Annotated in this window: 109 protein-coding genes, 1 tRNA gene, 1 other RNA gene, 6 pseudogenes and 1 riboswitch (1 of these 118 only partly in view); of the genes and pseudogenes, 49 read left to right on the top strand and 68 right to left on the bottom strand. The window is 60.6% G+C overall.

Going from position 1 to position 112,695, the window contains the following annotated elements:
- The 8 genes from ASC90_RS21355 to ASC90_RS21390 form a co-directional block, all read left to right on the top strand.
- Nucleotides 1-267 (top strand): TolC family protein (locus ASC90_RS21355; RefSeq protein WP_162246989.1); only part of this gene is annotated, 267 nt, incomplete at its 5' end.
- 160 nt (nt 268-427) lie between these two features.
- Nucleotides 428-1,471 carry a LacI family DNA-binding transcriptional regulator gene (locus tag ASC90_RS21360; protein ID WP_056545022.1) on the top strand — a complete coding sequence of 348 codons (1,044 nt, stop codon included), beginning with the start codon at nt 428-430 and terminating at the stop codon, nt 1,469-1,471.
- Nucleotide 1,472: 1 nt separating this feature from the next.
- The gene (locus tag ASC90_RS21365) at nt 1,473-2,495 is read left to right on the top strand and encodes an ABC transporter substrate-binding protein (protein ID WP_056545025.1); all 1,023 of its coding nucleotides are present in this window, start codon (nt 1,473-1,475) and stop codon (nt 2,493-2,495) included.
- A 63-nt stretch (nt 2,496-2,558) separates the two neighbouring features.
- A complete protein-coding gene (locus ASC90_RS21370) occupies nt 2,559-3,386 on the top strand; it encodes an ABC transporter permease (RefSeq protein WP_056545028.1) in 828 nt (275 codons plus the stop codon).
- Nucleotides 3,383-4,162 (top strand): ABC transporter permease, encoded by a 780-nt coding sequence (locus tag ASC90_RS21375; protein ID WP_056545032.1) that lies wholly within the window; start codon nt 3,383-3,385, stop codon nt 4,160-4,162. The genes ASC90_RS21370 and ASC90_RS21375 overlap by 4 nt, the downstream gene beginning before the upstream one ends.
- A complete protein-coding gene (locus ASC90_RS21380) occupies nt 4,155-5,180 on the top strand; it encodes an ABC transporter ATP-binding protein (RefSeq protein WP_056545035.1) in 1,026 nt (341 codons plus the stop codon). The genes ASC90_RS21375 and ASC90_RS21380 overlap by 8 nt, the downstream gene beginning before the upstream one ends.
- Before the next feature lie 4 nt (nt 5,181-5,184).
- Nucleotides 5,185-6,105 carry a nucleoside hydrolase gene (locus ASC90_RS21385; protein ID WP_056545037.1) on the top strand — a complete coding sequence of 307 codons (921 nt, stop codon included), beginning with the start codon at nt 5,185-5,187 and terminating at the stop codon, nt 6,103-6,105.
- Nucleotides 6,102-7,880: an adenine deaminase gene (locus ASC90_RS21390; RefSeq protein ID WP_056545040.1), complete on the top strand. Its 1,779-nt coding sequence runs from the start codon at nt 6,102-6,104 to the stop codon at nt 7,878-7,880. Before ASC90_RS21385 ends, ASC90_RS21390 begins: the two co-directional genes overlap by 4 nt.
- A gap of 30 nt (nt 7,881-7,910) precedes the next feature.
- On the opposite strand, the gene ASC90_RS21395 is transcribed toward ASC90_RS21390, so the two are convergent.
- Nucleotides 7,911-9,080, bottom strand: a complete 1,170-nt coding sequence (locus ASC90_RS21395) for a M20 aminoacylase family protein (RefSeq protein WP_056545042.1) — start codon at nt 9,078-9,080, stop codon at nt 7,911-7,913.
- Between the two features lie 296 nt (nt 9,081-9,376).
- Between ASC90_RS21395 and ASC90_RS21400 the strand changes: the two genes are divergently transcribed.
- Entirely contained in the window at nt 9,377-10,039 is a 663-nt protein-coding gene (locus ASC90_RS21400; protein ID WP_056545046.1) for a sulfite oxidase-like oxidoreductase, read from the top strand.
- Between the two features lie 255 nt (nt 10,040-10,294).
- Nucleotides 10,295-10,984: a helix-turn-helix transcriptional regulator gene (locus tag ASC90_RS21405; protein ID WP_056545048.1), complete on the top strand. Its 690-nt coding sequence runs from the start codon at nt 10,295-10,297 to the stop codon at nt 10,982-10,984.
- Here ASC90_RS21405 and ASC90_RS21410 read toward each other — a convergent pair.
- Genes ASC90_RS21410 through ASC90_RS21420 form a run of 3 tightly spaced genes read right to left on the bottom strand, consistent with a single transcriptional unit; the run spans nt 10,981 to nt 12,606 of the window.
- Entirely contained in the window at nt 10,981-11,595 is a 615-nt protein-coding gene (locus ASC90_RS21410) for a hypothetical protein (protein WP_056545051.1), read from the bottom strand. The two genes, ASC90_RS21405 and ASC90_RS21410, sit on opposite strands and share 4 nt — an antisense overlap.
- 42 nt (nt 11,596-11,637) lie before the next feature.
- The gene (locus tag ASC90_RS21415) at nt 11,638-12,384 is read right to left on the bottom strand and encodes a CbtA family protein (protein WP_056545053.1); all 747 of its coding nucleotides are present in this window, start codon (nt 12,382-12,384) and stop codon (nt 11,638-11,640) included.
- Nucleotides 12,385-12,396: 12 nt separating this feature from the next.
- The gene (locus tag ASC90_RS21420) at nt 12,397-12,606 is read right to left on the bottom strand and encodes a CbtB domain-containing protein (RefSeq protein WP_056545056.1); all 210 of its coding nucleotides are present in this window, start codon (nt 12,604-12,606) and stop codon (nt 12,397-12,399) included.
- 25 nt (nt 12,607-12,631) lie between these two features.
- A riboswitch (cobalamin riboswitch) is annotated at nt 12,632-12,778 on the bottom strand.
- A 46-nt stretch (nt 12,779-12,824) separates the two neighbouring features.
- Between ASC90_RS21420 and ASC90_RS21425 the strand changes: the two genes are divergently transcribed.
- From ASC90_RS21425 to ASC90_RS21435, 3 genes are all read left to right on the top strand, one after another.
- On the top strand, nt 12,825-13,391 hold the full coding sequence (locus tag ASC90_RS21425) for a histidine phosphatase family protein (protein ID WP_200950933.1): 567 nt from the start codon (nt 12,825-12,827) through the stop codon (nt 13,389-13,391).
- A 379-nt stretch (nt 13,392-13,770) separates the two neighbouring features.
- The gene (locus tag ASC90_RS21430) at nt 13,771-15,336 is read left to right on the top strand and encodes an EAL domain-containing protein (RefSeq protein WP_056545062.1); all 1,566 of its coding nucleotides are present in this window, start codon (nt 13,771-13,773) and stop codon (nt 15,334-15,336) included.
- Nucleotides 15,337-15,549: 213 nt separating this feature from the next.
- Nucleotides 15,550-16,173: an outer membrane protein gene (locus tag ASC90_RS21435; protein WP_056545065.1), complete on the top strand. Its 624-nt coding sequence runs from the start codon at nt 15,550-15,552 to the stop codon at nt 16,171-16,173.
- Nucleotides 16,174-16,273: 100 nt separating this feature from the next.
- On the opposite strand, the gene ASC90_RS28975 is transcribed toward ASC90_RS21435, so the two are convergent.
- Complete coding sequence (locus tag ASC90_RS28975) at nt 16,274-17,590, bottom strand: hypothetical protein (protein ID WP_156393076.1); 1,317 nt, start codon at nt 17,588-17,590, stop codon at nt 16,274-16,276.
- A 192-nt stretch (nt 17,591-17,782) separates the two neighbouring features.
- Here ASC90_RS28975 and ASC90_RS21450 point away from each other — a divergent pair, with 192 nt between their 5' ends.
- Nucleotides 17,783-18,370: a transglutaminase-like cysteine peptidase gene (locus ASC90_RS21450; RefSeq protein WP_056545075.1), complete on the top strand. Its 588-nt coding sequence runs from the start codon at nt 17,783-17,785 to the stop codon at nt 18,368-18,370.
- Nucleotides 18,371-18,475: 105 nt separating this feature from the next.
- Here the strand turns inward: ASC90_RS21450 and ASC90_RS21455 are convergent, their stop codons facing one another.
- The 10 genes and pseudogenes from ASC90_RS21455 to ASC90_RS21500 all read right to left on the bottom strand — a co-directional run bounded on the left by ASC90_RS21455 (nt 18,476) and on the right by ASC90_RS21500 (nt 27,556).
- Nucleotides 18,476-18,736 (bottom strand): hypothetical protein, encoded by a 261-nt coding sequence (locus tag ASC90_RS21455; protein WP_056545078.1) that lies wholly within the window; start codon nt 18,734-18,736, stop codon nt 18,476-18,478.
- An 804-nt stretch (nt 18,737-19,540) separates the two neighbouring features.
- Entirely contained in the window at nt 19,541-19,918 is a 378-nt protein-coding gene (locus ASC90_RS21460; RefSeq protein WP_056545080.1) for a hypothetical protein, read from the bottom strand.
- A 93-nt stretch (nt 19,919-20,011) separates the two neighbouring features.
- Nucleotides 20,012-20,113, bottom strand: a pseudogene (locus ASC90_RS30090) (LysR family transcriptional regulator); the annotation flags it as partial.
- A 242-nt stretch (nt 20,114-20,355) separates the two neighbouring features.
- Nucleotides 20,356-21,570, bottom strand: a complete 1,215-nt coding sequence (gene hmpA, locus ASC90_RS21470) for an NO-inducible flavohemoprotein (protein WP_056545086.1) — start codon at nt 21,568-21,570, stop codon at nt 20,356-20,358.
- A 25-nt stretch (nt 21,571-21,595) separates the two neighbouring features.
- Nucleotides 21,596-22,264, bottom strand: a complete 669-nt coding sequence (locus ASC90_RS28470) for a DUF1971 domain-containing protein (RefSeq protein ID WP_244480429.1) — start codon at nt 22,262-22,264, stop codon at nt 21,596-21,598.
- 335 nt (nt 22,265-22,599) lie between these two features.
- Nucleotides 22,600-23,334, bottom strand: coding sequence for a class I SAM-dependent methyltransferase (locus ASC90_RS21480; RefSeq protein ID WP_056545088.1), 735 nt, complete (start codon nt 23,332-23,334; stop codon nt 22,600-22,602).
- 27 nt (nt 23,335-23,361) lie between these two features.
- Complete coding sequence (locus ASC90_RS21485; RefSeq protein ID WP_244480430.1) at nt 23,362-24,261, bottom strand: 2-dehydropantoate 2-reductase; 900 nt, start codon at nt 24,259-24,261, stop codon at nt 23,362-23,364.
- A 453-nt stretch (nt 24,262-24,714) separates the two neighbouring features.
- Nucleotides 24,715-24,791 (bottom strand) — tRNA-Met (locus ASC90_RS21490).
- 108 nt (nt 24,792-24,899) lie between these two features.
- Entirely contained in the window at nt 24,900-26,099 is a 1,200-nt protein-coding gene (gene mnmA, locus ASC90_RS21495; protein WP_056545746.1) for a tRNA 2-thiouridine(34) synthase MnmA, read from the bottom strand.
- A gap of 329 nt (nt 26,100-26,428) precedes the next feature.
- Nucleotides 26,429-27,556 carry a TDT family transporter gene (locus ASC90_RS21500; RefSeq protein ID WP_056545093.1) on the bottom strand — a complete coding sequence of 376 codons (1,128 nt, stop codon included), beginning with the start codon at nt 27,554-27,556 and terminating at the stop codon, nt 26,429-26,431.
- Nucleotides 27,557-27,665: 109 nt separating this feature from the next.
- On the opposite strand from ASC90_RS21500, the gene ASC90_RS21505 reads away from it, so the two are divergent.
- On the top strand, nt 27,666-28,553 hold the full coding sequence (locus tag ASC90_RS21505; protein WP_056545097.1) for a LysR family transcriptional regulator: 888 nt from the start codon (nt 27,666-27,668) through the stop codon (nt 28,551-28,553).
- On the opposite strand, the pseudogene ASC90_RS21510 reads toward ASC90_RS21505, so the two are convergent.
- Together ASC90_RS21510 and ASC90_RS21515 are read right to left on the bottom strand one after the other, a co-directional pair.
- Nucleotides 28,536-30,626, bottom strand: a pseudogene (locus ASC90_RS21510) (EAL domain-containing protein). The gene ASC90_RS21505 and the pseudogene ASC90_RS21510 overlap by 18 nt on opposite strands.
- Before the next feature lie 186 nt (nt 30,627-30,812).
- Entirely contained in the window at nt 30,813-31,235 is a 423-nt protein-coding gene (locus ASC90_RS21515) for a helix-turn-helix domain-containing protein (RefSeq protein ID WP_056545101.1), read from the bottom strand.
- Nucleotides 31,236-31,306: 71 nt separating this feature from the next.
- Here ASC90_RS21515 and ASC90_RS21520 point away from each other — a divergent pair, with 71 nt between their 5' ends.
- Nucleotides 31,307-33,562, top strand: coding sequence for a heavy metal translocating P-type ATPase (locus ASC90_RS21520; protein WP_056545104.1), 2,256 nt, complete (start codon nt 31,307-31,309; stop codon nt 33,560-33,562).
- Between the two features lie 58 nt (nt 33,563-33,620).
- Here ASC90_RS21520 and ASC90_RS21525 read toward each other — a convergent pair whose 3' ends face one another.
- The 18 genes from ASC90_RS21525 to ybgC form a co-directional block, all read right to left on the bottom strand.
- On the bottom strand, nt 33,621-34,832 hold the full coding sequence (locus tag ASC90_RS21525) for a transporter substrate-binding domain-containing protein (RefSeq protein ID WP_244480431.1): 1,212 nt from the start codon (nt 34,830-34,832) through the stop codon (nt 33,621-33,623).
- An 87-nt stretch (nt 34,833-34,919) separates the two neighbouring features.
- Nucleotides 34,920-35,090, bottom strand: a complete 171-nt coding sequence (locus ASC90_RS28980) for a hypothetical protein (RefSeq protein ID WP_156393078.1) — start codon at nt 35,088-35,090, stop codon at nt 34,920-34,922.
- 333 nt (nt 35,091-35,423) lie between these two features.
- Entirely contained in the window at nt 35,424-35,609 is a 186-nt protein-coding gene (locus ASC90_RS21530; protein WP_056545106.1) for a hypothetical protein, read from the bottom strand.
- 102 nt (nt 35,610-35,711) lie between these two features.
- The gene (locus ASC90_RS21535) at nt 35,712-35,864 is read right to left on the bottom strand and encodes a hypothetical protein (protein ID WP_056545750.1); all 153 of its coding nucleotides are present in this window, start codon (nt 35,862-35,864) and stop codon (nt 35,712-35,714) included.
- A gap of 152 nt (nt 35,865-36,016) precedes the next feature.
- Nucleotides 36,017-37,612: a phosphoglycerate dehydrogenase gene (gene serA / locus ASC90_RS21540; protein ID WP_056545108.1), complete on the bottom strand. Its 1,596-nt coding sequence runs from the start codon at nt 37,610-37,612 to the stop codon at nt 36,017-36,019.
- Nucleotides 37,613-37,697: 85 nt separating this feature from the next.
- Nucleotides 37,698-38,876, bottom strand: a complete 1,179-nt coding sequence (locus ASC90_RS21545) for a phosphoserine transaminase (RefSeq protein ID WP_056545110.1) — start codon at nt 38,874-38,876, stop codon at nt 37,698-37,700.
- Nucleotides 38,877-39,025: 149 nt separating this feature from the next.
- Nucleotides 39,026-39,838, bottom strand: coding sequence for an outer membrane protein (locus tag ASC90_RS21550; protein WP_056545112.1), 813 nt, complete (start codon nt 39,836-39,838; stop codon nt 39,026-39,028).
- A gap of 180 nt (nt 39,839-40,018) precedes the next feature.
- Nucleotides 40,019-40,789 carry an outer membrane protein gene (locus ASC90_RS21555; protein ID WP_056545114.1) on the bottom strand — a complete coding sequence of 257 codons (771 nt, stop codon included), beginning with the start codon at nt 40,787-40,789 and terminating at the stop codon, nt 40,019-40,021.
- 181 nt (nt 40,790-40,970) lie between these two features.
- On the bottom strand, nt 40,971-42,323 hold the full coding sequence (glmM, locus tag ASC90_RS21560; RefSeq protein ID WP_056545116.1) for a phosphoglucosamine mutase: 1,353 nt from the start codon (nt 42,321-42,323) through the stop codon (nt 40,971-40,973).
- A 239-nt stretch (nt 42,324-42,562) separates the two neighbouring features.
- Nucleotides 42,563-44,494, bottom strand: coding sequence for an ATP-dependent zinc metalloprotease FtsH (gene ftsH / locus ASC90_RS21565; protein WP_056545118.1), 1,932 nt, complete (start codon nt 44,492-44,494; stop codon nt 42,563-42,565).
- Between the two features lie 98 nt (nt 44,495-44,592).
- Nucleotides 44,593-45,921 (bottom strand): tRNA lysidine(34) synthetase TilS, encoded by a 1,329-nt coding sequence (gene tilS, locus ASC90_RS21570; protein WP_056545120.1) that lies wholly within the window; start codon nt 45,919-45,921, stop codon nt 44,593-44,595.
- A gap of 12 nt (nt 45,922-45,933) precedes the next feature.
- On the bottom strand, nt 45,934-46,935 hold the full coding sequence (gene ybgF / locus ASC90_RS21575; protein ID WP_056545122.1) for a tol-pal system protein YbgF: 1,002 nt from the start codon (nt 46,933-46,935) through the stop codon (nt 45,934-45,936).
- A 214-nt stretch (nt 46,936-47,149) separates the two neighbouring features.
- On the bottom strand, nt 47,150-47,674 hold the full coding sequence (pal, locus tag ASC90_RS21580) for a peptidoglycan-associated lipoprotein Pal (RefSeq protein WP_056545126.1): 525 nt from the start codon (nt 47,672-47,674) through the stop codon (nt 47,150-47,152).
- Nucleotides 47,675-47,830: 156 nt separating this feature from the next.
- Nucleotides 47,831-49,141 (bottom strand): Tol-Pal system beta propeller repeat protein TolB, encoded by a 1,311-nt coding sequence (gene tolB / locus ASC90_RS21585; protein WP_056545128.1) that lies wholly within the window; start codon nt 49,139-49,141, stop codon nt 47,831-47,833.
- A gap of 22 nt (nt 49,142-49,163) precedes the next feature.
- Complete coding sequence (locus ASC90_RS21590) at nt 49,164-50,300, bottom strand: hypothetical protein (protein WP_056545130.1); 1,137 nt, start codon at nt 50,298-50,300, stop codon at nt 49,164-49,166.
- A gap of 8 nt (nt 50,301-50,308) precedes the next feature.
- A complete protein-coding gene (tolR, locus tag ASC90_RS21595) occupies nt 50,309-50,761 on the bottom strand; it encodes a protein TolR (RefSeq protein ID WP_056545131.1) in 453 nt (150 codons plus the stop codon).
- Between the two features lie 29 nt (nt 50,762-50,790).
- Nucleotides 50,791-51,510 (bottom strand): protein TolQ, encoded by a 720-nt coding sequence (gene tolQ / locus ASC90_RS21600; protein WP_056545133.1) that lies wholly within the window; start codon nt 51,508-51,510, stop codon nt 50,791-50,793.
- 388 nt (nt 51,511-51,898) lie between these two features.
- A complete protein-coding gene (ybgC, locus tag ASC90_RS21605; RefSeq protein WP_056545135.1) occupies nt 51,899-52,354 on the bottom strand; it encodes a tol-pal system-associated acyl-CoA thioesterase in 456 nt (151 codons plus the stop codon).
- Nucleotides 52,355-52,473: 119 nt separating this feature from the next.
- Between ybgC and ASC90_RS21610 the strand changes: the two genes are divergently transcribed.
- The 7 genes from ASC90_RS21610 (at nt 52,474) to ASC90_RS21640 (ending at nt 58,673) form a co-directional block, all read left to right on the top strand.
- Nucleotides 52,474-53,694, top strand: coding sequence for an NAD-dependent epimerase/dehydratase family protein (locus tag ASC90_RS21610; protein ID WP_056545137.1), 1,221 nt, complete (start codon nt 52,474-52,476; stop codon nt 53,692-53,694).
- On the top strand, nt 53,691-54,518 hold the full coding sequence (locus ASC90_RS21615; protein ID WP_156393080.1) for a glycosyltransferase: 828 nt from the start codon (nt 53,691-53,693) through the stop codon (nt 54,516-54,518). Before ASC90_RS21610 ends, ASC90_RS21615 begins: the two co-directional genes overlap by 4 nt.
- Entirely contained in the window at nt 54,515-55,426 is a 912-nt protein-coding gene (locus ASC90_RS21620; protein ID WP_056545139.1) for an NAD(P)-dependent oxidoreductase, read from the top strand. The genes ASC90_RS21615 and ASC90_RS21620 overlap by 4 nt, the downstream gene beginning before the upstream one ends.
- A 40-nt stretch (nt 55,427-55,466) precedes the next feature.
- On the top strand, nt 55,467-56,210 hold the full coding sequence (locus tag ASC90_RS21625; protein WP_056545140.1) for a hypothetical protein: 744 nt from the start codon (nt 55,467-55,469) through the stop codon (nt 56,208-56,210).
- 93 nt (nt 56,211-56,303) lie between these two features.
- Nucleotides 56,304-56,891 (top strand): 5-formyltetrahydrofolate cyclo-ligase, encoded by a 588-nt coding sequence (locus tag ASC90_RS21630; protein ID WP_056545755.1) that lies wholly within the window; start codon nt 56,304-56,306, stop codon nt 56,889-56,891.
- Nucleotides 56,892-56,893: 2 nt separating this feature from the next.
- Nucleotides 56,894-57,718 (top strand): TIGR00282 family metallophosphoesterase, encoded by an 825-nt coding sequence (locus tag ASC90_RS21635; RefSeq protein ID WP_056545142.1) that lies wholly within the window; start codon nt 56,894-56,896, stop codon nt 57,716-57,718.
- Between the two features lie 118 nt (nt 57,719-57,836).
- Entirely contained in the window at nt 57,837-58,673 is an 837-nt protein-coding gene (locus tag ASC90_RS21640) for an MBL fold metallo-hydrolase (RefSeq protein ID WP_056545145.1), read from the top strand.
- A gap of 33 nt (nt 58,674-58,706) precedes the next feature.
- Here ASC90_RS21640 and ASC90_RS21645 read toward each other — a convergent pair whose 3' ends face one another.
- Nucleotides 58,707-59,210, bottom strand: a complete 504-nt coding sequence (locus ASC90_RS21645) for a pyridoxamine 5'-phosphate oxidase family protein (RefSeq protein WP_056545147.1) — start codon at nt 59,208-59,210, stop codon at nt 58,707-58,709.
- Between the two features lie 112 nt (nt 59,211-59,322).
- Here ASC90_RS21645 and ASC90_RS21650 point away from each other — a divergent pair, with 112 nt between their 5' ends.
- The 3 genes from ASC90_RS21650 (at nt 59,323) to ASC90_RS21660 (ending at nt 61,350) form a co-directional block, all read left to right on the top strand.
- A complete protein-coding gene (locus ASC90_RS21650; RefSeq protein WP_056545149.1) occupies nt 59,323-59,754 on the top strand; it encodes a hypothetical protein in 432 nt (143 codons plus the stop codon).
- A 111-nt stretch (nt 59,755-59,865) separates the two neighbouring features.
- Nucleotides 59,866-60,612, top strand: coding sequence for a YebC/PmpR family DNA-binding transcriptional regulator (locus ASC90_RS21655; RefSeq protein WP_056545150.1), 747 nt, complete (start codon nt 59,866-59,868; stop codon nt 60,610-60,612).
- Nucleotides 60,613-60,843: 231 nt separating this feature from the next.
- Complete coding sequence (locus ASC90_RS21660; RefSeq protein ID WP_056545152.1) at nt 60,844-61,350, top strand: invasion associated locus B family protein; 507 nt, start codon at nt 60,844-60,846, stop codon at nt 61,348-61,350.
- 121 nt (nt 61,351-61,471) lie between these two features.
- On the opposite strand, the gene ASC90_RS21665 is transcribed toward ASC90_RS21660, so the two are convergent.
- The 8 genes from ASC90_RS21665 to ASC90_RS21700 form a co-directional block, all read right to left on the bottom strand.
- Nucleotides 61,472-61,804: a cytochrome C oxidase subunit IV family protein gene (locus ASC90_RS21665; protein ID WP_056545154.1), complete on the bottom strand. Its 333-nt coding sequence runs from the start codon at nt 61,802-61,804 to the stop codon at nt 61,472-61,474.
- Nucleotides 61,805-61,813: 9 nt separating this feature from the next.
- Complete coding sequence (locus ASC90_RS21670) at nt 61,814-62,539, bottom strand: heme-copper oxidase subunit III family protein (protein ID WP_056545156.1); 726 nt, start codon at nt 62,537-62,539, stop codon at nt 61,814-61,816.
- Between the two features lie 10 nt (nt 62,540-62,549).
- Nucleotides 62,550-63,260: a cytochrome c oxidase subunit 3 gene (locus tag ASC90_RS21675; protein ID WP_056545158.1), complete on the bottom strand. Its 711-nt coding sequence runs from the start codon at nt 63,258-63,260 to the stop codon at nt 62,550-62,552.
- A complete protein-coding gene (locus tag ASC90_RS21680) occupies nt 63,257-65,032 on the bottom strand; it encodes a cbb3-type cytochrome c oxidase subunit I (protein ID WP_056545160.1) in 1,776 nt (591 codons plus the stop codon). The genes ASC90_RS21675 and ASC90_RS21680 overlap by 4 nt, the downstream gene beginning before the upstream one ends.
- Before the next feature lie 51 nt (nt 65,033-65,083).
- Nucleotides 65,084-65,893 (bottom strand): cytochrome c oxidase subunit II, encoded by an 810-nt coding sequence (locus ASC90_RS21685; RefSeq protein ID WP_056545162.1) that lies wholly within the window; start codon nt 65,891-65,893, stop codon nt 65,084-65,086.
- A 115-nt stretch (nt 65,894-66,008) separates the two neighbouring features.
- On the bottom strand, nt 66,009-66,395 hold the full coding sequence (locus tag ASC90_RS21690) for a cytochrome c family protein (RefSeq protein ID WP_056545165.1): 387 nt from the start codon (nt 66,393-66,395) through the stop codon (nt 66,009-66,011).
- Nucleotides 66,396-66,594: 199 nt separating this feature from the next.
- Nucleotides 66,595-67,596 carry an LLM class flavin-dependent oxidoreductase gene (locus ASC90_RS21695; RefSeq protein ID WP_056545167.1) on the bottom strand — a complete coding sequence of 334 codons (1,002 nt, stop codon included), beginning with the start codon at nt 67,594-67,596 and terminating at the stop codon, nt 66,595-66,597.
- 125 nt (nt 67,597-67,721) lie between these two features.
- The gene (locus ASC90_RS21700) at nt 67,722-70,037 is read right to left on the bottom strand and encodes a methyl-accepting chemotaxis protein (RefSeq protein WP_056545168.1); all 2,316 of its coding nucleotides are present in this window, start codon (nt 70,035-70,037) and stop codon (nt 67,722-67,724) included.
- 244 nt (nt 70,038-70,281) lie between these two features.
- On the opposite strand from ASC90_RS21700, the gene ruvC reads away from it, so the two are divergent.
- The 4 genes from ruvC (at nt 70,282) to ASC90_RS21720 (ending at nt 73,177) form a co-directional block, all read left to right on the top strand.
- Nucleotides 70,282-70,797 (top strand): crossover junction endodeoxyribonuclease RuvC, encoded by a 516-nt coding sequence (gene ruvC, locus ASC90_RS21705; protein WP_056545170.1) that lies wholly within the window; start codon nt 70,282-70,284, stop codon nt 70,795-70,797.
- A gap of 41 nt (nt 70,798-70,838) precedes the next feature.
- Complete coding sequence (gene ruvA, locus ASC90_RS21710; protein ID WP_056545172.1) at nt 70,839-71,456, top strand: Holliday junction branch migration protein RuvA; 618 nt, start codon at nt 70,839-70,841, stop codon at nt 71,454-71,456.
- A 79-nt stretch (nt 71,457-71,535) separates the two neighbouring features.
- Nucleotides 71,536-72,576 carry a Holliday junction branch migration DNA helicase RuvB gene (ruvB, locus tag ASC90_RS21715; protein WP_056545174.1) on the top strand — a complete coding sequence of 347 codons (1,041 nt, stop codon included), beginning with the start codon at nt 71,536-71,538 and terminating at the stop codon, nt 72,574-72,576.
- Between the two features lie 37 nt (nt 72,577-72,613).
- Nucleotides 72,614-73,177 carry a DinB family protein gene (locus tag ASC90_RS21720; RefSeq protein WP_056545176.1) on the top strand — a complete coding sequence of 188 codons (564 nt, stop codon included), beginning with the start codon at nt 72,614-72,616 and terminating at the stop codon, nt 73,175-73,177.
- Here ASC90_RS21720 and ASC90_RS21725 read toward each other — a convergent pair.
- Nucleotides 73,174-74,556 carry an AcvB/VirJ family lysyl-phosphatidylglycerol hydrolase gene (locus tag ASC90_RS21725; protein WP_056545178.1) on the bottom strand — a complete coding sequence of 461 codons (1,383 nt, stop codon included), beginning with the start codon at nt 74,554-74,556 and terminating at the stop codon, nt 73,174-73,176. The genes ASC90_RS21720 and ASC90_RS21725 overlap by 4 nt on opposite strands.
- Nucleotides 74,553-77,156 (bottom strand): bifunctional lysylphosphatidylglycerol flippase/synthetase MprF, encoded by a 2,604-nt coding sequence (gene mprF / locus ASC90_RS21730; protein ID WP_056545180.1) that lies wholly within the window; start codon nt 77,154-77,156, stop codon nt 74,553-74,555. The genes ASC90_RS21725 and mprF overlap by 4 nt, the downstream gene beginning before the upstream one ends.
- Nucleotides 77,157-77,374: 218 nt before the next feature.
- Between mprF and ASC90_RS21735 the strand changes: the two genes are divergently transcribed.
- Nucleotides 77,375-77,752 (top strand): DoxX family protein, encoded by a 378-nt coding sequence (locus ASC90_RS21735; RefSeq protein WP_056545182.1) that lies wholly within the window; start codon nt 77,375-77,377, stop codon nt 77,750-77,752.
- Between the two features lie 33 nt (nt 77,753-77,785).
- Here ASC90_RS21735 and ASC90_RS21740 read toward each other — a convergent pair whose 3' ends face one another.
- The 6 genes from ASC90_RS21740 to ASC90_RS21755 form a co-directional block, all read right to left on the bottom strand.
- Nucleotides 77,786-79,900: a mechanosensitive ion channel family protein gene (locus ASC90_RS21740; RefSeq protein WP_056545184.1), complete on the bottom strand. Its 2,115-nt coding sequence runs from the start codon at nt 79,898-79,900 to the stop codon at nt 77,786-77,788.
- A gap of 106 nt (nt 79,901-80,006) precedes the next feature.
- Nucleotides 80,007-81,026, bottom strand: a complete 1,020-nt coding sequence (gene gnd / locus ASC90_RS21745; RefSeq protein WP_056545185.1) for a phosphogluconate dehydrogenase (NAD(+)-dependent, decarboxylating) — start codon at nt 81,024-81,026, stop codon at nt 80,007-80,009.
- A gap of 286 nt (nt 81,027-81,312) precedes the next feature.
- A complete protein-coding gene (locus ASC90_RS28475; protein ID WP_082520015.1) occupies nt 81,313-81,459 on the bottom strand; it encodes a DUF1127 domain-containing protein in 147 nt (48 codons plus the stop codon).
- A 439-nt stretch (nt 81,460-81,898) separates the two neighbouring features.
- Nucleotides 81,899-82,057: non-coding RNA, 6S RNA (ssrS, locus tag ASC90_RS28480), on the bottom strand.
- Between the two features lie 58 nt (nt 82,058-82,115).
- The gene (locus ASC90_RS21750; protein ID WP_056545187.1) at nt 82,116-82,493 is read right to left on the bottom strand and encodes a cell division protein ZapA; all 378 of its coding nucleotides are present in this window, start codon (nt 82,491-82,493) and stop codon (nt 82,116-82,118) included.
- 15 nt (nt 82,494-82,508) lie between these two features.
- Nucleotides 82,509-82,784, bottom strand: a complete 276-nt coding sequence (locus ASC90_RS21755; protein WP_056545189.1) for a DUF4164 domain-containing protein — start codon at nt 82,782-82,784, stop codon at nt 82,509-82,511.
- A 333-nt stretch (nt 82,785-83,117) separates the two neighbouring features.
- On the opposite strand from ASC90_RS21755, the gene tkt reads away from it, so the two are divergent.
- The 8 genes from tkt to ASC90_RS21795 all read left to right on the top strand — a co-directional run bounded on the left by tkt (nt 83,118) and on the right by ASC90_RS21795 (nt 92,705).
- A complete protein-coding gene (tkt, locus tag ASC90_RS21760; protein WP_056545191.1) occupies nt 83,118-85,091 on the top strand; it encodes a transketolase in 1,974 nt (657 codons plus the stop codon).
- 61 nt (nt 85,092-85,152) lie between these two features.
- Nucleotides 85,153-86,163, top strand: a complete 1,011-nt coding sequence (gene gap / locus ASC90_RS21765; RefSeq protein WP_056545192.1) for a type I glyceraldehyde-3-phosphate dehydrogenase — start codon at nt 85,153-85,155, stop codon at nt 86,161-86,163.
- Nucleotides 86,164-86,319: 156 nt separating this feature from the next.
- Complete coding sequence (locus ASC90_RS28985; protein WP_156393084.1) at nt 86,320-86,460, top strand: hypothetical protein; 141 nt, start codon at nt 86,320-86,322, stop codon at nt 86,458-86,460.
- 105 nt (nt 86,461-86,565) lie between these two features.
- Nucleotides 86,566-86,880: a hypothetical protein gene (locus ASC90_RS21770; RefSeq protein WP_056545194.1), complete on the top strand. Its 315-nt coding sequence runs from the start codon at nt 86,566-86,568 to the stop codon at nt 86,878-86,880.
- Nucleotides 86,881-87,273: 393 nt separating this feature from the next.
- Nucleotides 87,274-89,124: a potassium/proton antiporter gene (locus tag ASC90_RS21780; protein ID WP_056545199.1), complete on the top strand. Its 1,851-nt coding sequence runs from the start codon at nt 87,274-87,276 to the stop codon at nt 89,122-89,124.
- A gap of 73 nt (nt 89,125-89,197) precedes the next feature.
- Complete coding sequence (locus ASC90_RS21785; RefSeq protein ID WP_056545201.1) at nt 89,198-90,400, top strand: phosphoglycerate kinase; 1,203 nt, start codon at nt 89,198-89,200, stop codon at nt 90,398-90,400.
- Between the two features lie 223 nt (nt 90,401-90,623).
- On the top strand, nt 90,624-91,649 hold the full coding sequence (locus ASC90_RS21790; RefSeq protein ID WP_056545202.1) for a class I fructose-bisphosphate aldolase: 1,026 nt from the start codon (nt 90,624-90,626) through the stop codon (nt 91,647-91,649).
- Between the two features lie 138 nt (nt 91,650-91,787).
- A complete protein-coding gene (locus ASC90_RS21795; protein ID WP_056545204.1) occupies nt 91,788-92,705 on the top strand; it encodes a PhzF family phenazine biosynthesis protein in 918 nt (305 codons plus the stop codon).
- On the opposite strand, the gene ASC90_RS29480 is transcribed toward ASC90_RS21795, so the two are convergent.
- The gene (locus ASC90_RS29480) at nt 92,702-92,866 is read right to left on the bottom strand and encodes a hypothetical protein (RefSeq protein WP_200950934.1); all 165 of its coding nucleotides are present in this window, start codon (nt 92,864-92,866) and stop codon (nt 92,702-92,704) included. The genes ASC90_RS21795 and ASC90_RS29480 overlap by 4 nt on opposite strands.
- Nucleotides 92,867-93,039: 173 nt before the next feature.
- Between ASC90_RS29480 and ASC90_RS21800 the strand changes: the two genes are divergently transcribed.
- The 3 genes from ASC90_RS21800 to ASC90_RS21810 all read left to right on the top strand — a co-directional run bounded on the left by ASC90_RS21800 (nt 93,040) and on the right by ASC90_RS21810 (nt 95,425).
- Complete coding sequence (locus tag ASC90_RS21800) at nt 93,040-94,320, top strand: MFS transporter (protein WP_056545206.1); 1,281 nt, start codon at nt 93,040-93,042, stop codon at nt 94,318-94,320.
- A 20-nt stretch (nt 94,321-94,340) separates the two neighbouring features.
- Nucleotides 94,341-94,532 carry a DUF1192 domain-containing protein gene (locus tag ASC90_RS21805; protein ID WP_056545208.1) on the top strand — a complete coding sequence of 64 codons (192 nt, stop codon included), beginning with the start codon at nt 94,341-94,343 and terminating at the stop codon, nt 94,530-94,532.
- A 377-nt stretch (nt 94,533-94,909) separates the two neighbouring features.
- Nucleotides 94,910-95,425 carry a DUF1465 family protein gene (locus tag ASC90_RS21810; RefSeq protein ID WP_056545210.1) on the top strand — a complete coding sequence of 172 codons (516 nt, stop codon included), beginning with the start codon at nt 94,910-94,912 and terminating at the stop codon, nt 95,423-95,425.
- A 140-nt stretch (nt 95,426-95,565) separates the two neighbouring features.
- On the opposite strand, the gene rpmE is transcribed toward ASC90_RS21810, so the two are convergent.
- Entirely contained in the window at nt 95,566-95,787 is a 222-nt protein-coding gene (gene rpmE, locus ASC90_RS21815) for a 50S ribosomal protein L31 (RefSeq protein ID WP_056545212.1), read from the bottom strand.
- A 107-nt stretch (nt 95,788-95,894) separates the two neighbouring features.
- On the opposite strand from rpmE, the gene ASC90_RS21820 reads away from it, so the two are divergent.
- The 3 genes from ASC90_RS21820 to ASC90_RS21830 all read left to right on the top strand — a co-directional run bounded on the left by ASC90_RS21820 (nt 95,895) and on the right by ASC90_RS21830 (nt 98,715).
- Complete coding sequence (locus ASC90_RS21820) at nt 95,895-97,781, top strand: ABC transporter transmembrane domain-containing protein (protein ID WP_200950935.1); 1,887 nt, start codon at nt 95,895-95,897, stop codon at nt 97,779-97,781.
- A gap of 147 nt (nt 97,782-97,928) precedes the next feature.
- A complete protein-coding gene (locus ASC90_RS21825) occupies nt 97,929-98,372 on the top strand; it encodes a hypothetical protein (protein WP_056545218.1) in 444 nt (147 codons plus the stop codon).
- A gap of 154 nt (nt 98,373-98,526) precedes the next feature.
- On the top strand, nt 98,527-98,715 hold the full coding sequence (locus ASC90_RS21830) for a YegP family protein (RefSeq protein ID WP_056545219.1): 189 nt from the start codon (nt 98,527-98,529) through the stop codon (nt 98,713-98,715).
- Between the two features lie 26 nt (nt 98,716-98,741).
- Here the strand turns inward: ASC90_RS21830 and ASC90_RS30095 are convergent.
- Nucleotides 98,742-98,927: pseudogene (locus ASC90_RS30095) on the bottom strand (FAD-binding protein); the annotation flags it as partial.
- Nucleotides 98,928-99,207: 280 nt separating this feature from the next.
- Here ASC90_RS30095 and ASC90_RS21835 point away from each other — a divergent pair.
- Complete coding sequence (locus ASC90_RS21835) at nt 99,208-99,546, top strand: YciI family protein (protein ID WP_056545222.1); 339 nt, start codon at nt 99,208-99,210, stop codon at nt 99,544-99,546.
- 7 nt (nt 99,547-99,553) lie between these two features.
- The gene (locus ASC90_RS21840) at nt 99,554-100,804 is read left to right on the top strand and encodes a DUF6596 domain-containing protein (protein WP_056545224.1); all 1,251 of its coding nucleotides are present in this window, start codon (nt 99,554-99,556) and stop codon (nt 100,802-100,804) included.
- 3 nt (nt 100,805-100,807) lie between these two features.
- Here ASC90_RS21840 and ASC90_RS21845 read toward each other — a convergent pair whose 3' ends face one another.
- The 3 genes from ASC90_RS21845 to ASC90_RS21855 all read right to left on the bottom strand — a co-directional run bounded on the left by ASC90_RS21845 (nt 100,808) and on the right by ASC90_RS21855 (nt 103,842).
- Nucleotides 100,808-101,839, bottom strand: a complete 1,032-nt coding sequence (locus ASC90_RS21845; protein ID WP_056545226.1) for a peptidoglycan -binding protein — start codon at nt 101,837-101,839, stop codon at nt 100,808-100,810.
- Nucleotides 101,840-101,842: 3 nt separating this feature from the next.
- The gene (locus ASC90_RS21850; protein WP_056545228.1) at nt 101,843-102,940 is read right to left on the bottom strand and encodes a hypothetical protein; all 1,098 of its coding nucleotides are present in this window, start codon (nt 102,938-102,940) and stop codon (nt 101,843-101,845) included.
- Between the two features lie 101 nt (nt 102,941-103,041).
- Nucleotides 103,042-103,842: an inositol monophosphatase family protein gene (locus tag ASC90_RS21855; protein WP_056545230.1), complete on the bottom strand. Its 801-nt coding sequence runs from the start codon at nt 103,840-103,842 to the stop codon at nt 103,042-103,044.
- Nucleotides 103,843-104,053: 211 nt separating this feature from the next.
- Here ASC90_RS21855 and ASC90_RS21860 point away from each other — a divergent pair, with 211 nt between their 5' ends.
- Nucleotides 104,054-104,632 carry a TetR/AcrR family transcriptional regulator gene (locus tag ASC90_RS21860; RefSeq protein ID WP_056545231.1) on the top strand — a complete coding sequence of 193 codons (579 nt, stop codon included), beginning with the start codon at nt 104,054-104,056 and terminating at the stop codon, nt 104,630-104,632.
- Nucleotides 104,633-104,704: 72 nt separating this feature from the next.
- Nucleotides 104,705-105,445: a 3-oxoacyl-ACP reductase family protein gene (locus ASC90_RS21865; protein ID WP_056545233.1), complete on the top strand. Its 741-nt coding sequence runs from the start codon at nt 104,705-104,707 to the stop codon at nt 105,443-105,445.
- Nucleotides 105,446-105,486: 41 nt separating this feature from the next.
- Here the strand turns inward: ASC90_RS21865 and ASC90_RS21870 are convergent, their stop codons facing one another.
- The 10 genes and pseudogenes from ASC90_RS21870 to ASC90_RS21900 all read right to left on the bottom strand — a co-directional run.
- On the bottom strand, nt 105,487-106,581 hold the full coding sequence (locus ASC90_RS21870; RefSeq protein WP_056545235.1) for a chemotaxis response regulator protein-glutamate methylesterase: 1,095 nt from the start codon (nt 106,579-106,581) through the stop codon (nt 105,487-105,489).
- 11 nt (nt 106,582-106,592) lie between these two features.
- Entirely contained in the window at nt 106,593-107,447 is an 855-nt protein-coding gene (locus ASC90_RS21875) for a CheR family methyltransferase (protein WP_056545238.1), read from the bottom strand.
- A 26-nt stretch (nt 107,448-107,473) separates the two neighbouring features.
- Nucleotides 107,474-107,950 (bottom strand): chemotaxis protein CheW, encoded by a 477-nt coding sequence (locus ASC90_RS21880; RefSeq protein WP_056545240.1) that lies wholly within the window; start codon nt 107,948-107,950, stop codon nt 107,474-107,476.
- Nucleotide 107,951: 1 nt separating this feature from the next.
- The coding region (locus tag ASC90_RS30100; RefSeq protein WP_244480432.1) for a methyl-accepting chemotaxis protein at nt 107,952-108,647 on the bottom strand (696 nt) is incomplete at its 5' end.
- Nucleotide 108,648: 1 nt separating this feature from the next.
- A pseudogene (locus ASC90_RS30105) lies at nt 108,649-109,730 on the bottom strand (methyl-accepting chemotaxis protein); the annotation flags it as partial.
- Between the two features lie 207 nt (nt 109,731-109,937).
- Nucleotides 109,938-110,652 (bottom strand): methyl-accepting chemotaxis protein (locus ASC90_RS30110; protein WP_244480433.1); only part of this gene is annotated, 715 nt, incomplete at its 5' end.
- A gap of 1 nt (nt 110,653) precedes the next feature.
- Nucleotides 110,654-110,886 (bottom strand): annotated as a pseudogene (locus tag ASC90_RS30115) (methyl-accepting chemotaxis protein); the annotation flags it as partial.
- Between the two features lie 62 nt (nt 110,887-110,948).
- A pseudogene (locus ASC90_RS30120) lies at nt 110,949-111,914 on the bottom strand (HAMP domain-containing protein); the annotation flags it as partial.
- Between the two features lie 26 nt (nt 111,915-111,940).
- Nucleotides 111,941-112,444, bottom strand: coding sequence for a chemotaxis protein CheW (locus ASC90_RS21895; protein ID WP_056545246.1), 504 nt, complete (start codon nt 112,442-112,444; stop codon nt 111,941-111,943).
- Nucleotides 112,441-112,695, bottom strand: the 3' end of a protein-coding gene (locus ASC90_RS21900; protein WP_056545248.1) for a chemotaxis protein CheA. 1,803 nt of this gene lie beyond the right edge of the window; the window shows 255 of its 2,058 coding nt (coding positions 1,804-2,058); its start codon lies beyond the right edge, outside the window; its stop codon occupies nt 112,441-112,443. Before ASC90_RS21900 ends, ASC90_RS21895 begins: the two co-directional genes overlap by 4 nt.

Here is a 112,695-nt window from a genome sequence, read left to right on the forward strand (position 1 = left end):
CGCCGCGACGCGCAGACGGTGCAAGCCCTGCGCGCCCAGGTCAAGACGACCCAGGAAACGCTCGAGCTGTCGACCGCCAGCTACAAGGACGGCGCCTCCTCGCTGCTCGACGTGCTCGACGCCCAGCGCCAGGTGTCGCTTGCCCAGGCAAGCCTGGCCGCCGCCGTCCAGCAGGTGGCAAAGGACTACGTCTCGCTCAATGTCGCCATCGGAGGCGGCTACAATCCCGGCGGAAAACCAACCGTCGCGCCGCCAAAGGAAACCTGAAGACATTAACGGCAAAAAGCCCCGCGATTGCGGGGCTTTTTATTTCGTTCCCCGCGCATGGAGAGCGAATATATTGCGCGAAGAGACAAATTGGATTCGACAAGCGCAATAGCCTACTGTACGCAATGATTAAACGATTAATCTGCGCACGTCGGAAACCATGCCCTCAACGCGACCGGGTCCAAACCTCAGCAGGATAGCAACGTCACTCGGCGTCTCCGTCGCAACGGTCTCCAATGCACTCTCGGGAAAGGGCCGCGTTTCCGAACAGCTGGCGGAGAAGATCAAGGCGCATGCCACTGACCTCGGCTACATTCCCAGTCAGGCTGGACGGGCACTCAGGACAGGCCGAAGCGGCGTCCTCGGCCTTGTGCTTCCCGATATCGCCAACCCACTTTTCCCCAAACTAGCACAGGCCATCGAATTCGCCGCCACGGCAGCCGGCTACGGTGTGCTGATCGCGGATTCTCGCGGCGACGTCGCCGCCCAGACCGAAGCGATAAACCGCCTGATCGAACGAGGTGTCGAAGGCATGGTCATCGTGCCGCGTCGCGCCACGCGTATTTCCGCCGCAAGCTGCCCGGTCGCCGTCATCGACACGGCATCCACCCCAGGCAACACCGTCGCAGCGGACCACATGCAGGGCGGCTGGGCGATTGCCGACCATCTGGCCGAACTGGGACACAAGCGCATCCTCATCATCGGCAACAATCCCGGCTCGAACGTCCAGAACGATCGCGCGGGCGGTATACGCTCTGGCTTGCGTCCGGGAATGACCTCGACAACGCTCTGGATCGAACGGCTGGAACGAGATCTCGGTAGTGGCTGCCGTCTCGGCCTTGCGGAAAAGGTCCACCAAGGATTCACTGCTTTCGCGGCGCTCTCGGACTTGCAGGCCCTGAGGGCGCTTACCGAACTCCAGCGCGACGGCATCGATGTTCCCGCCATGGCAAGCGTCACAGGCTTCGACGACCTGATCTGGTCGCCGGTGATCACTCCATCGCTGACGACCGTTGCCATGGACATGGTCACGATCGCCGAGATTGCCATCTCGTCCCTGCTTAGAACCATACAGACAAGCGGAAGCCGTGAAGGCACGCTCGTCACCGCGGAGACCGATCGTGTACCGATGCAACTTGTCGTCCGCCAATCCTCGGGTCCTGTAGATCCAACGCAAAACACCTCTCAGACGGAGAACTCCTGATATGAAAAAGGCTCTCATCGCCACGGCGGCGCTACTGGCGATTTCCCCTCTTGCTGCTAGAGCTGAGGAACGCACATTGACGATCTCCGTTTATGCCTTTGCTCAGGACGATTTCAAGTCGATCGTCTACGACCCCTTCGAAGCGAAATGCGGCTGCAAGCTGGTTGTCGAAACCGGCAACAGCGTCGAGCGTCTGGCCAAGATGGAAGCCAACAAGGCCAATCCTGTCGTCGACATGGCCGTCGTCTCGATGGCGGACGCGCTTTCCGCATCGCGCAAGGGCCTGATCGACAAGATCGATACATCGAAGCTCGGCAATTTCGCCAAGCTCTACGACATTGCCAGGGATCCGAACGGCGATGGCATGAGTGTCGGCTACACCTTCTACGCCACCTCGATCGCCTATCGCTCCGACAAGATGAAGATCGAGTCCTGGGCTGATCTGCTGAAGCCGGAATATATCGGCCACGTCGCTTTCCCGAACGTCACCACCAACCAGGGCCCGCCGGCGCTCTATATGCTGGGCCTGGCGCTCGGGAACGACACGCCGGACCTCAAGGCGCCGATCGAGGCGCTCGGCGAGAAGAAGGACGACATCGTCACCTTCTATGAAAAATCCTCGCAGCTTGTGCAGCTGATGCAGCAGGAGGAGATCTGGGCAGCCCCGATCGGTCGCTTCTCCTGGGCCGGCTTCACCAAGCTCGACGTTCCCGTTGCCTGGGCGACGCCTAGGGAAGGCCAGACTGGCGGCATGAACGTCATGGTCATGACCAAGGGCTCGAAGAACCAGGATCTAGCAGCACAGTTCATGGATTTCTGGCTCTCCACCGACATCCAGACCAAGCTTGCGGAAAAGCTGGTCGACAGCCCGGCCAACAAGGAGGTCAAGCTCTCCGACGCCGCCGCCAACAACCTGACCTATGGCGAAGATACCGCCAAGAGCCTGAAGCTCATCCCTTCTGCCGCAGCGCTCGACAACCGCGCAGACTGGCTGAAGGAATGGAACGACAAGGTCGGCCAGTAATCATTCAAGACTGCCCCGGCCCCAGCCGGGGCCGCTTCATCGGATCGCTCTGAAAGACGCCTCATGTTTCAAAACCGCGCAGAAGCCTTGGCGCTTGCCCTGCCCGCGGCCCTGTTTGCCGCGCTGGTCTTCCTGCTGCCCGTCGTCATCCTTCTCTCGGAAGGTTTCCACATCGACGGCAGCTGGACGCTCGCGGCCTATACCGGCTTCTTCTCCGAGTCGCTCAACCGCACGGTCTTCCTGCGCACCTTCAAGCTCGGGCTCGAGGTAACGGTCTCCTCCGCCGTGATCGGCTACGCCGCAGCATTCGCGATCGTCAACCTGCCGCCGAAGGGCAAGGGCCGGATGATCGGCCTCGTCACTCTGCCACTCATGATCTCGCCGGTCGCCCGCACCTATGCCTGGATCGTCATCCTCGGTCGCACCGGCATCGTCAACCAGGCAATCACCGGCCTTGGTCTCAGCGACAGTCCTTTGCGCCTGCTGTTTACCGAGACAGCCGTCTTCATCGGCCTGCTGCAGCTCTTTCTTCCGCTGATGATCCTGTCGCTGATCAGCGCGCTCGAGAACATGCCGAAGGACGCCATCCCCGCCGCCCGCGTGCTCGGCGCCAACTGGTTCCAGGTGTTCTGGAAGGTCATCCTCCCGCTCACCCGCGAAGGTCTGGTGGTCGGCGGCACGCTGGTCTTCACCGGCTCGTTGACGGCATATATCACCCCTGCCGTGCTCGGTGGTTCCAAGGTACTGATGCTGGAAACCCTTCTCTACCAGCAGGTCTCCGTCGCCAATGATTTCGTCGCCGCCAGCGTCATCGCCTTCATGCTGATCGCCATGAGCTTCGCCGCCAATATTCTGCTGAAACGCCTGGCCACCGCGAGGAACAGACGATGACGGCTCGTATTCTCTCGCCGCTGGTGCTCGGCCTGCTGCTGGTCTTCCTCATCGGCCCGTTCCTGATTATCATCGCCGCTTCGCTGTCGGCGGGCGAAACGCTGGCCTTTCCGCCGCAGGGCCTGTCGCTGCGCTGGGTGCTCAAGGTCTTCACCATCGACAGTTTCCGCGAGAGCTTCGCCATGTCGATGTTTCTCGCCGTCGGCGGCACGCTGGCGGCGCTGATCCTTGGCATCCCCGCGGCCTACGCCCTGTCGCGCTACAAGCTGCCCTTCGGCGAAACGGTCCGCACCATCGTCTCGCTGCCGATCATCGTCCCCGGCATCATCGTCGGCCTGGCGCTGCTGCGCTATCTCGTCGTGCCCTTCGGCTTCAACATCACGCTGGCGCTATTCTTCGCCCACACCGCGCTGGTGCTGCCCTATGCCGTCCGCGTCGTCTCGGCCAGCCTCGACAACCTGCGCTCCGACATGGAGGAGGCCGCCGTCTTGCTTGGTTCTTCCCGTGTCGGCGCGTTCTTCCGCGTGGTGATGCCGAACATCCGCGGTGGCATCCTCGCCGCCTTCATCCTCGGTTTCGTCACCAGCTTCAATCAGGTGCCCGTCTCCCTTTTCCTCTCCGGCCCCGGCGTCCGCACGCTGCCGATCGACATGCTGGGCTACATGGAGACTACCTACGATCCGTCGATCGCAGCCCTTTCGGCGCTGCTCGCCTTCCTCTCCATCGGCATCGTCTTCCTTGCCGAACGCTTCCTGGGATTCTCGCGTTATGTCTGACACCTATCTGCAACTCGACAAGTTGACGCTTGCCTACGGCGATACGGTCGCGGTGAAGGATCTCGACCTGACCATCAAGAAGGGTGAACTCGTCGCCTTGCTAGGCCCCTCCGGCTGCGGCAAGACCACCACCATGCGCTCGATCGCCGGCCTGCTGAACCCGAGCGCCGGCCGCATCACCCTCGATGGCGCAGACATCACCCGCGTTTCCGCCAACAAGCGCAATGTCGGCCTGGTCTTCCAGTCCTACGCGCTGTTTCCGCATCTGACCGTGTACGAGAACGTCGCCTTCGGCCTGCGCCTCAAGGGCATCGGCGGGCAGGATCTCGACGCACGTGTCACGGCAGGCATCAAGTCCGTCGGCCTCGCCAGCTTCGCTTCCCGCAAGCCGGCCGAACTCTCCGGTGGGCAGCAGCAGCGCGTCGCGCTTGCCCGCTCCATGGTGATGGAGCCAAAGGTCCTGCTGCTCGACGAGCCGCTCTCAAACCTTGACGCTCGCCTGCGTCTCGAAATGCGCGCCGAGCTGCAGCGCGTCCAGAAGGAAACCGGCGTCACCATGATCTTCGTCACCCACGACCAGATCGAGGCCCTGGCGCTTGCCGACCGGATCGTGGTGATGCTGAACGGCGGCATCGAGCAGATCGGCACGCCGGAGGAAATCTACAACCAGCCCGTCTCGGCCTTCGTCGCCGATTTCGTCGGCTTCGAAAACGTCTTTGCACTGGAAAACGGCAAGCTCGCGACATCCAACACTCTCGTCGGGCTTTCCGCTCCAGCGCCGCAGGCCGCGAAGGGCCTGGCCTGGCGTCCGCGCATGGTGATCCTTGGTTCAGGTCCTTTCCAGGGCACCGTGCGCGGCACCTCGTTTGCCGGCAACACTCGCGAATATCTGCTCGACACGCCGCTTGGGCCGATCAAGGCCGAAGTCGATGCCGCGCTTGCGAGCCACCCGATCGGCTCCTCCCTCCCCTTCGATCTGCCGCTCGCCGCCGCAGCCCCCCTCTCGCGCTACAGGTGACATCATGAGCGTCTGGATCGACACCGACATGGGCTTCGACGACATTGCCGCCATTCTCGTGGTGACGTCTGCCAAGCTCGACATATCAGGCATCTCTCTGGTCTTCGGAAACACGCCGCTGCCGCAGGTGCGCGTCAACGCCGCCGGCGCCGCCAAGGCCTTCGGCTGGACCTTCCCGATTCACGCCGGCCGTGCCTCCGCCGTGCTTGGCAAGATCGAGACCGCCCAGGCCATTCTCGGCGAAACAGGCATCCCGACCGCGGGCAAAACACTTCCCGAGGCCACACCGCTTGCCGAAAGCGATGCCTTTGGCGCGCTCTGCCGCTGGCTCGAACGGGACGGCGCGCACCGCATTCTGGCGCTCGGCCCGCTGACCAACATTGCCGCCCTGGCGCTCGCCCGCCCTGACCTCGCCGCCCGCATCACCGAGCTTACCTGGATGGGCGGGGGCATCACATCTGGAAACCATACCGCATCGGCCGAATTCAACGCACTGGCCGACCCGGAGGCACTTGCAATAGTCCTCTCCCACGGTCTGCCGCTGCGCTTGGTCGATCTCGACCTCTGCCGACAGGTTATCGCGCTGCCCGAGGACGTGACGCCCGTTCGAGACGCCGGCGGTGCCAATGCCGAACTTCTGGCAGACATGCTCGCTGGCTATATCGGCATCGGCACCAGCCGCGGGCGCACCGGCATGGCGATCTATGATCCCTGCGCCGCCGTCGCCTTCGCAGCACCTGAGGTCGTGACCTTCAAGGAGGCACGCATCGACGTCGAGCTGCAGGGCAGCCTCACGCGTGGGCGAACTGTTGTTGAAACGCGGGCCAGCCACGCGGCCTTCAATGCCGCATACGCCGCTGCGATCGACACCAAGGCCGCCCGCACCATGATCCTGGGCGCACTCGTTCGCGAGGCCCGCAAATGAACGCAGTGGAACCAATGGACCTCAACGATCCCGTGCTGCGCGCCCGTGCGGTCGCTGCGGCGCGCGGCGACGCGCCATTCGACGTGCTGATTGCAGGTGGCCGCCTTCTTGATGTCGTCACGGGCATCATTCGCGAAGCAGACGTCGGCCTTGTTGGGCCACTGATAGCAAGCGTCCATGCGCCGGCGAGCAGGGCCGATGCCGGCGAGATCATCGACGCCGGCGGCAGTATCATCGCGCCGGGCCTGATCGATACACACATGCACATAGAAAGCTCGATGGTAACGCCGGCCGAATATGCCGCCGCCGTGCTGCCGCGCGGCGTCACCACGATCGTCTGGGATCCGCATGAATTCGGCAACGTGCACGGTCTCGACGGCGTGCGCTGGGCGGTCGACGCGTCGCGCGGTGTGCCGTTGCGGATGATCCTGCTCGCCCCTTCCTGCGTTCCTTCGGCTCCCGGCCTGGAAGTCGCCGGTGCTGATTTCGATGCATCCGTGATCGCCGAGATGCTGCGCTGGCCCGAGATCGGCGGCGTGGCTGAGGTCATGAACATGCGCGGCGTCATCGATGGCGATCCGCGCATGACCGCCATCGTCAATGCTGGCCTCGCCTCGGGCAAACTTGTCTGTGGCCACGCCCGTGGCCTCGAGGGTGCCGACCTCGGCGCTTTCATGACGGCGGGCGTCACCTCCGATCACGAACTGACATCCGCGGATGATTTGTTGCAAAAGCTCGCGGCCGGTCTGACAATCGAGCTTCGGGGTTCGCACGACCACCTGCTTCGCGAGTTCGTGGCGGCATTGAACGGCATCGGCCACCTGCCGTCGACTGTTACGCTTTGCACAGATGATGTCTTCCCGGACGAACTCCATCACGCCGGCGGCCTTGATGACGTGATCCGCCGGCTGGTGAGCTACGGCCTGAAGCCCGAATGGGCTTTGCGCGCCTCGACTTTCAACGCTGCACAGCGCTTGAAGCGCCCCGACCTCGGCCTGGTCGCTGCCGGACGCCGAGCCGACATCGTGCTGTTCAACGACCTTGTCGAATTCGAGACCAGGTGTGTCATAGCCAACGGCCGGATAGTTGCTGCCGAAGGCAAGGTGACTGTCGCCATCGCCCGCTCCGACAGCACGCCGCTCCAGCACTCGGTCAAGCTCCCTGCCCTGACCGAGAACGACTTCCGTGTCCCGTCACAAGGTACCCGCGTTCGCGTAGCAACCATCGACCGCCCGCGCTTCACCCAGTGGGCGGAGACTGAAACAGTCGTCGAAGACGGTTTTGTCGTTCCTCCCCCCGGCAGTGCCATGATTTCAGTCACTCATCGTCACGGGAAGGTCGATGGCCGTCGGCGCATTGGCTTCCTGACAGGCTGGGGCGAGTGGCGCGGTGCCTTCTGCACAACCGTTTCGCATGACAGCCACAACCTCACGGTTTTCGGCGGCAATGCACGCGACATGGCGCTCGCCGCAAACGCAGTCATCTCTGCTGGTGGTGGCATGGCTGTCGCCAGGGACGGGCAGATCGAGGCATTGCTGCCTCTGCCTCTGTCCGGTCTTGTCACCGAGGCGCCGTTGCAGGAAACAGCCGCCGCCTTCCGCGCCATCCGCAAGGCGATGGAGAAGATTGTCGATTGGAAGCCGCCCTACCTCGTGTTCAAGGCCTGCTTCGGGGCGACGCTGGCGTGCAACCTCGGTCCACACCAGACCGACCGTGGCATCGCCGATGTCGTTACCGGCAAGGTTTTGGAAAGCCCTGTGCTCGCAATCCTCTAGCCATCCGCGCATCGTGCCGCGCCACGGCGGCTACGCCCGCAGCTCCTGCTCGACCAGCGCGGACCAAAATGCCGCGCCGTAGCCGATCGCACCATCGTTGAAATCGTAGGCCGTATTGTGATGCAACGCGCCGTCGACGGCAGGCCCGTTGCCGAGCCAGACGTAGCATCCCGGCGCTTTTTGACCGAAGAAGGCGAAGTCATCGCCGGCCGTTGACGGTGGGAAACTGGTTCGCACCTTGTCGCGGAAAATGGTGGCGGCGGCAGCAAGGGCGCGCCCGGTGGCCGCCTCCTCGTTCACGACGGGCGGTATGCGACGCTCGAACTGATAATCGGCCGCAATGCCGAACATTTCCGCCGTGCCCCGGGCAATCCGGCCTATCTCTTCCTCCAGCTGATCGCGCACTTCGGCGGAATAGGCGCGTGCAGTCCCGCCGATTTCGACGACATCGGGAATGACATTCAACGCCTTTGGATCACCGGCATGCAGTGAGCAAGCGCTGACCACCGCCGGCTGCAAGGGATCGACCACACGCCCGACGATCGTCTGCAATGACGCAAGGAACGTCCCGGCCGCAGTAATCGGATCCCTTCCGAGATGCGGCTTTGCGCCGTGGGTTCCGGTTCCACGGAAAGTCACCCGCCAGCTGTCGGAGGATGCCAGCTGCGGACCTTCGACCACCGCCATCTCGTCGACCGCCAGCCCGGGCATGTTGTGGAGCCCGTAAACGGCATCGCAGGGGAACAGATCGAAAAGCCCATCCTCCACCATTTTCCGCGCACCGCCTCGCCCCTCCTCGGCGGGCTGAAAAATGAAGTGCACCGTGCCCGAGAATTCGCACGTCGCCGCCAGATGCCGCGCCGCGCCCAGAAGCATTGCGGTATGGCCATCATGCCCGCAGGCGTGCATCTTTCCGGCAAACCTGGATTTGTATGGTCTATCGGCCATCTCCGGCATCGCGAGCGCGTCCATATCGGCGCGCAGCCCGATCACTCGCGTCCCGTTGCCGACCTTGAGCGTACCGACGACACCGGTGCCGCCGAGTCCGCGGTGCACCTTCACACCCGCCTCCTCCAGCAGTCCAGCCACGATGCCACTGGTGCGCTCCTCCTCGAAGCCCAGCTCCGGGTTCGCGTGCAGGTCGCGGCGAAGTGCTGTCAGAAAAGGTAGATCGCTCTCGATCCGGACGGGGATGGGCATGAGTCTGGATGTCCTGAAAATGCAAGCGGACGCCCGAGCGGCGCCCTCGTCATGACTCCTTTATTCAGCAACCAGCTTGAAAGTTCAACCGTCCCCGTCAACCGCAGTCGGGCGGCCGACGGAAGCATTGCAGCCGGTCGATACCGTGCGGCACGATCTGATCCGGCAACGGGAAACGGCGATCGTCGCATGGTCAGGCACGGCGTCTCCCGCTGCCCGATAATCTCACGTGACCCCGTGCTTGACAGCCGGCCGAGCCGAATGGCCTAATCGCGGCGATGCAAGAGGGCTTTCCCATGGGCGATGATCACCCCACGACAGACACCAAGCTCACCACGTCGAAGCGCCGATGGGCGGCCGAGGGCAAATTCCTGACCGGCCGCGTCAGCCGCCCGGACGCCGAACGCCTTCCGCCCGGTCAGCATCTCGTGAAGGATTGGCCGGTCCTCGATCTCGGCCAGCAGCCAGCCATCTCGATCGAGACCTGGCGGCTGGAAGTCCGAGGACTTGTCGAGACAACCCTCGATCTCACCTGGACGGCCTTTCAGGCGCTCGAACAGAGCACGAAGCTGAGCGACATTCACTGCGTGACGACATGGTCACGCTACGACAACAAATGGAAAGGCGTCTCCACGCGCGACCTGCTCGACCTCGCCATGCCGAAAGCGGAAGCCGATTATGTCATGCTGACAAGCTACGACGGCTACACGACCAACCTGCCGCTCTCCGACTTCGCTGCGGAGGACGCGATCCTTGCGACCGCGTGGGAGGGGAGACCGCTGACGCGGGACCACGGGGGGCCGATGCGGCTTGTGGTACCCCATCTCTATTTCTGGAAGAGCGCCAAATGGCTGCGCCGCATCGATCTCGCTCCCGCTGACAAGGCCGGCTTCTGGGAGAAGAACGGCTACCATATGCTCGGCGACCCGTGGCGCGAGCAGCGCTACTCCGCGGACTGATCAGCATCGAACCGACTGACGGAGGCCGATGCACGCCATGCGCGCGGGTGGCCGCCTACAGCATTCTTCGTTATTGCGTCAAAACGCGCTTAGCGGGCATTCCGATTCAAAGGTGAACTGGCTTCACAATTGGTTACAAACGCGATAAACCATTAAAACTAATGGTTTACGACAACACAATGTCATATCGCGATGGAAGTATCACCAATTTTTGGTTGTTCTCAAGTCCCTGTTTCTGTTATCGCGTATGAGTAGATGAGCAAGGATACATCTTTCAATACCGTCACCCAAAAGCTGCTGGACGCCTGGCTGCGCACGACGCCACAACAACCGGCAGCACCAGAAGACATCTACCGCGACATTCTTGAACAGCTGACGATTAAAATGCGGCTGACGCTGGTCGTGCTCGATGGCGAAGATCCGCTTGAATGGTTTTTGCAGGTCGTGCGCCCCTCGGCCTTCAATTCGCGCCTGTTGAACATCAACAAGCTCTTCCAGGACCAGCGGATCGGGGAATTCAAGGACCGGCGCTATATGGAAACGGCCGTGATACCCCGCTATCGAGAGGTCATCGCCACGCAGAAGCCATCTATGGAACTGGTGAAGACCAAGGTACTCGGCGTCAATCTGGGGTACGAGCGGCTCATACTCCCGCAGAAGTCAGCGGGCAAGCGGCCCGAGTGGCTTCTTACCGTCTCCAACGGCCGCTTTCTCTTCAATCCGCCGCAGCCACAGGTACGGCTGGATGCGACCGACGAGGCCGTCATCCAGCTTCTGACAGAGGGCGCGACTGCCAAGGAGATCGCCGTTGACCTTGGCATATCGCACCGCACCGTGGAGCATCGTCTGGAGCGGATGAAGGAGCGTTACGGCGCGAAGAATACAGTTCATCTCGCCGCCATGCTGATCGCGAGGAATTTCGATCGCGAAGACGAAACGAGCTAAGGCGCAGCGCGCCGTAGCAGCCATCGGCATCCGAAGGTCACGGTCGCGAACAGCGCCAGCAATCCGCTAAGCGCTCCCATGCTTGCAGGGTGAGTTGGGATGCCCCGCCAACTCGGACGGATAACATCCGCCGTGTTGAAAGACTCCCCACTGAACTGGCAGGTAATCAGCGCCAAACCGCGCAACACCATGCCGGCATCGATCAGCGACACCATTTCGCCGGCGGCAGCAGCTTCCCGTGGCATGTCCCGCATCGCCAATAGAACGGCCTTCGTCGCCGCAAGATAGGCGTGCGAGCATTCGTTGAACGGACTGGCCTCGTCCACCACGGCTCCGGGTGCCACGCCCCAAAGGCAGTAGGCATACTGGATCTGAGCATAATTCAGGACACGTCGGAATGGTTCGTTTGTATCCGTGGCACGCGACGCTAGATCGATGATCCGGTCGCGCTGCTCCGCGAACATCACCATTTCGCCATGCGAAATCTCCGGAACAGCGATACCGTTGTGGGTGCCGCCGCCACCTCGCTGATGCGCGCCGGCAGCGACTGCAATGACCAACTGCAGCGTGGCAATCATTGCCAGATGGAAAGTAGTGCTTCGGATATTCATCGATGCCAGACGGGCCTCCGATCGAAACCCGAAGCCCTGCCTTTATTGATGAAACGCTGGAGCATGCCCGCGCACACTTGCCTTTAGTTCAAGCCGACGCTCCGCCAAGGCGCCGAACACGACACCAAGTACGACCCACAGGATTGCGTGCATCCCGAGCGACGTAGTGCGGAAATGCCATAGCACGGTCGCCGAGTAGTTCTCCGGCACTTCGTTGATCGGCGGCAGCAGGTATTGGACGATACCGATGAAGACAACGTAGGCGAGCACCGCAAGGATTGCACCATTCCAGCCGCCGAACCGTGGCGCAAGCCGGCGAGCCAGAGCAACCGCAGCGACAAGTGCGGCAATCGACACGATGATCATCAGGAAAAACAGTTCCGTCCTGACGCCAATCGTATCCGGATTGCCGACCGCTGGAGGATTGGCCGGGTATTTGATGTTCGGAACGAGCACCACGGCAACGAAGGCTGTAATCGCGATGACAGCAGACGTCCCCCGTGCGCCGAGGTTACTGAAACGACCCTGCACGAAAGTGAAAACGAGCGAGAACAGGCCGCCGACCGCAACGCTGTACGCCATCACGCCGGTAAAGAGCCCGATACCCGCTTGCGTGGCGCGGCTAACGATTTCCGGTTCGGCGACCTCGCCGGCCGCCTGCGCTGCGGCTTCCTCGAAACCGATCGCCTGGTCGACAAGCGGTTCACCGAAGGTATGGGCAAAAGCGAACACCAGGATACCAGCGATCAGGCCCGCGAGCATTCCGCGAAGCAATAGCTTTCCAACCATGACATGAACTCCTTAGTGGCAGGGGAAGCCGAGGAGGTGCCGGCCGTCGTGCAGAAACTCGTGCACGTTCATACCGTTGAACAACGCCATCGCGCCTTCCTCGGTGCCGACAAAATAGATGGCGATAAGCATCAGCAGGCCGCCGAAGATGGCCCATGGCAGGATTTCGCCAACGGGGATGGGAGCCGGCAGTGCTGCGGGCGCAAAAGTGGTATCAGACATAAATTCCTCCTGGAATGACGCGTTCAGTCGAGAATCGTTGCGTGGTAGGGTCTGACTTCCAGTCTGGGGTATCCCCATCCTGATCACAGTGGCGCGACCGCACCGGAATTTCACCGGCTTCCAAACCTACAACATCACCGTTATAGCTGCGGCCAAGTTGCTGTCAACGAAACTTCATGGAGCGACACTCTGCCGTCGCATAGCTGGAGACAACCGACGTGATGACGCGTCTCACCTGGATTTGTCACGGCTCGACGGTCGCCAATCGTGAAGCGAGATTTCCGCTAGACGAACCGCTAGACGAAAGAGCTGTTGAAGCAACGAAGGCGATCGCCAGCCTTCTGCAACGTGCCGACCACGTCTTTGCCAGCCCCGCGTTGCGGGCGCGGCAGACAGCTGAAGCGCTGGGGCTCGCGGCCGAAACAGCCGACGATCTCGCGGATTGCGATTACGGTCGCTGGGCGGGACGATCGATCTACGACCTTCAGCAGACCGAAGCCGAAAACCTTGCAGGCTGGATGACCCAGCCCGACGAAACTCCGCACGGCAGCGAGTCGGTGACGGCGATGTGCGCCCGCGTGGGCGCTTGGATGGACGGGCATTTGCGACTTGGCGGCCATGCAATCGCCGTTACCCATGCTGCCATTCTCAGGGCCGCGATCGTCAGTGCCCTGAAGGCTCCAGCATCGTCCTACTGGCTTTCTGATATCGAACCGCTCGCCATCGTGCGGATGACCAGCAACGGCAACCGCTGGGCCCTGCGACTGGAAAGTGCGTCGCCCTAATATTCCTCGGAATAAATTAGACCAGCCTTACGCAAGGCGGCCGCGCGATAACTATCTGACCCGGCTTGCCGGGCTGTCAATCCTTGCCCCAAGGAGGACCAAAGATGTCATACGACTGGAGCGGGGCACGGACACGGCGCACGCGTTTGGTGCGAATGGCCAGTGCCGTGGTCGTGCTTATCCTTCTGCTCAGCGTTTTTCTGTTGATCAGACGTTGAGGTGACAGGCGAGCGGAACTAACCGCTCGCCTTTTCCTTGCCACCCTGGCAGCGAAAGCGCGCTCTTGGACAGGAGAGGATACCGAGAAATCGCCCTCCGGTTTCAACGAACACTTCAGACTTCAATGATACACAGGCGCCGGGTGGAGATGGAGTGGAGCATGCCGGTTTTCTTCCAGAGCAGAGCTGGACGGCAATGCCTGTCGGTCATGGCGTTGGGAGTGACGCTTTGGATCATTGGCGCAACGCTGGAACTGGACAACCGGCTGGTTGCCTTCGTAGGCGCCTTCGAGAGCTATGGAGCAGACAAGCTGGCTCTGGCGCTCGGCATCGGCGGCGCCATGAGCTTTGTCTACTCGGTCTTGCGCATCATGGACCTCCGCCGGGAAATGGAACTGCGTGCTGTTACCCAGACCAAGGCCGACTGGACCGCAACTCATGACCACCTGACCAAGCTTCCGAACCGTTACGCCTTTGAGCGGAAAATGCTGCCACGCCGGACAAAGACCGATGACGAAGGCGAACAATGGGAACGAAACGTCACCATTTTCTCCATCGATCTCGATGGGTTCAAGAAGGTCAACGATCTTGTTGGCCACAATGGCGGCGATGCTCTTCTGATCGAGGTCGCCAAACGAATTTGCGCGATCGGCAACGCCGATTGCGTTTATCGCTTCGGGGGCGATGAGTTCGTCGTGGTCGCACTCGGCCTTTCCTCGCGGCATGAGGAACGCTTCGCCCGTCTCCTCATCCAGGCGGTCACACGGCCCATTCATATCAATGGCTTCGCTGTCGAAGTGGGCGCCAGCGTCGGCTACGATCGATGGCTACAGGATGAGGAACCCCTCGAAAGCGCCGCCCATCGCGCCGATCTGGCCATGTACGAAGCGAAGTCAACCGGTCCGAACCACCATCTGATCTTCGAAGCCTCCATGCAGGACAAGGTCGTCAAACGTGCTTCGCTGGAATCGAAGTTGCGGGCCGCGATCCGGAACAAGGCGATCCGTCCATTCTACCAGCCACTCATCAATCTGAAGAGCGGCAACGTCTGCGGCTTCGAGGCCCTTGCCCGCTGGACCGATGACGATGGCGTCAACATTCCGCCCCCGGTTTTCATCGGGATTGCCGAAGAAACCGGGATGATCACCGAACTGTTTGAGGATCTGCTGACACAGGCCTGCAATGACGCGCTGGCTTGGGACGAGGATGTCACCCTTTCCTTCAACGTTTCACCGGTGCAGATGGAAGACAAGCTTCTGGCATCGCGCATTTTCAAGGTGCTCGCCGCCAACGGCGTGCCACCACATCGCCTCGAGATCGAGATCACCGAGAATGCGCTGATTCAGGATCCCGCCGTCGCCGCGCTCATTCTTGATGAGCTGCATGAGGCAGGCGTCCAGATCGCGCTCGATGATTTCGGTACAGGGTATTCGAGCCTCGCGCAGTTGGCTCGGTATCGCTTCGACAAAATCAAGATCGACAAGCGGTTCGTCGCTACCTGCCGCGAGGACGAGCGCCAGGAAAAGATCGTCCGGGCCATGCTCGGCCTCGGCGACAGCCTCAAGATCCAGACGACCGCCGAGGGCATCGAAGAGCACAGCCAACTCGTCCATCTGATCCAACTCGGCTGCGACATCGGCCAGGGCTACCTTTTCGGCAAGGCCATGCCCGCCGACGAAACGCGTTCCTACTTATTGAACCGCACAAAGGCGCTTGCCGGCAATTGACCACAACGTCTGAGAGCCTGGTGTCGAACAAGATCAAGTGACCGAGCATCAGAAATTCGTGATGGAACCGAATTGCCGGCAGCGTGGTTTTGCGTCGGGTCCTTGGGCGAATACTCCCACTGAAGCGCAGTTGCATTCCGCTTGCGCCACGATCCACGGATCGGGCGTTCTCGGTCCGTCTGACTGCATCCTTTGCTAGGAGAGGAATTTGTGATGAAATTGTGCGTTTTTGGGGCGTCAGCAGCGCTCGTCATGCTTGCTGGCAGCGCCTCTGCTGCGGATCTGGTACCCGAAACTCCTCCCGAACCGGTCGTACAGGCTGCACCGCTGTTTACCTGGAATGGCTTCTACGTGGGTCTGCAAGGCGGCGGTGCCTGGGGCAACGGCAAGTTCTCGGGCATTGGTGACGCAGACCTCGATGGCGGAGTCCTCGGCGGCTTCGCCGGGTACAACTGGCAGCTCGACAACAATATCGTGCTCGGCGTTGAAGGCGATGCTTCCTACAATTGGAACGAGGAGACGGTCGGCGTCAACGAATACAAGTTCGATACGACCGGATCGGTCCGCGCCCGCGCCGGCTATGCATTCGATCATGCACTGCTCTACGGTGCGGCTGGCTGGACAGGCGCACGCGGACATGTCAACACGCCTGTCGGCGGCGACGACCGAACGTTCTCCGGCTGGACCGTCGGAGCAGGCGTCGACTATGCTTTCACCAACAACATCTTCGGCCGTGTGGAATATCGCTACAACGACTACGGCAGCAAGGACTTGCAGGGCGTGAACACCGATTTCAACCAGAACGTCGTCACCGTCGGTGTCGGGTTCAAGTTCTGATCCACAACGACGCTGATCCTCTACACAATGACAAAACCCGGGCGAATGCCCGGGTTTTGTACATTTAAATAGCAAGAATGGCTGGCTGCCTGCGGTGGCCCTAGTGGTTGCCGCCCTGACCGCCGCCATGACCGCCACCCTGGTTGCCACCTTGGTTACCACCCTGGTTACCACCCTGGTTGCCACCCTGGTTGCCACCTTGGTTGCCGCCCTGGTTACCACCTTGGTTGCCACCCTGGTTGCCGCCCTGGTTACCACCTTGGTTGCCACCCTGGTTGCCGCCCTGGTTACCACCCTGGTTACCACCTTGGTTGCCACCCTGGTTGCCGCCCTGGTTGCCGCCCTGGTTACCCCCTTGGTTGCCACCCTGGTTGCTGCCTTGGTTACCACCTTGGTTGCCGCCCTGGTTGCCGCCCTGATTGCTGCCTTGGTTGCCCCCTTGGTTGCCACCCTGGTTGCCGCCCTGGTTGCCGCCCTGGTTGCCACCCTGATTGCTGCCTTGGTTGCCCCCTTGGTTGCCACCCTGGTTGCTGCCTTGGTTACCACCCTGGTTGCCGCCTTGGTTACCACCCTGGTCGCCGTTTTGGTTGCCGCCCCGGTTCCGACCGCCATGCTCACTACCACGCCGGCCGTGCTCGTTGGATGCATGATCCCTACGATCGCGACCGCCCCAGCCATGGTCCTGGGGACCGTGGTCCTTCTGACCATCGCCGCCCCAACCGTGGTCCTTCCGGCCATCACCACCGCGACCGGGGTCCTTCGAACCATGATCGTTCCGACCACCGCCCCAGCCATGGTCCTTGGATCCGTGATCCTTGTGATCTCCACCGCCCCAGCCGGCGCCACCTCGATCGTGGCCCTTATGAGCGCCCCCACCCCAGCCGTGGCCATTGGATCCGTGATCCCGTCCGCCACCGCCATGTGAATGTTTGCCGGAGCCGTGGCCCTTCGGACCGTCCCCGTGCGAGTGATGATGGTTTTTCGAGCCGTGATCCTTCGGGCCATGCTGATGGCCACCGTTTTGGCCGCCACCTCCACCGCCGCCACCTCCACCGCTGCCATCGCCATCCCCGCCGGGACCATCGCCGCCGCCGCCGTTGTTGTTACCACCACTACCGTTTTCGTTGTTTTCCCCGCCGCTCTCGCCTCCTCGATCGCCTGCACCGGAACTGCCACCATTTCCTCCCTTCGAGAAATTGACAGTCGTCCGCGTGCCGGTCAGCAGGCGGTTGCCATTATTGTCAGGGTCGGCGAAGGGGTTCTCATACACGGTTGCGGTCGGTCCACACAGTCGCTCCTCGATCGTGCCCGGCCTCACCACCTGGCAGTTGAGCCTCTGTGCCTGCGCGCTTGCGAGACTGGTTCCTGCAAAAAGAAACGCTACACCAGCAGAAACGGTAAGAAATCCTTTACGCATATTCACTCACTCCCAAAGTTAACGGAGCGTTAACACGGAAGTTTATACATTGCTAATAAAGTAAAGAGAAGAATATCCACCGGGGATCGACCCTCGATCGTTAGTCTATGATTAACCTTTAAAATATAAAATTCTAATACAATAGAAGGTGGACACCTGACGGGGATGCTCTAGATCTAAAGGATGTTACGGATGCGGAACCTTACGCCTTTTGCGGTGCTTGCCGCACTTCTGGCGGCCTTCCCAGGACCGAGCTTCGCCGGCTCTGCCCTCAAGGCGTCGCGATCAATCGGCGCGCCTGTCGGCTTTCCGTCAGCCTGTTCCCGCTATGTATGGCTATGCCACGACAGCACCGGCCGAAACATCAGTGACGAGGACGCCATGCCTGTACTCCAGCGGATCAACCGCGAGGTCAATGCCGGCGTAACATCGGCGTCGGACAGGAGACTCACAGGTAAGTCGGAATACTGGTCGCTCCCGATCAACAACAAGGGCGATTGCGAAGACTACGCGCTGTTGAAACTGAAGAACCTGCTCGGCGCAGGCTTTCCATCGAACCGGCTGGCTCTTTCCGTCGTCATCGATCGCCGCGGTAACAACCACGTCGTTCTCTTGGCGCGCCTGAAATCAGGAGATTACGTGCTCGACAATCTCTCGGGTCGGGTAAAGCCCTGGACCAGCACAGGATACACATTCCTCGCAAGCCAGAATTTCCACAACAAGAGCGCATGGCAGGTGACGCTCGCCGGCCCAAGAGCAAGTGAATTCTCCGGGACCTGACCTTGCTCGATCGACAACCGTATGCACTGGCGGCGCAATATCCCCGCCTATTGAGTATGAGGACGCATCCGCAGCCTATGAACAAGCGCTGTAGACCGTAGCGGTCTAGTGTATCGAGGGGTCATCACCCTCCAGGAACGAGTGAATGCCGTCACGCGCGACGGTCGCAAGGAACTCATCGAACGCCTCACGATCGGTTGCGAAGGGCTCTTCCCACTCGATCAGGTCTTCGTCCTGGGTGACTACTTCCATCTTCCAATCGCCGTTCGTGCCTTCGGGACGGAAGATATCGACAAGCACCGTTACACCGTCTTCAGTGAACTCGCCTGCCAGTTCGGAATGTTCCAATTTGGGCGTCTTGGCCATTTCAATCCTGATCCGCGTCCATCCAACACATGCTATTGCGGATAATACCAGCTCCCGCGAAGCGCAAGCCGAAGAACATAACTTTACGAAAATCCCGGCAACGGGATATCGGTCTTCGGCACCCACACCTAAGTATAGTGGTACGAAGCGGCTCTTAACGCTACCTTTCGACTGTCACCTCGATCCTCCCTCGACGGTGGATAGCCACCCCGGCTATCAGGACCTGAGCGCCTCCCCCTCGCTGAGGTCTGTGCGGATTAACAGATCCGCTTTGGGCCGCCCCTAATCCGGGCGGCCTTTTTTTCGCCGTGAGCCGCATGTGGCATGCCTATGGACAAAACCAATCGTTCGACGGTGTTCAACAGTCCGTGAACTTTCGCGTCGCTACTGGCCAGGTCTTGAAATGCGTATCATGCTGGCTGCGGAGGAGTAATTCAGATGCCCCGACTTTCAGTGGCTCCCGCCGGCGCGATCATCATTCTTGCGGTGATCGCTTCGGCATGTACTTCAGCACCCTATCGCCAGGAGACCTCATCGAATCCAGCCTGCTCGGATGGCTTCAGGCCGAGCAACGGTAGACCGTGCAGTTACTAATGTTTCCGTTTATGGCTTGATACGCATCGCGCCAGCAAATGAAAAAGGCCGGGACGAGACTTCGTACCGACCTTCCTCGAGCCGTCTCGACAACGCTGCCAGTACATCCGTGGTCAGCTGTGCGAGACGCATCCTGGAAGTTGAGTGTAGTCCAACACCGCGACAATTCAAGTCCGCCTTTTGAAGCATCGCCGCTTGGCTCGGTTGCTCTCAAATCTTCATTTCGATACGTACGCCGTGAATGGTCTTTCCGGATGCATTGTGCACGCGGCCTGCGGCCTGCGGTGCCATATTCACCACCAAGCAACCCTTGCCATCCCAGGCCTCCAAAGCCTGTATGACGTCTCGATTTGGAGGCAGCTGCTCGCCATCCGGCGAAATGTCGTGAACCGGCCCCTGAATCTGATCCAGTACAAACACGGAAGGCCAACGATGGTGGTGCACCGGCTCTTCTTCACCAGAATGCAGGATCACTTCCAGAACCCGCAGGTTCTCGTTTTCAAAAAGAACTTTATGATTTTGTGGCGCCGCAACGACCGCGTCCAATGCCATGTCCCAAGTTGACGGATCATCGTTTGCTATTGACATCGTCCCGCACCCCCAGATTGCAGATGCAGTACATTAGCTTTACGCAATACACATGACAACAGCCAAGTCTATCGTGAATGGCCGACCGCTCGCTCAGGGTCTTTCGAACTGTTTCGCCTGGCGAGCCACAAAGTCGCACAGCAGCCTGACTCTCGCCGGCACCGTTTGCCCAAACGCATGCACGGCGCGAAATGGCAAGGGCAAGGAATTTCGCGAGCGTCGCGATGCCGGTGAAGCACCCCTGCTTACCGAAAAGCGATCCTCCGTGTAGAGGTTGCTGGCGAAACCGTGCTGCCGTGGCCCGACCTCGCGACAGTGAAAGGCTTCCTTCCGCCCCGTGAGCGGTGAGGCAAATCATACGTCCCATCGGCCGCCTTTGCAGCAGAGGCGGCCGATGTCGTTGACAGCACAGTTCCGGGCAAAAACCGCCCGCTTCGTTATGCAGCCAGCAGCTCGTCCGACGGACCGAAGAACTCGTAGTGGACGCGGTCGGCACTGACTCCGGATCTCAATAGAGCGGGCACCAGCGATCGCAGGAACGGTTTCGGGCCACAGAGATAAAAATCTGCTTCGTCGAGGGGTGTATTCAGCCGTAGCCAGTCCGCGGTGATGAAGCCATCGACGTCATGCGAGAGACCGACTGCGTCCGACTTGCCCGGTTCGCTGTAGAAGGTGCTGACGGTGATCTTGCCGTGGTCCCGAGCAAGCGCCCGGACATGGCGATCCATTGCATGCGTCGAGCTGTTCAGCGCGCCATGCACGAAATGCGCGTCCAGATCGGGATGGTCGGCGACGATCGCCTCCACGATGCTGATCATCGGCGTGAGACCCACACCTCCGGAAAGCAGGACGACCGGTCGCGGCGGCTCATCCGCAAGGTGGAAATCACCTGCCGGCGGTGTCACATTCAGAACCGTCCCGATCTCGGCCTTGTCATGAAGGAACAGGGAGCCCCCCTGCCCACCGGCCTCGCGCTTAACCGAAATCCGATAGGAGTTGTCGCTCGGGCCGCTGGAGATCGAATAGTTGCGCTTGATCTCGTTGCCGGCCTCGACGGGCAGGCGAAGCGTCAGATATTGGCCCGGCCGGTGCCTCGCTACCGGTCCGCCATCCACCGGGCGCAACACGAAGGACGTGACGACCTCGCTCTCCCTCGTTTTCTCGGCGATCGCAAACGCTCTCCAACCGGTCCAACCGCCGGTGCGCTCCTCAAGCTCATTTCGAATTTCAACTTCACGCTCCTGCAGGACATTGGCCAGGAACCAGTAGGCTTCGCCCCATGCCGCCAGGAGTTCCGGCGACGCTGCATCACCAAGGACGTCCTTGATGGCGTAGAGCAACGCTTCGGCGACGAAAGGATAATGCTCCGGGAGAATATGGTAGCCGATATGCTTGTGGGCGATACGTTCGACGACCGGAGCGAGAACCGACAGGTTTTCTATATTCTTCGCATAGGCGAGGATCGCCCCGGCAAGTGCCTGAACCTGCGAGCCGTCTTCACCTTGGTTGGCATGATTGAAGAGGTCACGTATGTGCGCGTCGCGGAACAGGCGCGCATACATGCTCTTGGTAATTGCGGTACCGTGCGTTGCAAGCGCGGGCACGCTGTTCTTTACGATCTCGATCGTTTCGGATGTAAGCGCCTGGGGCATGAACTTCACCTTTCAAGTTGTGTCATCAATGTTGGCTGGCAGGGTCGCGATCGTAGAACTCGATCCGGCACTTTACCGGGCCGGCGAGTTCCAGATGGTGAGGCCGTTCGGGCGGGATCACCATCGGATTGGCGGCGCTCACCAGAACGGGAGCTGCCATTTCGGATCGATATTTCACGTCCCCTTCGAGAACCCGAAGCACCCCCCAGGTTCCGGCCCGCAGGGCGTGAGCCTGGAGCAGAGGTTTCGGAAGCGACCGTTCGTCAAATACGGAAGTGGTTTTGTAGGGTCGCAAGGCGACGCCATCGTCAGCACCCTCTTCCGGATCGGAAATGTCGTGGCCGAACAGTGCCATCGACAAACGCGAGGCAATTCTGGCCGCTTTGGCCTGCATGAGATTTGCTGCGGCTTCGGGAAGCACCTCCGCCGTCGCCTCCGCCCATAGCGCGAGCCAGCGGACGAACATCGAGGGCTGGATTCGGTCGGAATGCATAAGGTGCATGGCCACGGGATTACCCTTGTAACGTCCTGTCGTGAGCATCACCGACGACCAGAACTCGACCATGCGGCCCAGGTGCTCGTTCCAGTCCTGAACGACGGCAAAAGCCTGCCTCAGTTCCTCGTCCGCCCGCACCCGATCATAAAACCGATCCACGACCGTCCTGATGTCGTCCTCGGTGAATACGTCAGCCATCATCGTTCCAATCAATAGATATATTCTTTATAGATCTTTTGGCTGATGGCGCAAAAAGATTCAAGTGAAATACATCTTTAGGCGAGGCGCGTTTTGACGCAGTCAAAAACGTTGAATGCGCGTCTCTGGCTGGAGGGCGTTTCATCCCTGTCGATTGATGTGTGCCGTTATGTCTTCGCTCAGTTCCGCTTCGAGGTGGCAGAATTGCTTGTGCGATCTCCGCCCGTGAGCGAACCGAAGCCCGCGATTTGATCATTTCCGGCTTAGGACAATTGCTCCTTCACAACTGGAAGATCTGCATACTTGCCCTGCGGGAGCAGTCTGAGAGCGCGATGTCAGTTCCTAAATTGAAAGACTCTCCCGAAACGATTGGGCATCATGAATATTTGTTCGGCATGGGCGAACCCAGCCTGATGGCCCATCGCCTTCCATCCGTCGGCCGATTCCGGGAAGTCGGCCAGCCTATTGTGGGCCAACATTGTTGCAAACTCTTCGTCGGTTATTGCGGCCCATACGCTCCGATATGCAGAGAACCGATCAAGCCAACCGGCGCGACTCTCCCCGTCAAGAAGGGTGGGTTCCCAGATCAGAAACAGGCCATCGCGGCTCAATGTATTGCGCACATCTTTCATCAGCCGGACCTTTCCTTCCGGTTGCAGATGATGCAGCGACATTCCAATCCACACGACGTCTACGGCATCGGACCAGTCGGTCATTGCTTCGACGAAATCGCAACACTGCAGGTCGATGGGACACGGCAAGTCCTTTAACGATTCTCTTGCGAGTTCCAGAGACTGAGGAGAGAGGTCAATCCCGTAATAGTGGTCGATGGCAGTCCCTTTGAGCGCAGCCGCTGAGGCGACCGCATCCCCGCAAGCGATATCGAGAAACTTGAACGGCTTCTGCATCTCTTGGGAGAGCAGGTTATGAAGCAAGCCGTAGACCTCGCGATGAAACATGAGGTTTTCCCCGACGATCTTCCGGTAAGTTGCCAGGTGTTTGTTAAACATGGCTTGTGCATCGTCGGCGCTCGTCGAAGAAATGCTCTCAGCCCAATTTTCCCTCTCCATGCGTTTCCCTCCCCGGGGTCCATGCAGTCAGAGTGTACCATTTGCGTGTAGATGCAGCGCGCGATAGACAGTCGTATGTGCCGGCGTCGCTACGCCAAGTTCCCTCCCAAGCGCGTGCATGCGTCCTGAAAGCCATGCAACTTCCAGCGGCTTTCCGTGCAAGAGATCATTGGCCATGGATGAGCGCGTATCGGGCGGCAGATTTTGCCACCGCGATTGAGCGTCCGCTAGGTATCCGTCGCGCATCGGGTGACCGGCTGCCATTGCGACCGCCATGCCCTCATCGCGCAACTGGTCGAGGAATATAAGGGCTTCAGAATCGGCCAGGATCGGTCCAATTCCGGAACGCATCAGGCTGGTCACACCCGAGAACGCGCAGAGCGTCACGAACTTGGCCCAGAGCACCCGGTCGATGTCATCAACCGCCTCCAAGCCAATGTTGCCCGCCTCGATGCAGGCAGTCTGCAGCGCGCCGATCACCGGGTCATCGTGCCCACCCACGTAGAACTGCGTGGCACCACCCACATGCACGATCAGGCCGGGCTGTTTGAGATATCCTGAAATATAGGCGGCGCCGCCGACAACCTGCGAAGGCGGCACATATCGGGCAAGCGTCTCGACACTGTCGATGCCGTTCTGCAACGTCATCACTCGCGTTTCCGGCCCGACCATCGGCACGATTGCTGCGGCCGCCGTTTCGCTGTCATAGAGCTTGACGGCGAAGAACACGATGTCGACACGGCCGACATCGTCAGGCGCCTCGGTCGCCGTTACCCGAGGCAGGCTGACATTGCCGAGCGGACTTTCCAGCTGCAATCCATGGCTTCGCATTGCTTCTAGGTGAGCACCACGCGCAATAAAGGCTACGTCATGGCCGGCTAGAGCGAGCCGCGCACCAAGATAGCCGCCGATAGCGCCAGAACCCATGATTGCGATCCGCATGGTCGCCCCCGACGACAAACGGTGGTTGAGAAAATCAACATAGCAGTTCTTCGGCGCTAGATCACGGTCAAATAGGCGCCGGCGGTCGTTGCAAGAACGCCGGTCGATTGACCGATGGCGGCTTAATGATACCACGTGTGGCAAACGCGATCTTGCAGGAGGCCCGTGTCGGTCACTCCTTCTACTTCACCTTTTGCACAAAGCCGTCGTCTGCCAATGACTGCTGTCAGCCCAAAGCGGAACTCACGTTGGAAAGCGAATGGCTATGGCGTAAATTGAATTACGTGCTTGGATCGCCGCCATATTGATTTTTGAGCCAACAGGGATGGCGTTCCTATTCGGCGCCAAGAGGAATCCCGCGGCTAGCTTCAACTAAGAAACTACGGATCCAAGTGACAAAATCCCGGATTTTCGCGACCTGTGACACTTTTCGGAAAGTGGTAGCGGGGGGCGGAATTGAACCGCCGACCTCAGGGTTATGAATCCTGCGCTCTCACCAACTGAGCTACCCAGCCACTGCCAACGATGCCGTTTGCAAAGCGTCCGGCCTGTCGAATGAGCGGCTTATAAGGTGCCCCTTGCGGTCATGTCAAGCGCATGGTTGAGAAAATGCCCGGGAGTTTTCACGCCGCGACAGCACTTGTCAGCAGCGCCTTTAGAGAGGCTTCCGCCGCCGGTTCGCGTTCCGACCGCTCGATGAAACCGCCGCCATAGACACGGGCGTTGTCGCCCGGCGCCGAATAGAGCGCGCAGGCCTGCCCGGGTGCCACACCCGCCTCACCCACCGCAAGATCGACATAGATGCCCGTCTGGTCGGCATGCAGCACGGCAGGCGTCGGGGTGCGGGTCGAGCGCACCTTGGCGAAGCAGGCAAAGCCTTCACCGGATGCCGCCTGCGCCAATTCCTCGTCGCCGAGCCAGTTGACGTCGCGCAGATAGACGCGGTGCGTCTCCAGTGCTTCCTTCGGACCGACGATGACGCGGCGCGAGCGGGCGTCGAGATAGATGACATAGAGCGGCTCGCCGGTGGCGATGCCGATGCCGCGGCGCTGGCCGATCGTGTAGTGCAGGATGCCGTCGTGATTGCCAAGCACGCGCCCGTCGAGATGAACGATCTCGCCGGCCAGCGCCGCATTCGGCTTCAGCTTGTTGATGATGTCGGTGTATTTGCCTTGCGGCACGAAACAGATGTCCTGGCTGTCGGCCTTCTTGGCGACGACGAGGCCCATCTCTTCGGCAAGCTTGCGGGTTTCCGCCTTCGGCAGCCCGCCCAGCGGAAAGCGCAGGTAGTCGATCTGCTCCTGCGTGGTCGCAAACAGGAAATAGCTCTGGTCGCGATCGGCATCGGCCGGGCGATAGAGCGCGCGGCGGCCGGGATTGCCGGGCGACGGATTTGCCCGCGAACGGATATAATGGCCGGTTGCCAGCGCATCGGCGCCGAGTTCCCTGGCGGTTTCCAGGAGATCGGCGAACTTGACCGTCTGGTTGCAGGAAACGCATGGGATCGGTGTTTCGCCGGCCACATAGCTTTCCATGAACGGGTTGATCACCGTGTCGCGGAAGCGCTTTTCGTAATCCAGCACATAGTGCGGAATTCCAAGCGTCTCGCACACCCGGCGTGCGTCGTCGATATCCTGTCCGGCGCAGCACGAGCCAGCGCGATGAACGGCGGCACCGTGATCATAGAGTTGCAGCGTGATGCCGAGCACGTCGTAGCCCTCGCGCTTCAAAAGACCAGCCACAACGGAGCTATCGACGCCGCCCGACATGGCGACGACAACACGGGTCTCTTCCGGCTTCTTGTCAAAATCCAGTGTGTTCACGGCGGCTGCCAATTCTAGAGCGTGTCTCGATCCACCCTGCCTCGCGCGGATCCGGCGGATTCCATCCGAACCGGCGGGGTCGGCCGCCGTGGTCTTTCGTTGCCGAGGATATAGAAAGGAATGGCTTGCCGCGCAAGAGGCGGGCTTGCGGCCGTCTTACGGGCTGCCCCCTACGGCGCCGCCCCGGTAGATCTGATGTGCGGCGTGTTTCAGTGAGTTCGCTGACTCCAACGACGGATCTGGGGTCGAAGCACTAGAACTCTCAACCTCGCCAGGCTTCGCCATCCGCCCTCGCCCCGAAGACAGGAATTGCGCCGTCACCGCCCTGATCATGCCTGCAGACACGGATCGGAAAACAACGTGCCCTCCAAAGCGCCTAGTGCGGTCCTGGCGGCAACCACCAGCCAGATCGCGACGAGTGCGATCACAAGCAGGTCTCCGAAGGTTCCGATCGCAGGAACGGGGACCAATATGGCAAGCCGCAGCGTCGCCAGTGCATAGACGCCGATCGGGAAAGTGTAGGCCCACCAGCCGAGATTGAACGGCAGACCGTCCGTGAGATAGCGGGCAGTCACCACGAGTGCCATGCCGAGCCACCACAGACCGTATGCCCACAACAGCAAAGCCCCGAAGAGTGACGCGCCACTCATGCTGTTCGCTAACGCGCCAAGCCCGTTCGCTTCGAGCACGGCACGCCCGTTCACCGCAAACAGGATCAGGCCCAGCGCGCCGGTACCGATCGGCCCGAGCGCAAGGAAAGCAGTTGCTGCCATGCCCGCTGGGGGCAGCTTGTGGAGTGCCATGCGCAGGAAAAGAACACTCAGCAGCCCGAGCGCCAGCGGAACCGAGCAGGCCCACAGCACGTAGCTGGCAAAGAGCACGGTCATCTGCGGGCCGGCACCGGCGACGTGCGTCACCAAGAGCCCGCCGCTGGCGGCAGCGACCTCGCTGGCGACGATCGGCAGCAACCAGATGGCACTCATCTGCTCGAGGGAATGGTCGTGGCGAGTGAACATGGCAAAGGGAATGACAAACCCGGCAATGATCGCCAGCGCTGCGTCGATCCACCAGAGTTGGATGGCCATCCCGACCGCAGGCTCGCCGAAGAGCGGAACACCGAAAATCAATGTGCCGTTGACCAAAGTCGCCAGCCCCATCGGGATGCAACCGAAGAACATGGAAACAACCGGATGTCCTAAGGCACTCAAGGCTTCTCGCGGGTGAAGCAGCCACTTGGCTGCATAGAGCGCGGACAGGATCCCAAACAGCAAGATATTGGCGAGCCACAGTATTTCGCCGGCCTTCCAAAGCAGCGGAATCGCGGCAAACTGGCCGAGACAGATGGCCACTATTCCCGTTCCCATCGTCGTCGCGAACCAGTTGGGCGTAAAATGCAGGACACGCTGTCGCCATCCGGACCTTCTGGCCTGAACGTACGGATCGGTGAAAGCAGTCATGACGGTATCCTCGGTTGCGCCCCGTGAATACAACTCTCGATTAATCGATTCCAACGAATTGTAATTCTTGTTTCATTCGATAAAATCGAACGATAATAAGGTGCCTATCATGACGCTCGAACAGTTGCGGATTTTCATCGAGGTAGCCTCCCGCCAGCATATAACGCAGGCTGCGGCGCATCTGAACATGACGCAATCGGCCGTCAGCGCCGCTGTGACGGCGCTGGAACGCCGCCACAGCGTGACGCTGTTCGACCGTGTCGGGCGTTCGATCGTTCTCAACCAGACAGGCCGCCTTTTCCTCAAGCAGGCCCAAGAAGTGCTTGCCGGCGCACGAGCGGCGGAAGCGGCCTTGATGGATCTTTCCGGCATGATGCACGGCGAGCTGTCGATCATGGCCAGCCAGACGGTCGCGGGCTACTGGTTGGCGCCGCGGCTTGCCCAATATCGGAAGCGCTATCCCGGAATTACCCTGAGCGTTCGCATCGGCAACACCGACGAGGTGACTGATGCGGTGGTCGAGGGTCGTGCAGAGATCGGCTTTATCGAATGGCCGGAAGAACGGCGCGGTGTGTCGGTCAGAATGGTCGCAATCGATGAGATGATCGTCGTCGTCGCGCCGGGACATCCGTGGGCGGATGGCAGACAGCGCGGCGTCGACGATTTTCCCCAAACGCCGTGGGTCCTGCGCGAGCACGGATCCGGGACGCGGCGCGCCTTTGAAAGCCTGCTGGAGAAGGCGGGCTTGGATGTGGGCGCTCTCGACATCCCGATGTCGCTGCCGGGCAACGAAACGGTGATCGGTGTCGTTCAGGCGGAGTTCGGCGCTACGCTCATGTCCCGCAGCATCGTTGCGCCGCTGCTAAAGGGCGGTACGCTGGTCGAGGCAAACATCGCAACACTTCCCCGTCCGTTCTTTCTGCTTCGCCACGAGGAGCGCTACCGCAGCAAGGCGGCGGACGCCTTCGACGCGATGATCTCAGCACTTGCTGAGTGAAACCGGACTATCGGTTCCGCGGTAGATTAGTGCTTCCGCCTCCTGCAGCGGCATTGGTCTGCCCAGCAGATAGCCCTGCACTTCGCCGAAGCCCTCGGCTCGCAAACTCTGCAGTTGCTCCTCGGTCTCGATGCCCTCGGCAAGCGTCGTGGCGTTGAAGCCTGAACCGATGCCGACGACGGCGCGGACGATGGCAAGATTGCCGGGGTCCGTCTCGATGCCGGCGACGAAGCTGCGGTCGAGCTTGATTTTGTCGAAGGCAAAGGCGCGAAGGTAGCTCAACGAGGAGTAACCGGTACCGAAATCGTCGATGGCAATGCGAATGCCGAGTTCCTTCAATGCCCTGAGCAGCGGCAGGCTCTGTTCGACATCGGCGAGAAAGACGGATTCGGTGATCTCGATCTCCAACCGATCGGGCCGAAGACCGGTATCGTTGAGGGCAGCCACGACAGTCGAAAGGAGTTTGCTATGGCGGAACTGGCAGACGGAAAGGTTGACAGCGATCTTCAAGTGACCGGGCCACGTGGCAGCGGCGCCGCAGGCTTCGCGCAAGACCCATTCGCCGATCGGAACGATGAGGCCGGTTTCTTCCGCAATCGGAATGAAATCCATCGGGGGGATCAATCCACGCGTCGGATGGTGCCAGCGGATCAGCGCCTCGAAACCGGCGATGCCGTCGTCATCGAGTTGGACGATCGGCTGGTAGTGAAGCTCGAACTGTCCTTTTAGCAAGGCGTCGTGCAGCTCGACAATCATCAGGTGGCGCCGCTCGGCTTCCAGCCGCATTTCCGACCGGTAAAAGCGATAGGTCGATCGACCGCTTTCCTTCGCAGCATAAAGCGCCAGGTCGGCGTGCCGCATCAGGACGTCATCGTCGTCGGCATGCTCGGGCGCAATCGCGATGCCGATGATGCACGTTACATGCTCGTTGGCGCCGTCGAGGTCAAATGGGACAGACAGCGCTTTCAGCAGGCGCTCGGCGAAGCACTCGACGGCCTCCCGTCCGTCAAGCCGCAGTAAAAGTGCAAATTCGTCGCCACCCAGACGGGCCACGATGTCGTTGTTTCCGATGAGGCGCGTCAGGCGCGAGGCGACCTGGCAAAGCAGTGCGTCGCCGGCGGCATGGCCCTTGCTGTCGTTGATATGCTTGAAGTGATCGACATCGAGATAGAGCAGCGCAAGCGGGTTCTCCGCATTCGCGCCCCTCGCAGCGGTCTGGATATGATCGGCAAAGAAAGCGCGGTTCGGCAGGCCGGTGAGCGCATCGTGCATTGCCATGTAGGCAAGGCGCGCCTCCACGGAGCGCTCTTCTGTAACATCCTGGGAAATGCCGAGCAGGTAGCGCGGCGTCCGGCCTTCCGGCTCAGGCAAGGCGCGCTTTACGGTACGCAGAATCCTTGGCACGCCATCAGTGCGCTGCATTGTCTCTTCGAAGCTGATCGTCGCGCCAGCCATCAATGCCTTCGCATCCTGGCTGCGGAAAATGGCGGTCTGCTTGTCGTCGAACAGGATGCGGTCGCTTTGACCGAGGACGTCGAAGGGATCGCGGCCGACGATTGCGCCACAAGCCTCGTTGAAGAGCACATAAAGACCGTCCGCCTCCATATCCTTGACGAAGACGCCGACCGGTAGGTTGTCAACGATGCTGTCGAGCAATGAACGCGTATCCGTCACCTGCTTCTACGCAGCGTTGACCTCCGTCCGGTCCTGCACGATTGCAAGGATGGCGTCACGGCCATCGAAGCGGACAGCACGGCCATACGTCAGGACCTCCACCGTCTCGCCATCGGCCTTGAGGTGTGTCCACCGCTCGGCCTTCTCCATGTCGGTACGCTCATGCACCGCGCTCAGCATCCGCTGGCGCTCATGGTCTGGGCGGATGTCGAGCACGGTCATCCGCGCGTATTCGTGTAGCCCATAGCCGTAGAGATCTACAGCGGCGTTATTGACGATCAGGAAGCGCAGCGTATCCGGATCGTAGACCCACATCGGCGACGGGTGGGTCGCGAACAACGACTGGAAATCATCGTTGGGGCTATCGATGGAAACAAGCGCTCTCGGAGTACCGGTCATGATGAAATCACATTGAGTATTGGCGGCGGACCGAACGAGTTTAACCGAGAAAGCTAAATAAAATCAGAATCATAACGTGCCGAAACTTTAGGCGAACCGCCCGCGCATTGTGCACGACCAACACGTCATCGAATATTTTGCCGCCTTGTATGGTAAGAGCGGAACGGATGAAAGCGTCCTGCGCCGTCAGTGATGTGTGTGTGCGCATTGGCCATGATCGGCAAGCACCTCGATCACTCGGCAATGATCGACGCGGCCATGGCCACAACCCTCGACCATCGTTTCCAGTTCCGCCTTCAGCGCAAGTAGGCTCCTTATCCGTTGCTCGACCTCGACGAGACGGGCCTTGGCGATGGCATCTGCAGAAGCACAGGACTGATGTGGATCATCCTGCAGGGTTAGCAAGGTGCGGATCGCATCCACCTCGAAGCCAAGTTCGCGGGCGTGGCGAATGAAGGCGAGCCGACGCAGGTCTGCTTGTTCATAGGCACGCTGGTTACCCTCGCTGCGGCTCGGTTCCGCGAGCAGGCCTATGCTCTCATAGTAGCGAATCGTCGGCACTTTCACGCCGCTTTGCCTCGAAGCTTCACCGATCGTAATCTTTTTCATCATTTTCCTCTTGCACCTCTAGTCGCTAGAGGATGTAGGAAGGATACTTCCCAAAGGCAAGGAAGCGGATCATGAGCGAAACGGTCGAGAAGCGTTACAGGGTCGACGGCATGGATTGCGCCGGTTGCGCGACGAAGATCGACACCGCCGTACGTCGGATGCCTGGAGTTGAGGATGTCCTGGTATCGGTTACCGCCGGCACGATGACCGTGCGCCACGACGGCAGCAGCGATCTTGTCGCCATCGAGAGAAGGGTTGCCGGCCTCGGCTACTCCGTGATGCAGGTCACCTCCCGGACCCCAGCGGCACCGTCGCGACAGGTTCATGATCATCATCATGATCATGAAGGTCACGATCACGCCAACCACGATCACGATCTCGACGAAGCATCCCACGGTGCCGCTGCCGCTCCGCCGGCGTCGGACACGGTTGAGGGGCTGCACGGCCACGACAACACGACAACGAACGGTCCATGGTGGCAAAGCAAGAAGGGCCGCCTGACAATCCTCTCGGGCGTAGCACTCGTGACCGCCTATGCGATCGGTCATCTCGTTCCTGCGATCGCGCCCTACGCTTTCGTCGCCGCGATGCTGGTCGGCCTGGTGCCGATTGCGCGCCGCGCCGTTATGGCGGCGTTTGCGGGTACGCCGTTCTCGATCGAAATGCTGATGACCATCGCCGCGGTCGGCGCGGTGATCATCCATGCTGGCGAGGAAGCGGCCACGGTGGTCTTCCTTTTCCTGGTTGGCGAACTGCTGGAAGGCGTGGCCGCCGGCAAGGCCCGCCAAAGCATCCAGTCCCTAACGAAATTGGTACCGAAAAGCGCTCTGGTCGAAGAGGACGGCAAGACCCGTGAGGTTCCCGCCGAAAATCTCGCCGTCGGTGCAACCATCCTCGTCCGCCCGGGCGACCGTATTTCCGCCGACGGCACAATCCTGTCCGGCGAGAGCGCGATCGACGAGGCACCGGTGACCGGCGAGAGCACGCCGGTGCGCAAAGGCGAAGGCGATGTCGTCTTTGCCGGCACGGTCAACGGCGATGCCGCGCTGAGGGTGAAAGTGACCGCAGCGGCAGCCGACAACACCATTGCCCGCGTTGTTAGACTTGTCGAGGAAGCGCAGGAATCGAAGGCGCCAACCGAGCGCTTCATCGACCGCTTCTCGCGTTACTACACCCCTGGCGTTGTCGTCGTCGCCGCTCTTGTCGCAATCCTTCCGCCGCTATTGGCAGGCGGCGCGTGGAACGAGTGGATTTACAAGGGTCTTGCGATCCTGTTGATCGGTTGCCCCTGCGCTCTCGTCATCTCGACCCCCGCCGCGATAGCCGCATCGCTTTCGTCCGGTGCGCGCCGCGGTCTGCTATTGAAAGGCGGCGCGGTGCTGGAAACGCTCGGCAAGATCAACGCCGTCGCCCTCGACAAGACGGGCACCCTGACCGAAGGAAAGCCGAAGGTGACGGATGTGATCGGCTTCGAAAGCACGCAAGCCGACATATTGAAGTACGCGGCGGCCCTTGAGACCGGTTCAAGCCATCCGCTGGCACTGGCAATTCTCGCAAGGGCAGCGACGGACAATGTCGTCGTCCCCGCGGCAACGGACGCCAAAGCCCTTGGTGGCAAGGGCGTCTCCGGAACAGTGGAGGGCCTGCCGATCTTCCTGGGTTCACCCAAGGCGGCACATGAACGTATTCCGCTGTCGGCCGAACAGACCGCGCGCATCACCGGCCTCAACGACGAGGGCAAGACCGTCTCCGTCCTGCTCGTCGGCGAGACACTGGCGGGAGCCATTGCCATGCGCGACGAGCCCCGTGACGACGCAAAGGCGGGCCTCAAGGCTCTCACTGACAGCGGTGTGAAAATCGTCATGCTCACCGGCGACAACAGCCGCACGGCAAATGCAATCGGCCAGCAACTGGGTATCGAGGTCCGAGCCGAGCTGATGCCCGAGGACAAGCAACGCATCGTCGGCGAGCTTCAAAGCCAGGGCCTGACGGTCGCCAAGGTCGGTGACGGGATCAACGACGCCCCTGCCCTTGCCGCTGCCGACGTCGGTATCGCCATGGGCGGCGGCACGGATGTCGCACTGGAGACCGCCGACGCCGCCATCCTTCATGGTCGCGTCGGTGACGTCGCGGCGATGATCGCACTTTCGAAACGAACCATGCGCAACATAGCCGAGAACATCACCATCGCCCTCGGGCTTAAAGCGGTGTTCCTGGTGACCACGATCGCCGGCATCACCGGGCTATGGCCAGCCATCCTCGCCGATACCGGCGCCACCGTGCTGGTGACGATTAATGCACTGAGACTGTTGCGCCCGGCCCGGTAGGGCGGCTAGCGCCGATGCCTTCGGATCTGCGGCGACATCAAGCAAACCGCTTTTAGCGTCATCTTTTCTCGCCGAGGAAGCGGAAGAGCGTCTGCTTCCAGTGCAGATCGTGGATGGCTTCGAGGATGGCCACATCAATCGCCTTGCGATACGGCCGGCCGAGGGGCATGGCCAGTCCGTAGCTCTGCGGTTCGAAATCGACATCAAGTACCCGGACGGTATTCGGGAACGTCTGCTCTACCGTCCAGGCGAGCAAAGGCTTGTCATAAACGAAGGCGTCCAGCGATCCCGCTTCCAATGCCTTGAGGCCTTGGGTGACCTGTCCGAAGGTGCGATACTTGATGCGCTCCCCGTTCAGAAAGCCTACCGTCGCGGAACCGGCGAGCGTTCCGACGCGCACGGCCGGCAGATCCTCCACACCATTGACGAGCCCGCGCATCTGGCGCGTCGTCAGCGCCGAGGTGACGCTCGCGGTAAAAACGGCGATGGTGATGATTGAAACAACCATCCAGATGATGGCAAGGGCTCGACCGGCAATCGTTATCGGGCCGCGATGCCCGGTGCTTGCCTGCGTCATCGCCTCGGCTGACCACCAGATACTCGCGCCGAGCCCACGGGTGGCCGGTCCGCCGAAATCATCGTTGTGCCGCCGTTCGAACAACCAGATCAGCGCTCCGACCAGAAGCGAAATGCCGATCAGCGCTCCAGCCGCCTGCATGAAACCCGACGAAACCATCGTGCGGATGATCTCGCGCCAGACAGAGACGCTGTTGATAGGCACGGCTATACCGAGACCCGTATCATAGAAAGGCTGGGAGAAATCGACACTGCGTTCGCGTTCCGCCGTGATCGTGATTGCCGCGACCGAAATGTCAAACTCGCCACGCGATGTCGCTTCTAGTAAAGTCTGTACGTCCGGTTCTTCGACAAGACGGTACTTGAGCCCAAGCCTCTGCGCGATCTCTCGCCAGAGATCGATGGAAATACCGGTCCAGTTGCCGTCGACGTCCTTCATCGCGAAGGGCGGCGCTTGCTTGGTGCCGATTGCGAGTTCCCGGTCCGGAAACGCTCCTCTCGACGCCTCGTCCGCGATCTGGCCGTGCGCGCCGCCCGCCGTCGCGAGGAACATGGTCAGTATCACGACCAGACCCGCACGGTTCAGCGGCTCCAGCAGTCCTGGCCGGCGAGTGCAATTCAAAAGACTTCGTCGGCCCGGCAGCGTTCGAGACTGGTCGGCGTCGGACAGTGTCGCGGGTGAAGATGTCATCATGCCGATCCGTAGCCTCCTCCCCGAAAACAGCCCCTACGATGATCTCTGCCAAGAACTCGTCCGATCCGGGCGACGACGACCTGTATCTCAGCGTCCGAGCGCCTCCGGCGCATTGTCGACATCATCCGCAACTGCGGCCTTCACCGTCTGCGGTGTTGCTGAGCCATGAGCGCTATTGGCGGGAGTATCCAGATGGCTGTCACAAGACCCGACCAAAAACGCGACCGTTCGCGCCCGCAGGAAGAATGTCATGCTCATATCTGGTCTCCTTGAGACCGACATCGTCGCTCTGTCTCGCATTCGCCCTAGCGGCCGAAGGCCAGCGAGCCACGGATGGGTGTAAATTGGAAGTACGTTACAGTAAAATTGCGACCGTGGATGTCGGCGAGACCGTCAGGTTGCCACCACGTCATCTGGCGCCAAGTCGCGGGCAATGGAACAAATTGCTCGCAAGGGAGTTAGCGTTGAGAGGAGGAGTAACATGACAAATGATTTCAACAGACCTAATCCGGTGAACACGTCGACCTCGCGCAGCAGAACCTTGTGGATTGTGCTCGCCGCTCTCGTCGTCATCGCTGCCCTGGCAGCGACTTACTGGCCAAGATCGCAGGGCACTTCCACGGCGACGGCACCCGCCACACCTGCCCCCACTGCTTCTGAACCCGCGAGCCCGCCGCCGGCCGCAACGGCCCCCGCGACGACAACGCCGCCAGCCGCAAGCCCACCGGCAGCAACCCCGCCCGCGACTGAACCGACAATGCCTGCAGCTCCGGCCACGCCTGCAGCTCCAGCTACGCCTGCGCCCGCGACTCCACAATAAGCGGGCACTTCCGCTCTGGCGGGTTTATACAATGCACAAAGGAAGGCCGGATCAGCGATTTAGTTCGCACCGGCCTTGAGAATGCGGTGCGTGCTTTCATCAAGGGCATTGCTCGCCTGCCTTCCGTCGGCGGCAAGGCCGTTGGCTGTATTGGCGCATGAGGAAAGGGCAAAAAGCGATACCAGGGCGATAGCAATTGCGGCTCTTGTCATGAATGTCCCCGAAGTGAGTGTCCGATGAATCAATCGTGGATGCGCAACGACGATAACCTTCCTCGGCGCAGCGATCAACGTACACCCGAACAGCAAGAACCCGGCGCAGTCCGCCGCGCCGGGTTCCCTGGATCTTCCTTGGGAGGAAAATATCAGTCCACCGAAAAGACGAGCGGCTTTGCCTGGCGGATCGCCGGGTTCGCCGTCAACTTGCCGAGAACGGCGTCGCTGAGCGGACCATCGACATAAAGCAGCGCAATCGCATCGCCGCCCTGCTTGTCGCGGCCGAGCTGGAAGTTGGCGATGTTGACGCCCGCCGAACCCAGCGTGGTGCCGATGAAGCCGATCATGCCGGGGACGTCGGTGTTGGTGATGTAGACCATGTGGCTGCCGACGTCTGCGTCGAGGTTGATTCCCTTTATCTGGATGAAGCGCGGCTTTCCATCCGAGAACACGGTACCGGCGATCGAGCGGGTCATCGCTTCGGTCTTCACCGTCAGCTTGATGTAACCATCATAGACGCCGGTCTTGTCGCGCTTGACTTCCGAAAGGACGATGCCCTTTTCCTTGATCATCACAGGGGCCGAAACCATGTTGACATCGGACACCTGCGTGCGGATCAGGCCGGCGAGCAACGCACTCGTCAGCGCCTTGGTATTCATCCCGGCGGTGATACCGTCGTAGAGAATCTCGATTTCCTTGATCGGCTCTTCGGTGACCTGACCGACAAAGGCGCCGAGAACGTCGGCGAGCCGGATGAACGGCTTCAGGATCGGCGCTTCCTCCGCAGTAATCGACGGCATGTTGATGGCGTTGGAAACGGCACCCTTGACGAGGTAGTCCGACATCTGTTCGGCGACCTGGAGAGCAACATTCTCCTGCGCTTCTGAGGTCGACGCACCGAGATGCGGCGTGCAGACGACGTTCGGAAGGCCGAACAGCGGGCTTTCCTTGGCAGGCTCGACCTCGAATACGTCGAAGCCGGCTCCAGCAACGTGGCCGGACTTGATGGCATCGGCAAGCGCTGCCTCATCGACGAGGCCGCCGCGGGCGCAGTTGATGATGCGCACGCCGGGCTTGGTCTTGGCGAGGTTTTCCTTGCCGAGGATGCCGCGGGTCTTGTCGGTCATCGGCACGTGCAGGGTGATGAAGTCAGCCTTGGCCAAAAGCTCGTCGAGCTCGACCTTGGTGACGCCCATCTCTTCGGCGCGTTCCTTGGACAGGAAGGGATCGTAGGCCAGAACATGCATGCCGAGGCCAATGGCCTTCTTGCAGACGATGCCGCCGATATTGCCGGCCCCGATGACGCCGAGCGTCTTGCCGGTGATTTCAACACCCATGAACTTCGATTTTTCCCACTTCCCGGCCTGCGTCGAGGCATCGGCCTGCGGCAGCTGGCGGGCAACGGCGAACATCAGCGCGATGGCGTGTTCGGCAGTGGTGATCGAGTTGCCGAACGGCGTGTTCATGACGATGATACCGCGGCGCGAAGCGGCCGGGATATCGACATTGTCGACGCCGATGCCGGCGCGACCGATGACCTTGAGGTTGGTCGCAGCAGCAATCAGCTTTTCCGTTGCCTTGGTTGCCGAACGGATGGCGAGACCGTCATAATTGCCGATGATTTCGGCAAGCTTGTCCTTGTCCTTGCCGAGCTGCGGCTGGAAATCGACTTCGACGCCACGATCACGGAAAATCTGGACGGCAGTTTCCGACAATTCGTCGGATACGAGAACGCGAGGTGCCATTGGGGGCTTCCTTCAAAAAAGTTCAGCGATGGATGAAATCAGGATGCGTGGCTCCGCCCGTTCGGCGGAGCCGGATGCGATCAACTCAGGCAGCAGCCTGGGACAGCGTTGCCTTCTGGGTCTCGAAAGCCCAGGTCAGCCACGGCATCAGCTTCTGCATGTCAGCAGTCTCGATGGTGGCACCCGCCCAGATACGAAGGCCGGATGGCGCGTCGCGGTAGTGGCCGATGTCGTAGGCGACACCTTCCTTGTCCAGCAAGGAGACGAGACCCTTGGCGAAGTTCGCCTGGCCGTCGGCGTCGAGCGCTGCAACGCCCTTGTCCGTGATCTTCAGGCAGACCGAGGTGTTCGAAGCCGTCTCGGCCTTCACCGCCAGGTTGGCGATCCAGTCGTTGGCAGCGACGAAGTCGGCGATGACCTTGGCATTGGCGTCGGCGCGAGCCATCAGGCCCTTCAGGCCGCCGACCTGCTTCGACCAAAGCAGCGCATCGATATAGTCCTCGACGCAAAGCATCGACGGCGTGTTGATGGTTTCGCCGGTGAAGATGCCCTCGATCAGCTTGCCGCCCGAGGTCATGCGGAAGATCTTCGGCAGCGGCCAGGCCGGTGCGTAGGTGGTGAGACGCTCGACGGCACGAGGCGACAGGATGATGACGCCATGAGCGCCCTCGCCGCCGAGAACCTTCTGCCAGGAGAAGGTGACGACATCGAGTTTGGCGAAATCGAGGTTCTGCGCGAAAGCGGCAGACGTCGCATCGCAGATCGTCAGGCCCTTGCGGTCGGCAGGGATGAAATCGCCGTTCGGTACGCGGACGCCGGAGGTGGTGCCATTCCAGGTGAAGACGACGTCGCGGTCGAAGTCGATGGTCGAAAGGTCCGGCAGCTCGCCGTAACCGGCTTCGATCTTGCGGACGTCCTTGAGCTTCAGCTGCTTGACGACGTCGGTGACCCAGCCGGCACCGAAGCTTTCCCAGGCGACCATGTCGACGCCACGCTCGCCGAGCAGCGACCAGAGCGCCATTTCGACGGCGCCGGTATCGGAGGCAGGAACGATGCCGATGCGGTAATCCGCAGGCACTTCCAGAATTTCACGGGTAAGATCGATGGCCTGCTTCAGCTTCGTCTTTCCGACTTTCGCGCGGTGCGAACGGCCAAGCGGCGCGTCGGAAAGGGCTTCAAGCGACCAACCGGGGCGCTTCGAGCAAGGGCCAGAAGAAAAATGGGTGTTTTGCGGACGCACGTCCGGCTTTGCGGTCTTCGTCATCTGCTATCCTTCCAGATAGATAGCCCTTCGTTGGGGAAGGGTGTCCCGCCGCCGTGGATACAGAGGACGCCCGATATAGTCAACGAAGAAGTGTCGCACGTGGAGGTATTTTTGCCGCAGGCGCACCATTGCGTCGCCGACCAACCACCCTACCAGCCACCGATACGCAAGCCGATGCGGATTTCGTGACGGGTCAATCCGTCGTCGCGACCGCTTGTCCCGGGAGAGCCTGAAAACATCCTGCCGCCGGCAATATCGGAAAAGCGATAGCCGAAATCGATCTTGAGATTGTCCGTGACTTCATAGCTGAGGCCCGCCATCAGCGCGTAAGTGAAGCGCCAGCTACTCTCGCCGTTGAAGTTCTGCTGTGAGAATGTGGCGCCAGAGCAGGTCGAAGCGCCGTCAACACACTCGGGTTGCGAACGCACGTTCCCCCATCTGACGTTGGATACCCCAATGCCAGCGCCGACATACGGGGTCAAACCGGCAATCGTCGCGAGGTCGGCATAGCCGTTCGCCATGATGCCATAGGCACGAAGATCGGCGCGCGCACCCGAGGTGCAGCCGGTCCCGGCAGCAGCGGATGCGGCACAAGGCAAATCGGTGCGAGCTGTGCCAGTGAAATCACTTTTGAAAAAATCCGCCGTAAGATCGGCGCGCCAGATGTCCGTGAATTGATAGCCGACGCCAGCCCCGCCGGAAAACGGTTTGGAGAAGCGCGCCGGGTCAAATTCGCCACCGCTTGCGGCGCCGCCCGCCTCATTGAAGAGGTATGTCGGCGTTTCGTTGCCCGTCCCCGGCGCGTAGCCAAGATCACCGCGAAGGTACCAACCCGTCGCTGATGAGTCGCCTGAAATGGTAACCTCGGGTGCCTCGGTAATCGGTCGCTCCTCCGCCATCGCCGCACCGCCAAACAAGGCAAGGCTCGTCGCAGCGGCGAGAATTACGGTGGACGATTTCATGGCAATTCCCGACCGGGCGACGCGGTGCCCGCATGGCTGACTTTACGGGTATTATTCCAGCGAGATGCTAACGCATGGTTAACCATGCTCGTTAACCTCGATCACGCTCAACCAAATGAAAAAGGCTGCCGAAACGGCAGCCTTGAACTTGGAAGCTCATGCAACGATGAACGTATTTGGCTATTGCAGCGAGTAGCGCAGGCCAAGTTTGAAATCGTGCGATGTAATATTGTTGAAGTGCATAGGGCCGGTATCCACCGTGTTGTCATAGGAGTTCAGCCGGCCGGTTTTCGCGTCACCAAGATCAACGTAGCTGTAACCAAAGTCGACGGCGAGACGATCTGTCACTTGGTAGCCCAAGCCGGCATGCAACGCCCAGGCGAAGTTCCAAGTGGAGTCGCTGTCACCGTATGCGACACCCAGGGTCGGGACGTTGACGTCCCTGAAACGGGAGATCGTGTTGCGCGAGGCACCGACACCGGCACCAACGTAGGGGGTAATGCCAGCCCAAGTACCAAGATCGACATAGGCGTTGGCCATCAGCAGCCATTCCGATTTGGCAGCGTCATAGTCGTTGGTTGCATCCCAGACAGCCGTGCCCGTTGCATCGGTGTGTCCGTAGCGATCAAGCGCGGAGAAATCCGTCTTGCCGCGATACTGGACGATCGCATCGGCACGCAGCCATTGGTTGAATTGGTAGCCGACACCCACCGAGCCGAGCGGACCGCTGTCAAAACTGCCGTCATCGACAAACTCGCGAAACTCCACGTCGTCAAACAATTCATGCTGCATCCCGCCAAGACGCTGGTTGGTCATGCCGATGTCGCCGCGTAAGTACCATCCGCCGAACGCTGGAGTTGGCATAGGCGCTGGATCGACATAGAGATCCGCCGCGAAAGCCGGGGCACCACCTATCAGCGCCGCCGCCGCGGCAATCAAAAATCTCTTCATTATACTCTCCAAGAACAACCAAAACCGGAACGCGCCATTCAATCGCGTCCGGCCTATTCATCTTGGAGTCTTACAAACTAGGGTTAATGTCCGATTAAATTTACAGGATATTTATCATGAACTTACGAGGACGGACGCCCGCAATCCGAGACGCGGGCGTCGAAAAAAGCATGAGGTGACTTCAGGCCGCGTCTCGCGCTCCACCGATTATCCCGACCAGATCATTGACGATCCGTTCGATCTGGGCCCGATCGTCGCCCTCAGCCATGACGCGGATCAGAGGTTCCGTGCCAGACGGACGGATGACGAGGCGGCCGTTCTTGGCAAGCTCGGCTTCGGCATCGGCGATCGCATTTCGCACCCGGATATCCTCAAGCGGCTTGCCGCTGGAGATGCGCACGTTGCGCAGCAGCTGCGGTACGGGCTCGAACCGTCGGCAGATCTCGCTGACGGTCTTGCCGTTACGCTTGACGGCAGCAAGGATTTGCAGAGCCGCCACAAGCCCGTCACCGGTCGTGCCGTAGTCGGAGAGTACGATATGGCCGGATTGCTCGCCGCCGACGTTGTAGTTGTTCTGGCGCATGTGCTCGACCACGTAGCGGTCCCCCACCATCGTGCGCACGAGACCGAGACCCTTGTCTTCCAGGAAACGTTCGAGGCCGAGGTTTGACATCACGGTCGCGACGATGCCTCCGCCGCGCAGCTGCTGGCTGTCGGCATAGCTCTCGGCGATGACAGCCATCAACTGGTCGCCATCGACGACCGCCCCGTTCTCGTCGACGATGATGACGCGATCCGCGTCACCATCGAGCGCGATACCGATGTCGGCGCGCACTTCGTCGACTTTCTTCTGAAGCGCAACCGGGCTGGTGGAGCCGCAGTTGAGATTGATATTGGTGCCGTTCGGCTCGTTGCCGATGGTGACGACATCGGCGCCCAGCTCCCAGAGCACCGCAGGCGCAACCTTGTAAGCAGCACCATTGGCGCAGTCGATCGCGATCCGCAGGCCCTGCAACGTGACGTCGCGCGGAAGCGTACGCTTGGCGTGCTCGATATAACGGTCATGGACACCATCGACACGCTTTGCCCTGCCGATATCGTCGGACCGCGCGAGTTGCGTCGACAGGTCCCTTTCCAAGAGGTCTTCGATCTGCCCCTCGAGATCGTCGGAAAGCTTGTAGCCATCAGGGCCGAAAAGCTTGATGCCATTGTCCTCATAGGGATTGTGCGATGCCGAGATCATCACGCCGATATCGGCTCGGAGCGAGCGCGTCAGCATTGCGACGGCAGGCGTCGGGATAGGACCGAGAACGAACGCATCGATGCCGGCGGCGGTAAAACCCGCCACCATTGCATTTTCCAGCATATATCCCGAAAGGCGGGTATCTTTGCCTATGACGACCCGGTGACGGTGACTGCCTCGGCGGAAAATAGTTCCGACTGCGATGCCCACTCTCATCGCGAGATCTGGTGTCATCGGGAATACGTTTGACTGACCGCGAATACCGTCCGTCCCGAAATAGCGTCTTTTCATATGCACCCCTGTGCTTTCGGCGCACCCGACCCGGCTGCAGCCCTCTATCGGCGGATTAACGCGCCCTATGCATGATATCGCTACAAAACGCGTTATCGAGGCCTGATCATGTCACCGGAATGGCATAAATCGCCGAAATCATCACGTAAATTAGCAAGAAGACCGATTATATCGCGTTACCGACGCAAAAGGCCGGATCCTGAACGGGATCCGGCCTCTCTGTCATTTTCAAAGTAAAATCAATGCGGCTGAGGCTCGAGACCACCTTCCGCCTCGTCACCCTTGGACGCAGGACGTGTACCGGTCTTCGGTACAGCCGAACCGCGGCTCGGAGGAGTATCGTCGCCGAGATCGCGCGAAGGCTTCTCGCCGCGAATCAACGCCTTGATCTCTTCGCCCGTTAGCGTCTCATACTCGAGCAACCCTTCGGCGATCGCCACGAACGCATCGTGGTCATCGGTCAGGATGCGACGCGCTTCCGTATAGGCCTCGTCGATCAGCTTGCGGACTTCCGAGTCGATGGTCATGGCCGTTGCTTCGGACACATTTTTCGACTGCGAAACCGAGTGGCCGAGGAACACTTCCTGCTGGTTTTCACCATAGGAAACTTGGCCGAGCTTGTCAGAGAAGCCCCACTGCGTCACCATTGCACGGGCAAGCTTGGTGGCCTGCTCGATATCGGACGATGCGCCGGAGGTGATGTTTTCCTTGCCGAACGTCAGTTCTTCGGCAACGCGACCACCCATCATGATGACCAGGCGCGACACCATCCACTTGTAGCTCATCGAATAGCGGTCGCCTTCCGGCAACTGCATGACCATGCCCAGCGCACGACCGCGCGGAATGATCGTTGCCTTGTGCAGGGGATCTGCGACAGGCACTTTCAGCGCGGTGATGGCGTGACCGGCTTCGTGATAGGCGGTCAGCTTCTTTTCGGCTTCGGTCATGGCGGACGAGCGACGCTCGGCACCCATCATGATCTTGTCCTTGGCGTCTTCGAATTCCTGCATGGTGACGACGCGCTTGTTGCGACGTGCGGCCATCAGGGCAGACTCGTTGACGAGGTTCATCAAATCCGCACCCGAGAAACCCGGCGTGCCGCGAGCCAGAACCTTGAGATCGACATTCGGCGCCAAAGGAACGTTGCGGGCGTGCACCTTGAGGATGCGCTCGCGGCCGACGATGTCGGGATTCGGAACGACAACCTGGCGATCGAAACGGCCCGGACGCAACAGCGCCGGATCGAGCACGTCGGGACGGTTGGTCGCCGCGATCAGGATGATACCTTCGTTGGCTTCGAAGCCATCCATCTCGACCAGCAGCTGGTTCAGCGTCTGTTCGCGTTCGTCGTTACCACCGCCGAGACCGGCACCACGATGGCGGCCGACGGCGTCGATTTCGTCGATGAAGATGATGCAAGGCGCATTCTTCTTGGCCTGCTCGAACATGTCGCGGACACGGCTCGCGCCGACGCCGACGAACATCTCCACGAAGTCGGAACCCGAGATCGTGAAGAACGGCACGTTGGCTTCACCGGCAACCGAGCGGGCGAGCAGCGTCTTGCCGGTACCCGGAGGGCCAACCAGCAGAACGCCGCGCGGAATCTTGCCACCAAGACGCTGGAACTTCTGCGGATCACGCAGGAATTCGACGATTTCCTCGAGGTCCTGCTTTGCCTCATCGACACCCGCGACGTCGTCGAAGGTCACACGGCCATGCGCTTCCGTCAGAAGCTTGGCCTTGGACTTGCCAAAGCCCATCGCGCCGCGCGAACCGCCTTGCATCTGCCGCATGAAGAACAACCACACGCCGAGAATAAGCAGCATGGGCAGCAGTGTACCGACATAGCTCAGGAAGCCCGAAGAACCATCGGTTTCGGGACGAGCGGAAACCAGAACATTCTTGCTTTGCAGCCGATCGAGCAGATTGTCATCAACAACGGGCGTATAGGTCTGGAATGTAGTGCCGTTTTCAATATAGCTGCCGGAGACGCGGTTACCCGTGACGACGACTTCCTTGACGCGGCCCGCATCCACTTCACGCAGGAATTGCGAATAAGGGATTTCGCGGGAGCTGGTCTGCGCCGGCGACGTCTGGAACATACTGAAGAGGGCAATCAGCAGCAGCGCTATGATTGCCCACAAGGCGAAATTTCGTAAATTAGGGTTCATCGAACTCCCCAGCACTGGAACGAGCGCCTCATGGCGACCGTCTTATTTGGCTTCTAACATAGGAGTGCGTATGGCGAATGCCAAGGCAAACCGGTCCGTTAGATGGTTTTTCCGTCAATAAGACCTAAAGGCGGTTTTGGATAGAGGCGCGCTCCAAATGCGTCCGCAAGGCTGTCCGCGAAAATGACGTCAAATCGTGTCAAAAAACGGTCGAACGGCGCAAAATAGGGCGTCAGCCGGACTTTGCCGATATCGTTGCTGGGTAATGGCTCTCCGGCAGGGTCGAACAGACACGGCGAAGCCGCCCATGCGCGCCGGGAAGCCGCCTTCGGCAACGATGTCCCCGCCTTGCTCCCCGCACGCCCTGTGGGTCCGACAAGAACGGAAGCATTTTCAGCATTTTGAACGATAAAGCGCCCGTCCCAGATGCCGCGCTCTCCCGCGGCAAGCGCAAGTAACATGACATCGCGACTTTCACGGGCAAGGAAAAGGCCTTCGCGACGCAGATCAAACACCACCCTGCCAGCCGTCATGCGCCCCGGCGCACCCTTCGCAACGAAGGCAAGCAGTTTCTCCGTCTGCGCACGCCCCAACGCGAAAGGCTGACCGCCAAAAACGGCCGCGAGGCGAGAAAGAGCGTACTCCAAGAGCAGTTTGTCACTTGCCAGCCCGGCTTTCGATACGTACCCAAGCCCCTGTTCATGGAGGATAAAATGATCCGCTAGCCATTTACCCGCTTGCTCGGAAAGCCTGAGCCGCTCGTCGGCAGCCTGTCTTGTCGTCGGAATTGCCGCCGTCTCCGAAAGCCGCATTCGCATGCGCACCCGCTCGTACCCTGGATCCGCGTTGCTTGGATCATCGATCCAGCCAACACCCTGAGCCCGCAAGTCTCCACGAATGTCCTCGCGCAGACATGAAAGAAACGGTCGTGCGATCCACAACCGGCGATCGAACAGGACAAGGTCGGCAATTCCGGTTGTTTCCCGTTCCGAGCGCTCGCTGCGCATGGCCAGGGTCTCGCGTTGATCGTCGAGTGTGTGTGCCGTAACCGCGAGGTCGGCATGAAAATTGTCGGCGGCCTCGGCGAGCAAAGCGTATCGAGCCTCGCGCGCAGCCGCCATGAGACCGGCTTTTGGCTTGTCTCCAAGCCAGACCTTCGTGACGTGAGGCACACCGAGCGAGTGGCAGAGAGCGGCGACCTGACGCGCTTCATCCGCGGATTGATCGCGAAGCGCATGGTCCACTGTGGCGGCACAAAGAGCGATGTTGGAATTGGGCGCGATCTTCAGCGCCTTGGCAAGAGCCAAAAGCAGGCCGGTTGAATCGCTGCCGCCTGAAATAGCGACCAGCACGCGCGATGGCTGTTTCAGCGAGTCGATAAAACGGTGGATTGCAGTTTCAGGAGCTAGAATACAGTCGGGGCGCAAAACCGCGGGGCCTTAGCAGGCGAGACGCTTCTGTTCGCTGCCGACCTTGGTTATGACGGCCCGAGAAGCCTTTGGATAGCGCTTCGACACTTCCTTGAGTGTCGCGCAGGCCGTTTCAGTGTTGTCGAGCGCGGCCAGAGACATGCCAAGCTTAAGAAGCATTTCCGGCGCCTTTTCGGAGCTGCCGTATTTCTGGTGCGCGTTCAGGAATGTCTTTGCCGCGTCGTTGTACTTGCCCTGTGAATAGAGCGCTTCGCCCAGCCAGAAATTGGCATCGGCAGCGCGAGCGCTTGCCGGGTACTGGGCGATGTACTGGGTGAATTCCCGTTCGGCCGTCGAATAGTCGCCGGAAAGCACATGGCCATAGGCGGCCTTGTACTGATCCGCCTCGCTACCGAGCGAAGCGGTTTGCGAGGACTTTGCCGCATCGACGCCGGGGAGCGGGCCTGAACCAACCTCCGCGCCCTGATTTACCGAACCACCGACGGTGTTGCCACCCTGGTCGAACTCGATCGAGCCAAGTTGCTTCGGGGGCTGGCCGAGACCGCTGTTCTCCGGAACATCCGTGGAGGGAGCCGTTTCGGCTCCCCGTGTTGCCTCGATCGTGCGCGCGACATCATCGCCGCGCTGGGCCGTCTGGCTGGAGGGCGGGATATCGGCTTCGCTCTTTTTCATCGGCTTGCCGGTACTAGCACTGCTGCCCCCGGCTTTTTCCAGCTCCTGAAAGCGGAATTCGTTGTCTTCCTGCGCCTTGCGTATCGTTTCCTGCATTTGCAACAGTTGGAAACTCATCTCCTCGATGCGCCCGTTCAATTGACGAAGCTGCTCTTCGAGCTGCTGAACGCGGACTTCCGCACCGCCTGCAGCCTGTACGTTGACAATCGGCGCACTCTGCTGACGCTCGACATCCCGACCGCCGACCTGCCAACCAAACAGCGACGTCGCATTCGCCGATTGGCCCGCCCCGGTCACGGCTGCGAGGCAGATCATACCTGCCACGACAAGTTTCTTCATATGGTTCGTCCTGTCTCAGTGATTCTTCGCGCCTCGATGGCACGAACAGGAGATTTTTCCAATTGCTTTCAAAAAGCAACGGAGTCTGGCCAAAGTGTGTTCAAAAAGAAAAGGCGACCCGCGATGGGGTCGCCTTTCCAAATCGTAATGTATTTCCGGAACTACGGCGCCGCGTGTCCGCACGCGTAAAAGCCGCCGTAGCGTCGGTGCTGCGTTACATGCCGGCGCCGCCGAGAACGGTAACGGCGCGACGGTTCTGCGACCAGCAGGAAATATCGTCGCAGACGGCGACCGGGCGCTCCTTGCCGTAGGAGATCGTCCTCATGCGCTGAGCCGGCACGCCGCGCGAGGCAAGGTAGTCCTTGGCGGCAGACGCGCGACGGGCACCGAGCGCCAGGTTGTACTCGCGGGTGCCGCGTTCGTCGGCATGACCTTCGACAGTGATTGCGTACTTCGGATACCGGGCAAGCCACTGAGCCTGACGGTCGAGCGTCTGGGAAGCATCCGCGCGGATGGAGGTTGAATCGGTGTCGAAGAAGATGCGGTCGCCGACGTTGACCGTGAAGTCCTGTGCTGAGCCCGGCGTTGCGGCGCCGGCACCAAGGCCGAGGTCGCCGGCACTGTTGACCGGCTTCTTGGCGCAGCTTGCCAGAGCGAGACCGGCAACGAGCGCGATCATGACGGGGTTACGGGCGAAATCCTGCATGCGGCTCATTGCCGGGGTGTGAATTCGGCTCATGGCCGGTCTCCTTGCGACTTGATTAGGGTTGCCGGACTGTAACCTTACTAGGTTAATCGGCGCTCAAGAATCATGGTTAACGAATGGTTGATTTGTCCCTTTGCCGCCCAGTTCAAAGATTTTTGCGGCGACAACAAGGCACATCCCCAGCCTTTACTACTCGAGCAGCGGTGACCAGGCTGGGTCCGAACCGTAGGTCGGGGTCTTGATCATCTGCTCGTTGTAGCCTGTCAGGTCGATTGAGTAGAGCTGCGGACCACCCGCCCCCGCCGCCTGGCGGAAGAACATGATGACGCGGCCGTTCGGAGCCCAGGTCGGGCCCTCATTGTGGAAGCCGGTCGTCAGGATGCGTTCGCCCGAACCGTCCGGCTTCATCACGCCGATCGAGAACTTGCCGCCCGACTGCTTGGTGAAGGCGATCAGATCGCCACGCGGAGACCAGACAGGCGTCGAGTAGGAGCCGTCGCCGAACGATATACGCGTCTGGCCGGAACCGTCAGCATTCATCTTGTAAAGCTGCTGGCGCCCGCCGCGATCGCTTTCGAACACGATCTGGCCACCGTCAGGCGAATAGGACGGCGACGTATCGATCGCTGCCGTCGAGGTCAGCCGCGTGGTGGTGCGCGAGCGCAGGTCCATGGTGTAGATATTCGCATTGCCTTCCTGCTGAAGGCTCATGACAACCTTCTGGCCATCGGGCGAGAACCGCGGCGAAAACGTCATGCCCGGGAAATTGCCCACCACTTCGCGCTGGCCGGTCTCCAGCTGCAGGAGGTAAACCCGCGGCTGCTGGTTGGCAAAGGACATGTAGGTGACTTCTTGCCGGTTCGGCGAGAAGCGCGGAGTCAGCACGAGGTCGCTGCCGTTGGTCAGCATGCGGACGTTGAAGCCGTCCTGGTCCATGATGGCGAGCTGCCGCTTGCGATCCTGCTTGGTGCCGGACTCCGAGACGAAAACGACACGGGTGTCGAAATAGCCTTCTTCACCAGTGATCTGCTTGTAGATCGCATCGGCGATAATGTGGGCGACACGGCGCCAATTCTCGGGCTGCGTATAGAATTGCTGCCCCGTCATCTGCGTACCGGCAAATGTGTCCCAGAGGCGGAACTCGGCGCGAAGACGGCCGTCGCTTTCCTTTGTCACGCGGCCGGTAACAAGCGCCTGCGCGTTGATCACCTTCCAGTCCTCGAAGCGCGGAGCGGCATCGGGATTGGAGATCTTCTCGATGAAGGCATTCTTGTTGATCGGCGCAAACAGGCCCGAGCGCTGAAGATCCGCCGCCACCACCTGCGACACCTGCGCGCCCATGTCGCCCTGCAGGAAGTCGGTTACCGCGATCGGCAGGGGCTCGACATTGCCCTTGTTGATGTTGATTTCGACAAGCGCGTTCGCGGGCGTGGCGATAACGGCGGTGGTTATCATGCCGACGGCGACCATCAAGGCGCGGATGAGAGAACACTTGGTCATAGAGGACAAGCCTTTCAGCATTTTAAAGTGCTAGATCGCTGGGGTCGAAATTGACGATGACTTCGCCCCAGGCGTCGTATTTGTCTTTCGGAAGATTCGTGAACGGCGACGACTTCATGACCGCGCGCTTTGCACCGCTCGCCAGGGCCATGCGGGTAGCCTCGTTGGTGCCACCGACCGCCTCGACATCCGGCGAGCCGATGATGTTGCCTTCCTGATCGAGCTTCATGTGGACTTTGATGCGAACCTCCCCTGCGCCTTCCATCCCGGGGATGACGGACCAGTTGCCGGCAATTGCGCTGCGAAGCGCGTCCATTTCGCTCATGGAGAGCTTGGAACCGCCGGTGGCCTTCTTGGCACCGAGGGAGGCAACTTCCGTCGAGCTCTTGGCACCGCCATTTGACGGGTCCTGCTTGTTCAGCAAGGCCGCGATGTCGTCAGCGTTGAAGTCGCTCGGCTTAGACGAGGAGGCCTTGGCCTTCTCCTGCTTCTTGTCAGCCTTCTTCTTTTCGGTCGGCTTTTCGTCCGTCTGCGCCTTGTCTTCCGTCTTCTTCTCAGGCGGCTTTTCCGCCGGCTTCTGCTCGGGAGGCTTCACTTGAGGCTTGACGACGGGCGTCGGCACCTTGTCCGGCAAGGCTTCGGCATCCGGCTTCGGCGGCTCGGCCTGCTCCTGCGGCTTTTCCTCAGCCTTCGGCGGCGTAGGCGTCGGCGGGGTGATGTCGGGCTTTGGTGGTGTGATCGACGCCACCTGCTGCGGCTCCACGTCCGTCTCTTCCTTCATGATCTCCTTGACCTCATTGGGTACGGGATCATTCGTGGGAAGCGGCTTTTCGGAAGCCTTGGGAGCAGCGGCGCTTTCGTTGTTGTTCGGTTTGGCGTTGGGAACCGGGGGCGTCTTCAGGTCGACCTTGTTCTCGCCCATGTTCTCGGCGTTTTCGACATTGGTCGGCTTTGCAGTTGGTTTCGGCGCCGGCTTTTCGCTCGGCTTGGCCGTTTTATCGCCCTGCTGCATCTGCGTCATTTCTTCGACCGGCACGAGGTCGACGGGCATCGCCTCGAAATCCTCGACCTTGAATTGCTCGGGGGAGCCGATCGAGATCAGCGCCCAGGTGAGCAATGCGCAGTGCAGAGCAGCAGATGTGACGATACTGGCCTTCATAGCGCTCGCTATTGGTCCTTCTTCTGCTGGGTCACGAGGCCGATATTCTTGAAGCCTGCGCCCTGTATGCGGGCCATGACGTCAGCGATTACGCCGTAAGGCGCCGTCGCATCACCGCGAACGAAGATGCGTTCATTGTAGCCGGTGGTCGCGATCGCTTCGAGCTTCGCCGCAATTTCCTCGACCGGAATCGGCGTTTCCTGAAGGAACGCTGTTCCGTCATTCTTGACCGAGATCGTGATCGGCTGCGTTTCGGAATTCAGCGCCTTGGCCTGCGTTTCCGGCAGATCGATCGGGACGCCGACGGTCATCATCGGTGCTGCCACCATGAAGATGATCAGTAGCACGAGCATGACGTCGACGAGCGGCGTCACGTTGATTTCCGAGATAGTTCCGCCTCTGCGGCCACCACGGCGACGACGGCTACCACCGCCGCCTCCGCCACCGCTTGGAGCACCCATAGCCATATCGTCTACTCCGTTTCCGTCGGTTACTGCGCGGCCTGACGCGGCTGCAGCTTTTCATCGATCTGGCGCGAAAGGATGGCGGAGAATTCATCCGCGAAGCCTTCCATGCGACCCGAGAGCTTGCCGGCGTCAGCGGAGAACTTGTTGTAGGCGATAACCGCCGGAATAGCCGCGACCAGACCGATGGCCGTTGCAAGCAACGCCTCGGCGATACCCGGCGCGACAACTGCGAGGTTGGTCGACTTCGAACCGGCGATGGCCTGGAACGAGGTCATGATACCGACGACTGTTCCGAAAAGTCCGATGAACGGACCGGCTGAACCGATCGTCGCCAGCGAGCCGAGGCGAGCCGAAAAGCCTTCGGATTCACGGGCGAGCGTCACGTCCATGGCGCGGTCGATACGCATCTGGAGACCGATCGGCGACCGTGCACCGCGCTCGAAGCTCTTCTTCCACTCGCGCATGGCGGCGACGAAGATCGAGGCAAGGCCCGTATTGTTGCGCTCTGAAAGCGAGCGGTAGAGCTCTTCCAGCGATTGACCCGACCAGAACACCTGTTCGAACTTGTCGAACTGGCGCCGTGCGCGGCCAAATGCCAGATACTTGTCGATGACGATCGCCCAGGTCCAGACCGAGGCTGCTATGAGCCCGAGCATGACCAGTTTGACGACGAGACCTGCCTGCATGAACAGCGACCAGAGGCTGACGTCCGTCGCTGCTGCTGCCAATCCTACTTGTTCCATTGATCCAAAATCCCCGAATCCAAACGCCCGGCACTTGACCGGGCGGCACAAAGTGATCTCGCAAGAAGTGTCTGGCAGCCGCCGCCCTAAGCCCTGGTCAAGCTTCCAAGCTCTTATCCGCTTTCCTTGCCGTCAAATTTGGTCAAAGGAAGGCGTGCACCGCACAAACTCTGACAATCCGAGTAAGACACTATTATGGTTAATAGTTCGTTAGCGCCGGATCATGGCAACAAAACTATCTGCGGAAAATTATCCCTTGGAATACTTGGTCAAACCTGGGGTCGATTGCCAAAACAGCGCTTATCTTGCGGCGCGGCAATTCCTTCACATAAAACTCATGTTTTTACAAGGGTCTGATTCCAGCATTTGCAAATAGCCGCGATGCGGGTCAGGCGCCGTCCGACGCAATCAGCATCTGCCTTGCCAAGGCTTCCGGCAGCCGCCGCGGCCGCCCGCTTGCGTTGATGACAGCGATGACCACCTTGGCGGCGATCAGCAGTGTCTCGCCGCGGCGGATCTCCTGGCTGAGCACCATCTTAGCGCCGCCGGCCTTGTCGGTACGGGTAAGCACGGTGAGGATGTCATCCATCCGTGCCGGCGTCTTGAAGTCGATCTCCATGCGGTGAACGACGAAGACAAGGCCTTCCTCGTCGGCGCTGATCAATTCCCGCTGCTCAACACCGAGACAACGCAGATAGTCCGTACGACCGCGCTCGAGGAAGTGAAGATAGCGGGCATGATAGACGAGACCGGAGAAGTCGGTATCCTCGTAGTAGACGCGCTGCAGGAGGCGGTGGCCCGCTTCCGTGAGTTCGCCCGAGATCGAAAAACCGTTGTCCGTCATAATTTTCTCCAAAGTCACGCGCCCTCTTTGGCCGAAGACTTTCCGCCTTGCAAGCATTGAACAATTGTCACGCTTCCTAAGTAATTTTCGTTAGACGCGGCCAATCAGGAGATGACGCCATGAAGATTGCAGTGATGGGCGGGGATGGATTTATAGGCTGGCCAACATCATTGCATCTGTCCGACGCCGGACACGAAATCCATATTCTCGACAACCTGTCGAGACGCTGGATCGATACCGAACTCGGCGTCCAGTCGCTGACGCCGATGGACTCGATCCAGGAGCGCACCCGCATCTGGCACGCCGAAACCGGCCGGCGCATCCACTTCAATCTCATCGATCTTGCCAAGGATTACGAGCTGCTGAAGAAGTGGCTGGGAGAAAACAGGCCGGACGCGGTCATCCACTTCGCTGAACAGCGCGCAGCGCCGTATTCGATGAAGAGCGACCGGCACAAGAACTACACGGTCAACAACAACGTCAACGCCACCCACAACCTGCTCAACGCCCTCGTCGAACTCCAGCTTGACGCGCATCTGATTCACCTTGGCACGATGGGCGTCTACGGCTACTCGACCGTCGGCGCCGCGATCCCCGAAGGCTACCTGCCGGTCGGCATCGAGACTTCGGACGGCCAGACCGTGAGCCAGGAAATCCTCTACCCTTCCAATCCCGGCTCTATCTACCACATGACCAAATGCCTGGATCAGACGCTCTTTCATTTCTACGCCAAGAACGACGCGATGCGTATCACAGACCTGCACCAGGGCATCGTCTGGGGTACGCACACCGAACAGACCCGTCGTCATCCGCAGCTCGTCAATCGCTTCGACTACGACGGCGACTATGGGACGGTGCTCAATCGTTTCCTGATCCAGGCAGCAATCGGATACCCACTCACGGTCCACGGCACCGGCGGCCAGACCCGCGCCTTCATCCACATTCAGGATTCGGTCCGCTGCATCGAACTGGCGCTTCAGAACCCGCCTGCCCAGGGCGCCCGAGTGGAGATTTTCAACCAGATGACCGAGACGCACCGCGTGCGCGATCTCGCCGAGATGATTGCCAGGATGAGCGGCTCCGAAATCGCCTGGTTGCCCAACCCACGCAAGGAAGCACCGGAGAACGAACTGATCGTGAAGAACGAGAAGTTCCGCAACCTCGGTCTCGACCCCATCACCCTGCAGGCCGGGCTGCTGAGCGAGATCGTCGATGTCGCAAGAAAGTTCGCCTACCGTGTCGATCGCACCCGCGTTCCGGCCGTCTCGGCCTGGACGAAGGACATCGCAGCGACGATCAACCGCGATCCGGAAGGCAAACGCCTGAAGTCAGTGTCATGATCGATGCCGTCTCGCCCAATGCCTACGTAACTCTGGTGACGAATGGCGACTATGCGATGGGCGCGACAGCACTTGTCCGTTCGCTGCGCCGCACGGAGACGATGGCGGATATCGTCGTGCTTCACACAGCCGGCGTGGCCTCTTCCGCCCTTGCGCCGCTCGCCAGGCTGGGTTGCCGCCTGATCGAAGTAGCACATCTGCCTCTCTCGGATGCCTTCAACGAACGCCACGCGCGCGGCAACCTGCATGCCGCGGCTCCTTTCACAAAGGGCCGCAAGCCGGACTTCCATTCGCCACTCGACAATTTCTGCAAGCTGCGGCTCTGGGAACTGACCGAATACACCCGTTGCGTCTTCATCGACGCCGATGCGATCGTGTTGCGGAGCATTGACAAGCTGTTCCTCTATCCGGAGTTCTCGGCCGCTCCCAACGTCTACGAATCGCTTGCCGATTTCCACCGCATGAATTCCGGCGTCTTCGTCGCGCAGCCGTCGGTTGACACGTTTCGACGCATGCTGAACCGGCTCGATCAGCCGGGTATCTTGTGGAAACGCACCGATCAGACGTTTCTCCAGGCGTTTTTCCCCGATTGGCACGGTCTGCCGGTCTATTTCAATATGCTGCAGTATGTATGGTTCACCATGCCGGACCTTTGGGACTGGAAGAGCATTTCGATCCTGCACTACCAGTATGAAAAACCATGGGAATCGGATCATCCGAAGGCCGCTGCATTGCGGCCGCTGATCGACCTCTGGCAGGCATTCCATTCCGGTGATGAAGTGCCGGACATATCGGCAATGGCCAATCCGGAAGAGGCAGCATGAAGGTACTGGTATCTGGCGGCACAGGGCTTGTCGGTCGTTACATCGTCGAGGAGCTTCTGGCCGCCGGATATTCCGTCATCATCGGCGGCCGCCATGCACCGCTGCCACGTGCCTTTTCGCGTCCCGTGGAGTTCGCGCCACTGTCTCTTGATCCGTCGCGCGATCACATCGAAGCGTTCGATGACGCCTATTTCTTCGTACACGCGGCTTTACACCATCTGCCGGGAACATACCGCGGCGGAGAGGGCGACGATCCCGAGACTTTCAAGAGGCTCAATCTCGATGGCACTGTCAGGCTCTTCGAAGCAGCCAAGCGCGCCGGCACGCGCCGTTGCGTGTTCATATCCAGCCGTGCGGCCTATGGCGAGCATCCGTCGGGCACGGTCCTCACCGAATCGACGCCTGCGAAGCCTCAAACACTCTATGGCCAGATCAAGCTGGACGCCGAGCGCAGCCTCGCCCATCTTGCCGCTCCGGGTTTCGCGACCGCGAGCCTTCGACTGACAGGTGTCTACGGCAACCTTCGCCCCAACAAATGGGACAAGCTGATCGACGACTACCTCGCCGGGCGACCGATCCTGTCGCGAGCCGGAACAGAGGTACACGGATGTGACGTCGGCCGGGCCGTAAGGCTCATGCTCGAAACTGAGAGCGTCCGGATTTCCGGCGAAGCGTTCAACGTTTCCGACGTCACGCTGGATACCTGGGATATTCTCGAGCCGATCCGCTGGGAACGTGATTGTGTGAACCGGCTCCCCGATGCCGCGAACAAGACGCTGTTGACGCCGATGGATACGACAAAAATCCGTGCGCTGGGCTGGCTGCCGGGCGGCCTGCCGCTTTTTGAGGAGACCATGCACGCCCTCGCTACCGTCGGAATGCAACCGCACAGGCTCACACAAGCATAAGGTTGCAGATTGGCTCCGACGGTGCAATCCGGGGGATAGTATGCTGGTCGGCTCCACTTCAGCGTTGAACATTCTGAGCAATCCATATTCGGGCAGCGGCGGCGCCAACGCTCCGACAGGCAGCGCCGGCGGCGCAAGGCTGACGATACTGCAGAGCTCCGAAAAGGCGCTCGACGCGCTGCGCGACAGTATCAAGACGTCCTCCGACGCCGCCAAGCAGCGTGCTGCCCGCAAGCTTGAGGAAGCCAAGCAGCAGTTGCAAATGCTCAAGAGCGGCGGCTTTCCACCCGAAGTCGTCGCCCGGCTTGCGGCCGAACTCGCCCACAAGATTAGCGCCGCAGCCGCCGAATTCGCCTCGGCTGTCGCTGCAACGGCTTCCAGCGCTACGGCATCTGCGAACACCGTTGCCGCTGACGCAGGCACAGGGGCTGCGGCCGAAGCCAGCGCCGCTGCAAACGCAGAAGCGGCACTAGCCTCGACCGAGGATGGCAGCTCCAGCGATTCCTCGGCCCGGGCTGACGAACCGGATGGCGCGTCCCACGCACGCAACGCCTACCAAACCATCGTCGAGGACGGCAGGGAGTCGGTCTCGGGCATCTCCCCCGATGATCGCAAGACGATGGAGGAATTCAAATCGATCCTGCGGGACGTCCGCCAGTTGATGGACAAGGCGATGCGCGATATGTGGGCCAGGAACGCCCGGCGCGGACAGGGCGACGAGGCTGGCCACGGCGCAGCTTTCGAAGCGCAGGTAGTCGCAGAGCCGAGCAGCATCATCGTCTGATCGCGGGCCATCGTGACGGGCGAAGGTTGCATTCGCCCGTTGCAATGAACCGCCGGCGCATTATGGTTCCGCTTGAACATCGTGACGGACGCCATGAGCCCGAAAGAATTGAAAGCTGAACTACGCGCCGCGCGGCTGGCGCTTCGTGATGCCATCTCGGCCGACACGCGCATCGAGATGAGCCTGGCGATGGCCGAGCATGCCGGCGAAGCGATTGCATTCGATCCTGGCACGATTATCTCAGGGTTTCTGCCGATCCGGTCGGAGGCCGACATCCGTCCGCTGATGGCGCGGTTCCAGGCTCGTGGCGCAAGGCTTTGCGTGCCAGCCATCATTGATCGCAAGACAATTGTCTTTCGCGAACTCATCCGCGGCGTTCCGCTTGTCAGCACCGGCTTCGGGACGTCGGGTCCCGGGCCGGATGCCCCCATCCTGAATCCAGAAATCCTGCTCGTGCCCCTGTCGGCTTTCGATGCGCGAGGCCATCGCATCGGCTACGGCGCCGGTCACTACGACCGCGCAATCGACCGTTTGAAGCAAAAAGGCATGATTCCGAAACTGATCGGCATTGCATTCGACTGCCAGGAAGTGGCACATGTGCCCGACGAGCCGCATGACGTAAGCCTGGATGCCATCCTGACAGAAAGCGGCCTGCGCTTTTTTGCCTCTTGGATTGGATAGCAATGCGACTGCTTTTTCTGGGTGACATGGTCGGCAAGACCGGACGCACGGCGGTCTGGGATCGCCTTCCCGGCCTGATATCGGACCTGAAGCTCGACTTCGTCATCGTCAACGGCGAGAACGCCGCCGGAGGCTTCGGCATCACCGAAGACATCTTTCTCGAAACCATCAATGCCGGCGCAGACGTGGTGACCACGGGCAACCACGTCTGGGACCAGAAGGAAGCAGTCGGCTTTGCCGGTCGCCATGACCAGTTCCTGCGCCCGGCCAATTACCCGCAGGGAACGCCAGGCCGCGGCTCTGGAATCTTCTACGCCCGCAACGGAGCCCGCATTCTGGTGGCCAACATCATGGGCCGCGTCTTCATGCATCCCGAGTTGGATGACCCCTTCAAGTCCGCGGAAACCATCCTCGCCGCCTGCCCGCTGAAGGAGCAGGCCGATGCGATCATCTTCGATTTCCACGCCGAAGCCACCAGCGAGAAGCAATGCTTCGGGCACTTCGTCGACGGACGCGCCAGCCTCGTCGTCGGCACCCACACGCATGTGCCGACCGCTGACCACCAGATCCTGAACGGTGGCACGGCCTATCTATCGGATGCCGGCATGTGCGGCGACTACGACTCGTCTCTCGGTATGGACAAGGAAGAACCCCTCAACCGGTTCATTTCCAAGATGCCCAAGGGCCGCATGGAAGCGGCAACCGGACCAGCGACGATCTGCGGCGTCGGCGTCGAGATTTCGGACGCAACCGGACTGGCCGAAAAGATCGCGCCGCTCCGCCTCGGACCGAGGCTTTCCGAGACCATTGCGGAGTTCTGGCGCTAAGCACGGCATCCGGCGTGCATGACACAAAAGTGAGCATCGGGGGCGGATTTTGGTCTGGACCGATGCGACCCCTTGCCGCATCCTCGCTGGCATCGTGACAGCGACGGAGGAAGTGGGCATGAGGCCGCGTTTTCTTGTCTTCGCAATTGCCTGCCTGCTGTTCCTCGTCGCTGCGGAATCCGCACTCGCACAGCAGGAACGCGGCAACGTCAGCCAATGTCAGGCCGTTGCACAGGCGATCCCTAAGGCAACGTTCGCGAGCTTTTCCCGTGCGCCGCCGTTAGTGCCGGCGGGTGCCGCTGAAGAAACGGTGACGCTCACCTACGTCGGCCATTCGACCTTTTTGATCGAGACGCCAGCCGGCGTCAGCATCGCAACGGATTACAGCGGCTGGTATACGCCGCCGCGTCTGCCGATGGTGGCAACGATGAACCGCGCCCACACGTCGCACTACACAACTACGCCGGATACGGCGATAAGGTACGTACTGCACGGCTGGAGCGACATTCCGGACCAAAAGGCGGACGTCGACATGATGGTCGGCGATACCTACATCCGCAACGTCACGACCGATATTCGCGGCGGCTACGGCGCCCCGCAGAAGGACGGCAACTCGATCTTCATCTTCGAAGTCGCAGGGCTCTGTATCGGCCACCTCGGACACCTGCACTACGAGTTGACCGAAGCGCACTATACCGAGATCGGTCGGCTCGACATCGTCATGGTGCCGGTTGACGGAGGCCTGACGATGGGCGCCGACAGCATGAGCCGCATCATCAAGCGGCTCCGGTCTTCCCTTATCATGCCAATGCATCAACCAAGGCCGCTGCAGAGTTTCCTGTCGATGTTTGGCCCGGATTTCGACATCAGCTACGCTCCAACGGACACCATCACCGTATCGATGCGAACGCTGCCGAGAAAGCCTTTGATCTATATCTCCAAGGGCATGCAGTAGCGTACCCGGCAAATGATGAAGACGCGAGATCGCCTACGCGAAATGCAGGTGCTGCCTGACACCGACATCCGGCGTCTTGTCGTCGTCAAGATTCGCCTTGGCGATTTCCCAGCCGAATTTGAGCTTGCTGCCGGTGGACACCCAAATCTCGGCATCGTCCACATGCATGGCCAGCATCGTCAATTTTGGATCCTTCTTGCCGTCTTCATACCACGCGGCAACGACCGAGTTCCAATATTCATCGATCTTCGATGACTCCGGCCGAACCTCAATCTTGCCTGCAAGGCAGGCATGATAGTCGTGCTCTTTGCCGACAACGCAAAAATGCGCCCGCATGCCCGGCTTGATGGCCTGCGCGATATCAGCATCCGACTTTGTGTAGAACCAGATGGTGTTAGTCTTCGGATCGGCGTGCGGCGCCATCGGCTGCATGTGCATGTCCACGCCATCGACGCCGAGCATTCCGGCATGGATTTCGTTTACCTGATCCCAGAGCTGACGCGCTGGGTGCTCCCTTGCTTCGTTGAAACTAGCCATGACGCTTCCTTCCGTTTCGAGGGCTGTGGTTTGAAACGTCAGCTTCCCGGCTTTGTTCCCCAGTCGCCGGCAAGATGCTACGCTCGAACACACGCGCGAAACGGAGATGTGCATGAGCAATCCAGCCTTTCTGAGCTTGGCAGTCTCTCTGGCGGTTGCCTTGCCCGGCCTCGCCGCCGACCGAGCCTTCAAGCCCGATGAAAACGGACAGGTCGTCTTCGTCACCCCCTCGAGGAACATCGGCTGCACCTATATCCCGAAGGGCGGGACGCCGATGTATACGCCGGACGATGGAGGGCCAGAACTCGGATGCGATCGCATCGAACCGCTGTATGTCCGTCTCGTACTTTCAGCGTCCGGAGCGGCTTTCATCTTCAAAATGGAAGGCGATAGTGCCTGCTGCAGCGACACCAACATTCTGCAATACGGCGACAGCTGGCGGGCGGGGCCGTTCAGCTGCAGTTCCGAGCAAACCGGCCTGCAATGCAGCCGTGACGACGGCCATGGCTTCTTCGCGAGCCGGAAAAAATACGCAGTCAACTAGGGTGGCGTCGCGGGCCGCCACTCGGCGGATGCACCGCTTTTCCCTTGAATACAGCCCGTTTCGCTCTTATAAGGCGCCCCATTCCGACAATAAGACGTGAGCAGGGGTGCCATGGCTGGCCATTCACAGTTTAAAAACATCATGCATCGCAAGGGCCGCCAGGATTCCGTGCGTTCGAAAATGTTCTCCAAGCTCGCGCGCGAAATCACCGTTGCGGCAAAGGCCGGTCTGCCCGACCCGACGATGAACGCGCGCCTGCGCCTGGCGATCCAGAATGCCAAGGCCCAGTCGATGCCCAAGGACAACATCGATCGAGCCATCAAGAAGGCAGCGGGCAGCGATGGCGAAAATTACGATGAAGTGCGCTACGAAGGCTACGGCCCGGGCGGCACCGCGATCATTGTCGAAGCCCTCACCGACAACCGCAATCGCACCGCCTCCAACGTCCGCTCGATCTTCACCAAAGCAGGCGGCGCACTCGGCGAAACCGGCTCGGTGTCCTTCTCCTTCGACCATGTCGGCGAGATCACCTACAAGCTTTCGGCAGGCGATGCCGACAAGATGATGGAAGCGGCCATCGAAGCCGGGGCCGACGACGTCGAGACCGACGAGGAAGGCCACTATATCACCTGCGCTTTCGAATCCCTTGGCGAAGTTGCCAAGGCGCTCGAAGCGACCCTCGGCGAAGCCGAAACGGTCAAATCCGTGTGGCGCGCCCAGAACAATGTGCCGGTGGACGAGGAACGCGCCCAGTCACTGCTGAAGCTCATCGACAGCCTCGAAGACGACGACGACGTGCAGAACGTCTTCTCGAACTTCGAAGTCTCCGAAGAAGTGCTGGCCAAGCTCTCCGCTTGATTCAATCTGCTGTTGTTTGAAACGCCGGCCCGGAAACGCGGCCGGCTTTTCCTTGTCCACATCATCCGAGCGTCAATTCTCACATCCTGGCGCCGACCGGTAACACGTCCGTGAACGGGAGGCGTTTGTTAAGGTCTCGGTAACCTCGCCAGACTTGAATGCGCCGAATTCGCTCCAGCCGGTCTGCTTCAAGGCCAGCCTCACTTACTTCTCTCGGCGGGAAATCGACTTATGAAAACACTAGCCCTTTCGCTCTCCTTCACCCTCGCAACCACACTGGCTGGCGCATTTGCGGCCCACGCCCAACCATCCATGGTCAAGCAGTTCAACGACTGGGGCGTCTATTCCTATGACCGATCGGGCACGACGGTGTGCTATATCCTGACGGTACCGAAAACGATGCAGCCTGCCGCCGTAGATCACGGACACAACTTCTTTGTCGTCGGCCATGCACCAGGCAGCAGCACCGGAAGCGAGCCACAGGTAATCATGGGCTACGAACTGAAGCCCGGATCGCGCGCCAAAGTGCAGATCGGTGAAAAGGAATTCACGATGTTTACCAAGGGCTCCTCTGCCTGGGTGCTCGAGGAATCGCGCGAGCCCGATCTGATCGACGCGATGCGCGCCGGCAGCGACCTGACCGTGGATGCCGTCTCCCGCCGTGGCACCGCGACCCGCTATACCTATTCGCTCAACGGCGTGAGCGCGGCGCTCAAGCGCATGGCACAGTGCAACTGATCATGCCTCGCACCAGATCGGCCTAGGCGAGAGGCTTTCTCTGCCCTCGCCTTGAGGGGTACCGTCCGGCAATCGGCGCTCCTGGGGCGTTTATCCCGGTGAACAGGTCCAGTAACCGTGCCTACTGCGCGCCGCCAAGGAACGTCATCCGGGTGAATATCGTGTAGTGCGCCTCGGACGCCATCATCGCCACGAAGACCAGCACCAGCAGCGGTGGCAGCAGGATGGCATAGACAAGCGCCAAGCGTTCCCAAGCCATATGCATGAAGATCGCGACGATCAATCCGGCCTTGAGCATCATGAAGAGGATGATCAGGGACCACCGGGGATATCCCTGAATGCCGACATAGTCGACAAGGTATGAGAAGGTACTCAGCACGAACAGCAGCCCCCAGACGACGAGGTAGAGCCTGATCGGATGCTGCTGGCCGGAATGAGTTTGTGCCTGTGCCATGATGCGACCTCACCAGAGATAGAAGAATGCGAAAATGAAGACCCAGACGAGATCGACGAAGTGCCAGTAGAGGCCCATGATCTCGACGATCTCGTAATTGCCCTTGCGGCTCGTGAAGAACCCTCGCCTGCCGGTCTCCAGGTCACCGCGCAGCACCTTTCGCCCGATGATCAGCAGGAAAATCACGCCAAACGTCACGTGGGTTCCGTGAAAACCGGTGATCATGAAGAAGGACGATCCGAACTGTGCCGCACCCCACGGATTTTCCCAGGGACGGACGCCTTCACTGATCAGCTTCGTCCATTCGAAGGCCTGCATGCCGACGAAGGAAGCGCCGAGTGCGGCGGTGAGAAACATCAGTGCCGCCGTCTTTCCGCGCTCGCGGCGATAACCGAAGTTGACAGCCATCGCCATGGTGCCGCTGCTGCTGATCAGGATGAAGGTCATGATCGCGATCAGGATCAGCGGAACCTCCTGCCCGCCGATATTGAGCGCGAAGACCTCGCTCGGATTGGGCCAGGGAACCGGCGTCGACATCCGCGCAGTCATGTAGGCCAGCAGGAAGCAGCCAAAGATGAAGGTATCGCTGAGGAGAAAGATCCACATCATGGCCTTGCCCCAGGAGACGTTCTTGAACGCCCGTTGATCCGAGGCAAAGTCAGCGGCCACGCCGCGCAAGCCGGCTTGAGGCAAGAGACGTGTCTGGTCAGTTTCCGTTCGCGTGAGTTCAGACATCGTCCAGCCCCTATGTAACCAGTTGGCGGCAGAAATCGACAAGGTCGTTCGCCCAGCCGGTGAAGAGCGCAAGAAGCACCAGCCAGACAACCAGCATGAAGTGCCAGTAAGTCGCACACAGCTCGGTGCGGAGCCGAAGCTTCCCGGGAGATGACCTGCCGCCAGCCGAAGCGCTGAGCCTAGTGCGGCCGAGGACAGCGAGACCGCCCAATACATGCAGGCCATGCAAACCGGTCAGGATGTAGAAGAAACTATTGGCGGGATTGTCGGCGAGCACATAGCCGGCGGCGGCCAGCTGGAGCCACGCCACGACCTGCCCCGCAAGAAAGAGCACACCTGTCGCGAGCGCAGCATCGAGCGCCAGCCGGCTGGCCTCTTCGCCACCGCGTCGCGCCTCGACGGTTGCCCATTGCATCGCCGCGCAGCTCGCAAACAGCATGGCAGTGTTCACCCAGAGCAGCTTCGGCACCGGTGGCGACCACCAGTCGGCCCCGGCCATCCTGATGAGATAGGCGCTAATCAGCAGCGAAAACAGCGCGCCGACCACCGCCAGAAATATACCGAGCCCGACTTTCACCGCCGGCAGCGGCGCACCCTGTCGGTCGATCACGTCTCCGGCACGTCCCGCCTCCAGCCAGGGCTTCGACATCAGCCGCTGGCCCGCCAGCCATCGGCCGATGATGACGGCAATTGCTGCGAGAAAGATCAGGATCGCGCTCATGATGCGTGAGCCCTCGACACGCCGCCATCCGGCTGGTTCTGCGGCAGGAAGTCCTCGGCGGCGCCGGGCACGCTGTAGTCATAGGCCCAACGGTAGACGACTGGCAGGTCCTTGCCCCAGTTGCCGTGGGCCGGCGGCGTCTGCGGCGTTTGCCATTCGAGCGTCGTTGCGCGCCACGGATTACCGCCGGCCAAACGACCTCGGAAAAGGCTCCAGGCTAAATTGTAGACGAACACCAGTTGCGCAGCCCCGACCGCCAGCGCAGCAACGGTGATGAACATATTGAGGGTGTGGACCGACGGCGGGATGAAGACGGTTTCGCCGAGCTCGTAGTAGCGGCGCGGCACGCCGATCAGACCGATGTAGTGCATCGGGAAGAAAATCGCGTAGACACCGATGAAGGTCACCCAGAAATGGATCTGGCCAAGCGCCTCATCGAGCATGCGGCCCGTAATTTTCGGATACCAGTGATAGATCGCGCCGAACACGACCATGATCGGTGCGACACCCATGACCATGTGGAAATGCGCAACAACGAACATCGTGTCGGAGAGCGGCACATCGACCACCACGTTGCCGAGGAACAGGCCGGTAAGCCCACCATTGACGAAGGTGACGATGAACGCGAGAGCGAACAGCATCGGCAGCGTCAGATGAATGTCGCCGCGCCAGAGCGTCAGCACCCAGTTGTAGACCTTGAGCGCCGTCGGGACCGCGATGATCAACGTGGTGGTGGCGAAGAAGAAGCCGAAGTTCGGGTTCATACCGCTGACATACATGTGATGCGCCCATACGACGAAACTCAGCGCCCCGATAATGACGATTGCCCAGACCATCATGCGGTAGCCGAAGATATTCTTGCGTGCGTGCGTGCTGATCAGGTCGGAGACGATGCCGAAGGCCGGCAGTGCCACGATGTAGACCTCCGGGTGCCCGAAGAACCAGAACAGGTGCTGGAACAGGATCGGGCTGCCGCCCTGCGACGTCAGTTGCTCGCCCATCTCGACGATCGAGGGCATGAAGAAGCTTGTGCCGAGCAGCCGGTCGAACAGCATCATCACTGCTGCGACGAAGAGCGCGGGAAAGGCGAGCAACGCCATGACCGTCGCCGTGAAAATGCCCCAGACGGTCAGCGGCATCCGCATCAGCGTCATGCCGCGCGCGCGCCCCTGCAGCACGGTCACGACGTAATTCAACCCTCCCATCGTAAAGCCGATGATGAAGATGATCAGCGACGAGAGCATCAGGATGATGCCCCAGTCGCGGCCGCCTGGGGTGCCGGAAAGCAACGCCTGCGGCGGATAGAGCGTCCAGCCGGCGCCCGTTGGCCCGCCCGGCGCGAAGAAGCCGGCGACCAGCACCAGAACCGCGAGCAGGTAGAGCCAGTAGCTCAGCATGTTGGCATAGGGAAACACCATGTCACGGGCGCCGAGCATCAAGGGGATGAGGTAGTTGCCGAAGCCGCCGAGGAAGAGCGCGGTCAGCAGATAGATCACCATGATCATCCCGTGCATGGTGATGAACTGGTAGTAGTGGTCGGCATCGATGAAGGTGAAGTATCCGGGAAAGCCGAGCTGCAGCCGCATCAGCCACGAAAGCACCAGCGCCACGAAACCGATCGCGAAGGCAGTCAGCGAATACTGGATCGCGATGACCTTTGCATCCTGGCTGAACACATAGCGCGTCCACCAGCTTCGGGGATGATAGAGTTCCACATCCGCGACTTCCGCGGGAGGAATGCCGTCACCGGCCGTGCTTGGAATATCGACCATCGCATGCCATTCCTTCCACCACCGGTCGCTCGCCCGCGACCATGACGCCGGTTATTTGGCCGGCTCCAAAGCAGCCATCAGTTGCGAGAATGTCTGTTGCTGCTGCAGCCAACCCTGGTAGGCTTCCGCATCGTCGACGACGACCGAGCCGCGCATTTGAGAATGACCCACACCGCATAGCTCGGCGCAAAGCACCTCGAACGTTCCCGTCCGCGTCGGCGCAAACCAGAAATAGGTGACCGAGCCCGGAATCATGTCCATTTTCGCCCGGAACTCGGGCACATAGAAATCATGCAGCACGTCCAGCGAACGCAGATGAACACGTACCGACTTCGCCAGGAGCAGGTGCAGGTCCCCGCCTGAAATGATGATGTCGTCCAAACCTGCTGGATCGCTGGTAAGGACGCCGAGCGGATTGTCGGGTGTCACCGCCCTGTTGTCGGCGCGTCCCAGTCGCCCGTCCGCGCCCGGCAGACGGAAGCTCCATTGCCACTGCTGGCCGACGACTTCCACCTCGCCGGCATCAGCCGGCACCGTGACAAATTGCTTCCAGACGACGAGACCCGGAGTCAGCATCGCCGCGACACCAAGCGCGGTGCCGCCGGCAAGCCACCACTCCAGCCGCTTGTTCTCAGGCTGGTAGGCCGCCCGATTGCCGGGCTTGTGCCGGAAACGAAAGACGCAATAGGCCACGAAACAGACCACCGCGACAAAGACGAAGCCAGTGATCCAAAAGGTAATGATGATGGTGTTGTCGATGTAGTTCCAGTTCGATGCAATGGGCGTCCACCACCACGGGCTCAGCAGGTGGAATGCCACCGACCCCAGCGCGATCAGAACCAGAACCAGCACGACAACCATGGGCTCCTCCCGAGCCGCACAGGCGGCCGCAGCCACAATCCGCAACCGTTGCGCGTTTACTTTAGTAATATCTCATAAATACACCCTGGCCGCAATTGAGGCTAGCAAAGTGCCACTATTTCGAGAACTGCTTCAGATAGGCGGTGAGATTGGTGATGTCGGCATCGTCCTTGAGCCCGACGAAGGCCATCTTGGTACCCTTCACTTTCAACTTCGGGTCGTGCAGATAGTCACGCAACGTCGTCTCGTCCCAGACGAGGCCATCGGCACCGGCAGTCCGCATCGCCGCCGAGTAGGCAAAATTCGGATGTGTTCCTGCGGTACGCCCGAAAACGCCGTTCAGCGCGGGACCGATCTTGTTCTGATCGGTCTCGGCGTTGTGACAGATTGCACATTTCTTGAACACGACCGCCCCGGCTGCCGGATCGCCCTCCTGGGCAAGCGCAGCGGATAGCGGCGGACAGAGAAGCAGCACAACGAACGCAAGGTCACCGCAACGCATAGCAATCCTCCTCCCAAGGTTGCCAGGCAAGCGGCTATCGAAACTGCCGCCTGCTGTCCGGTTCGCTCCCACGAGCGAACGACATGCACTCTCAGGGAAAGCTATGCCTCTGTCGTCTGAAGTCAATTCGTCCAAACAGCTGTGCGCCAGACGGTCGCATGCGGGCAGTGCTGGCTTGCGTCAGCCGACCGCCGACGCCCTAAGCCGCCACGCGCATGAAATTGCCGAGGCCGGCAAAGAGCTCGACCGATTTAAGCCGCGCCCCGATGTCATGGACAGGCATGGAGATGATTACTTCGTCGGCCTTGGTGTCACGCAGGAATTCGGCGAGCTTTGCTTCCGCCGTTGCCGGCGAACCGACGACGGCATAGCGCAGCGTATGCTCGACCGTCAGTTTTTCCATCGGCGACCAAAAGCTCTCCATGTCACGGACCGGCCGCGGAAACTGTCCACGCACATTGCGGCGAAGATTGACGAACTGCTGCTGCGCCGAGGTGAAGTGATACTGGGCTTCTTCGTCCGTATCGGCGACTGCCCCCATGACGCCGACCACCGCGTATGGCTTGTCGAGCACCGCCGACGGCTGAAAACGGTCGCGATAGATATCGAGCGCATCGAACAGCGAATCCGGCGCGAAATGCGAGGCAAAGGCATAGGGAAGGCCCAGCATCGCCGCCAGCTGGGCGCTGTAAAGGCTGGAGCCGAGCAGCCAGATCGGCACGTTGGAGTTCATGCCGGGCACGGCGAGAATTGCCTGGTTTTCCACTGGCGTACCGAGCAGCTGCTGCAACTCGACGACGTCGTTCGGAAAACTCTGTGCACCAGCATCGAGATTGCGCCTGAGCGCCTGGGCGGTGCGCATGTCGGTGCCGGGCGCACGCCCGAGGCCAAGATCGACACGACCCGGAAACAGCGCGTTCAGCGTGCCGAACTGTTCGGCAATGACCAATGGCGAATGGTTGGGCAACATGATGCCACCCGAACCAATGCGGATCCGTTTGGTCGCAGCGCCCACATGAGCGATGACAATCGCCGTCGCTGCACTGGCAATGCCCGGCATCCCGTGGTGTTCGGCGAGCCAGAAGCGCGTATAGCCGAACTCCTCGGCTTTCTGTGCCATACGCGCCGAATCTTCGAGAGCCTGGCGAATCGTGCCGCCTTCTGGGACAGGGGAAAGATCGAGGATCGAGAAGGGAACCATGGGAGGGCCTGTCGGTGATTGGAATGACACGTCTATGTAGGTATCCGGCTGGGTCAATCCAAACGGAATGCAAACAAAAGGGCCAGTCGCCCGGCCCTTCGCATTTGTCCGCCGGCAGCCCCGACTTATACCCTGCGCCTTAGCACGTGCACTTCTGCACTGTGCTGGTGCTGCCCCTGTGTCAGCGTGAAGTTCGCAAGCTGCCGATCCATTTCCACGGCTTCGGTCGCGAGCCGGTGGATTGCTGCGGTGGTTTCCTCGACCATCGCGGCATTCTGCTGTGTCATCGTATCGAGTTCAGACACCGCCGCATTGATCTGGCGGAGCGTATCGGCTTCTTCGCGGGTCGACTCCATGATCTCGCTGATCTGGCCGTTGATCGCCTCGACGTGGCTGCCGATCCCTGTCAACGCCACGCCTGCCCGCTCGACCAGCGAAACACCGGTTTCCACCTCGTGCGTAGATTTCTGCAGAAGACCGGAGATTTCCTTGGCGGCACTCGATGACCGCTGTGCCAGTTCGCGCACTTCCATGGCGACGACAGCGAAACCCTTGCCGGACTCGCCGGCGCGGGCTGCCTCGACCCCCGCATTCAGCGCCAGCAGATTGGTCTGGAAGGCGATGGAATCGATGACCGTGATGATCGAGTTGATCTGCCGCGAGGACGCCTGGATGGCCTCCATAGCGGCTATCGTTTCGCGCATGATCTGGCCGGAGCCGGTCGTCTCGCGCTTGGCGTCGCGGGCGATGCGATCGGCCTGCTCGGCGCGCTCGATCTGAACGCGGACGGACTGCGTGATTGCATCGATCGCGTTTGCGGTCTCTGTGATCGAAGCAGCCTGCCGCTCGGTGCGACCCGCCAGTTCGTCGGCGCCGGTGCGCATCTCCTCCGAGCCGGACCGGACCGCCATGGAGTTGCCTCCGATCGCCGTCATGGTGTCACTGAGTGTCGCCAGCGCGTTATTGAAATTGATGCGCAAGCTTTCCAGCTCGCTCGGAAAGCGCGTCTCGATCTGATAGGCGAGGTCACCGTTTGCCAGGTGCCGCAACCCTTCGTCGATGGCCTCCACGACCTCTTGCAACGTTCTCGCTTCCGCTTCGCGCTCGGCCGTGTGCTGCTGGCGGTCTCGCTCTGCCCGAGCCCGTGTCTCGGCACTCGCCGCTTCGAGTTCGCGGCCCTCGACCAGCGACTGCCTGAAGCGCGCAAGGGCTTTCGCCATGGTGCCGATCTCGTCTCCGCGATTCTGGCTGCCGATGTCGATATCCAGCTTGCCGTCCGCGACATCGCGCGTGACACCTGCAAGCCGCGCGAGCGGCGAGAAGAGCATCTTCGTGATGATGCCCGTTGCAATCGCCATGACGACGAGAACCCCGAGCGCGATCATGGTCAGGAGGGTCGCGATTTCGATCGATCCCGCATTGAGTTCGCTGATCAGGACGCTCTCCACCACGAGGAAACGCGCACCATGGTACTCAATGCCGCGAACATACGCACGCGCCGCGCCGTCGGCGCGCGAGAAATCATCGACTGTCATCGCGTTATTGGCGAGTGCATCCTTCATGAACGTGAACGGAGCCGTATCGAGCGTAACCAGCCGGCCACTCTCGTCGACGGCAACAGCCGAGCCATCGTCGGAGACGATTGCCGCCTGTGCGGTGCTGCCCGACACTATCCCCTTGGCAAGGATACTGGTGATGATGTCGTCTCGTACCTTGAAGAGAATAATACCCTTTGGCGCACCAAGCTTGACGATCGGCACGGCGTAGAAAATCGCCGACTTGCCGCTTGCCGCGTCGACACGCAGGCCGGAGAAACCCGTCGGGGCGAAGTCGTCCGTCGCCTTTGTGGTGTTCTCGATAGCCTTGGCAAAGGCAATACCGGCGCCCGCGGACTTCCACGCGTCGCTCTTGAGGTTCTCGGCGAATTCCGCGTTCTTTTTGTAGGAGTAGAGAACATTGCCGTCGAGATCGGCGATCAGCAGATCGCTGAAGGCCGTGTTTTCGAGGTCGCGAGCGACCTCACCCTGCGTCGTCTCATGGTTTGAATAGTAGAAACCGCTCGGCGCCTCCGGCTTCAGCAGCTTCTCTCTCTGGTCCGCCGCGTTGGGGTTGTTGGTGATGAACACCTTCTTCAATTCGGCGCTGGCATTGCCCGATGTCTTCTCGATCGTCTTCCAGCCGCTCTTCAGGCTGGTGATTGACATCTGCAGCGCCTCGATGCGGGCGATGGAATTTGCCTGGTTTTCCAGCTGTCTCAACTGGTCCTGCAGCATATCGCCGCGGAAAATAAGAACGCTTTCCTTTGCCTTCAGCGCTTGCTCGCCGGAGATCCGGCTGCTGGCGAAATAGGCGAGAACATTGATGACGGTAATAGAAAGTGCAGTAAGCAGAATGAATGTGGCAATTACTTTGAAGGACAGGGACTGGAATCTCTGAGCCATGAACAACGAACCCCTTCCGGAACGGCACATGCCGGCGGGACGCGCGAACGCCCTGTCGGCTGGCCTGAAAACAGAACACGGGGAGCCTTAACTTCAGGAAAAGCGGGCTCCTCTCACATTTTATGGATCAAAACTCACGCACGGAGTTTAAATTGGCGTAAACGGCCGCCCTGAAAAACAAGACATGTTTTTGTTTTGTTCACATATCGATGGCAGTTATTTCGCGACGGCAATAGAGTGAAGCATGCAAAATACGATTCGCATCATTGGCATCGACCCAGGCCTGCGCCGCACCGGCTGGGGCATCATCGACACACTGGGCAACTCGCTACGCTTCGTCGCCTCCGGCACAGTGACCTCGGATGGGGACATGGATCTCGCTTCCCGCCTCTGCCAGCTGCATGATGGCCTCGCGGAAGTGGTGCATGCACACCAGCCGGACGAGGCCGCCGTCGAACAGACTTTCGTCAACAAGGACGCCGTCGCCACCCTGAAGCTTGGCCAGGCGCGCGGCATCGCCATGCTGGTACCGGCCCGCGCCGGTCTGCAGGTCGCCGAATACGCACCGAATGCGGTGAAGAAAGCCGTAATCGGCGTCGGCCACGGCGAAAAGCAGCAGATCCATATGATGCTGAAGATCCTGATGCCGAAAGCCGAGTTCAAGGGCAATGACGCTGCCGATGCCCTGGCGATTGCCATCTGCCATGCACACAACCGAGGCAGCAACCGCATGCGGCAGGCAGTGTTGGCCGGCTCGTGATGCGCCATAACCTTGAAACCCACCCCTGACGGACCCCATTCATGATCGGCAAGCTCAAAGGCACCATCGACGAAATTGGCGACGACTACGTGCTCGTCGACGTGCACGGCGTCTGCTACGTCGCCTTCTGCTCGGCGCGCACACTGTCGCGCCTTGGCTCGGTGGGCGAGGCCTGCATTCTCTTTATCGAAACCTATGTCCGGGAAGATCAGCTCAAGCTCTTCGGCTTCATGACGGCGCTTGAGCGCGAATGGTTCAACCTGCTGCAGAGCGTCCAGGGCGTCGGCGCCAAGGTGGCGCTCGCCGTGCTGTCGACGCTGACCCCAAGCGAGCTTGCCAATGCCATCGCCCTCCAGGATCGCACTGCCGTCTCCCGTGCCCAGGGCGTAGGCCCCAAGGTTGCCGTACGCATAGTGACCGAGCTCAAGAACAAGGCCCCTGCCTTCGCCGGCGAAGCTTCCGGCACCATAGGTCTGAAACAGGAACTCGGCGAAGGGGTCGCCCCCGCGCCGGTAGCCGACGCCGTCTCGGCCCTGACAAATCTTGGTTATTCCCGCGACCAGGCCGCCAACGCCGTGGCCGCGGCAATGAAGACTGCAGGTGAAGGCGCAGACAGCGCCAAGCTTATCCGCCTGGGGCTGAAGGAGCTTGCGCGGTGATGCCAGCAGCATCTCAGGATGTCAAAGGCACCGGCTTGGTGTATTGGTCGGACGTAGTTGAAGATTGGAAATCGCCAGCATGAGTGAAGCCGCGCGCCTGATATCCTCGGAAAAGCGAGGCGAAGACCTGGATGTGACGTTGCGCCCGCAGTCACTGGACGAATTTACCGGACAGGCAGAAGCGCGCGCCAATCTCAAGATCTTCATCGAGGCCGCGAAGAACCGCGGCGAGGCTCTGGACCACGTCCTGTTCGTCGGGCCGCCCGGCCTCGGCAAGACAACGCTGGCGCAGATCATGGCCAAGGAACTCGGCGTCAACTTCCGCTCCACATCAGGCCCAGTCATTGCCAAGGCCGGCGATCTGGCGGCACTTCTCACCAACCTCGAAGAGCGCGACGTGCTTTTCATCGACGAAATTCATCGGCTCAGTCCGGCCGTCGAGGAAATCCTCTATCCGGCAATGGAGGATTTTCAGCTCGACCTCATCATCGGCGAAGGCCCTGCCGCCCGCTCGGTGAAGATCGACCTGTCGAAGTTCACGCTGGTTGCCGCCACGACCCGCCTTGGCCTGCTGACGACACCGCTGCGCGATCGCTTCGGCATTCCGGTGCGGCTGAGCTTCTATACGGTCGACGAACTGGAGTTGATCGTGCGGCGCGGCGCGCGCCTGATGAGCCTGCCGATAACCGACGAGGGTGCCCGCGAGATTGCCCGGCGCGCCCGCGGCACGCCGCGTATTGCCGGCCGCTTGCTGCGCCGCGTGCGCGACTTTGCCGAAGTCGCAAGGGCCGAGGCCGTCACACGGGAAATTGCCGACGAGGCGCTGACCCGCCTGCTGGTCGACAATATGGGGCTCGATCAACTCGACAAGCGCTACCTCAACATGATCGCTGTCAATTTCGGCGGCGGCCCGGTCGGCATCGAGACCATCGCGGCAGGTCTTTCAGAGCCGCGCGACGCGATCGAGGACATCATCGAGCCCTACATGATCCAGCAGGGTTTTATCCAGCGTACGCCGCGCGGCCGCGTGCTCACAGCCACCGCCTGGAAGCATCTCGGCATGCAGCCGCCCAAGGATCTGGAAGCGGCGCAGTTCCGGCTCTTCCAGGAAGACGATTAGGCGCAGCTATCCGCGGAGTGCAAGAAAGGACAAGCCGATGCCCGCCTTCGATCCCTGCCGATCCTTCCGCAAGCTTGCCTACAACAACGCCCTTGCGAACCATCGGCTGCATGACGCGTGTGCAAAGCTGAAGCCCGGCGAATTCGAGGCCGTGCGGATCAGTTTCTTTCCGTCGATCAAGGCGACGCTCAATCACATCCTGACCGTCGACTGGTTCTATGTCGATGGGCTGGAAGGTGGGACGCTTGGCCCCAGGGCATGGGAAATCGAGGAGCCTTTCGGTGACCTCGCAGTGCTTGCAACAGAACAAGCTAAGGTCGATCGCCGGCTGCTGGCCCTGTGCGAATTGCTGACTCCGGAAAAGCTGGCCTCGGTGATTGACCTGCACCGCCAAGGCCGCATCCAACGTGAGAGGATGGATGATGTGCTCGGCCATCTGTTTCAGCACCAGACGCATCATCGTGGGCAGGTGCACGCGATGATGGCCGGCACGAGCGTCGCGCCACCACAACTCGACGAATTCATCGTCGCCGACGATGCGCGCTTCCGAAACGGCGATATCGCCGCCTTCGGCTGGAACGAAGAAACGTTGATGCGCTAGTTCTGAAGCCGGGCCTTCAGACCATCGATGATCGTCTTGCTCAGCAACGCGTAGTCTTCATCGAAGTGGTGGTCTCCTGCCAGCACGGTGACGTCGACACCGCTTCCCTTCAGATCCGGGCAGGCCACGTCATCGTCGTCATCCTTCCCGTAAATGCACTGCACCATCTTCGGATCGACACTCTTCAGGTCCTCAATGGGGTTCCCGCCTGCGCCTTCGGTCTTCTGGCCAAGCCAGCCGAGGACCGAAATCTGATAGTCGACCTGATGCGAGAGCGACAGAAGCGATATCTGCACGACCGCACTCTTTGCCGCTGGCTTCAGGCGCGTGAATGCAGCTGGAACGACGTCGGCGCCGAAGGAATATCCGACGAGCAGCACATGCTTCACCTTCCACTGCTTGCGATAGAACTCGATGATCTTTCCGAGATCGTCTGCCGTCTGCTGTGGTGTGCGCTCCGACCAGAAGTAGTGAAGGGAATCGACGCCGACGACCGGAATCCCCTGCTTCTGCAACGAGGCGCCCACCTCCTTGTCGATATCGCGCCAGCCGCCGTCACCGGAATAGACGATCGCCATCGTATCGAAAGCAGGCTTCGCATCGAGAACCGTCAGCGGCAGCCCGAGCGGGTTGTCCGCACTGCCGGAAGCGTCGATCAGTTGCTCCAGCGTGTCGCCGAGCGCCGTCTGCGCATCATCCTGGGAGTCACGGATATCGATATCGGCATGTTTGGTCTTCAGCTCCTCGACATGCGCGCGGCCATCCTTGTTCGCCGATGCGGTGAATATCGCGATGATCGGATCGGGCAGCGATGTGTCGCTGAGGCCATAGATCATGCGGTCGCCGACCGTCTGCTTCTTGGCGGGCGTGCAAAGTTCCTTGACGAGCGGAATTCCCGCGGCGGAGTCGACCGCCAACGTCTGGCCAATGGTCGCATCCGGTGTTTGCGCCGCGATCGCCAGCGCCAGTGCGCCGCCTTCGCCGACACCGGCAATGATCGGCAGATGATAGGCGCTGTTTCCCGCGGCACGCTGAACCTGCTGACTCAGCGACTCGATGTCGGACACCATGTAGATGCAGCCGTCATTCTGGCTGACATCGTAATTTCTCAGGGCGTTCATATAGGTCTGGAAATCGATCCCGATAACGACGGCGCCCTGCTCCACCAGTCGATCGGCCTCTGCCTTCTCATTGTCGCCCCAGCCGGCGCCATCGGAAATCAGGACCACAGCCCCCTTCACGTCGCCGTCGGGCAGAAAGACGCGCGGCGATGGAATGAGCCCGGTCTCGAAGCTCTGTTTCGTTTCATCGGCCGCCAGGGCCGCAGGCACTGCCAGCAGTAGTGCGCAGGTTGCGGCTAGAAGGTATCTCTTCATCATTTTCTCACGACCCCTTTCAATCCGCCCCCGATCAGGAAGGTCGCGTCCATTAACGCGATCATTGGATTGCCTCCTCCAGACACCGCAAGATATCGCGGATGCCATTGCGGATGAAACTTGGATTTGAAGGCCCGGAGGCCTTTGAAGTTATAAAATCGCTCACCGTGCTCGAACACGGTGCTGCCGATGCGGTCCCATACCGGCGCCGCCTCGCGTTTCGACATGCCTGACAAGGGCGCCATGCCGAGGTTGAAGTGCGCGAAGCCTTCGCTGCGTAGGTATTCCATGATCTGCACGAACAGAAAGTCCATCGATCCCTTCGGCGCATCCGGCGAAAAGCGCATGAGATCGATGGTTCCCTCGTCCTTCGCGTCGGTGATCAAGATATTGGCAAAGGCAACGATCCTGCCTTCCAGCCTCAGTATGCCGACCGGCTGGGCGACAATGTAGTCCGGATCGAAGGAACCGAGCGAGAAACCTTTCTCCTTGGCATTATGATCCGCCAGCCAGGCATTTGAAACCGCGGCGATCTCCTCCATGATCAGAGGCACGCTTTCAGGCAAGATGACTTCGAAATGCAGGCCGTCGCGCTGGGCGCGACTGGCCGTCTGACGCAGGTTCGCCCACTTGCCGCCCTTCATCTCGAAACCCCCGAGATCGGCAATGGCGAGTTCGCCGAGCTTGAAGGCCCGCAGCCCCGCATCAGCGCAAGGGGAAAGCAGCGTCGGCGAAATCTGGTAGAATACCGCACGGCAACCGGCAGCGCGCGCCGACTCCACAAAACGCCATACCAGTTCCGGGACTGCGCTGCGCTCGCCAATGGGATCGAACAGCGCAATCCACGAGCGACCCTGCCGTCCATACATGATGAAGGCGTCGCCCTTTTCGGAAAACATTATGCTCTTGTCGCCCATGCGCACGAGGTTGGCATCGGCGAAGCGCTGCTTTTCGACGATTGCAACGGCGCGTTTAAGCGAATCGTCCGATGCCGGTTCGGGCTTGGAGGTCGCTGGACGCAGCAGACTGAAGATGGCGATCGCCGACGACAGGATCGTGATCCCGAGCGCGGCTCGCAGCCCGCGCGGCGCTTCCCCGGCAAATTCGAACTGCCACCACAGCTTGCTGCTGTATTCGACGTCGCGATAGACGAACAGCAGGATGACGATCGTGCCAACGCAGATGACGGCGATCGCGGTCAGCCAGGAGGCAGTCAGCGTCTGGTTGAGGAGGGACGCTCGCCGGCGGAAAAGGCGGCGGCTGACGAAAAGGCCAAAGATCAGGAAGCCGAGGAAACAGGCTTCGACCAGCGCGATCGCCTTCAGCAATGAAAGCGCCAGTGCCGTCGCGGCTGAAAGGATCGAGACCCACCAGGCACCGTCGAGCTTCTGCCCCAGTCCACGCGCGGCGACGATCAGCGCCAGACCGAGCAGGCTCGACAGGAAATGCGCGCCTTCCACGATCGGTAGCGGCACGTAATTCGCGAGAAACTCCAGGTTTTCGTCCGGTGTCGGCGTGACGCTCGAAAAGACAAGCATGACACCGAGAAGCAGCGACAGCGTGGACAGCAGCTGTGGCATGAGGCGGATGCCGATCCGGCGAATTCCGGAGGCAACCGGATGACCGGCAAAGCGGCGAAGCTCCGTGGCCGAAACGGCAAGCACGGCGAGCAGCAGCGGCAGCACATGGTAGATGAGCCGGTACAGCACCAGCGAACCGAGAACCGCATCGATATTCACCGCGCTGCCGAGCGCGGCGATGATGACGGTTTCGAACACACCAAGGCCAGCCGGGACGTGGCTGAGAACGCCGAGACCGACGGCAATCGCATAGACCGCCAGGAACACCGGCCAGCCGATCGCGGTCTGCGGCAGCAGGACGTAAAGGACGGTCGCCGAAGCGGCGATATCAAAGGCGGTGACGAGAAACTGCCGCGACCAGGTGCGTGAATCCGGGAGGCGGATTGCAATCGGGCCGATCTTCAGCGCACGGTCACCGCGGCCAATAATCAGGACCACACCGAGCGCGGCGATGATGGCGCCGGCTACCAACCGCAGCAGGAAGCTGCTTACATTTATCAGCGGAGCTATCTGATCCGCGATGACCAGCAGAGCAATCGCCGCGACCCCGGCCAGCCCGAGCCCGAAGGACAATGTGACGAACGCGATGACCCGGCCGATCTCCTCGGGCTTCAGGCCAAGACGGGAATAGGCGCGGTAGCGGATCGCGCCGCCGCTCAGCGCCCCGAAGCCGGCCGTGTTGCCGACGGCATAGGCGCTGAAAGCCGTCAGCGCCACCTGCGGCAGGGGCAGCTTCCTGCCCACATAGTCGATTGCGTTTATGTCGTAGCAAATCAGGGCCATGAAGCTGAGGCCGGTGAACAACAGGGCCAGCAGGATCGAGCTGACCTTCGTTGCAGCGAGTGCCTGGACCACGTCGTCGTAACGCACTTCGTTCGTCAGTTGCACGATCGCGAAGCCGACCAGGCAAAACAGCGCAAACGTCGCAACAGCCGTCAGAACAGCGCGGTAGCGTCTGAACCATTCACGAAGCGAGAATTCGTCCGCGTCTTCAATCTCTTCCAAATTGCCGTGCCCCGACATCTTCCACCGTCGCAATATTCGAGTTTGGCGGGAATCATTTCCAAAACCGTAACATAGCCAGCGCGCAATCTCGATGAACGCCCACTCTATGCCATGCCATGCCGACGTGCCTCTTCATCTTCAATTGGGGCAATTTTGGCGCAGACGGCAGATCAGCGCATTGCATTTTCGTAACGTATGAAAGACCTTCCCGTCTGATCCGGAACGGGAGGACGCACATGCATGAAACGGCAGCGATCATCGCACTTATCCTCGGCCGCCTTCTGCTCGGCGGTCTTTTCGTCGTGGGAGGCATACACCACTTCTTCCTGGTCGTTCCATTGACCAACGCGATCGAGGCACGCGGAATTCCGTTGGCGAAATGGGTGCTGTTCGCCGGGACGACATTTCAGCTGATTGCGGGCACGCTTCTGATCGGTGGCCTGTTCGTTGCACCCGCGGCGCTTGGCCTGGCGGCATTCACGGCAGTGGCGTCGATCATGCTGCTCGACTTCTGGAACATGGAAGGCATCGCACGCGATCACGCGGTCAACGGATGGCAACTGAACCTTGCTGTCATCGGCGGCCTTCTGATCGCGGCCGCCAGCACAATGTAGGTGCAAGAGCGGCCGATCAAATCAAAACGTGGCTTACGCGGCCGTACCGGGCTCCGGTTTCTGCTGCATCGCAAACCGGGCGGCAGCCGCACGCGCTTCCGCATCGCGCCCCTCGCTCGAGACCTGCACCGTAGGCACCGCGAACTCGATGCCGTTCTCCTTGAAAGCGTTTCTGATCATGGCGAGCGCGTTGCGGCGGATGACGAATTGCTCGCCGGGCTTGGTCGTCATCGACAGTCGTATCTCGATCGCAAACTCGCCGAATTGCTCCACGCCCTTCATTTTAAGGGTCTCGATGATATGCGGGGCATATTCGGGGGTATCCAGTAACTGCTGGCCGATCTGCTTGATGACTTTTTTCGCCTTTACCAGATCCGTATCATAGGTGACGTTCAGCGATATCTTGTCGATCGTCCAGTCGCGTTGGAGGTTCTTGACCGCGCCAAGTTCGCCAAACGGCACCGTCGTGAGTGGTCCGCGATGATGCCGCAACCGCACCGACCGCAAGCTGAAGGCTTCCACCACGCCTTTGTGGCTTCCGCTCTCGATATATTCGCCGACCCGGAAAGCGTCGTCCCATAGATAGAACATGCCGCTGATCACATCCTTGACGATTGTCTGCGCGCCGAAGCCGACGGCAACGCCCACGACACCGGCGCCGGCGATCAACGGCGCAATTTCCACGCCAAGCCCGGAAAGTACCATCAGAACCGCGATAACAGCGATGACCACGGCGAGGATATTGCGAAAGATCGGCAAGAGCGTCTGGAGGCGCGCACGTCCTGCCCTATCCTCGTCGCTGCTGGCGCCATCCAGCGGTGAGTCTTCAAGCCTGCCATTGATGTAGGCACGCAGCAGATGCCAGAGGAGATCGGCAGCAAGCAGGATAACGATGCCGCCGATCGAGCCGCGCGTGATGCGGTCGACCATCGTCTCGCCCGCGGCCATTCGGTCCGCTGCAAAGCCGAGTATGCGCCCAAGCCAGACAGCCGCTGCGGCGATGATGACCGCGCGCACGCCGCGATCAAGTAGCACCGCCGCGATCCGGCGCCTTGCCAGGAAACCTGCCTCCGCCTGATGGAGAGCACGCACCGAAAGCGTCGCAACACGCAACGCGCGCGGCAGAAGCAACAGGTAGATGCCGATCCACAGCGTAAGGTTCAACCCCGCCACCCACAGCAGCCAAAGGACGACGAAATAGATGGTCAACAGCCATGACACCGTGCCGCTTCTGTGCCCGCCTTCGGTGGGACGCGACCAGACCGTCTCCGTGGCAATCGCGAACAGCCCGATGCCAAGCGTATAGGCCAGCAGATAGCGCGATCCGCTGGAAAAACCGAGCGGCAGCATGAGCTGGATGATCACCCAGCCGAACGCGAAATAGATCGCGAAAATGGCGCAGCGACGGAACCAGAACAGCGCCGTGGCCCGCGATACCTCCCGTTCACCATCTGCGTTCGGAAGGGTGACCAGCACCACCAGCAATCGGCCGAACGAGATGGTGAGCCGTGCCACGAGCAGCGCAATGGCGATCGCTATTGCCATTGATTGGGTGATTGGCGGCCATTTGAAGACAACCAGCGGCACGAGTGTCGCAACACCGAAGACCAGCGCCGGCACGATCCGGTAGACGAGGTTTGCAGCAGCATGGTGTGCGACCGTGACAACCTCGCCGTCCGCTCGCCGGATGCGGGGCTTGGGGACCATCAATCTGAACAGGATCTCCGCCAGCGGACCGGCCACGAACAGCGCCACGACTTCGATCGTGATCAGCACCCAGCCGCTCGGCTTGACCTCCCTCTCGACGATCACCGAGGCCGTTTCCACCTCGGCGGGCAACTCCATCGCGGCAGCGGACACCATGTCGAAATGCTTGCGGGCATGCCCAAGCAACTCGGACAGTACCGACATCTGGTCGTCGGACATCGCATCGGCGGGCGGCGCGGCTTGCATTTGCGTCGCCATCCACTGCTTGACCTGTGGCGTCTCCATGAGCTGCATCATCTGTCGCACCTCCGCCGGTGGCGCCCCAGTCGGCTGAGGCGCCACCGCAACTGGTGTCTGCGCTCCGGCGCTCGCCGCGGCTAAAATGACGATCGTCAGCATCACCAGTCGCAGCAACCCGCGCGCGCCAATTCCCAGATCCATTCACCGAGCCTCCGATATCCGTGGCTCACCTTATATCGCGGCGCGCGAAAGAAAAGCCCGCGCGGTTGCGCCGCACGGGCCGGAAAATCCGTTTATGGAGAACAGGTTATTCTTTGGCTTTCTCGACATGGCCGCCGAAGCCGGCCCGCATGGCGGACAGCACCTTGTTCGCGAACTCGTCGTTGTCGCGCGAGGAAAAACGGCCGTAAAGCGCGGCACTCAAGACCGGTGTCGGTACACTTTCATCGATCGCCGCCATGATCGTCCAGCGTCCTTCGCCGGAGTCGGAAACACGGCCGGCATATTTCCCAAGCGCCGGGTCTGCATGCAGGGCATCGGACGTCAGGTCGAGCAGCCACGAGGTAATGACGCTGCCACGGCGCCACACCTCGGCGACGTCCTGCAGATTGAGGTCATACCGGTAGTATTCGGGGTGGGCGAGCGGCGCCGTCTCGGCATCCACCTCATGCGTATCCGAACCGATATTGGCACGCTTCAGGATGTTGAGCCCTTCGGCATAGGCCGCCATCAAACCGTATTCGATGCCATTGTGCACCATCTTGACGAAGTGGCCCGCTCCGTGCGGGCCGCAATGAAGATATCCCTGCTCGGCTGTGCTGCCCGGGACGACAGTTCGATTTTCGGAGGGTGAAACGGAACCCTGGCCAGGCGCGAGCGACGCGAAGATCGGGGAAAGCGACTGTACGATGCCCTTTTCACCACCGATCATCAGGCAGTAGCCGCGCTCGAGGCCGAAGACACCACCGCTGGTGCCGACGTCGACATAGTGGATGCCCTTGGTGATCAGCTCGGCGCCACGGCGAATATCGTCGTGGTAGTAAGAGTTGCCGCCATCGATGATGATATCGTCGTCGTGAAGCAGTGGCAGCAGCTGTGCGATGACCTTGTCCGTGATGGCGGCGGGCAGCATCAACCAGACGGCCCGGGGGCGCGAAAGCTTCGAGACGAACTCTTCGAGAGACGCACTGCCGACAGCCCCCTTGCCGACCAGATCGGCAACGTTTTCCGTTTTCGCATCGTAGACGATGCACTCATGGCCATCACGCATCAAGCGCTGGACCATATAATTGCCCATCCGGCCCAAACCCACCATGCCAAGCTGCATCTCAAATCTCCTGAAATCTAATCGATATGATTGCGGAAACTAGCACTCGCCCTGCAGCAAGCAAGAGAAGTCTGCGTGACGTTGGCCATCGGGCGTAGAGCGCAAGCCGAAATGCCACCTGCGACAAGCGAATTGGCGGCGAGCGCGATAGCCGTCGGTCACAGCCCGCCGACGACCCGCGTGCCAAGCCCACGGCCAACCCTGGAAGCACAAACAGAAACGCCCGCTGCAAGGCAACGGGCGTTTTGGACGATGGCCTACTCAAAACGAGCGGCGATACGAATTCTTAGCGGCCGACCGCGTCGCGTGCAACGCGATGGATGTCCGAGCGGTCGATGCCGAGGTCGTGCAGATCGCGGTTGGACATGCGGCCGAGTTCAGTGATCGTCTGACGGTACTTGCGCCAGTTATTGAAGGAGCGTGCTACGTTCATGATGATCCCCTTTCCTAGGGCTTGTCAGGTTGCGGCTGCCAGTCCTTGGCGCCGTTGTCTATCTGATGACCGGAATATAAGGCCGGACCAATCAAACGAACAGCGCTAAAGCATCAACTCACCATTGCATCCAGCGCATAACTAGCGCTTGCTTGCTCAATTATTAACCCACAAATCGATCACCTCGATTGTGAATCACGCCTAACACCGGCTACCTCTACTCCAGAGAAACGCTCCGCCGCGCAAGGCGGGCGCAGGCGATCGGGAATTTAAGAGATATTTAACCGTTTTAATTGACCGGTCGTGCCGTTTTCCGTCGGCATCTCACAAACTTCCGGGAAAATGAGTGGCCTGTGCACATATTGCGTCAGACGCATACGTCCAGCACTAATGACGGAGGCCCACGCGGATGCGTTCAAATACTGGGCAAGGAGAGGAAGTGCGATCCGCGGCAACCGGTGGATGTTTACGATCCTGGGTGCCTACAAACGTAGGTGGGCGCCATATGTCCAGGCCCACGAGCCTGGTCAGGGACAGCTCCCTTTGGATCGAGTATGGCCCCAGGGATTGTGGTTCCTGTCGAGAGGCGCAGATCGCATGAGTTATATAAGGCCGATCGCGCCTGCGCGCCAGAGGGTCTTGACCACCCTCCCGACTTAATTGAGTTCGGCGGGGGATCGGCCGTTCAGCTTGTCCGTTATGCCACGGATCTGGCCGCTCACTTCGATGATCGCCGCCGCGAGGCTCTCCTCCGTGCGCGCCGTTGCGGCAAGTACCGTGTCGCGATTGCCGCGCAATGTTTCGAGCTCCGATTCGAGGCCGGAAACGCGACGGCTCAGTTCCGAAATCTCGTCCATGATCATGATTCCGGCCATGACCGTGATCCTGAGATCGCCGATTTCGCCAAATTGATCCTTGAGATGACCGACATACCGATCAAAGCGGGTGGCAAGGTCGGTGAGGTGATCCTCCTGCCCCTCCTCGCAGGCCATACGATAGGCCTTTCCGTCGATCGTTACCGTTACCTGCGCCATTTAACCTGCCCTTCACTAGCGGTCGAGAACCGCTCGGATCGTCTCCATCGCCGTCACCAGTCGCCGCGACACTTCGCGGTTGACCTCTTCCAGACGGTTCGCACGGAACTCCGCCTGATCGAGCTCCTGGGCAAGCTTCGATCGGTCGGCATGCACCCGGCGCACTTCACCTTCGATCTCGCCGTGGTCTCGCTGTCGCTCAATGCGCATGTCGACAGCGTTTTCGAGACCCGAAATCGCCTGCCGCAGCTCGCTGAGTGCCGTTTCCATGGTTTTGACTGTGGGTGTCATGTCTCTCCGGTTCCCCGCGCAAGACCCGCGAATCGGCTGCAGAAACCGATTCAATATGTGAAAAAGGATACGCACCTCGCCAATGGCGCGTCAATAAAGACACCCTGGCCACAACCGACCTATCCTGTGGATGACGGAAACCGCCGGGGTCACCATGCCAGTTTCAACTTTTGTAAAAATGAGTGGTCAAATGTCTAAAATCGTCGCACCCACCCCGCAAACGCCCCGCAATTTATTGACTTGGCCGTTCCAACTGCTATGTGTCACCCGCTCTCATTGATGGTCTCCACAGGCTGAGGCCATTCCCCGACACTCGGAACCCGCGGAACAGCCATGACCTCTCCTGAACAACACGACCGGATGGCAAATGCGATCCGTTTCCTCGCCATGGATGCCGTCGAAAAGGCGAATTCCGGCCACCCTGGCATGCCAATGGGCATGGCCGATGTGGCGACGGTCCTGTTCACAAAATATCTTCGCTTCGATCCCAAGAAGCCACATTGGCCGAACCGCGACCGCTTCGTGCTCTCGGCAGGCCATGGCTCGATGCTGCTCTATTCGCTGCTGTATCTAACCGGCTACCCTGATATGACGGTCGAAGACCTGAAGCAGTTCCGCCAGCTTGGCTCGAAGACAGCCGGCCACCCGGAATACGGCCACGCCACCGGCATTGAAACGACCACCGGTCCGCTCGGCCAGGGCATTGCCAATTCCGTCGGCATGGCGATTGCCGAGCGCAAGCTGCGCGAGGAATTTGGCGCTGAGCTGCAGGATCACTACACCTATGCCATCTGCGGCGACGGCTGCCTGATGGAAGGCATCAGTCACGAGGCGATCGCGCTCGCCGGCCACCTGAAGCTGAACAAGCTCGTTCTCTTCTGGGACAACAACTCTATCACCATCGACGGCGCGGTATCGCTGTCCGACTCGACCGACCAGATCATGCGCTTCAAGGCTGTTCACTGGAACACGATCGAAGTCGACGGCCACGACCAGGCCGCCATCTCGGCTGCAATCGAAGCCGCTCACAAGTCCGACCGCCCGACCTTCATCGCCTGCAAGACGATCATCGGCTTCGGCGCACCGAACAAGCAGGGCACGCACAAGGTCCACGGCAACCCGCTCGGCGCCGAAGAAATCGCTGCCACCCGCAAGGCGCTCGACTGGGAATACGAACCCTTCGTCGTCCCGGCAGACGTTCTCGACGCATGGCGCGCTGCCGGGACCCGCTCGGTCGCGTTGGCCAAGGCATGGGAAGACGGCCTGGCCAAGGCTCCGGCCAAGGCCGAATTCACCCGCCGTTTTGCCGGCGAGCTGCCCGAAGGCTTCGATGCTGCCATCAGCGCCTACAAGAAGAAGCTTGCCGAAACCAAGCCGACGATTGCGACGCGCAAGGCCTCCGAAGACGCGCTCGAGGTCATCAACGGCCTCCTGCCGGAAACGCTCGGCGGCTCCGCCGACCTGACGCCGTCGAACAACACCAAGACCAGCCAGATGGTGTCGATCACCCCGACCGACTTCTCCGGCCGATACATGCACTGGGGTATCCGCGAGCACGGCATGGCATCCGCCATGAACGGCATCTCGCTGCATGGCGGCCTCATTCCCTACGGTGGTGGCTTCATGATCTTCTCGGATTATTGCCGCCCGCCGATCCGCCTCGCTTCGTTGATGGGCATCCGCGTCATCCACGTCCTGACGCATGACTCGATCGGCGTCGGGGAAGATGGCCCGACCCATCAGCCCGTCGAGCAGATCGCAGGCCTGCGTGCCGTTCCGAACCTGCGGGTCTTCCGACCGGCGGACGCCACGGAAACGGCCGAATGCTGGCAGATCGCCATCAAGTCTCAGAACCACCCGTCGGCTCTCGCCCTGACCCGCCAGAACCTGACGACGGTCCGCACCGAATACAGCGAAAACAACCTTTGCGAACTGGGTGCCTACACGCTCGCCGGCAATGCCGATGCAAAGGTGACGATCTTTGCCTCGGGCTCCGAAGTCGAACTCGCCGTCGCGGCGCGCGCCACGCTGGAAGCCAAGGGCGTCACCGTCCGTGTGGTTTCGGTTCCCTGCACCGAACTTTTCTTTGACCAGCCGGACGCCTACCGCAAGGAAATTCTGGGCAACTCGCCGGTCAAGATCGCCGTTGAAGCTGCGGTTCGCGAGGGCTGGGACGCGTTCATCGGACCGGAAGGCACCTTTATCGGGATGAAGGGCTTCGGCGCTTCCGGCCCGGCCAAGGACGTCTTCAAGCATTTCGGCATCACCGCGGACGCCGTGGTTGCTGCCGTGGAAGCAAAACTCTAAGGGAGCGCTCAAGCGCTCTCCACCTCAATCAGCAAGCCCCATCCCTAGGGAGTGAATGCATATGACTGTCAAGGTTGCCATCAACGGTTTCGGCCGTATCGGCCGCAACGTTCTCCGCGCTATCGTCGAATCAGGTCGCACCGACATCGAAGTCGTTGCCATCAACGACCTCGGCCCGGTCGAAACCAACGCCCATCTGCTGCGCTACGATTCGATCCACGGCAAGTTCCCGGCATCGGTCAAGGTCGAAGGCGACACGATCGTTGTCGGCAACGGCAAGCCGATCAAGGTCACCGCGATCAAGGATCCGGCTACGCTGCCGCACAAGGAACTCGGCGTCGACATCGCGATGGAATGCACCGGCATTTTCACCACGCGTGACAAGGCCGCCGCCCACCTGACCGCCGGCGCCAAGCGCGTCATCGTCTCGGCTCCTGCCGATGGCGCTGACCTGACCGTCGTGTTCGGCGTCAACGACGACAAGCTGACCAAGGAACATCTGGTCATCTCCAACGCATCCTGCACGACAAACTGCCTCGTGCCGGTCGTCAAGGTTCTCGATGACGCGGTCGGTATCGACCACGGCTTCATGACCACCATCCATTCCTACACCGGCGACCAGCCGACGCTCGACACGATGCACAAGGATCTCTATCGCGCCCGCGCCGCGGCTTTGTCGATGATCCCCACCTCGACCGGTGCTGCCAAGGCCGTTGGACTAGTCCTGCCGCACCTCAAGGGCAAGCTCGACGGCACCTCGATCCGCGTTCCGACCCCGAACGTTTCTGTCGTCGACTTCAAGTTCGTCGCCAAGCGCGACACCACGGTTGCCGAGATCAACGAAGCCATCAAGGCTGCCGGCGACGGCAAGCTCAAGGGCATCCTTGGCTACACCGATGAGCCGCTGGTTTCCCGCGACTTCAACCATGACAGCCATTCGTCGATCTTCGCATTCGACCAGACCAAGGTTCTGGAAGGCAAGTTCGTGCGCATCCTGACCTGGTACGACAACGAATGGGGCTTCTCCAGCCGCATGTCCGACACAGCCGTCGCCTTCGCCAAGACGATTTAAGGTTCTTGCAACAAGACCTCCGAAAGCGGCTCGGGAAACCGGGCCGCTTTTCGTTTTGGTCGCGTGACTGGTCAGGTTGCCGCGGTGCATCAAACTGGTTAGCTTGCCAAACGGACCAACTTGACGGTCAGGCACAGCAAACTGGCGGACTCAGTGATGAGAGTACTGATGCTGGCAATCGTTCTGACCATGATCGGCAGCGTGTTGAGCATCAGTCTCGTTGGCGGTCGGAGCTCGAAGCAGGTCGCAAAGGGTCAGCCGCTGATGGAATCGGCGAGAGCAATGGGTCCGCGTTGACAGGATGCAGGATGACGCCGGATTGGCGTCGATATTGTCTGGCGCAGCACAGTCGATCGCCGTACGGTAACGCCTTGCCGCTATGCAGAACTTGAAAGAGAGCCCATGGATTATTTTACAATTGAGGTCGGTGCACGCGCCGTCGCGTGCTTCCGCTCCGAGAATTCCGACGACGCCAAGCATTTCTTCGAGGCCGAGGATTTTCGGGACGACCTGAAGATCCTGCAGTCGGAGGGTGCACCCGTATGGGATGGCGTCAGCAAGCTGGGCCTTCGCAGGGCAACTGCGGAAGAGGCCAGCGAAGTCGAGAACGCATACGAGTTCGATGACGATCCCGAGCGAACCGTGGACGACGAATTCGTGGTCTTCCTGATCCCGATTTCGGATATCAGCGACGAGGACGACGACATCGAACCATGAGCCTCTGGGGCTCTGCACTTTGCTTGCAACGGACGCTGAAGGCGCTGCGTTGGCACGCCTTGTCCGAGCTGGTCAAGGCAAAGGGGCGCCACCGCTCTTCCACCGCGAGATGAGTGGTCAAGAAAAGTACGGCAGGTCGCTTTTTGCCCTCCTGTCGCCCGAATTGCCCCTACACTCCATCTTGACTCTGTCCAAACGACTTGTCACCCGCATACCAATCAGCAGCATGACGCCGCAGAACAGCAAGGTTGGGCCGCAAGGCCTACCCTTCGATTCGATTTTGCCGTTAACTGGCGGGATCGGATTGGAACGGAGAAATACGAAGGCAATTCCGAAGCGACTGCTTGGCACCGGCGTCTTGCAGTATTGAATGGCAGATGAGGGAAACGGCATATGGAAGCATTCTACATCGTCGTGCTTGTGTCGACGGCGCTGGTGCTTCTTGCGGCCTTCTCCAGCCTGCTTGCCTTCCGCTTCGGCGCCCCTCTTCTCCTGCTCTTCCTCGCTATCGGCCTCTTGGCGGGCACCGACGGCCTGGGGATTGAATTCACCAACAACTACCTCGCCTATATTCTCGGCTCCATCGCGCTTGCGATCATCCTCTTCGATTCCGGCTTCGGCACGCCCGTGCAGGCATTCAAGCATGCGGCGATACCCGCGCTGACCTTGGCATCCGTCGGAGTGCTGATGACGGCCGCGCTTGTTGCTGTTGCCGCAATGTGGCTGCTGCGCTTCACTTGGCTCGAAGGCATGCTGCTCGGTTCGATCGTGGCCTCGACCGACGCCGCCGCGGTGTTCTTCCTGCTACGCATCGGCGGCATCAACATCCGCGACAAGGTGCGCTCCACGCTGGAAGTGGAATCCGGAACCAACGACCCGATGGCGATCTTCCTGACGATCGCGCTGGTCGAGGTTCTGGCATCCGGCGAACGCTATGGCGGCATCAATGTCAGCATGCTGGCGATGTTTGTGCAGCAGATGGGCCTTGGCGTCATATTGGGTCTGTTGGGCGGCATGATGATCGTGCTGATCGTCGGCAAGCTCGATACCGATCGCGGCCTGACACCGATCTTCGTGCTGGCGCTGGCACTCCTCGTCTTTTCCGCGACCGGCACGGTCGGCGGCAGCGGCTTCCTGGCCGTCTACGTGGCCGGCATCTACGCCGGCAATGGGAAGCTGCCGGGCTACGCCTCCATCAAGCGTTTCCAGGACGGCATGACCTGGCTCGCGCAGATCATCATGTTCCTCGTGCTAGGGCTTCTGGCCACCCCGTCGCAATTTCCGGCGATCGCCATACCGGCCGTGCTGCTTGCACTGTTCCTGATCTTCATCGCCCGCCCATTGGCGATCTGGCTGTCGCTGCTGCCCTATGACTATACCCAGCAGGAGATCGGCTTCGTCGCCTGGGTCGGCCTGCGCGGCGCCGTCTCCATCCTGCTTGCCATCATGCCGATCCTTGGTGGCCTGGAAAACGGGCAGGTCTACTTCAACACCGCATTCATCATCGTGCTGGTCTCGCTGCTGGTGCAGGGCTGGACCATCAAACCCGTTGCCAAGAAGCTCGGCCTGATCATTCCGCCCCGCATGGGTGCCGTCGACAAGGTCGAGGTCGACCTGCCGGGTGCCGCCAACCACGAGCTCCTCTCCTACCGCGTCATCAAGGATAGCCCGGTCCTGCGCGGCGAGCGCATCCCACGCTGGGCGACCCCTTCGCTCGTCATCCGCGACGGCAAGTCGATGCGCTATCAATATGCGGGACGGCTCAGGGAAAACGACCTCGTCTACCTTTTCGTCGTGCCGTCCTACTCACGCCTTCTCGACAAGCTTTTTGCCAGTCGCGCAGCGGTGGAAGAGGACGATGCGGATTTCTTCGGCGCCTTTGCGATCTCTCCGGCCCGCCCCGCTGCCGATCTCGACGCCGCCTATGGTCCTGGCCTGCTCAATGAATCGGAGAAAGGCCTGACGATCGCCGACCTCATGAAACAGCGGCTCGGCGGCAAGGCCGAGTATGCGGATCGGGTTAGATTGGGCTCGATCATTCTGATCGTCCGCGACCTCGACGACCACGACCACATCACCTCCGTCGGCATGTCGCTCGAAGCCGTAGAGCCGGCAACGAAGCTGCCCATCTTCCTCAATCTCCATGATATCAAGGACCGCATCAGGGACCGATTGAACGGACGCAAGAGCCGGGAAGCCACGACCGCTGGGGCACCCGGCAAAGGCGATGGAAACCCCCGCTGAACGCCTTGCGTCTGTGATGATCCTTGCTATGGTCCCCGCATCTTTTTGGGCAATATAACGAACGGACTTTCCCATGCCTTCCTTCAAGACCCTCGACGATCTCACCGATATTGCTGGAAAGCGCATTCTCGTTCGCGTCGACCTCAACGTCCCGGTAAAGGACGGCAAAGTCACCGACGTCACCCGGATCGAGCGTGTCGCCCCGACGATCCTCGAGCTGTCCGGGAAGGGTGCCAAAGTCATCCTGCTTGCTCATTTTGGCCGCCCCAAGGACGGCCCTTCGCCGGACCTGTCGCTGTCGCTCATCGCTCCCTCCGTCGAGGAGGTGCTCGACCATGCTGTGCTGACGGCGACAGACAGCATCGGCGACGCAGCGGCAGCGGCTGTCGCCGGCATGAAGAACGGCGACATCCTGCTTCTCGAAAACACCCGTTTCCACAAGGGCGAGGAAAAGAACGATCCTGATTTCGTCAAGGCGCTGGCGGCCAATGGTGATATATACGTCAACGACGCCTTCTCGGCGGCCCACCGTGCCCATGCGTCGACAGAAGGTCTCGCACGCCAATTGCCCGCACACGCTGGCCGCACGATGCAGGCGGAGCTGGAAGCGCTCGAACAGGGTCTCGGCAATCCGACCCGCCCCGTCGTTGCCATCGTCGGCGGCGCCAAGGTCTCCAGCAAGATCGATCTCCTGATGAACCTCGTGAAGAAGGTCGATGCGCTGGTGATCGGTGGCGGCATGGCCAACACCTTTATCGCCGCGCGCGGCACAAACGTCGGCAAGTCGCTCTGCGAACACGATCTCGCCGACACTGCCCGCCAGATCATGATCGAGGCCGCAACGGCCGGCTGCGCCATCATTCTTCCCGAGGACGGCGTGGTCGCCCGTGAATTCAAGGCTGGCGCTGCCAACGAGACCGTGGCAATCGACGCAATCCCCGCGGACGCAATGGTTCTCGATGTCGGTCCGAAATCGATTGACGCCATCAAAGCATGGATCGAGCGTGCCAACACACTGGTCTGGAACGGCCCACTCGGTGCCTTCGAGATCGAACCCTTCGACACGGCAACCGTGGCAGCTGCGAAATATGCCGCGGAACGCACCAGGGCTGGAAAGCTGATTTCCGTCGCAGGCGGCGGTGACACGGTATCGGCGCTCAACCACGCAGGCGTCGCCGACGACTTCAGCTATGTCTCGACAGCGGGCGGCGCTTTCCTGGAGTGGATGGAAGGCAAGGTGCTTCCGGGCGTGGAAGTTCTGGTAAAAGCGAAGTAAGCGGCAAAAGCCGATTTAACAAATTTTACATGTAGATAGACCGCAGCGCACAAGTGTCTTCGGTCTTTTGTTCAAAGCAAAGGCAAAAGCCCAGACTTTCAAACGATTGAAAAAAATTCAATCGTTTGAGTCATTTCGAGTGCCGTTTTCCCTGCTATAAACTTCTGATATCGCCGACCTATATTCATTGGTTGATGATTTTTCTTGATGTGGAGAGAGCGATATGAGCGAACGTTTGGAAGACATTGCCTTGCGTATGGTGACGGGTGGCCGGGGATTGCTGGCCGCTGATGAATCGACCGCCACGATCGGCAAAAGGTTCGATACCATCAGCTTGGAATCAACCGAAAATAGCCGTCGCGACTATCGCGAGATGCTCTTCCGTTCCGAAGATGCAATGCAGCAGTACATCTCCGGCGTGATCCTCTATGAAGAGACGCTTTACCAGAAAGCCGCAGACGGTACGCCGTTTGTTGACATCATCCGTTCCGCCGGCGGCATTCCCGGCATCAAGGTCGATACCGGCGCAAAGCCGATGGCCAGCTATCCCGGTGAAACCGTAACGGAGGGTCTCGACGGCCTCGCCGACCGGTTGGCAAAATACTATGAAGCCGGTGCTCGCTTCGCCAAGTGGCGCGCCGTGATCGCCATTTCCCCTTCCCTCCCCACCTGGGGTTCGATAAAGTCCAATGCCCATGCCCTGGCGCGTTACGCCGCGCTCTGCCAGCAGGCCGGCATCGTACCCATCGTCGAGCCGGAATGCCTGATGGATGGCAAACCCGGCGATCATGACATCGATCGCTGCGCTGAAGTTACCGAATGGACGATCCGCACCGTTTTCGAGGAACTGGCCGACGCGCGCGTCAGCCTCGAAGGCATGATCCTCAAGCCGAACATGGTCATCGATGGCAAGAACGCCCGCAAAGCGTCAGTCGCCGAGGTTGCCGAGCGCACCGTGCAGGTGCTGAAGCGCACCGTTCCGTCGGCGGTCCCGGGTATCGCGTTCCTCTCCGGCGGCCAGTCGACCGAGGAAGCTACAGCACACCTTTCCGCCATCAACTCGGGCTACGATCTGCCTTGGGCCGTAACCTTCTCATATGGCCGGGCACTGCAGGATACTGCCCTGAAAGCCTGGGGTGGCAAACCCGAGAATGTTGCAGCCGGTCAGCGCGCCTTTAGCCACCGCGCCGAGATGAACAGCCTTGCGGCGAAGGGAAGCTGGAAGAAAGACCTCGAGAAGGCCGCCTGAAACGATCCCCCGTCGCACTAAAAGAACCCGGTCGCGAAAGCGGCCGGTTTTCCATTGTGACGGCGACAAAATTTCCGCTTCTGCCATCTAAGGATAATAGCTACTGATCGGGGGGTAAAAACCGACTTGCGAGCCACCATGGGCACCGTTTCCTTCATCACCGTCGACGTATTCACCTCTACGCGTTTCGAGGGAAATCCCCTGGCTGTGATGCCTGATGCTCGCAGCTTGACCGCCGCCGACATGCAGAAGATCGCCGCCGAGTTCGGCTATTCCGAAGTGACCTTTGTGCTGCCGCCCGAAAACCCCGACAACACCGCCCGCGTCCGTATTTTCACGCCGACCATGGAGGTGCCATTCGCCGGCCATCCCAACGTCGGCACCGCCTATGTTCTCGGCGAACTCGGAGAAGTATTCGGGCGATCGGTCGGCGATCGCTTGCGCTTCGAGGAGAAGGCAGGCCTCGTCACCGTTGAACTGAAGCGCGACCATGGGCGGGTAGTATCCGCAGCCATACGCGCGCCAAAGCCGCTGATCACCGGTCGCATAATCCCCGAAGACGCCGTCGCCCGGTGCGTGTCCATAGAGCCGACCGCTGTCAGCACTCGCGTTCATCGCCCGGTGCTTGTCTCCGTCGGGCTGAGCTTCGTCGTCGCCGAACTGGCGGATCTCGAAGCGCTGGCCCTCGCCCGCCCGAACCTTTTCCATTTCCAGGAAGCCGCCGGGCCGACAGCGGAGGGCAATCACGACTTCTCGCTGTTCGTCTACGTCCGTTCGCCGCACGAACCGTGGAACATCCGGGCACGCATGTTCGCGCCGCTCGACAACGTGCCGGAAGATCCGGCAACCGGAAGCGCCTCGGCGGCCCTCGGAGCCTACCTCGTGTCGCTCGCACCGGAGCCCGATATGACTGTGTGCTTGACCATCGAACAGGGCGTAGAGATGGGCCGGCGCAGCGTCATAGCAATCAATGTTACCAAGACGGCAGGCACCGTAACCGACGTAACCATCTCCGGCGCCTGTGTGCCGGTGATGCGGGGCGAAGTCATCTTCTAGACGAACAGGTCTCGGCCGAGCAGCGCAACCGCCCAGATCGCAAATGCGAACAGCGCTATTTTCCAGAAATCCCCGCGCTTGCGCAGGCCAGGCAGGCCGAGCGGCTTGATCACGTGTATTGCCATCGCAAGGATGAGCAGCAGCGCGATCAGCTTCGTCATGTCTTTATTTTTCCGTATGTTCTCAATGTCACAGGACGGACATTATTTCGCGCAACGACTGCATTTATTCATGCCGTAAAGGCATTCGGGGGCACAATCAACACTCTTGGGACTGGGCGATCCGATGCATCGCCATATGTCGTTCCACAACCAATGCGCAGAGTCCGGGGAATATGAAACGAAACCTGCTGTCCGTCGCCGCGCTGCTTTTCGGCACGCTCTTTCTTTTCATGGGCAACGGCTTGCAAGGCATTCTGCTTCCGGTCCGCGGCAATATCGAAGGCTACGCAACGACGACACTCGGTCTGCTTGGCACATCATGGGCCGCAGGTTTCGTCATCGGCTGCCTCGTGGCGCCGAAGATGGTGCGACGGGTCGGCCACGTCCGCGCCTTCTCGGGCTTCATCGCGATCATCGCCATCATCGCGCTTGTCAGCGGCATCGTCATCCATCCGGTCTGGTGGGTCCTGTTGCGCGCCGTCACCGGCTTCTCGACGGCGGGCACGTCGATGATTATCGAAAGCTGGCTGAATGAGCGCGCCACGAACGAAAGCCGCGGCGCCATCTTCTCGCTATACATCGCAATCACCCTGATCGGCGTCGTGGCCGGCCAGATGATGATCCCGCTCGAGGATGTGCGCACGCCGGTTCTGTTCATGATCTGCGGTATCTTCTATTGCATCGCCATGCTGCCGACGACACTCTCCACTGCCGCATCCCCGCAGCCGCTCAAGGCCGTCAAGCTCGACCTGCGGGCCCTCTACCGCAACTCGCCAGTGTCCTGCTTCGGCATCCTGCTCGTCGGCATCGCCAACGGCGCCTACGGTACGCTGGGTGCCGTCTTCGGCGCCGGCGCCGGCCTGTCCGATACCTCCATCGCCATCATGATGAGCTCGACCATCTTTGCCGGTGCCGTTATGCAGCTGCCGGCCGGCCGGCTTTCTGATCGCATCGACCGACGTTACGTGCTGGCCGCCATGTCGGCAATCGCCGCCTTGGCCGGCCTGCTGCTGGCCATCCTGCATCCCTCCTCCCCGGTCTTTATCATCGGCCTGGTTATCCTTTATGGCGCGGTTGCAAACACCCTCTATCCGATCGCTGTCGCGCACGCCAACGACTACGCCTCATCCGAGGACTTCGTGAAGGTGTCGGGCGGACTGCTTCTGCTCTACGGCATCGGCACCATCATCGGTCCGACGATCGGCGGCCCCGTCATGTCGATCATCAATCCGCACGCGCTGTTCCTCGTGACCGCCATCGCCCATGTTCTGATCACGGTCTATGCCATCATGCGCAGCCGCATGCGTGCGGCGATTCCCGCGAGCGATCGTGACGCCTTCACCACCATCCCGACCGCGACGTCCCAGACGCTGACCCCTGAAAGCATGTCGCTTGCCGACCGGGGAGCAGGTAAGTCTCCCGAAACAGGCGATCCTGCTATAAAGTACGGTTGAACAGCGATGGAGGATTGCGCATGAGCTTTATCGACGATGACCGGCCGCAGAAAAAGGCCGCCCACGAGATCGGCAGCGATCTCGCGACTTTGTCTGTCGACGAACTGAAGGCACGGGTAGAACTGCTTAAGACCGAGATCAGTCGGCTCGAAGCAGAAGCGGCCCGGAAAGCATCGGGAAGATCTGCCGCCGAAAGCCTCTTTCGCTCCTGACAGGAACGCTGCGTGGAGCGGCGAAATACCTCGCCACAAGTGTTGATCCGGCACAGACTTAACCGGCCATTAAGCTTTATAAGGTATTACTCTATTCATCCGGACTTGCTCTGGATTTCAGACAGTTCTCCATGCGGTCAATTGGTCTGATTTTTCTCCCTGTTTTACCTTGAGAGCCGCTTTTGCGGCTCTTCTTTTTTGCCTTGGCTGGGGACTGATTCCATGAAACTGTGGAAGTTAACCCTTTCTTAAGAAACGCCTTGCGCAATTGGGCTAGAGATACCATCTTAAAATCATAAAGACCGGCCAGGGAAACCTTTTGCCTTTGGCCGGCGTTACCTGACCATAAGCATATGCGTGCAACAGGGACTATTTGAATGTCAGAGCTTGGATTGAACACAATCAGTTTTGCAGGTCGCGCTGCCGCATCATCGCAGTTCAAGACGCTGTATTCGGAAGGCATGTCGCTGGTCGAAGAGACCGCTGCCTATCTGGATGGCAACGGCCGTACGGCTTCCAAGGTTTTGCCGCGCATGGCGTCGGTGCTCTACGCCGCTGAATCCATGCGCCTGACCACCCGCCTGATGCAAATGGCTTCGTGGCTGCTCCTGCAGCGCGCCGTCAACAACGGCGAAATGTCACGCGACCAGGTCCTCGCCGAAAAGAACAAGGTTCGCCTCGACGGTTTCAACGTTGATCGCAACGCTCCGGGCTGGGGTGACCTGCCGGAATCCTTCCGCGACCTTATCGAGCGCTCGCTGCGCCTCCAGAACCGCGTCGCACTGCTCGACCGCGAAATCTACCGCCCGAGCGAGGCGCCGATCGTTCCCGACAATCAGAACAGTGTCCAGGCCCAGTTAAGCTTGCTGCAAACGGCCTTCGGCAACAATTGATCTGACTAGGGCTAAAACTATGCGAAACCGGTTGCGTCCAGCGCAGCCGGTTTTTTGCTGCCATCGCGCGAACGTACTGGCGATGCAAACGACAAAGCCCCGCAGAAGCGGGGCTTTCAAACTCATCCAGACAGATGCGATTAGAGGCCGAGGCCGCCGAAACGCTTGTTGAACTTGGAAACGCGGCCACCGCGGTCCATGAGCTGCTGGTTGCCGCCGGTCCAGGCCGGGTGGGACTTGGAGTCGATTTCGAGGTTCATGACCGCGCCTTCAGAGCCCCAGGTCGAACGGGTCTCGTACTCGGTGCCATCGGTCATGACGACCTTGATCGTGTGATATTCGGGATGGATATTCGCCTTCATAACAATCTTCCTGCTACGCGACGTCCAGTTTGGCGCACCACGTTGCGACAATAGGACCGATTGAATAAATGAAGCCGCAGTCACTAAGGCTACGGCTTCCCATTAGGATGCGGTGCCTATACATGAAGGCCGGCAGGATAACAAGAGCCTCAACCGTAGATCCGCGGAGTTGTAGGCGATCGGAGATAGAATTGGCAGACGCATTGGTGAACGGGGAAAAGAAGTCTAGGTCGCTGAAACCGCTTGGCAGGCTGACGCCCTATGTCATGCGTTACCGCGGCATGGTGACAGGTGCCCTCGTTTCGCTCGCGCTTGCGGCAGTAACCTCGCTTGCACTGCCGCTTGCGGTGCGCCGAATGATCGACCACGGCTTCAGCGAGGCGGACGGTCGCTTCATCAACAGCTACTTCCTGATGCTGATGGTCATGGCCATCGTGCTAGCGATTGCCAGCGCCCTTCGCTACTATTTTGTCATCACTCTCGGTGAGCGCATCGTCGCGGATCTCCGTCGGGATGTCTTTGCACATGTGACACAGCTCTCGCCTTCCTTCTTCGACGTCAATCAGTCGGGAGAGATCGTCTCGCGCCTGACCGCCGATACCACGCAGATCAAGTCCGCCGTCGGCGCAACGGCTTCCGTGGCGCTTCGCAATCTCATCCTTTGTTTTGGCGCCATGGGCATGATGATCGTCACCTCGCCGAAGCTCGCGGGTCTGGCACTCGGCGCGATTCCCCTGATTGTCTTCCCGCTCGTCGCCTTCGGTCGCTCGGTACGCAAGCGTTCGCGAGCCGCCCAGGATACACTCGCAGACGCCTCGGCCTTTGCCAACGAGACCATCGCCGCTACCCGGACCGTGCAAGCCTTCGGCGGCGAAAATGCGGCTTCCGGTCGATACGGCGCCGCCGTGGAAACGGCCTACGAGGCTGCGCGCTCCGCTATCCGCTCTCGTTCGCTACTGACCGGCATTGCCATCACCCTTATCTTCGGCAGCGTCGTCGCCGTCCTCTGGGTCGGCGCCCACAATGTGCTTGCTGGCACGTTGTCGCCGGGAACGCTTGGCCAGTTCCTCCTCTACTCCGTCATTGCGGCCGGTTCGCTCGGCGCCCTCTCCGAGGTGTGGGGCGAGCTGTCGCAGGCGGCAGGAGCTGCCGACCGCCTGACCGAGTTGCTTGATGAGGTATCTCCGATCAATACGCCCGCCAACGCGGCGCCGTTGCCTGCTCCCTCACTCGGCCGCGTGACGTTCTCCCAGGTGCATTTCGCCTATCCATCGCGGCCGGGCAAATCAGCGCTCCACGGACTGGCCTTCGATATCGCACCTGGAGAAACCGTCGCGATTGTTGGCCCCTCCGGCGCCGGCAAGAGTACCGTTTTCTCGCTACTGCTTCGCTTCTACGACCCGCAGCAGGGCGCCGTTGAGATCGATGGCGTCGATGTAAGCACCGTCGATCCCCACGATCTCCGCAAGCGCCTCGCCATCGTGCCGCAGGACGTCACGATCTTTGCCACTTCCATCCACGACAACATCGCTTTCGGCCGCCCCGACGCCACCCGCGACGAGGTGCGCTCAGCCGCGATCGCCGCACAGGCGGACGAGTTCATTGCTCGGCTGGACAAGGGATACGACACCGAAGTCGGCGAGCGCGGCATCACCCTGTCCGGCGGCCAGCGCCAGCGGATCGCCATTGCACGCGCCATTCTCAAGGACGCACCTGTATTGCTCCTGGATGAAGCGACCTCTGCGCTCGACGCTGAAAGTGAAACGCTGGTCCAGAAGGCCCTCGATGGCCTTATGCGCGGCCGCACTACTCTTGTCATCGCCCATCGTCTGGCCACCGTATTGAAGGCCGACCGTATTCTCGTCATGGATCGGGGCCGCGTCATCGAAGAGGGAACGCACCAGAGCCTTGTCCGTCAAGGGGGCATCTACGCCAAGCTTGCCAAGTTGCAGTTCGAGACCGGCGCCGAGGGCTTTCTTGCGGTCGTGAAATAACGTTCCGCGCCTGCGTCTTCGCCAATCGCGGCCGTGCTCCCGGCAGCCGCGACCATATAACTAAAACGTGCACATTGACACACTACTCGCATAGATTACAGTAACGATTGCATTGGATCCGCTCCCGCTCTGAAATGGAGGTTAGCTGTGAACGCGTTTAGCTTTGCCGAGATGCTGGTCGCCATGGTCGCAATCGCCGTCGTGATCTCGATGCTGCTTTGCTACAAATCGCTTCGCGAAGCCAAGGACTGGTCGCTGACAGACGCCCTCTCCGAAGATGTTACGCTGACCCGGACGGATCAGGCCGGCAACCCGGTCGACGCTGCAGGCAACCTGCTGGCCGCGGGGCAGCCGCCTCTTGCCGTCACTCTGATGAAAGCGAGCTCGAGCAGATTCATCGCGCTGATCGGAACGGTAGCCATTCTCATGCTCTATGTTGGCTTCGGTCTCGCCTGCCTCTATCGCTTCGCAGGTGGCAACGAAATCCCCGACATGTCGGCGGGTGCAAACTTCTTCTATTCGGGCCTTGTACTGTTTGCGCCCTATCTGATCAACAAGTTCTCTTCCGTCTTCTCCTTCTTCAAGCCTTAGCCACCCCAACCGTCCAAGATCTTCGGCAGCCGTAGACAGCCTCCGATTGCGTCCCGCGCGCAGAGGCACAAATATCCCGATGGAATAGTCGCGTTATTTGTTTTAGGCTGTGCTTGCAAATAAGGGCAACATCCTGATTCCGGGAGAAAAATCGATGTATAAATTCGAAGTTTACAAGGACAAGGCAGGCGAGTTCCGTTTCCGCTTCAAGGCTTCGAACGGCGAAGCCATGTTCAGCTCCGAAGGATACAAGGCCAAGGCATCGGCCTTGAGTGCCATCGAATCCATCAAGAAGAACACTCCCGGCGCAGAGGTCGTTGACACGACCAAGGCCGAGGCCTGATCGAAATCCGGCGGCGCTTCGGGCGCCGCCTCCGCGCTGCCTGCCGGCAACCTGCCGGAAAAGATGCCGCCGCACAGGAACGTTCCCTCGAGCGCCTGTAACCGTGTATCCCTTCCCGCGCCATAGCCAGCGGCTTCCCCAGCCGCATAGGGCCCGGATACCGCGTTGCCCTCGCTGCCCACCACCCTTGCTGACAGATCGGTTTCCAGGCCTAACGAGCCCGCAAGACCCGCCCCGACGACCAGAACGTCGCATTCCAACAAGTGCGTTCTCCCCCGCATCTTCTGGAAACCGACGCCGAGCTTGAGGCAGCGACAACGGCACGTTTTTGCTCGTCGGAACTTTTTCGGATCTCGATGTCGAAATCAGCGAGCGTCGCGGCTCATTGTATCGGAGCAGCACGATGCTGCTTCACCGAAACGTTGCAGCTTTTGATTTTTGGTCTTTAGATGTCTGCACGCTCGGCCAAACCAACGACCAGGAGGAATTCATATGCAGTACGCGCTCATCGTTCGCGAATCGTCAGAAGACTTCGCCCGCCGTGCCGATCCCGTCTATCGCGACGGCTGGATTGCCTACACTCAGGCGCTCCTGCAAGCCGGCATCATGACCGGCGGTGCCGGGCTCACCGCTCCTGAAACCGGCACCGTGGTTCGCCGCAAGGGCGAGGATCACGATGTGCAGGACGGCCCTTTCCCGGAGATGAAGGAACAGCTTGGGGGCTTTTATCTGATCGATGTTCCAAACCTCGACACCGCACTCGAATGGGCAACGCGAGTTCCCGTCTCCGAACAGGGTTCGGTCGAAGTTCGCCCGGGCCTGCAGATGTGAAGCAGACATGACCACGGACGCTGAACGCGCCGCCGAAAGGGTGGCGCGCCAATCCTATGGCAAGCTGATCGCCTTTCTGGCCGCCCGCTCGCGCGATGTGCCTGCTGCCGAGGACGCGCTGTCGGAGGCATTGGCAGACGCGTTGCGCGTCTGGCCCGAGCGTGGCATTCCGGACAAGCCGGAAGCCTGGTTGCTGGTCGCCTCGCGACGCAATCTCATCCAGAACGCCCGCCACCGTGCTGTCCAGGCACACGCGCGACCGGCGATCGCCTTGGCAATCGAGGAAGCGGAGGCGCGGATGGCCGACGCGGCGGAGCAGGCATTCCCCGACGAACGCCTCAAGCTGCTCTTCGCCTGCACCCATTCCGCGATCGACAAATCCGTTCACACGCCGCTTATGCTGCAGGTCGTATTGGGTATCGACGCCAGGGCGATCTCCCAAGCCTTCGTCGTATCGCCTGAAGCGATGGGTCAGAGACTTGTCAGAGCCAAGGCAAGAATCCGCGACGCTGGCGTTGGCTTCACCATCCCGGACAGCGAGGCCTTGCCGGAGCGCCTGTCTGCCGTGCTCTCCGCGATCTATGCGGCTTATGGCCTTGGCTGGGACGGTCTCGATGGCGAAGACGGAGGGCGCGGGACGCTTGCCGGCGAAGCCATATGGCTGTGCCGCGCCCTGCTCTCCATGCTTCCGGACGAACCGGAAGCGGTCGGGCTTCTTTCCCTGATGCTCTATTGCGAAGCACGAAGCGGGGCGCGGCGCGATGCCGACGGAAACTATGTGCCCCTCGACCTCCAGGCGACGGATCGATGGAACGCCATCATGCTCTCCGAGGCAGACGCGCTGCTTCGCAGAGCCGGCACTATGGATCGCTTCGGTCCGTTCCAGTGCCAGGCCGCAATCCAGTCCGTCCACGCTGCAAGGCGCCTGACAGGTGCGACCGACTGGAATTCGCTCCTCGCATTTTACGAGGCTCTGCTCATGATGAAACCGACAATCGGCGCCCAGGTAAGTCACGCGGCTGTCCTCGGTCGTGCGAAAGGACCAGGTATCGGTCTCGAATACCTCAACGCCGTGACCGCCAGCGAGATCGTCAACTACCAGCCCTATTGGGCAATCCGCGCACATCTGCTTGCGGAGACAACTGAACACCAGGCTGCTGAGGCTGCCTATCTCTCGGCAATCGGGCTGAGCGACAGCCCTGCCGTTCGCGGTTTTCTCATGAAACGCCTCGCGGTTGTGAGGAACGGCGCCGCCTGACGATTATTTTTCGGTCAACTTGAGCTCGATACGACGGTTCGTGGCCCGTGCCTCCGGCGTTTCGCCAGGCGCAATCGGCTGGAACTCCCCGAAGCCGGCGGCGACCAGCCGATCGGCGGGCACGCCCTGCGAAATCAGGAACTTCACAACCGAAATCGCACGTGCCGAGGAAAGCTGCCAGTTATCGTTGAACCTGCCGGTACCGGCGAGCGGCACATTGTCGGTATGACCGTCGACACGCAAGACCCAGTCGATTTCCGGCGGAATCTCCTTCGCGACGTCAAGAAGTGCCGCGGCAAGCTTGGCCATTTCCACCTGCCCGTCCGGATTGAGGTCCGCGCCGCCCGACGGGAAGAGCACTTCCGACTGGAAGACGAAGCGATCGCCCACGATCCGGATGTTTTCGCGATCGGAGAGAATTTCGCGCAAGCGCCCGAAGAAATCCGACCGATAACGGTTTAGCTCCTGAACGCGCTGTGCCAAAGCGACGTTGAGGCGGCGGCCGAGGTCGGCGATCTTGGTTTGCGAGGTTTGGTCTTTTTGTTCGGATGCCTGTAGCGCCACCTCGATGGCCGCGATCTGGTTGCGCAGAGCGGCGATCTGCTGATTGAGCAGTTCGACCTGGCTCATCGCCCGGTCGCTCATCTGCTTCTGCTCGTCGAGTTCCTTTGTCAGCGTGCCCGCCCGTTGCTCGGCAGCGCTTTGGCCACCGGATCCGGCATCCAGAAGTGCCTTTAGCCGCGAGCGCTCGCCCTCGGCCGATGCCAGCGATGCCTGCAGATTGGCGACGCTGTCCTCGAGATCCTGCTTGCTTCCCTTCTCCAGCGCCAGAAGCTGCGTCAGTTCGTTGATCTGGCTGTTCAGGCGGGTGAGAACCTCGTCGCGCCCGGAAATCTCGCGGCTCAGCATGAATTGCCCGACAACGAAAACCGTGAGCAGGAACATGATCGCGATGAGCAACGTCGATAGCGCGTCGACGAAACCTGGCCAGTAATCCACCGTACGTTCGCGGCGGCGGTTCCGGGCAAGAGCCATGACTTACTTCTCGCTTTTCTCGGTCTGGGGCAGGCGCTGAGTGCGCTCCGAGGGTGCGGATTTCTCCTGGGAACCGATCCGCTCGGCCAGACGGTCCAGCGTGCGTCGCATCGCCTTCGCCTCGTCCTGCTGGGCCTCGATCCAGTCGCGCAGCATCTGCTGTTCGTTGCGCATGTTCTTGACGAGGCCCTGGATGCCCTCCGCAAGGTTCGCCATTGCCGCCACAGACCTCTGGCTGCCGCCGCTGCCGTCTTCCGAAGCCCGGCGCATGTAGTCGGCGAGCACGCGAATCTCCTCCGGCGCGATGCCAGGCGCGGCGTCGGCCGCCGGCACGACCATGTCCGAGCCTACATCGGTTACCGAGGAGAGCCAGTTTTCGAGCTCCATATAGAAGCGGTTCTGCGCCCGCCCCGCCTGCAAGTCGAGGAAGCCAAGAATAAGCGATCCAGAAAGACCAAGCAGCGACGACGAGAAGGCCTGTCCCATGCCTGAAAGCGGCGTGGAAAGACCCTCCTTCAGTGCGCTCAGCACGTCCGACGAACCGTTGGTGCCCGCGTCGAGCGACTGGATGACGTTGCTGATGGAGCCGATCGTGCCGATGAGACCCCAGAAGGTGCCGAGCAGCCCGAGAAAGACCAGGAGGCCGATCAGGTATCGCGAAACGTCACGCGATTCATCGAGGCGATTTGCAATCGAATCGAGGATGGAACGGAACGCCGTTGTCGAGAGTCCCGCCGATGCGCTGCGGCTGCCGATCAGCGTCCGCATTGGACCCAAGAGCTTTGGATTCTTGTTCACCTTGTCGGCGCTACCGGCGGCGCGAAAGGAATTGAACCATCGCACTTCCGGACGAAGCGCAAGCACATGGCTGAAGACAAGAATGATGCCGACGCCCAGCACACCGAGAATCAGGCCGTTAAGGCCTGGATTGTGCATGAAGGCCGTTTGCGTCTGCCGGAAAAGGATAGCGACGATAAACCCGACGATGACGAGGAACAGTACCATCGTCCACAGAAATGGCATCGGACTCGAAAGTTTGTAGCTAGAACTGCCCGTGGGCTTTTCGGTCGAGCCGAACTCCGCCACATTCACGTTTTCCATAGATGCCGCCGCCTCCGGATTCTTTCCAACCGGAGACTAGAGCAACATTGTGCCGAATTGAAGTACGCGCTGCGTGAAAACCGTGTCTTTACAACACCGATTTACCGTGTGGGCACCGGGCGCTTGGCAACATCGAGCAACGCCTTCTGGATATGCTCGTTGCCGGCGACGACGCTACCGCTTTCGAGGATCGACGTGCCCCCGTCCCAATCGCTGACATAACCGCCCGCTTCCCGGATAAGCAGGATGCCGGCAGCGATATCCCAGGCTGACAGGCCCGTCTCCCAATAGCCGTCGAAGCGACCGGCCGCGACGTAGGCCAGATCCAGCGAAGCCGCACCCATGCGGCGGATGCCGGACACTTCGCCCATCACATGGCGGAGTTCCACGAGAAACTTGCCGTGATTGCCGCGACCGAGATGCGGCACGCCGCAGGCGACGACGGAATCTGAAAGAACACGGCGTCCACCCACCCGCAGACGGCGGTCGTTCAGGAAAGCGCCGCCGCCGCGCTCGGCGGTGTAAAGCTCATCCGTCGCCGGATTGAAGATGACGCCCGCGACAATCTCGTTGTTACGCTCAAGAGCGACCGATACCGCGAACTGGGGAATGCCATGCAGGAAGTTGGTCGTGCCGTCGAGTGGGTCGACGATCCATCGATGCGCGCCGTCCGTGCCCTTGATCTCTTCGCTCTCTTCGCCAAGGAAGCCATAGGTAGGGCGAGCCTTCAGCAATTCGTCCCGGACAATCTTCTCGGCCTTGCGGTCGGCGTTGGACACGAAGTCGCCCGGTCCCTTGACCGAAACCTGCAGGTTCTGCACTTCGCCGAAATCACGCCCCAGCGATTTTCCCGCCTTGATGGCAGCCTGAACCATGACATTGAGAAGAGCTGAACGGGCCATGTGAGCAGTTTTCCTTGGGCTAATAGGTACGCGCTGTCAGGGCGGGGAACTGTCCCTGATCGCCGGAAGCGGCAGCGCTTTAAAAGATTGGCGGCTTCAAGACCACAAAATCAGGGAAATTTCAAGAGCAGCGCCACCGGGCTGCATTTAATCGCGTCGGCATCGAAAATTTATTCTGGACAGATTAGTCTAGAATCGCTATATCCCAACCATGGCAAGACATAAGGAATTCGATCGCGATGTGGCGCTTGCAGCCGCCATCACAGTATTTTCGGAGCACGGCTATGAAGGCACGTCTACCGACGAGCTGCTCACGGCAATGAAGATCAGCCGGCAGAGCATGTATGATACGTTTGGCGACAAGCGCAGCCTCTACCTGCAAGCTCTGGAGCGCTACAACGCCAAAAGTGTCGCGAGACTGGTCGCTGACCTGCGGCGTGAGACCTCACCGGTCAAGGCGTTGGAGGGCACGCTGCTCGCCTTCGCATCCCGACCCGCGTCGGAAGCGGCTCGCGGCTGTCTCGGCGTCAGTGCCGTCTGCGAATTCGGCCGCACCGACGCCGATATCGCGCGGCTCACCGATAGCGCTTCCGCCGTGCTGTCGGATGTCATCCACGCGATTGTCACGGACGGCCTGAGGGCGGGCGAGATTTCCCCCGATATTGCCACTGAGGAAGCCGTACAGTTCCTCGGCGCCGCCCTCTCCGGCATGAAGGTCAGCGCCCGCAACGGCGCACCGGAAGAAACGTTGCGCGGTATCGCCCGCATGGCCATCCGAAGCCTCCGTTAAACAGAGAAGGCACAGGCACGGATTTCGCACGCGTAATTCTAGACTAAACAATCCAAAATAAGGAAACTTGAAATGACCCAATCGCTTTCCGGCAAGGTCGCGCTCGTCACGGGCGGCTCTCGCGGCATCGGCGCTGCCATCGTTCGCAGGCTCGCAGCCGACGGCGCCGCCGTCGCCTTTACGTACTCGAACGCCGAAGACAAGGCGAATGAGATTGTCGCCGATATCGCTTCGAAGGGCGGCAAGGCGCTGGCAATCAAGGCTGACAGCGCCGATCCGAAGGCGGTGCAGGACGCCGTCGCGACCACTGTCGAGCGCTTCAAGGCGGTCGATATTCTCGTCAACAATGCGGGCATTCTGATCCGGAGCACGCTCGACGACTACGATCTAGGTGACTTTGATCGCATGTTCGCGGTCAATGTTCGAGCCGCCTTTGTCGGCACCCAGGCGGCGGCAAAGCACATGAAAGAAGGCGGCCGCATCATCAACATCGGCAGTGTCGTCGCCGACCGCAGCGCCTTCCCCACCGCGTCGGTCTACAGCATGACCAAGGGCGCCGTCGCCTCCATGACCCGGGGGCTTTCCCGCGATCTCGGCCCGCGTGGCATCACCGTCAACAATGTCCAGCCGGGGCCAACGTCAACCGACATGAATTCCGACAAAAGCTCGCATGAAATGCTTGCGCAACTGATCGCCCTTGGCCGGCTCGGCAAGGACACGGAAATCGCCAGTTTGGTCGCCTATCTCGCCGGCCCCGAAGCCTCCTTCATCACCGGCGCCAGCCTGACGATCGACGGCGGCTATCTCGCCTGAGATAGCCGCGCAAGCCGGTGGCGCTCGCGCCGCCGGCTCGTCTAGAACCTCTGCTGGGCCAGTAGGACTTCGCGGGCGATCTGTTCGAGCGGCAGGACGCGATCGACGCCGCCCTTGGCAATAGCCTCCTTCGGCATGCCGAAGACCACCGATGTCGCTTCGTCCTGCGCCACGGTATAGGCGCCGGCCTGGTGCATTTCGAGCATGCCCTTGGCGCCATCGTCGCCCATTCCGGTCATGATGATACCCATCGCGTTCGAACCGGCTGTGCGCGCCGCGGAGCGGAACAGTACGTCAACCGAGGGGCGATGACGCGAGACGAGCGGGCCGGTCTTCACCGACACCTGATAGCGTGCGCCCTGCCGCTCCAGCAGCATGTGGTGGTCGCCGGGCGCGATCAGCACATGCCCGCGCAACACGGGATCGCCGTCGACGGCTTCCTTCACTTCGACCGAGCAAAGGCTGTTCAGCCGCTTGGCGAAAGCAGCGGTAAACCGCTCCGGCATGTGCTGGACGATGACGATGCCCGGCGCATTCGCGGGCAACGCTTCGAGAAATTCCCGCAGCGCTTCCGTTCCGCCGGTGGAGGCACCGACGCAGACGACCATTTCGGTGGTCTTTGCCATCGCGCGGCCGGTAGGAGGCGGCAGCATGGCGTCGGCCGTCAGCTTTTGCGCCGGCGCATCCGCGCCTGAGCGAAGAGTGCTCGCCGCACGCCGGACATTGCCAAGTCGGGCATGCGAGGCGCTCTTGACGACTTCGCGGATGCGGACAGCGTCGTCGGCAAGACTGTCGGAGGCACCGATCTTCGACTTGAGGATAACGTCGACAGCACCTGCTTCCAGCGCTTGCAGCAGCGTTTCCGAGCCGGCTTCCGTCAGGGACGAACACATGACGACGGGGATCGGTCGCTGCAGCATAAGCTTGCGCAGGAAGGTGATTCCATCCATTCGCGGCATCTCGACGTCGAGCGTGATGACATCGGGAATCTCCTCCTGGATCTTCCGGGCCGCCATGTAAGGGTCAGTCGCGACCCCCATGATCTCGATATCCGGATCCTCCTGGAGTACACGGACGAGCGTCTGGCGTACGCTGGCGGAGTCGTCGATGATGAGGACGCGGATCTTTTTGCCCATGCAATCTGTCCCTAAATGCGCTGGAATACTGTGTTTGAAACCTGCTTCAGGGGCAGGTCGAAACCAGTGATCGATTCCGAATGACCGATGAACATGTAGCCCCCCTTCACCAGGCTGTTGCAGAGCCGGGTCAGCACAGCCGATTGCGTAGGTTTGTCGAAATAGATCAACACGTTGCGGCAGAAGATGATGTGCATCGGATCACCGACCGGGTATCGTTCATCCATCAGGTTCATCCGGGCAAAGCCGATCTTGCCGCGCAGCTGCGCCGAGATCCGCACTTCGCGCCGGCCCGGCTGCCTCGCGGTCATGACGTATTTGCGCAGCAAGTCTCGCGGGACGGGATGAACCAGTTCCTCGGCATAGATGCCGCGTTGCGCCGTGTTCAGCACATCGGTACTCAGGTCGGTTGCCAGGATGCTGTAACTGACGTCGCGGCGTCCTTCGGTGAACTCTTCAAGCACCATCGCCATGGTGTAGGGTTCGGCACCGGTCGAGCAGGCCGAACTCCAAGTGCGGATTTTCCGGATACCGCTGCCGGCGAGCGCTGGCAGCGCCACCTGCTGCATGTACTCGAAGTGCCGTGCCTCACGGAAGAAGTCCGTCTTGTTCGTCGTGACCGCGTCGATGAGATAGACCGCCTCGTCCTCAAGACCTTCGCCGTTGAAAAGGAAATTGCAATAGTCGTCGAACGTCGGATGGTTCGTTGCCCGCAGGCGCCGGCGCAACCGGCCCTCTAGCATCGTCAGTTTGGTTGGCGGCATCTTGATGCCGCTGTAGTCGTAGATGAAACCTGCAAGCTTGTCGAAATTGCGCTTGCTTATCCTGTCGCCCGACAACTGGGCTTCTGCGATGGCCACACTCATGAAACACGATACTCCGGATGATGCGTTTACGCAGCCGATTGCAAGGCCGACGCGTCCTCGCGCGACAGGAGCCGTGCGAGATCGACGATGACGACGAAGCCGCCCTCCCGGCGAACGACACCGGCGATATAGTCCGAGCGCCAGCGCACGCCGATATCAGGAGCAGCCTCGATCTGCTCGTCACGAAATGGCGTAACCTCGAAGACCCGGTCGGCGACGAGACCCAGTGTCAGCGTCCGGCTCTCCATCGGAATGTCGAGGACGAGCACCCGCGTATGCGATGTCGGGACCGTCTTCGACATGCCTAGCTTCAGCCGGAGATCGATGGTCGGCACCCCCTGGCCGCGCACGTCGCGCAGGCCAAGGAGATAATCGGGACCGTTCGGGATCTTGAAGGCTTCCGCGTAGTCGAGGATTTCCCGCACCACCTCCACCGGCACGGCGAAGATTTCGTCGCCGAGGCTGAACGTCACAAACTGTGCTTCGAGGGATGTCGTTGCCATATTATGCGCTTTCCTTGAAATCGGCGTCGCCGTCATCCGGGCCGCCCATGGACATGTCGAGTGCGAAGCCCTTGGCGCGCGCCTGCTGCCCGGAGACAGTATTGGCGGGAGCCTTGCCGATCGGCTTGCGAACGATAGCCAGCGCCGGGTTGCGAACGCTGACGCGGGCTGCCGGCACACGGCTCTGCCGGGACCCCGCCATGTCAACCTTGAAGAAGGCGATGGAGGTTTGCAGTTCCTCGGCCTGGCTGGCAAGCTCCTCGGACGTTGCCGACATCTCCTCGGATGCGCCGGCGTTCTGCTGGGTCACCTTGTCGAGCTGCTGGATCGCTTCGTTGATCTGGGCCGCCCCGATATCCTGCTCGCGGCAGGCGGCGCTGATTTCGGAAACCAGTTCCGCCGTCTTGCGGATATCCGGCACCAGACGGCCGAGCATGTCGCCGGCGTCGCTGGCAGCCTTCACGGTGTCGCTCGACATGGCACTGATTTCCGCTGCGGCCGACTGGCTGCGCTCGGCAAGCTTGCGCACTTCCGATGCAACGACCGCAAAGCCTTTGCCGTGCTCGCCGGCCCGTGCCGCCTCGACTGCGGCATTCAGAGCCAGAAGGTCCGTCTGGCGGGCGATTTCCTGAACGATGCCGATCTTCTCGGCAATCGTGCGCATGGCGTTGACCGCCCGGCTGACCGCTGCACCGCTNTCGGTCTGTGCCGCGTTGTCGGCGTTCTGCTTGATGTTGGCAGCCATCTCCTCCATCGAGGCGGATGCCTCTTCGGCGGAAGCCGCCTGCTCGGTGGCACCCTGGGAAACCTGCTCCGAACTGGCCGAAAGCTCCTGGCTGCCGGCCGAGACGTTTTCCGAGGCCGAAAGCGCATCCGCAACGACGCCGCGCAGACGCTCCACCATCTGCTCAAGCGCGATACCGAGCGTATCCTTGTCCGAGAGCGGCTTTGGCGAAATCGTCAGGTCGCCATTTGCGATCTGGTTGGCAATGCCGGCGGTCGCCCGGAGATTGTTCGTCATCGTCGTCATCGCGGTGACGAGGTCGCGGATTTCGTCATTGCTTTTGTGTTCGATTTGCTGATCGAGATCCCCGAGACTGACAGCATCCGCAAGGCCGACCGCGCGCTTCAGGCCACGCGAGATATTAAGCGAAATCCAGGTAGCGCAACCAAGCGAGAACACGATCAGGACGACGGTGATGGAAGTCAGCAGGAGGCGGGAGTTGGTGTACTCGACCTCGGCCGCCTCGTCCGTTTCATTGACATCGCTTGAAACGGTCTGCGTCATGTTCTCCATGACCTCGAGCGTCTTGTTCATGATATCGCGACCCTCACGCAGCGTGAGAGACGTCGCTTGCGCATCGGATTCGGCGGTATTCTGCACTGCTAGATCGGCAATACGCTTCTGGATCGGCGCGTATTGTTCATAAAGCATCCTGAACCGATCCGCCTGCGCGCGCACATCCGGGTCGGCGGAGGCCTCAAGCTTTGCGGTGTAACCTTCGATCTCAGTCTGGCGGCTGACCAGCGACTGGACGAAATCGGCGACCTCGCTCGGGTCCGAGTTGAGGATGGCGTTCTTTTCGGCTCGGACGGTACCGTTGAAGGAGTCGCTGAGCGCGACGACAGTCTTGAGGTCGTTAATCGGCTCTGCGACGAGCCGGCCAATCGCCGAATTCAGCGAGGCGAGGTCATAGATTGCAAGACCAGCCATCGATCCGCTGAGCAGGATGACGGCAGCAAAGACCAAAGACAGTTTTAGCTTGATTGTGAGACGCACAGGTAGACTCCAGGGACTACTAAATTTTTGGGGAAAATGAACTGGTGTCACCGCGATCAGCCTCCTGATCGGGCGGACGTTGCAATGAGGTAAAGAGCCTTACATCTACTCTTGCGTAGCGGATGGCAGTGCCAGCCACGCGTCCAACATCCACATGCGTTGGAAGGGAGCACGCGGCCAGTCACCTGACCGCGGCATGGTCATCGATCAGGCGCTTTCGCGGAACTCGTCGTCACCGGCATCAGGCCCGCCCATCGACATGTCGAGTGCGAAACCCTTGGCACGGGCCTGCTGCGCCGAAACCGAACGGCCGTTGAGATTGCCAGCGCTGAAGCCAGCGGACGGGCGCGGCGTTGGCGCATGCGCCTTGATCGCAACCGGCTTGCTGGCCGCAGGCTTCCTGGCGCTCACTTTCGATCCTGCCGTGTCGACCTTGAAGAAGGCGATGGAGGCCTGAAGCTCTTCTGCTTGAGCCGCAAGTTCTTCCGAGGTCGCCGACATCTCCTCGGATGCGCCGGCGTTCTGCTGGGTCACCTCGTCGAGCTGCTGGATCGCTTCGTTGATCTGGGCCGCCCCGATATCCTGCTCGCGGCAGGCGGCGCTGATTTCGGAAACCAGTTCCGCGGTCTTGCGGATGTCCGGCACCAGACGGCCGAGCATGTCGCCGGCGTCGCTGGCAGCCTTCACCGTGTCGCTCGACATGGCACTGATTTCCGCTGCGGCCGACTGGCTGCGCTCGGCAAGCTTGCGCACTTCCGATGCAACCACCGCAAAGCCCTTGCCGTGCTCGCCGGCCCGTGCTGCCTCGACAGCGGCATTCAGGGCCAGAAGGTCCGTCTGGCGGGCGATTTCCTGAACGATGCCGATCTTCTCGGCAATCGTGCGCATGGCGTTGACCGCCCGGCTGACCGCTGCACCGCTCNGCCAGAAGGTCCGTCTGGCGGGCGATTTCCTGAACGATGCCGATCTTCTCGGCAATCGTGCGCATGGCGTTGACCGCCCGGCTGACCGCTGCACCGCTCTCCTCGGCGTCCTTGGCGGACTGGCGGGCGATCTTCTCGGTCTGTGCCGCGTTGTCGGCGTTCTGCTTGATGTTGGCAGCCATCTCCTCCATCGAGGCGGATGCCTCTTCGGCGGAAGCCGCCTGCTCGGTGGCNTGAGTTCGTCTTCGGACCGCCCCATTTTTTCCAGTATCTTGGCGCGGATCCATTCGGCTGGCGCGATCTTCTCGGTCTGTGCCGCGTTGTCGGCGTTCTGCTTGATGTTGGCAGCCATCTCCTCCATCGAGGCGGATGCCTCTTCGGCGGAAGCCGCCTGCTCGGTGGCGCCCTGGGACACCTGCTCCGAACTGGCCGAAAGCTCCTGGCTGCCGGCCGAGACGTTTTCCGAGGCCGAAAGCGCATCCGCAACGACGCCGCGCAGACGCTCGATCATCAGGTTGACGTTGCCAAGCAATTCGCCGATCTCATCGCGATTGGTGATCTCGGTGGTCTTCGTCAGGTCGCCTTCGGCAACTTCGCGAACGACCTCATTGGCGCGTCGCAGTCCCTTGGAAATCGTCGTGGCGATCCAGAAAGCGGTGATTGCGGCGATAAGCGTGGCAATTACGGCCACGACGATCAACGTCAACCGCGTCGAAGCATATTGCTGTTCGGCGCTGTCATCTGCCGACTTCATCTTTGCCTTTTCCGTAGCGAGCGTTTTTTCGAGCTCGTCGTCCAGCTGCCGTGCGAGCTGGCGGGCATCGCCGACGGACACGGCCGTCGCGCCATCCCTGTCGCCCGCCTCCAACCGCTGCCGGATCTGTTCGTCGGCGGCGATGAACTTCTTGGACATTGCATCGATTTCGACCCAGTGCGCGCGATCATCCGCTTCGGCGAGGGCGATTATCGACGTCAAGGCAGTGTTCATTTCCTCGCGGGCAGTATCCCCGTTGGCAATCGCACCCTTCTTTTCATTCTCGTCCGTGGCGGCAACGAGGTTCTTCTGCTGACGGATGATTTCCAGTTCGGCAATGTTGATGGCCTGCGTGAGTTCCAAACGGGCGACCGGCCCGGTGAGCAAGCCGCCGAGCGTGTCGTTGATCTTGCCCAGACTCAGGATGCCGTAGGCAGCAGTGCCAACAAGCATGAGGATGATGAAGGCGAACGCCGTCACCAGTTTTGTCTTGATCGTCAATCGCATCTCTAACCCCTTAGATGACCGTGTGCCTAGCTGGCCGCGCCCGATGTGTCGTGTCGTGATGAAAAGATTGCCTGCAGGTTGGGAAGGATGATGAACTCGCCCCCGCGCTTGACCAGACAGTTGATGTAGTCCGGACGCCAGCGCATACCGACGCTCGGTGGCGGCTCGCTTGCGGCTCTGGCAAGCGTCGTCACCTCGTTGACCTTGTCCGTCCGCAAGCCGACCAGCGTCGCCTCGTTCTCGATGTGGATCTCGATCACGATGATGCGGCTGTCGATCGTCGCTTCCGTCCCCTCCATGCCGAAGGCGAGACGAAGATCGGCAAGCGGAATGACCTTGCCGCGAAAATTGATGACGCTGGCGACAAAGGGCTGCGCTCCGGGCACCGCCGTCTCCGGCAACAGGTCGAGGATTTCCTGGACGATCACGGCTTCCAGCGCGAAGGTCTCGCCGTTCATGTCGAAGGTCAGGACTTCGACTTCGTCGGCGTAGGCCCAGTGATGATCGATCATTTCCGCCACCGCGCTCATCCTGCCACCCGCATCTGTGCTTCCTGTTGCTGACCGGCGACCACCAGATGACCGACATCGAGAATGAGGGCGACGCTGCCATCGCCGAGAATGGTGGCGCCAGAGAAGGTCGCCACGTCGTTGTGCAGCTTCGACATCGACTTGATCACAGTCTGGTGGTCACCGATGATCTGGTCGACGACGAGGCCGACGCGTTCCGTGCCGGTCGAGATGACAACGACCTTCTGGTGTACATCCGGCTTGGTGCCTGT

The sequence above is a fragment of the Rhizobium sp. Root1220 genome, assembly GCF_001426265.1.
GTDB lineage: Bacteria > Pseudomonadota > Alphaproteobacteria > Rhizobiales > Rhizobiaceae > Rhizobium.

What these genes read in the sequence shown, in the direction of transcription:
- ASC90_RS21840 (WP_056545224.1), top strand. Translation starts at nt 99,554, where the DNA reads ATGACCACGGACGCTGAACGCGCCGCCGAAAGGGTGGCGCGCCAATCC.
- ASC90_RS21505 (WP_056545097.1), top strand. Translation starts at nt 27,666, where the DNA reads ATGACGCTCGAACAGTTGCGGATTTTCATCGAGGTAGCCTCCCGCCAG.
- ASC90_RS21660 (WP_056545152.1), top strand. Translation starts at nt 60,844, where the DNA reads ATGAAAACACTAGCCCTTTCGCTCTCCTTCACCCTCGCAACCACACTG.
- ASC90_RS21805 (WP_056545208.1), top strand. Translation starts at nt 94,341, where the DNA reads ATGAGCTTTATCGACGATGACCGGCCGCAGAAAAAGGCCGCCCACGAG.
- rpmE (WP_056545212.1), bottom strand. Translation starts at nt 95,787, where the DNA reads ATGAAGGCGAATATCCATCCCGAATATCACACGATCAAGGTCGTCATG.
- ASC90_RS21875 (WP_056545238.1), bottom strand. Translation starts at nt 107,447, where the DNA reads ATGAGTGTGGCCATCGCAGAAGCCCAGTTGTCGGGCGACAGGATAAGC.
- ASC90_RS21405 (WP_056545048.1), top strand. Translation starts at nt 10,295, where the DNA reads ATGAGCAAGGATACATCTTTCAATACCGTCACCCAAAAGCTGCTGGAC.
- ASC90_RS21380 (WP_056545035.1), top strand. Translation starts at nt 4,155, where the DNA reads ATGTCTGACACCTATCTGCAACTCGACAAGTTGACGCTTGCCTACGGC.
- ASC90_RS21800 (WP_056545206.1), top strand. Translation starts at nt 93,040, where the DNA reads ATGAAACGAAACCTGCTGTCCGTCGCCGCGCTGCTTTTCGGCACGCTC.
- ASC90_RS21770 (WP_056545194.1), top strand. Translation starts at nt 86,566, where the DNA reads ATGGATTATTTTACAATTGAGGTCGGTGCACGCGCCGTCGCGTGCTTC.
- ASC90_RS21550 (WP_056545112.1), bottom strand. Translation starts at nt 39,838, where the DNA reads ATGAAATCGTCCACCGTAATTCTCGCCGCTGCGACGAGCCTTGCCTTG.
- ASC90_RS21670 (WP_056545156.1), bottom strand. Translation starts at nt 62,539, where the DNA reads ATGTCTGAACTCACGCGAACGGAAACTGACCAGACACGTCTCTTGCCT.
- ASC90_RS21855 (WP_056545230.1), bottom strand. Translation starts at nt 103,842, where the DNA reads ATGGCCCGTTCAGCTCTTCTCAATGTCATGGTTCAGGCTGCCATCAAG.
- ASC90_RS21420 (WP_056545056.1), bottom strand. Translation starts at nt 12,606, where the DNA reads ATGTCTGATACCACTTTTGCGCCCGCAGCACTGCCGGCTCCCATCCCC.
- tolB (WP_056545128.1), bottom strand. Translation starts at nt 49,141, where the DNA reads ATGACCAAGTGTTCTCTCATCCGCGCCTTGATGGTCGCCGTCGGCATG.
- ASC90_RS21375 (WP_056545032.1), top strand. Translation starts at nt 3,383, where the DNA reads ATGACGGCTCGTATTCTCTCGCCGCTGGTGCTCGGCCTGCTGCTGGTC.
- ASC90_RS28975 (WP_156393076.1), bottom strand. Translation starts at nt 17,590, where the DNA reads ATGCGTAAAGGATTTCTTACCGTTTCTGCTGGTGTAGCGTTTCTTTTT.
- ASC90_RS21895 (WP_056545246.1), bottom strand. Translation starts at nt 112,444, where the DNA reads ATGAGCGCGGTGGCGGAAATGATCGATCATCACTGGGCCTACGCCGAC.
- ASC90_RS21455 (WP_056545078.1), bottom strand. Translation starts at nt 18,736, where the DNA reads ATGGCCAAGACGCCCAAATTGGAACATTCCGAACTGGCAGGCGAGTTC.
- ASC90_RS28985 (WP_156393084.1), top strand. Translation starts at nt 86,320, where the DNA reads ATGAGAGTACTGATGCTGGCAATCGTTCTGACCATGATCGGCAGCGTG.
- ASC90_RS21865 (WP_056545233.1), top strand. Translation starts at nt 104,705, where the DNA reads ATGACCCAATCGCTTTCCGGCAAGGTCGCGCTCGTCACGGGCGGCTCT.
- ASC90_RS21450 (WP_056545075.1), top strand. Translation starts at nt 17,783, where the DNA reads ATGCGGAACCTTACGCCTTTTGCGGTGCTTGCCGCACTTCTGGCGGCC.
- ASC90_RS21790 (WP_056545202.1), top strand. Translation starts at nt 90,624, where the DNA reads ATGAGCGAACGTTTGGAAGACATTGCCTTGCGTATGGTGACGGGTGGC.
- ASC90_RS21830 (WP_056545219.1), top strand. Translation starts at nt 98,527, where the DNA reads ATGTATAAATTCGAAGTTTACAAGGACAAGGCAGGCGAGTTCCGTTTC.
- glmM (WP_056545116.1), bottom strand. Translation starts at nt 42,323, where the DNA reads ATGAAAAGACGCTATTTCGGGACGGACGGTATTCGCGGTCAGTCAAAC.
- ASC90_RS21665 (WP_056545154.1), bottom strand. Translation starts at nt 61,804, where the DNA reads ATGGCACAGGCACAAACTCATTCCGGCCAGCAGCATCCGATCAGGCTC.
- ftsH (WP_056545118.1), bottom strand. Translation starts at nt 44,494, where the DNA reads ATGAACCCTAATTTACGAAATTTCGCCTTGTGGGCAATCATAGCGCTG.
- ASC90_RS21640 (WP_056545145.1), top strand. Translation starts at nt 57,837, where the DNA reads ATGAGGCCGCGTTTTCTTGTCTTCGCAATTGCCTGCCTGCTGTTCCTC.
- tkt (WP_056545191.1), top strand. Translation starts at nt 83,118, where the DNA reads ATGACCTCTCCTGAACAACACGACCGGATGGCAAATGCGATCCGTTTC.
- gnd (WP_056545185.1), bottom strand. Translation starts at nt 81,026, where the DNA reads ATGCAGCTTGGCATGGTGGGTTTGGGCCGGATGGGCAATTATATGGTC.
- ASC90_RS21625 (WP_056545140.1), top strand. Translation starts at nt 55,467, where the DNA reads ATGCTGGTCGGCTCCACTTCAGCGTTGAACATTCTGAGCAATCCATAT.
- ruvB (WP_056545174.1), top strand. Translation starts at nt 71,536, where the DNA reads ATGAGTGAAGCCGCGCGCCTGATATCCTCGGAAAAGCGAGGCGAAGAC.
- ASC90_RS21860 (WP_056545231.1), top strand. Translation starts at nt 104,054, where the DNA reads ATGGCAAGACATAAGGAATTCGATCGCGATGTGGCGCTTGCAGCCGCC.
- ASC90_RS21655 (WP_056545150.1), top strand. Translation starts at nt 59,866, where the DNA reads ATGGCTGGCCATTCACAGTTTAAAAACATCATGCATCGCAAGGGCCGC.
- ASC90_RS21755 (WP_056545189.1), bottom strand. Translation starts at nt 82,784, where the DNA reads ATGACACCCACAGTCAAAACCATGGAAACGGCACTCAGCGAGCTGCGG.
- tolQ (WP_056545133.1), bottom strand. Translation starts at nt 51,510, where the DNA reads ATGGAACAAGTAGGATTGGCAGCAGCAGCGACGGACGTCAGCCTCTGG.
- ASC90_RS21880 (WP_056545240.1), bottom strand. Translation starts at nt 107,950, where the DNA reads ATGGCAACGACATCCCTCGAAGCACAGTTTGTGACGTTCAGCCTCGGC.
- pal (WP_056545126.1), bottom strand. Translation starts at nt 47,674, where the DNA reads ATGAGCCGAATTCACACCCCGGCAATGAGCCGCATGCAGGATTTCGCC.
- ASC90_RS21590 (WP_056545130.1), bottom strand. Translation starts at nt 50,300, where the DNA reads ATGAAGGCCAGTATCGTCACATCTGCTGCTCTGCACTGCGCATTGCTC.
- ASC90_RS21390 (WP_056545040.1), top strand. Translation starts at nt 6,102, where the DNA reads ATGAACGCAGTGGAACCAATGGACCTCAACGATCCCGTGCTGCGCGCC.
- ASC90_RS21410 (WP_056545051.1), bottom strand. Translation starts at nt 11,595, where the DNA reads ATGAATATCCGAAGCACTACTTTCCATCTGGCAATGATTGCCACGCTG.
- ASC90_RS21415 (WP_056545053.1), bottom strand. Translation starts at nt 12,384, where the DNA reads ATGGTTGGAAAGCTATTGCTTCGCGGAATGCTCGCGGGCCTGATCGCT.
- ASC90_RS21400 (WP_056545046.1), top strand. Translation starts at nt 9,377, where the DNA reads ATGGGCGATGATCACCCCACGACAGACACCAAGCTCACCACGTCGAAG.
- ASC90_RS21430 (WP_056545062.1), top strand. Translation starts at nt 13,771, where the DNA reads ATGCCGGTTTTCTTCCAGAGCAGAGCTGGACGGCAATGCCTGTCGGTC.
- ASC90_RS21750 (WP_056545187.1), bottom strand. Translation starts at nt 82,493, where the DNA reads ATGGCGCAGGTAACGGTAACGATCGACGGAAAGGCCTATCGTATGGCC.
- ASC90_RS21515 (WP_056545101.1), bottom strand. Translation starts at nt 31,235, where the DNA reads ATGAAAAAGATTACGATCGGTGAAGCTTCGAGGCAAAGCGGCGTGAAA.
- ASC90_RS29480 (WP_200950934.1), bottom strand. Translation starts at nt 92,866, where the DNA reads ATGACGAAGCTGATCGCGCTGCTGCTCATCCTTGCGATGGCAATACAC.
- ASC90_RS21370 (WP_056545028.1), top strand. Translation starts at nt 2,559, where the DNA reads ATGTTTCAAAACCGCGCAGAAGCCTTGGCGCTTGCCCTGCCCGCGGCC.
- ybgC (WP_056545135.1), bottom strand. Translation starts at nt 52,354, where the DNA reads ATGACGGACAACGGTTTTTCGATCTCGGGCGAACTCACGGAAGCGGGC.
- hmpA (WP_056545086.1), bottom strand. Translation starts at nt 21,570, where the DNA reads ATGCCCCAGGCGCTTACATCCGAAACGATCGAGATCGTAAAGAACAGC.
- ASC90_RS21630 (WP_056545755.1), top strand. Translation starts at nt 56,304, where the DNA reads ATGAGCCCGAAAGAATTGAAAGCTGAACTACGCGCCGCGCGGCTGGCG.
- ybgF (WP_056545122.1), bottom strand. Translation starts at nt 46,935, where the DNA reads ATGAAGAAACTTGTCGTGGCAGGTATGATCTGCCTCGCAGCCGTGACC.
- ASC90_RS21685 (WP_056545162.1), bottom strand. Translation starts at nt 65,893, where the DNA reads ATGGTTGTCGTGCTGGTTCTGGTTCTGATCGCGCTGGGGTCGGTGGCA.
- ASC90_RS21525 (WP_244480431.1), bottom strand. Translation starts at nt 34,832, where the DNA reads ATGATGACATCTTCACCCGCGACACTGTCCGACGCCGACCAGTCTCGA.
- ASC90_RS21460 (WP_056545080.1), bottom strand. Translation starts at nt 19,918, where the DNA reads ATGTCAATAGCAAACGATGATCCGTCAACTTGGGACATGGCATTGGAC.
- ASC90_RS21720 (WP_056545176.1), top strand. Translation starts at nt 72,614, where the DNA reads ATGCCCGCCTTCGATCCCTGCCGATCCTTCCGCAAGCTTGCCTACAAC.
- gap (WP_056545192.1), top strand. Translation starts at nt 85,153, where the DNA reads ATGACTGTCAAGGTTGCCATCAACGGTTTCGGCCGTATCGGCCGCAAC.
- ASC90_RS28980 (WP_156393078.1), bottom strand. Translation starts at nt 35,090, where the DNA reads ATGAGCATGACATTCTTCCTGCGGGCGCGAACGGTCGCGTTTTTGGTC.
- ASC90_RS21365 (WP_056545025.1), top strand. Translation starts at nt 1,473, where the DNA reads ATGAAAAAGGCTCTCATCGCCACGGCGGCGCTACTGGCGATTTCCCCT.
- ASC90_RS21645 (WP_056545147.1), bottom strand. Translation starts at nt 59,210, where the DNA reads ATGGCTAGTTTCAACGAAGCAAGGGAGCACCCAGCGCGTCAGCTCTGG.
- ASC90_RS21835 (WP_056545222.1), top strand. Translation starts at nt 99,208, where the DNA reads ATGCAGTACGCGCTCATCGTTCGCGAATCGTCAGAAGACTTCGCCCGC.
- ruvC (WP_056545170.1), top strand. Translation starts at nt 70,282, where the DNA reads ATGCAAAATACGATTCGCATCATTGGCATCGACCCAGGCCTGCGCCGC.
- ASC90_RS21675 (WP_056545158.1), bottom strand. Translation starts at nt 63,260, where the DNA reads ATGAGCGCGATCCTGATCTTTCTCGCAGCAATTGCCGTCATCATCGGC.
- ASC90_RS21635 (WP_056545142.1), top strand. Translation starts at nt 56,894, where the DNA reads ATGCGACTGCTTTTTCTGGGTGACATGGTCGGCAAGACCGGACGCACG.
- ASC90_RS21395 (WP_056545042.1), bottom strand. Translation starts at nt 9,080, where the DNA reads ATGCCCATCCCCGTCCGGATCGAGAGCGATCTACCTTTTCTGACAGCA.
- ASC90_RS21610 (WP_056545137.1), top strand. Translation starts at nt 52,474, where the DNA reads ATGAAGATTGCAGTGATGGGCGGGGATGGATTTATAGGCTGGCCAACA.
- ASC90_RS21700 (WP_056545168.1), bottom strand. Translation starts at nt 70,037, where the DNA reads ATGGCTCAGAGATTCCAGTCCCTGTCCTTCAAAGTAATTGCCACATTC.
- ASC90_RS21555 (WP_056545114.1), bottom strand. Translation starts at nt 40,789, where the DNA reads ATGAAGAGATTTTTGATTGCCGCGGCGGCGGCGCTGATAGGTGGTGCC.
- ASC90_RS21435 (WP_056545065.1), top strand. Translation starts at nt 15,550, where the DNA reads ATGAAATTGTGCGTTTTTGGGGCGTCAGCAGCGCTCGTCATGCTTGCT.
- ASC90_RS21695 (WP_056545167.1), bottom strand. Translation starts at nt 67,596, where the DNA reads ATGGTTCCCTTCTCGATCCTCGATCTTTCCCCTGTCCCAGAAGGCGGC.
- ASC90_RS21535 (WP_056545750.1), bottom strand. Translation starts at nt 35,864, where the DNA reads ATGACAAGAGCCGCAATTGCTATCGCCCTGGTATCGCTTTTTGCCCTT.
- ASC90_RS21520 (WP_056545104.1), top strand. Translation starts at nt 31,307, where the DNA reads ATGAGCGAAACGGTCGAGAAGCGTTACAGGGTCGACGGCATGGATTGC.
- ruvA (WP_056545172.1), top strand. Translation starts at nt 70,839, where the DNA reads ATGATCGGCAAGCTCAAAGGCACCATCGACGAAATTGGCGACGACTAC.
- ASC90_RS21870 (WP_056545235.1), bottom strand. Translation starts at nt 106,581, where the DNA reads ATGGGCAAAAAGATCCGCGTCCTCATCATCGACGACTCCGCCAGCGTA.
- ASC90_RS21615 (WP_156393080.1), top strand. Translation starts at nt 53,691, where the DNA reads ATGATCGATGCCGTCTCGCCCAATGCCTACGTAACTCTGGTGACGAAT.
- ASC90_RS21360 (WP_056545022.1), top strand. Translation starts at nt 428, where the DNA reads ATGCCCTCAACGCGACCGGGTCCAAACCTCAGCAGGATAGCAACGTCA.
- ASC90_RS21385 (WP_056545037.1), top strand. Translation starts at nt 5,185, where the DNA reads ATGAGCGTCTGGATCGACACCGACATGGGCTTCGACGACATTGCCGCC.
- ASC90_RS21680 (WP_056545160.1), bottom strand. Translation starts at nt 65,032, where the DNA reads ATGGTCGATATTCCAAGCACGGCCGGTGACGGCATTCCTCCCGCGGAA.
- mprF (WP_056545180.1), bottom strand. Translation starts at nt 77,156, where the DNA reads ATGTCGGGGCACGGCAATTTGGAAGAGATTGAAGACGCGGACGAATTC.
- ASC90_RS21620 (WP_056545139.1), top strand. Translation starts at nt 54,515, where the DNA reads ATGAAGGTACTGGTATCTGGCGGCACAGGGCTTGTCGGTCGTTACATC.
- ASC90_RS21850 (WP_056545228.1), bottom strand. Translation starts at nt 102,940, where the DNA reads ATGGAAAACGTGAATGTGGCGGAGTTCGGCTCGACCGAAAAGCCCACG.
- ASC90_RS21485 (WP_244480430.1), bottom strand. Translation starts at nt 24,261, where the DNA reads ATGGGTTCTGGCGCTATCGGCGGCTATCTTGGTGCGCGGCTCGCTCTA.
- ASC90_RS21810 (WP_056545210.1), top strand. Translation starts at nt 94,910, where the DNA reads ATGTCAGAGCTTGGATTGAACACAATCAGTTTTGCAGGTCGCGCTGCC.
- ASC90_RS21735 (WP_056545182.1), top strand. Translation starts at nt 77,375, where the DNA reads ATGCATGAAACGGCAGCGATCATCGCACTTATCCTCGGCCGCCTTCTG.
- ASC90_RS21820 (WP_200950935.1), top strand. Translation starts at nt 95,895, where the DNA reads ATGCGGTGCCTATACATGAAGGCCGGCAGGATAACAAGAGCCTCAACC.
- ASC90_RS21780 (WP_056545199.1), top strand. Translation starts at nt 87,274, where the DNA reads ATGGAAGCATTCTACATCGTCGTGCTTGTGTCGACGGCGCTGGTGCTT.
- ASC90_RS21795 (WP_056545204.1), top strand. Translation starts at nt 91,788, where the DNA reads ATGGGCACCGTTTCCTTCATCACCGTCGACGTATTCACCTCTACGCGT.
- tolR (WP_056545131.1), bottom strand. Translation starts at nt 50,761, where the DNA reads ATGGGTGCTCCAAGCGGTGGCGGAGGCGGCGGTGGTAGCCGTCGTCGC.
- ASC90_RS21480 (WP_056545088.1), bottom strand. Translation starts at nt 23,334, where the DNA reads ATGGAGAGGGAAAATTGGGCTGAGAGCATTTCTTCGACGAGCGCCGAC.
- ASC90_RS21785 (WP_056545201.1), top strand. Translation starts at nt 89,198, where the DNA reads ATGCCTTCCTTCAAGACCCTCGACGATCTCACCGATATTGCTGGAAAG.
- ASC90_RS21545 (WP_056545110.1), bottom strand. Translation starts at nt 38,876, where the DNA reads ATGACGAAGACCGCAAAGCCGGACGTGCGTCCGCAAAACACCCATTTT.
- ASC90_RS21650 (WP_056545149.1), top strand. Translation starts at nt 59,323, where the DNA reads ATGAGCAATCCAGCCTTTCTGAGCTTGGCAGTCTCTCTGGCGGTTGCC.
- ASC90_RS28475 (WP_082520015.1), bottom strand. Translation starts at nt 81,459, where the DNA reads ATGAACGTAGCACGCTCCTTCAATAACTGGCGCAAGTACCGTCAGACG.
- ASC90_RS21740 (WP_056545184.1), bottom strand. Translation starts at nt 79,900, where the DNA reads ATGGATCTGGGAATTGGCGCGCGCGGGTTGCTGCGACTGGTGATGCTG.
- ASC90_RS28470 (WP_244480429.1), bottom strand. Translation starts at nt 22,264, where the DNA reads ATGGCTGACGTATTCACCGAGGACGACATCAGGACGGTCGTGGATCGG.
- serA (WP_056545108.1), bottom strand. Translation starts at nt 37,612, where the DNA reads ATGGCACCTCGCGTTCTCGTATCCGACGAATTGTCGGAAACTGCCGTC.
- ASC90_RS21845 (WP_056545226.1), bottom strand. Translation starts at nt 101,839, where the DNA reads ATGGCTCTTGCCCGGAACCGCCGCCGCGAACGTACGGTGGATTACTGG.
- ASC90_RS21690 (WP_056545165.1), bottom strand. Translation starts at nt 66,395, where the DNA reads ATGCGTTGCGGTGACCTTGCGTTCGTTGTGCTGCTTCTCTGTCCGCCG.
- ASC90_RS21500 (WP_056545093.1), bottom strand. Translation starts at nt 27,556, where the DNA reads ATGACTGCTTTCACCGATCCGTACGTTCAGGCCAGAAGGTCCGGATGG.
- ASC90_RS21725 (WP_056545178.1), bottom strand. Translation starts at nt 74,556, where the DNA reads ATGATGAAGAGATACCTTCTAGCCGCAACCTGCGCACTACTGCTGGCA.